General features: G+C 73.4%; 70 protein-coding genes (1 of these 70 running past the window's edge). 32 read left to right on the plus strand and 38 right to left on the minus strand.

Going from position 1 to position 83,873, the window contains the following annotated elements; translation table 11 throughout:
• Positions 1-6, plus strand: the final stretch of a protein-coding gene (locus tag ACIGO8_RS23775) for a MarR family winged helix-turn-helix transcriptional regulator (protein WP_399734049.1). It extends 423 nt beyond the left edge of the window; the window shows 6 of its 429 coding nt (coding positions 424-429); the start codon falls outside the window, past its left edge; it ends in the stop codon at positions 4-6.
• A gap of 56 nt (positions 7-62) precedes the next feature.
• Complete coding sequence (locus ACIGO8_RS23780; protein WP_399734052.1) at positions 63-596, plus strand: GNAT family N-acetyltransferase; 534 nt, start codon at positions 63-65, stop codon at positions 594-596.
• 151 nt (positions 597-747) lie between these two features.
• On the opposite strand, the gene ACIGO8_RS23785 is transcribed toward ACIGO8_RS23780, so the two are convergent.
• Complete coding sequence (locus ACIGO8_RS23785; RefSeq protein ID WP_399734055.1) at positions 748-1,179, minus strand: VOC family protein; 432 nt, start codon at positions 1,177-1,179, stop codon at positions 748-750.
• A 120-nt stretch (positions 1,180-1,299) separates the two neighbouring features.
• On the opposite strand from ACIGO8_RS23785, the gene ACIGO8_RS23790 reads away from it, so the two are divergent.
• Positions 1,300-4,287, plus strand: coding sequence for a bifunctional [glutamine synthetase] adenylyltransferase/[glutamine synthetase]-adenylyl-L-tyrosine phosphorylase (locus ACIGO8_RS23790; RefSeq protein WP_399734058.1), 2,988 nt, complete (start codon positions 1,300-1,302; stop codon positions 4,285-4,287).
• Between the two features lie 618 nt (positions 4,288-4,905).
• On the opposite strand, the gene ACIGO8_RS23795 is transcribed toward ACIGO8_RS23790, so the two are convergent.
• A complete protein-coding gene (locus ACIGO8_RS23795) occupies positions 4,906-5,517 on the minus strand; it encodes a TetR/AcrR family transcriptional regulator (protein WP_399734061.1) in 612 nt (203 codons plus the stop codon).
• A gap of 120 nt (positions 5,518-5,637) precedes the next feature.
• Here ACIGO8_RS23795 and ACIGO8_RS23800 point away from each other — a divergent pair, with 120 nt between their 5' ends.
• Together ACIGO8_RS23800 and ACIGO8_RS23805 are read left to right on the plus strand one after the other, a co-directional pair.
• A complete protein-coding gene (locus ACIGO8_RS23800) occupies positions 5,638-7,242 on the plus strand; it encodes an APC family permease (protein ID WP_399734064.1) in 1,605 nt (534 codons plus the stop codon).
• Positions 7,185-8,759: an amidohydrolase gene (locus tag ACIGO8_RS23805; RefSeq protein ID WP_399734067.1), complete on the plus strand. Its 1,575-nt coding sequence runs from the start codon at positions 7,185-7,187 to the stop codon at positions 8,757-8,759. The genes ACIGO8_RS23800 and ACIGO8_RS23805 overlap by 58 nt, the downstream gene beginning before the upstream one ends.
• On the opposite strand, the gene ACIGO8_RS23810 is transcribed toward ACIGO8_RS23805, so the two are convergent.
• Both ACIGO8_RS23810 and ACIGO8_RS23815 read right to left on the minus strand, forming a co-directional pair.
• On the minus strand, positions 8,743-9,744 hold the full coding sequence (locus ACIGO8_RS23810; protein ID WP_399734070.1) for a phosphatase PAP2 family protein: 1,002 nt from the start codon (positions 9,742-9,744) through the stop codon (positions 8,743-8,745). The two genes, ACIGO8_RS23805 and ACIGO8_RS23810, sit on opposite strands and share 17 nt — an antisense overlap.
• Before the next feature lie 193 nt (positions 9,745-9,937).
• Positions 9,938-10,960, minus strand: coding sequence for a LacI family DNA-binding transcriptional regulator (locus tag ACIGO8_RS23815; RefSeq protein ID WP_399734073.1), 1,023 nt, complete (start codon positions 10,958-10,960; stop codon positions 9,938-9,940).
• A gap of 306 nt (positions 10,961-11,266) precedes the next feature.
• On the opposite strand from ACIGO8_RS23815, the gene ACIGO8_RS23820 reads away from it, so the two are divergent.
• From ACIGO8_RS23820 to pulA, 7 genes are all read left to right on the plus strand, one after another.
• Positions 11,267-12,547 (plus strand): extracellular solute-binding protein, encoded by a 1,281-nt coding sequence (locus tag ACIGO8_RS23820; protein ID WP_399734076.1) that lies wholly within the window; start codon positions 11,267-11,269, stop codon positions 12,545-12,547.
• 19 nt (positions 12,548-12,566) lie between these two features.
• Positions 12,567-13,580 (plus strand): carbohydrate ABC transporter permease, encoded by a 1,014-nt coding sequence (locus ACIGO8_RS23825; protein WP_399734079.1) that lies wholly within the window; start codon positions 12,567-12,569, stop codon positions 13,578-13,580.
• A complete protein-coding gene (locus tag ACIGO8_RS23830) occupies positions 13,577-14,461 on the plus strand; it encodes a sugar ABC transporter permease (protein WP_399734082.1) in 885 nt (294 codons plus the stop codon). Before ACIGO8_RS23825 ends, ACIGO8_RS23830 begins: the two co-directional genes overlap by 4 nt.
• Positions 14,462-14,504: 43 nt before the next feature.
• Complete coding sequence (locus ACIGO8_RS23835) at positions 14,505-16,175, plus strand: glycoside hydrolase family 13 protein (RefSeq protein WP_399734084.1); 1,671 nt, start codon at positions 14,505-14,507, stop codon at positions 16,173-16,175.
• Positions 16,163-17,230, plus strand: coding sequence for a LacI family DNA-binding transcriptional regulator (locus ACIGO8_RS23840; protein ID WP_399734087.1), 1,068 nt, complete (start codon positions 16,163-16,165; stop codon positions 17,228-17,230). Before ACIGO8_RS23835 ends, ACIGO8_RS23840 begins: the two co-directional genes overlap by 13 nt.
• 159 nt (positions 17,231-17,389) lie before the next feature.
• Positions 17,390-19,090 carry a carbohydrate-binding module family 20 domain-containing protein gene (locus ACIGO8_RS23845; protein WP_399734090.1) on the plus strand — a complete coding sequence of 567 codons (1,701 nt, stop codon included), beginning with the start codon at positions 17,390-17,392 and terminating at the stop codon, positions 19,088-19,090.
• Positions 19,091-19,157: 67 nt separating this feature from the next.
• Positions 19,158-24,449 carry a pullulanase-type alpha-1,6-glucosidase gene (gene pulA, locus ACIGO8_RS23850; RefSeq protein WP_399734092.1) on the plus strand — a complete coding sequence of 1,764 codons (5,292 nt, stop codon included), beginning with the start codon at positions 19,158-19,160 and terminating at the stop codon, positions 24,447-24,449.
• A 70-nt stretch (positions 24,450-24,519) separates the two neighbouring features.
• Here pulA and ACIGO8_RS23855 read toward each other — a convergent pair whose 3' ends face one another.
• Complete coding sequence (locus ACIGO8_RS23855; RefSeq protein WP_399734095.1) at positions 24,520-25,086, minus strand: GNAT family N-acetyltransferase; 567 nt, start codon at positions 25,084-25,086, stop codon at positions 24,520-24,522.
• 53 nt (positions 25,087-25,139) lie between these two features.
• Between ACIGO8_RS23855 and ACIGO8_RS23860 the strand changes: the two genes are divergently transcribed.
• Positions 25,140-25,475, plus strand: a complete 336-nt coding sequence (locus ACIGO8_RS23860) for a 5-carboxymethyl-2-hydroxymuconate Delta-isomerase (protein WP_399734097.1) — start codon at positions 25,140-25,142, stop codon at positions 25,473-25,475.
• Here the strand turns inward: ACIGO8_RS23860 and ACIGO8_RS23865 are convergent.
• On the minus strand, positions 25,457-26,245 hold the full coding sequence (locus ACIGO8_RS23865) for a TetR/AcrR family transcriptional regulator (protein ID WP_399734100.1): 789 nt from the start codon (positions 26,243-26,245) through the stop codon (positions 25,457-25,459). The genes ACIGO8_RS23860 and ACIGO8_RS23865 overlap by 19 nt on opposite strands.
• Positions 26,246-26,283: 38 nt before the next feature.
• Here ACIGO8_RS23865 and ACIGO8_RS23870 point away from each other — a divergent pair, with 38 nt between their 5' ends.
• Positions 26,284-26,598, plus strand: a complete 315-nt coding sequence (locus ACIGO8_RS23870; RefSeq protein WP_399734103.1) for a hypothetical protein — start codon at positions 26,284-26,286, stop codon at positions 26,596-26,598.
• Between the two features lie 51 nt (positions 26,599-26,649).
• On the opposite strand, the gene ACIGO8_RS23875 is transcribed toward ACIGO8_RS23870, so the two are convergent.
• The 4 genes from ACIGO8_RS23875 to ACIGO8_RS23890 form a co-directional block, all read right to left on the minus strand.
• Positions 26,650-27,699: a PDR/VanB family oxidoreductase gene (locus ACIGO8_RS23875; RefSeq protein ID WP_399734105.1), complete on the minus strand. Its 1,050-nt coding sequence runs from the start codon at positions 27,697-27,699 to the stop codon at positions 26,650-26,652.
• Positions 27,699-28,586, minus strand: coding sequence for a metal-dependent hydrolase (locus tag ACIGO8_RS23880; protein ID WP_399734108.1), 888 nt, complete (start codon positions 28,584-28,586; stop codon positions 27,699-27,701). The genes ACIGO8_RS23875 and ACIGO8_RS23880 overlap by 1 nt, the downstream gene beginning before the upstream one ends.
• An 81-nt stretch (positions 28,587-28,667) precedes the next feature.
• Positions 28,668-30,617: a hypothetical protein gene (locus ACIGO8_RS23885; protein WP_399734111.1), complete on the minus strand. Its 1,950-nt coding sequence runs from the start codon at positions 30,615-30,617 to the stop codon at positions 28,668-28,670.
• A gap of 101 nt (positions 30,618-30,718) precedes the next feature.
• Entirely contained in the window at positions 30,719-31,519 is an 801-nt protein-coding gene (locus ACIGO8_RS23890) for a tyrosine-protein phosphatase (protein ID WP_399734113.1), read from the minus strand.
• Positions 31,520-31,629: 110 nt separating this feature from the next.
• Here ACIGO8_RS23890 and ACIGO8_RS23895 point away from each other — a divergent pair, with 110 nt between their 5' ends.
• The gene (locus tag ACIGO8_RS23895) at positions 31,630-32,490 is read left to right on the plus strand and encodes a hypothetical protein (RefSeq protein ID WP_399734116.1); all 861 of its coding nucleotides are present in this window, start codon (positions 31,630-31,632) and stop codon (positions 32,488-32,490) included.
• Between the two features lie 103 nt (positions 32,491-32,593).
• The gene (locus ACIGO8_RS23900; RefSeq protein WP_399734119.1) at positions 32,594-34,048 is read left to right on the plus strand and encodes a PepSY-associated TM helix domain-containing protein; all 1,455 of its coding nucleotides are present in this window, start codon (positions 32,594-32,596) and stop codon (positions 34,046-34,048) included.
• 4 nt (positions 34,049-34,052) lie between these two features.
• On the opposite strand, the gene ACIGO8_RS23905 is transcribed toward ACIGO8_RS23900, so the two are convergent.
• From ACIGO8_RS23905 to ACIGO8_RS23920, 4 genes are all read right to left on the minus strand, one after another.
• The gene (locus ACIGO8_RS23905; protein ID WP_399734121.1) at positions 34,053-34,580 is read right to left on the minus strand and encodes a winged helix-turn-helix domain-containing protein; all 528 of its coding nucleotides are present in this window, start codon (positions 34,578-34,580) and stop codon (positions 34,053-34,055) included.
• 364 nt (positions 34,581-34,944) lie between these two features.
• Positions 34,945-35,976, minus strand: coding sequence for a glutamine synthetase (gene glnII, locus ACIGO8_RS23910; RefSeq protein WP_399734124.1), 1,032 nt, complete (start codon positions 35,974-35,976; stop codon positions 34,945-34,947).
• A gap of 271 nt (positions 35,977-36,247) precedes the next feature.
• Positions 36,248-37,387: an ARPP-2 domain-containing protein gene (locus tag ACIGO8_RS23915; protein WP_399734127.1), complete on the minus strand. Its 1,140-nt coding sequence runs from the start codon at positions 37,385-37,387 to the stop codon at positions 36,248-36,250.
• Positions 37,384-38,841, minus strand: coding sequence for a hypothetical protein (locus tag ACIGO8_RS23920; protein WP_399734130.1), 1,458 nt, complete (start codon positions 38,839-38,841; stop codon positions 37,384-37,386). Before ACIGO8_RS23920 ends, ACIGO8_RS23915 begins: the two co-directional genes overlap by 4 nt.
• A gap of 385 nt (positions 38,842-39,226) precedes the next feature.
• Here ACIGO8_RS23920 and ACIGO8_RS23925 point away from each other — a divergent pair, with 385 nt between their 5' ends.
• Complete coding sequence (locus tag ACIGO8_RS23925; RefSeq protein ID WP_399734133.1) at positions 39,227-40,147, plus strand: Gfo/Idh/MocA family protein; 921 nt, start codon at positions 39,227-39,229, stop codon at positions 40,145-40,147.
• 89 nt (positions 40,148-40,236) lie between these two features.
• Positions 40,237-41,094, plus strand: coding sequence for an alpha/beta fold hydrolase (locus ACIGO8_RS23930; protein WP_399734136.1), 858 nt, complete (start codon positions 40,237-40,239; stop codon positions 41,092-41,094).
• A 34-nt stretch (positions 41,095-41,128) separates the two neighbouring features.
• Here the strand turns inward: ACIGO8_RS23930 and ACIGO8_RS23935 are convergent, their stop codons facing one another.
• Positions 41,129-41,488, minus strand: a complete 360-nt coding sequence (locus tag ACIGO8_RS23935) for an arsenate reductase family protein (protein WP_399734138.1) — start codon at positions 41,486-41,488, stop codon at positions 41,129-41,131.
• Between the two features lie 184 nt (positions 41,489-41,672).
• On the opposite strand from ACIGO8_RS23935, the gene ACIGO8_RS23940 reads away from it, so the two are divergent.
• Positions 41,673-41,948: a hypothetical protein gene (locus tag ACIGO8_RS23940; RefSeq protein WP_399734141.1), complete on the plus strand. Its 276-nt coding sequence runs from the start codon at positions 41,673-41,675 to the stop codon at positions 41,946-41,948.
• A 144-nt stretch (positions 41,949-42,092) separates the two neighbouring features.
• Here ACIGO8_RS23940 and ACIGO8_RS23945 read toward each other — a convergent pair whose 3' ends face one another.
• From ACIGO8_RS23945 to glnA, 3 genes are all read right to left on the minus strand, one after another.
• Positions 42,093-43,307, minus strand: coding sequence for a cytochrome P450 (locus ACIGO8_RS23945; RefSeq protein WP_399734143.1), 1,215 nt, complete (start codon positions 43,305-43,307; stop codon positions 42,093-42,095).
• Entirely contained in the window at positions 43,304-44,017 is a 714-nt protein-coding gene (locus tag ACIGO8_RS23950; protein ID WP_399734146.1) for a tRNA-dependent cyclodipeptide synthase, read from the minus strand. Before ACIGO8_RS23950 ends, ACIGO8_RS23945 begins: the two co-directional genes overlap by 4 nt.
• Before the next feature lie 241 nt (positions 44,018-44,258).
• Positions 44,259-45,668 carry a type I glutamate--ammonia ligase gene (glnA, locus tag ACIGO8_RS23955; RefSeq protein WP_399734149.1) on the minus strand — a complete coding sequence of 470 codons (1,410 nt, stop codon included), beginning with the start codon at positions 45,666-45,668 and terminating at the stop codon, positions 44,259-44,261.
• Between the two features lie 256 nt (positions 45,669-45,924).
• On the opposite strand from glnA, the gene ACIGO8_RS23960 reads away from it, so the two are divergent.
• A complete protein-coding gene (locus ACIGO8_RS23960) occupies positions 45,925-46,392 on the plus strand; it encodes an RDD family protein (protein ID WP_399734151.1) in 468 nt (155 codons plus the stop codon).
• Between the two features lie 99 nt (positions 46,393-46,491).
• Here ACIGO8_RS23960 and ACIGO8_RS23965 read toward each other — a convergent pair whose 3' ends face one another.
• From ACIGO8_RS23965 to lipB, 4 genes are all read right to left on the minus strand, one after another.
• On the minus strand, positions 46,492-47,205 hold the full coding sequence (locus ACIGO8_RS23965) for a DUF4191 domain-containing protein (RefSeq protein WP_399734153.1): 714 nt from the start codon (positions 47,203-47,205) through the stop codon (positions 46,492-46,494).
• A gap of 10 nt (positions 47,206-47,215) precedes the next feature.
• Complete coding sequence (locus tag ACIGO8_RS23970; protein WP_399734292.1) at positions 47,216-47,425, minus strand: hypothetical protein; 210 nt, start codon at positions 47,423-47,425, stop codon at positions 47,216-47,218.
• A gap of 157 nt (positions 47,426-47,582) precedes the next feature.
• Positions 47,583-48,554: a lipoyl synthase gene (lipA, locus tag ACIGO8_RS23975; RefSeq protein ID WP_399734155.1), complete on the minus strand. Its 972-nt coding sequence runs from the start codon at positions 48,552-48,554 to the stop codon at positions 47,583-47,585.
• 102 nt (positions 48,555-48,656) lie between these two features.
• Positions 48,657-49,505: a lipoyl(octanoyl) transferase LipB gene (gene lipB, locus ACIGO8_RS23980; protein ID WP_399734158.1), complete on the minus strand. Its 849-nt coding sequence runs from the start codon at positions 49,503-49,505 to the stop codon at positions 48,657-48,659.
• A gap of 308 nt (positions 49,506-49,813) precedes the next feature.
• Between lipB and ACIGO8_RS23985 the strand changes: the two genes are divergently transcribed.
• Together ACIGO8_RS23985 and ACIGO8_RS23990 are read left to right on the plus strand one after the other, a co-directional pair.
• On the plus strand, positions 49,814-50,716 hold the full coding sequence (locus ACIGO8_RS23985; RefSeq protein ID WP_399734161.1) for a hypothetical protein: 903 nt from the start codon (positions 49,814-49,816) through the stop codon (positions 50,714-50,716).
• 196 nt (positions 50,717-50,912) lie between these two features.
• Positions 50,913-52,409 carry a regulator gene (locus ACIGO8_RS23990; RefSeq protein WP_399734164.1) on the plus strand — a complete coding sequence of 499 codons (1,497 nt, stop codon included), beginning with the start codon at positions 50,913-50,915 and terminating at the stop codon, positions 52,407-52,409.
• A gap of 55 nt (positions 52,410-52,464) precedes the next feature.
• On the opposite strand, the gene ACIGO8_RS23995 is transcribed toward ACIGO8_RS23990, so the two are convergent.
• Both ACIGO8_RS23995 and ACIGO8_RS24000 read right to left on the minus strand, forming a co-directional pair.
• Complete coding sequence (locus tag ACIGO8_RS23995; protein ID WP_399734167.1) at positions 52,465-53,793, minus strand: protoporphyrinogen/coproporphyrinogen oxidase; 1,329 nt, start codon at positions 53,791-53,793, stop codon at positions 52,465-52,467.
• 164 nt (positions 53,794-53,957) lie between these two features.
• Positions 53,958-54,878: a TIGR01777 family oxidoreductase gene (locus tag ACIGO8_RS24000; protein WP_399734170.1), complete on the minus strand. Its 921-nt coding sequence runs from the start codon at positions 54,876-54,878 to the stop codon at positions 53,958-53,960.
• 48 nt (positions 54,879-54,926) lie between these two features.
• Here ACIGO8_RS24000 and ACIGO8_RS24005 point away from each other — a divergent pair, with 48 nt between their 5' ends.
• On the plus strand, positions 54,927-55,466 hold the full coding sequence (locus tag ACIGO8_RS24005; protein WP_399734172.1) for a GNAT family N-acetyltransferase: 540 nt from the start codon (positions 54,927-54,929) through the stop codon (positions 55,464-55,466).
• Positions 55,467-55,474: 8 nt separating this feature from the next.
• Here ACIGO8_RS24005 and ACIGO8_RS24010 read toward each other — a convergent pair whose 3' ends face one another.
• Complete coding sequence (locus tag ACIGO8_RS24010) at positions 55,475-56,158, minus strand: TetR family transcriptional regulator (RefSeq protein ID WP_399734175.1); 684 nt, start codon at positions 56,156-56,158, stop codon at positions 55,475-55,477.
• Positions 56,159-56,276: 118 nt separating this feature from the next.
• Here ACIGO8_RS24010 and ACIGO8_RS24015 point away from each other — a divergent pair, with 118 nt between their 5' ends.
• Positions 56,277-57,071, plus strand: coding sequence for an SDR family NAD(P)-dependent oxidoreductase (locus ACIGO8_RS24015; RefSeq protein ID WP_399734178.1), 795 nt, complete (start codon positions 56,277-56,279; stop codon positions 57,069-57,071).
• A 120-nt stretch (positions 57,072-57,191) separates the two neighbouring features.
• On the opposite strand, the gene ACIGO8_RS24020 is transcribed toward ACIGO8_RS24015, so the two are convergent.
• Positions 57,192-57,713: a DUF4240 domain-containing protein gene (locus tag ACIGO8_RS24020; protein ID WP_399734294.1), complete on the minus strand. Its 522-nt coding sequence runs from the start codon at positions 57,711-57,713 to the stop codon at positions 57,192-57,194.
• Between the two features lie 99 nt (positions 57,714-57,812).
• Here ACIGO8_RS24020 and ACIGO8_RS24025 point away from each other — a divergent pair, with 99 nt between their 5' ends.
• On the plus strand, positions 57,813-58,742 hold the full coding sequence (locus tag ACIGO8_RS24025; RefSeq protein WP_399734180.1) for an SDR family oxidoreductase: 930 nt from the start codon (positions 57,813-57,815) through the stop codon (positions 58,740-58,742).
• Here ACIGO8_RS24025 and ACIGO8_RS24030 read toward each other — a convergent pair.
• From ACIGO8_RS24030 to ACIGO8_RS24055, 6 genes are all read right to left on the minus strand, one after another.
• Positions 58,733-59,704, minus strand: a complete 972-nt coding sequence (locus tag ACIGO8_RS24030; RefSeq protein WP_399734183.1) for a helix-turn-helix transcriptional regulator — start codon at positions 59,702-59,704, stop codon at positions 58,733-58,735. The genes ACIGO8_RS24025 and ACIGO8_RS24030 overlap by 10 nt on opposite strands.
• 47 nt (positions 59,705-59,751) lie before the next feature.
• Positions 59,752-62,463, minus strand: coding sequence for a pyruvate dehydrogenase (acetyl-transferring), homodimeric type (gene aceE, locus ACIGO8_RS24035; RefSeq protein WP_399734185.1), 2,712 nt, complete (start codon positions 62,461-62,463; stop codon positions 59,752-59,754).
• A 285-nt stretch (positions 62,464-62,748) separates the two neighbouring features.
• The gene (locus tag ACIGO8_RS24040) at positions 62,749-63,372 is read right to left on the minus strand and encodes a GntR family transcriptional regulator (protein ID WP_399734188.1); all 624 of its coding nucleotides are present in this window, start codon (positions 63,370-63,372) and stop codon (positions 62,749-62,751) included.
• A 107-nt stretch (positions 63,373-63,479) separates the two neighbouring features.
• Complete coding sequence (gene sucB, locus ACIGO8_RS24045) at positions 63,480-65,264, minus strand: 2-oxoglutarate dehydrogenase, E2 component, dihydrolipoamide succinyltransferase (RefSeq protein ID WP_399734191.1); 1,785 nt, start codon at positions 65,262-65,264, stop codon at positions 63,480-63,482.
• A gap of 62 nt (positions 65,265-65,326) precedes the next feature.
• The gene (lpdA, locus tag ACIGO8_RS24050) at positions 65,327-66,715 is read right to left on the minus strand and encodes a dihydrolipoyl dehydrogenase (RefSeq protein WP_399734194.1); all 1,389 of its coding nucleotides are present in this window, start codon (positions 66,713-66,715) and stop codon (positions 65,327-65,329) included.
• Positions 66,716-67,010: 295 nt separating this feature from the next.
• Positions 67,011-68,519, minus strand: coding sequence for a leucyl aminopeptidase (locus tag ACIGO8_RS24055; protein ID WP_399734197.1), 1,509 nt, complete (start codon positions 68,517-68,519; stop codon positions 67,011-67,013).
• A 304-nt stretch (positions 68,520-68,823) separates the two neighbouring features.
• Between ACIGO8_RS24055 and ACIGO8_RS24060 the strand changes: the two genes are divergently transcribed.
• From ACIGO8_RS24060 to ACIGO8_RS24080, 5 genes are read left to right on the plus strand one after another with little or no spacing between them, the layout of a single operon-like run.
• Entirely contained in the window at positions 68,824-70,953 is a 2,130-nt protein-coding gene (locus ACIGO8_RS24060) for a hypothetical protein (RefSeq protein ID WP_399734200.1), read from the plus strand.
• 38 nt (positions 70,954-70,991) lie between these two features.
• Positions 70,992-72,569, plus strand: coding sequence for a GT4 family glycosyltransferase PelF (gene pelF, locus ACIGO8_RS24065; protein WP_399734202.1), 1,578 nt, complete (start codon positions 70,992-70,994; stop codon positions 72,567-72,569).
• Entirely contained in the window at positions 72,566-74,023 is a 1,458-nt protein-coding gene (locus ACIGO8_RS24070) for a hypothetical protein (RefSeq protein WP_399734205.1), read from the plus strand. The genes pelF and ACIGO8_RS24070 overlap by 4 nt, the downstream gene beginning before the upstream one ends.
• Positions 74,024-74,033: 10 nt before the next feature.
• Positions 74,034-74,651 carry a spherulation-specific family 4 protein gene (locus ACIGO8_RS24075; RefSeq protein ID WP_399734208.1) on the plus strand — a complete coding sequence of 206 codons (618 nt, stop codon included), beginning with the start codon at positions 74,034-74,036 and terminating at the stop codon, positions 74,649-74,651.
• Positions 74,648-75,454: an endo alpha-1,4 polygalactosaminidase gene (locus tag ACIGO8_RS24080; protein ID WP_399734210.1), complete on the plus strand. Its 807-nt coding sequence runs from the start codon at positions 74,648-74,650 to the stop codon at positions 75,452-75,454. The genes ACIGO8_RS24075 and ACIGO8_RS24080 overlap by 4 nt, the downstream gene beginning before the upstream one ends.
• A gap of 61 nt (positions 75,455-75,515) precedes the next feature.
• Here the strand turns inward: ACIGO8_RS24080 and ACIGO8_RS24085 are convergent, their stop codons facing one another.
• Both ACIGO8_RS24085 and cobS read right to left on the minus strand, forming a co-directional pair.
• Entirely contained in the window at positions 75,516-76,730 is a 1,215-nt protein-coding gene (locus ACIGO8_RS24085) for a hypothetical protein (RefSeq protein WP_399734213.1), read from the minus strand.
• A gap of 158 nt (positions 76,731-76,888) precedes the next feature.
• The gene (gene cobS / locus ACIGO8_RS24090; protein WP_399734216.1) at positions 76,889-77,653 is read right to left on the minus strand and encodes an adenosylcobinamide-GDP ribazoletransferase; all 765 of its coding nucleotides are present in this window, start codon (positions 77,651-77,653) and stop codon (positions 76,889-76,891) included.
• Between the two features lie 86 nt (positions 77,654-77,739).
• On the opposite strand from cobS, the gene ACIGO8_RS24095 reads away from it, so the two are divergent.
• On the plus strand, positions 77,740-78,507 hold the full coding sequence (locus tag ACIGO8_RS24095; protein ID WP_399734219.1) for a hypothetical protein: 768 nt from the start codon (positions 77,740-77,742) through the stop codon (positions 78,505-78,507).
• Here ACIGO8_RS24095 and ACIGO8_RS24100 read toward each other — a convergent pair.
• From ACIGO8_RS24100 to ACIGO8_RS24115, 4 genes are all read right to left on the minus strand, one after another.
• Positions 78,447-79,169 carry a hypothetical protein gene (locus tag ACIGO8_RS24100; RefSeq protein WP_399734222.1) on the minus strand — a complete coding sequence of 241 codons (723 nt, stop codon included), beginning with the start codon at positions 79,167-79,169 and terminating at the stop codon, positions 78,447-78,449. The two genes, ACIGO8_RS24095 and ACIGO8_RS24100, sit on opposite strands and share 61 nt — an antisense overlap.
• On the minus strand, positions 79,166-80,926 hold the full coding sequence (locus ACIGO8_RS24105; protein WP_399734224.1) for a phosphatidylglycerol lysyltransferase domain-containing protein: 1,761 nt from the start codon (positions 80,924-80,926) through the stop codon (positions 79,166-79,168). Before ACIGO8_RS24105 ends, ACIGO8_RS24100 begins: the two co-directional genes overlap by 4 nt.
• A 100-nt stretch (positions 80,927-81,026) precedes the next feature.
• Entirely contained in the window at positions 81,027-82,127 is a 1,101-nt protein-coding gene (cobT, locus tag ACIGO8_RS24110) for a nicotinate-nucleotide--dimethylbenzimidazole phosphoribosyltransferase (protein ID WP_399734227.1), read from the minus strand.
• A gap of 68 nt (positions 82,128-82,195) precedes the next feature.
• Positions 82,196-83,404 (minus strand): bifunctional adenosylcobinamide kinase/adenosylcobinamide-phosphate guanylyltransferase, encoded by a 1,209-nt coding sequence (locus tag ACIGO8_RS24115; protein ID WP_399734230.1) that lies wholly within the window; start codon positions 83,402-83,404, stop codon positions 82,196-82,198.
• A 99-nt stretch (positions 83,405-83,503) separates the two neighbouring features.
• On the opposite strand from ACIGO8_RS24115, the gene ACIGO8_RS24120 reads away from it, so the two are divergent.
• The gene (locus ACIGO8_RS24120; protein ID WP_399734233.1) at positions 83,504-83,710 is read left to right on the plus strand and encodes a hypothetical protein; all 207 of its coding nucleotides are present in this window, start codon (positions 83,504-83,506) and stop codon (positions 83,708-83,710) included.
• The last annotated feature ends 163 nt before the right edge of the window (positions 83,711-83,873 follow it).

The following is an 83,873-nucleotide window of genomic DNA, read 5'->3' on the forward strand; positions in this document are numbered from 1 at the left end:
CTCTGACCTCCGGTCGCATATCCCGTTGCGCCGCACCGTTCGGCTGCCGAACACTGTCCGGCGTGAACGACCTGAACGACCTGAACGACGTAAGCGACGTGAGCGACGTGAAGACCATCGAGACGGACCGGCTGCTGCTGCACCCGCTCACCCGCGAGGAAGCCCGGCGGATCGTCGACGCCGAGCCCGCTCCCGGCGACCGGTGGGCCGAGGGGTATCCCGGGCCGGGTGACGCCCGCGGGGCGCAGAACTTCCTGCGCGGCGCGGCCGAGCGCGGCGACCCCGGGGACTTCCGCGCCTACGAGATACGGCTGCGCGACGGCGGCACCGCCGTCGGCGGCATCGGCTTCCACGGCCCGCCGGACGAGCACGGCATCGCGACCGTCGGATACGGCCTGGTGCCGGCCGTACGAGGCCGGGGCTACGCCTCGGAGGCGCTCCGCGGCCTCGTCGACCGGGCCCGCGCGGCCGGCGCCGCCGGAGTGAGAGGCGACGCCGACCTCGACAACACCGCCTCCCACCGGGTCATGGAGGCGGCCGGCCTGCTCTGCGACGGCGAGGACGAGCGGCTCCGCCACTACCGCCTGGTCTTCTAGCGGGCGGGGCCTCCGGGCGGGTGGGACCGGTCGTGTCGATCGCAGGGCTCTCGGCGGGTGCCCCGGCCGGCAGCTGACCGCTCGTCAGACCGCGTACCGCCCAGAGCGCTTGGGAATCACGCCCCGGGCGCGCCGCGCGTCCGCCCGGACGTCACCTCTCCGTCAGCTCCGACGGCGCCTCCTGCACCACCCACCCGTTGCCGTCCGGGTCGGTGAAGGCCATGAAGGAGTTCCAGACGCCGCCCTTGCCGTCCTCCCAGCCCGTCGCGCCCACGTGGCGGACGGGAGAGACGTCCACGCCCCGGGAGACCAACTGCTCGCGGGCCGCCTCGATGTCCGTGACGCACAGCTGGAGACCGTGCAGCGCGCCGGGCGCCGTGGTGGAGGCGCCCGGGAACGGCGGCATGCCCTTCAGCAGCGCGATCGAGCAGCGCGAGCCCGGCGGAGTGATCTGCACGATGCGGACGCCGGGCGCCACCTCCTGGTCCAGGTCGACCTTGAAGCCGCACTTGTCCGCGTAGAACTCCTTGGCCCGGTCCAGATCGGTGACGGGCACGGGCACCACTTCCAGCGTCCAGTTCATGCCGCCGATTGTGCCGCCGCGCCCCGCCGCGCGCTTCCCGGGAAGACCCGGGCCGTTGCGCCGGATAGGCTCGACCGGGGACCTGACGGAGCAGGACGTGACCGGTGGAGGAGCGGCTACATGACGGTGCCGGGGCGCAGGAGCAGCACGTTCACCCGGCTGCTGCGACACGGGTTCACCGACCCCTCGGCCGCCGAGCGGCTGCTCGACGTGCCCGAGCTCGCCGCGCTGCGCGACGACTCCGTCCTCCTGGACGCCCTCGGCGCCACCGCCGACCCCGATCTCGCGCTGCGCGGACTGGTCCGTCTCGTCGAGGCGCAGTCGGAGACCGAGCGGCCCGCCCTGACCACCACCCTGCTGTCGGCCAAGCCCTTCCGGGACCGGCTGCTCGGCGTGCTCGGCGCCTCCGAGGCGCTCGCCGACCACCTCGCCCGCCATCCGCACGACTGGCAGGCCCTCGTCACGTACGAGGCGGCCGACCTGCACCCGGGCGTCGCCGAGTTCGAACGCGGCCTCGCCGAGGCCGCCGACCCGGTGGCGCTGCGGGTCGCCTACCGCCGCTGCCTGCTCGCCATCGCGGCCCGCGACGTGTGCGGCACCATCGACGTCGCCCAGACCGCCGCCGAGCTCGCCGACCTCGCCACCGCCACCCTGCGCGCGGCGCTCGCCCTCGCCCGTACGGCGGCGCCCGACGACGCGGCCCAGTGCCGGCTCGCCGTGATCGCCATGGGCAAGTGCGGCGGCCACGAGCTCAACTACGTCTCCGACGTGGACGTGATCTTCGTCGGCGAGGCGGCCGACGGCGCCGACGAGGCCAAGGCCCTGCAGGCCGCGACCCGGCTCGCCTCGCACCTCATGCGGATCTGCTCCGAGACGACCGTCGAGGGCAGCATCTGGCCCGTCGACGCCAACCTCCGCCCCGAGGGACGCAACGGCCCGCTCGTCCGCACGCTCTCCTCCCACCTCGCCTACTACCAGCGCTGGGCCAAGACCTGGGAGTTCCAGGCCCTGTTGAAGGCCCGCGCGGTGGCCGGCGACCAGGAGCTCGGCGCCGCCTACATCGACGCCGTGTCCCCGCTCGTCTGGCAGGCGGCCGAACGCGAGAACTTCGTGCCCGACGTGCAGAAGATGCGCCGCCGGGTCGTCGACAACATCCCCGCCGGCCAGATCGACCGCGAACTGAAGCTCGGCCCCGGCGGCCTCAGGGACGTCGAATTCGCCGTCCAGCTGCTGCAGTTGGTGCACGGCCGCAGCGACCCGACGCTGCACAGCGGCACCACCCTCGACGCGCTCGCCGCGCTCGCCGCCGGCGGCTACGTCGGCCGCGCCGACGCCGCCCAGCTCGACGACGCCTACCGCTTCCTGCGCGCCATGGAGCACCGCATCCAGCTCTACCGGCTGCGCCGCACCCACCTCGTGCCGGAGGGCGAGGCCGACCTGCGCCGCCTCGGCCGCTCGCTCGGCCTGCGCACCGACCCGGTCGACGCACTCGGCCGCGAGTGGAAGCGGCACGCCGCCGTGGTGCGCCGGCTGCACGAGAAGCTGTTCTACCGGCCGCTCCTCGACGCCGTCGCCCAGCTCGCGCCCGGCGAGATCCGGCTCAGTCCCAAGGCCGCCGGGCAGCGGCTCGAAGCGCTCGGTTACGCCGATCCCGCCGCCGCGCTGCGCCACCTGGAGGCGCTGTCCTCCGGCGTCACCCGCAAGGCCGCGATCCAGCGGACGCTGCTGCCCGTGCTGCTCGGCTGGTTCGCCGACTCGGCCGACCCGGACGCCGGCCTGCTCGGCTTCCGCAAGGTGTCCGACGCGCTCGGCAAGACGCCCTGGTACCTGCGGCTGCTGCGCGACGAGGGCGCCGCCGCCGAGAACCTCGCCCGCGTCCTGTCCGCCGGCCGGCTCGCGCCCGACCTGCTGCTGCGCGCGCCCGAGGCGGTCGCCATCCTCGGCGACCCGGAAGGCCTGAAGTCCCGCGGCCGCGACCACCTGGAACAGGAGGTGCTCGCCGCGGTCGGGCGCGCCGACGGGCCCGAGCAGGCGGTGGCGGCGGCCCGCGGAGTACGGCGCCGCGAGCTGTTCCGTACCGCGGCGGCCGACCTCATCGGCTCGTACGGCACCGAGGACAGTCCCCGCGAATCCGACCCCGGCGCGCTCGTCGACCGGGTCGGGCGGGCCGTCACCGACATCAACGCGGCGACGATCGCGGGCGCGCTGCGGGCGGCCGTGCGCGCCGAGTGGGGCGAGGAGCTGCCGACCCGGTTCGCCGTCATCGGCATGGGCCGCTTCGGCGGGCACGAACTCGGTTACGGCTCCGACGCGGACGTCCTGTTCGTGCACGAGCCGCGCGAGGGCGTCGACGAGCAGGAGGCGGCGCGGGCCGCCGGCCAGGTCGTCACCGAGATGCGACGGCTCCTCCAACTGCCCACCTCAGACCCGCCGTTGCTCATCGACGCCGACCTGCGCCCGGAGGGCAAGAGCGGCCCGCTGGTGCGCACCCTGAAGTCGTACGAGGCCTACTACCGCCGCTGGTCGCTGGTCTGGGAGAGCCAGGCCCTGCTGCGGGCCGACATGATGGCCGGCGACAAGGACCTGGGCGAGCGTTTCCTCGCACTGATCGACCCGCTGCGCTATCCGGCGGAGGGCCTCGGCGAGGACTCGGTGCGCGAGATCCGCCGGCTCAAGGCCCGGATGGAGACCGAGCGCCTGCCGCGCGGCGCCGACCCGACGCTGCACGCCAAGCTGGGCCGGGGCGGGCTGAGCGACGTCGAGTGGACGGTGCAGCTGCTCCAGATGCGGCACGGCTGGGCGGAGCCGGGCCTGCGCACCACGCGTACGCGCGAGGCGCTGGCGGCGGCGCACGCGGCGGGCCTCATCGGCACGGACGACGCCCAGACGCTGGACGAGGCGTGGGTTCTCGCCACCCGCGTCCGCAACGCGGTGATGCTGGTGCGCGGCCGCTCCGGCGACACGTTTCCCTCGGAGCCGCGCGAGCTGGCGGCGGTGGGTCGCTACCTGGGCTACGGGCCGGGGCGGGTCGGCGAGATGGTCGACGACTACCGCCGCGTGACCCGCCGCGCCCGCGCGGTCGTCGAATCCCACTTCTACGCCACCTAGCCCCCGCCCCGGGCCTCGCGCGGCCCGCGCCCGCTGACGCGGCGCCTCGTCGCCCCCGCCTCGTGCGGGTGGCGCCCGCTTGCGCGGCGCCCCTCGCCACCTCCGCCCGGGCTCGCGCCCGCTTGCGCGGCGCGCCGTGTCACCTCCCGTGTGGGCATTCGTCCCGCTGGGGCGGGACGGGTGGGCACACGGGACGGCGCCCTTGCGGGCGCCTTCCGCACCTGCGCCTGGACCCGCACCCCAAGGGCGCCGCAGTCGTGGTGCGGGTCAGGGCCCGGGGAGCCTAGGCCCGGCAAGGGGCGCCGTCCGTTGTGCCCACCCGTTCCGCCCCAGCGGAACGAATGCCCACAACGAGGTGGCGACGGGCACCAGCCCGCGGGTGGGTGGGCACCGCCCCGGCGGAACGAAGGGCCACAACGCGGTGGCGGCGAGGGGCACCGCCCCCGCGGGGCGAAGGGTCGCGGCGGCCCGCGACGGGCGCCGCGGCGGCGGGAGGAAGGGGCGTACTCAGGGCGGGCTAGGTGTCGTCGGTTGGCCGGGAGGGGCGGGTGAGGTCGCCGGCCGGCAGCGTCGCCTTCGCCACGCCCCGCGCCCGCCCCGAGGGCGACGGCGGCGGGCTCAGGCGGACGCGTCGAGCAGGCGCCGCACATGGTCGAGATAGCCCGCAAGCGCCAGTTCGAACGCCGCGTCCGAGCGGCCGCCGGCCACCGCCGCCAGCGCGTCGGCGAGGCGCGGCGTGGCCGTCTCGTCGGCGAGTTCCCACATCATCTCCGGCGCGGCCATGTCGAGCGCCGAGCCGAGGACCAGGTTCTCCATGCCGATGATCACCGGCATGACGTCCGCGAGCGCGAACCCCGCGTCGAGGAGCCGGACGACGGCCTTCTCGTACTGGAGGAGGACCTTCGGCGCGCGGACCGGTGACGTGGTCAGGAGCGGGATCGCGCGGGCGTGGGCGGCGAAGGCGGCGCGGTAGGAGCGCGCCCACGCGCCCATCGCGGCGTCCCACGGTTCGAGGTCGAAGGCGCTGTCGTCGATCGCGTCGCAGACCCGCTCCCGCAGCAGCTCCACGATCCCGTCCCGGCCGTCCACATGGTGGTACACCGACGCCGTCTGCGCCCCGAGCCGCCGCGCGATCTGCGGGACGCTGAAGTCGCCCTGCTCGTCGACGAGTTGGAGCGCCGTGGTGGTGATGCGCTCCCGGTCGAGGAGGGGCGTGCGCGGCCGGCCCATGAAGGTTCTCTCCCAGGTCAGGTCTTCCCGAATCGTCGGGGCCGAGGCTACATTGCGCCAACCGAAAGGCTTTAGGTTTACGTCCCCGCCCCCGGATGTCCTGCCAAGAAGGGCCCCCGTATGTCCTCCAGCGCCTCCGACACCACCTCCGACAGCACCTCCGACGAGCCACCCGGTCTGCGCACCGGCACCCTCGGCACCGCCGACATCTCCTTCTTCGTCGTCTCCGCCGCCGCACCGCTCACCGTCATGGCCGGCGTCGCCCCCATCGCCCTCGTCCTCGGCGGCATCGGCGCACCCGCCGGCTATCTCCTGGCCGGCATCACGCTCGCCGTCTTCGCCGTCGGCTTCACCACCATGAGCCGCCACGTCCGCAGCGGCGGCGCCTTCTACGCGTACATCACCCGCGGTCTCGGCAAGCCCGTCGGCATCGCCGCCGCCCTGGTCGCGATGGTCGGCTACAACGGCATGGAGATCGGCGTCTACGGCCTGCTCGGCACCGCCACCGCCGACACCGCCCACGCCCTGTGGGGCGTCGACCTGCCCTGGCTGCCCATCGCCCTCGCCGGACTGCTGCTCATCTGGTACGGCGGCTTCCGCTCCATCGACTTCGGCGCCAAACTCCTCGGCGTCCTCCTCGTCGCCGAGACCGGCATCCTCGTGCTCCTCGCCGCCGGCGTCCTGCTCAAGGGCGGCGCCCACGGCCTGTCCCTGGCCTCCTTCGCGCCCGGCAACGTCCTCGTGCCCGGCACCGCCGCCGTCCTCGCCTTCGCGTTCTCCGCCTTCACCGGCTTCGAGTCCACCGTGATCTACCGCCGCGAGGCCCGCGACCCGGCCCGCACCATCCCACGCGCCACCTACATCGCGGTCGGCTTCCTCGGCCTCTTCTACGCCTTCGTCGTCTGGACCGTCATCCAGGCCTTCGGCGACGACAAGGTCGTCGAGGCCGCCGCGGGCGACACCGGCGGACTCTTCTTCACCGCCATCACCACCTACGTGGGCGGCTGGGCCGCCGACCTGATGCACGTGTTCATCGTGACCAGCATCATCGCCTCGCTGCTGGCCTTCCACAACGCGATCAACCGCTACGGCCTGGCCCTCGCCGAGGAGGGCGTCCTGCCCGCCGCGCTCGGCCGGATCCACCACCGCCACCGCTCCCCGTACGTGGCCGGTGTCGCCCAGACCGTGCTCGGCGCCGTCATCGTCCTCGGCTTCGCGGCCGCCGGCGCCGACCCGTACACCCAGCTGCTGCTGTGGGTGAACACGCCCGGCATGCTCGGACTCATGGCGCTGATGCTGCTCGCCGCGCTCGCCGTCGTCCGCTACTTCCGGCGCGTCCCGCACCGGGAAGGCGCCCTGCGCACCCTCGTCGCGCCCGCACTCGCGGCGGTCCTGCTCACCGTCGCCCTCTGGCTCGTCGCCTCCAAGGTCGACCTCTTCACCGGTGCCTCCCGCACCGTCAACGCGGTCCTCGTCGCCGTCGTCCCCGCCGTCTTCGTCCTCGGCCTGCTGCTGGCGCTCCGCCTGCGCCGCACCCGCCCCGAGGTCTACGCCCACTTCGCCGCCGAGCCCGCCCAGCCCGCAGACCTCACCCAGGCCGCCGACCCCGTCCGGCCCGCAACCTCCGCCCAGCCCGCCGCGACCTCCACCGAAGGAGCCGATCCCGCGTGTCCGCCGCACCCGACCTCGTCCTCGTCGACGCCCGCGTCCGCACCCCGGACCTGACCGCCCACACCGCCGTCGCCGTCCGGGACGGACGGATCACCGCCCTCGGCGACGACACCGACGCCCGCGCCTGGCGCGGCCCCGGCACCGAGGTCGTCGACCTCGGCGGCGCCACCCTCACGCCCGGCCTCACCGACGCCCACAGCCATCCGGTCTGGGGCCTGGAGATGTCCGCCGGCACCGACCTGTCCGCCGTCACCGACCTCGACGGACTGCGGGCCGCGCTGCGCGACGCCGTACGCCAGGACGGCTGGGTGCTCGGTCACGCCCTGGACCACAACGTCTTCGCCGGCCGGAGCGTCCACCACGAACTGATCGAGGACGCCCTCGGCGGCGCACCCGCCTTCCTCCGGCTGTACGACGGCCACTCCGCGCTCGCCAGCGCCGCCGCCCTCAAGGCCGCCGGCATCGACGGGCCGCGCGCCTTCGCCCAGCGCTCCGAGATCGTCTGCGACGCCGACGGCCGCCCCACCGGGCACCTCAACGAGCACGCCGCCATGGACCTCATGACGTCCGTGCTGCCCGCCCGGCCCTACGCCGAGCGCCGCGACCGGCTCGTCGAGCTGCTCTCCGCCATGGCCGCCACCGGACTGACCGGCGCCCATGTCATGGACCTCGGCGGCCACGACGTACCGGGCCTGCTCACCGCGATCGAGGCCGACGGCGACCTTCCGCTACGGCTCCGCCTCGCGCCCTGGTGCATGCCCGGGGCCGGCCCCGAGGAGCTCGACGAGCTGGTCCGGCTCCAGGAGCGCGGCGGGCGGCTGTGGCGGGTCGGCGGCGTCAAGTTCTTCATGGACGGCACGGTCGAGGGCGGCACCGCCTGGCTGGAGCACGCCGACTGCCACGGCCAGGGCACCGACGCCTTCTGGCCCGACCCGGCCGCGTACTCCGCCGCCGTGCGCCGGCTGCACCACGCGGGCGTCGGCACCGCCACCCACGCCATCGGCGACGCGGCCGTCCGCCACGTCCTGGACACCGTCGCGGCCCTGGCCGGCGCGCCGGGCCCCCGGCACCGGATCGAGCACATCGAGACCGTGCCCGACGACCAGCTCGGCCGCTTCGCCGCGCTGGACGTCGCCGCCTCCATGCAGCCGCCGCACACCGCGTACACCCGCGCCGACCGCACCGACGAGTGGTCCCGGCGGCTCGGCGACGAGCGGGCCGCGCGGGCCTGGCGCTGCCGGGACCTGAGGGACGCGGGCGCCACCCTCGCGCTCGGCTCGGACTGGCCCATCGCCCATTACGACGCCCGCCAGGTCCTCGCCACCGCCCAGGTGCCGCGCGGCGCGGCCTCGGTCCGGCCGGGTCTCACGGGTCTGATGGCCCTGGAGGGCATGACCACGCACGCCGCGCTCGCGGCGGGCGAGGAGCGCATCGCGGGCCGGATCGCGCCGGGCTACCGGGCGGACCTCACCGCCTTCGCCGTCGACCCGGCCGAGGCCGGCGCCGACGAGACCGCGACGGCCCCGGTCCGTCTGACCGTGAGCGGCGGCCGGATCACCTTCCGGAGCTGACCCGCTCCTGGTCGTGCGTGCCGGCGCCATTGGTCTTCCCCGCCCCGTCGGTGCTTCCGGCGCCCGCCCGGTCGTGCCGGCCGGCGGCCCGGGAGCCCTCGGCGTCGGCTGCCTCGGCCGGGGCCGGGGCGTCATCCTTCGCGTCCACGCCCCGGGGCGTGGACGCCGCCGGCTCCACCAGGCGGGGCAGCTTGTGCGGGCGCGAGCCGTACCAGACGTACGAGACGGCGAAGCCGAAGCCCAGGCAGAGCACGCCGCCGACCGCGTCCATCCAGAAGTGGTTGGCGGTGGCGACGATGACGACCAGGGTCGCCATCGGATAGAGCAGGCCCAGGATCCGGGCCCAGGGCGCCTTCGCGAGCAGGAAGATCGTCAGTCCGCACCACAGCGACCAGCCGATGTGCATCGACGGCATCGCCGCGTACTGGTTGGACATGTGCTTGAGGTTGCCCGAGGCCATCGAGCCCCAGGTGTGGTGCACGAGCACGGTGTCGACGAAGTTCTGGCCGTTCATGAGCCGCGGCGGCGCCAGCGGGTAGAGGTAGTAGCCGACGAGCGCGACACCGGTGGTGGCGAACAGGACCGTGCGGAACGCGGCGTAACGGCCCGGCTGCCATCGGTACAGCCACACCAGCACACCGATCGTCACGACGAAGTGCAGGGTGGCGTAGTAGTAGTTCATCGACACGATCAGCCATGTCACCGAGTTCACGGCGTGGTTGACGGTGTGCTCGAAGGCGAGGCCGAGGGTGTGCTCCACCTGCCAGATCCAGTCGGCGTTCTCGAGGGCCTGGGCCTTCTGCTCCGGCACCGCGTTGCGGATGAGCGAGTACGTCCAGTAGCTGACCGCGATGAGCAGGATCTCGAACCAGATGCGCGGGCGCCGGGGCGCCCGGGCGCGCAGGCGCGGGAATCTTCCGCCGGCCACGGTGGGTGACGACGGGGTCGTCCGGTTTTCCAAACTCTTCACGGTCGTTTCACCCATAGGAGGAGAGTCTGCCAGATCCCTTTCCTCCGACCGATCATCCCTCGGTCGGGTCCGGGCCGCACCCTCTCCGTCTCAGGGACGACGCGGCGTCTCAGGGTCGAGGCCGGGTTTTCAGGTACGGGACGGGGCCGGGTTTCAGGGACGGGGCGGCGCCCCGCGGCGGGGCGGCGTCTTGGGTACGGGCCGGGTTTCAGGGGCGCGGCGGGGCCGAGGCCGTGGAACCGCGGACGACCAGCTCGGGCATGAAGACGAACTCGCTGTGCGGGGCCGGCGTGCCGCCGACCTCCTCCAGGAGCGCCCGGACCGCGGCCTGGCCCATGGCCTGCACGGGCTGCCGGATGGTGGTCAGCGGCGGGTCGGTGAAGGCTATGAGCGCCGAGTCGTCGAAACCGACCACCGACACGTCCTTCGGCACCTGCAGGCCCTGCTGCCGGGCCGCCCGGATCGCGCCCAGCGCCATCATGTCGCTCGCGCACACGATCGCCGTGCAGCCCTTGGCGATGAGCGCGGCGGCCGCGGCCTGGCCGCCCTCCAGCGTGTAGAGCGAGTGCTGGATCAGCTCCTCGGCCTCCTCCGGGGAGAGCCCGAGCCGCTCCTGCATGCCCTTGCGGAAACCCTCGATCTTGCGCAGCACCGGCACGAACCGCTTGGGGCCGACGGCGAGCCCGATCCGGGTGTGGCCGAGGGCCGCCAGGTGCGTCACCGCCAGGACCATCGCGGCCCGGTCGTCGGGAGAGACGAAGGGCGCCTGGACGTGCGGCGAGAAGCCGTTGATGAGGACGTACGGGACGCCCTTGCCGCGCAGCTGGTCGTAGCGGGTGGTGTCGGCCGTGGTGTCGGCGTGCAGCCCGGAGACGAAGATGATGCCGGAGACGCCGCGCTCGACGAGCATGTCGGTGAGCTCGTCCTCGGTGGAGCCGCCCGGCGTCTGGGTGGCGAGCACCGGCGTGTATCCCTGCCGGGTCAGGGCCTGCCCGATGACCTGCGCGAGCGCGGGGAAGATCGGGTTGTCCAGTTCGGGGGTTATGAGCCCGACGAGGCCCGCGCTGCGCCGGCGCAGCCGGACCGGGCGCTCGTAGCCGAGCACGTCGAGTGCGGCGAGCACGGATTCACGGGTGGCCGCGGCCACACCGGGCTTGCCGTTGAGCACGCGGCTGACTGTGGCTTCACTGACCCCCGCCTGGGCTGCGATGTCGGCGAGCCGCGCGGTCATGGCAGTGGACTGTACCGGTCGGGCGGCGTATTGCCCACCACGTGCGCTTTCCGGACCGCATCGGCCGACTTGCGCAAGTTCTTGCAAGACATGACACCAGCCTGGAGCTGTCAAGCGGCTCGTCGGCAACCTTAGGGACACATGGATGTAACGATCCCCGGGTCTTGCAGAAATTTCCCGCAAGGTCTTTCGGCTCGTTTTCATCCCTGTTACGTTCCTGCCAGCCCGGCGCGCCGCGAGGGAGCGGTCGCATGAGGAAGTTGTTCGAGACCCTCGTCCGATCCGGGACCATCGATAGGAGTTCACATGCGGCGTGGCATAGCGGCCACCGCGCTGGTCGCCGCCCTGGGCGTGACCCTGGCGGCGTGCGGAGGCGACAACGGCGGTTCCACCGGTGGCGGCGCGAAGAGCTCGGGCGAGCTCTCGGGCACCGTGACCTGGTGGGACACGTCCACGGTCGGCTCCGAGGACAAGGTCTTCAAGAAGATCGCCGAGGACTTCACCAAGCAGCACCCCAAGGTCACGGTCAAGTACGTCAACGTGCCCTTCGGTGAGGCCCAGAACAAGTTCAAGAACGCCGCGCAGTCCGGTTCCGGCGCACCCGACGTCATCCGCTCCGAGGTCGCCTGGACCCCGGACTTCGCGAACCTCGGCTACCTGGCCCCGCTGGACGGCACCACCGCCCTGAAGGACCAGGACGACTTCCTGAAGCAGGCCGCCGCGTCGACCAAGTACAACGGCAAGACCTACGCCGTGCCGCAGGTCATCGACTCCATGGGCATCTTCTACAACAAGAAGATCTTCAAGGACGCCGGCGTCGAGGTCCCCAAGACCGTCGACGAGCTCAAGTCCGTCTCCGCCAAGATCAAGCAGAAGACCGGCAAGACCGGCCTCTACCTGCGCGGCGACGACGCCTACTGGTTCCTCTCCTTCCTCTACGGCGAGGGCGGCGACCTGGTCAACGCCGACACCAAGACCGTCACGGTCGACAACGCCGCCGGCGTCAAGGCCTTCAAGACCGTCAAGGACCTGGTGGACTCCAAGGCCGCGATCACGGACGCGACCAACGGCTGGGACAACATGCAGGCCGCCTTCAAGGACGGCAAGGTCGCCATGATGATCAACGGCCCGTGGGCCGTCGCCGACACCTACACCGGCAAGGAGTTCGCCGACAAGGCCAACCTGGGCATCGCCCCGGTCCCGGCCGGCTCGGCCGGCCAGGGCGCCCCGCAGGGCGGTCACAACCTCGCCGTCTACGCGGGCTCCAAGAACCTGGACGCCTCCTACGCCTTCGTCGAGTACATGAGCTCCGCCGAGGTCCAGGCCAAGGTCGCCAAGGAGCTCAGCCTGCTCCCGACCCGTACCTCCGCGTACGGCAAGACCGACGTCGCCATGAACCCGATGATCACCTTCTTCAAGCCGGTCGTCGACAAGGCCGTCGAGCGCCCCTGGATCCCGGAGACCGGCAGCCTCTTCGCGCCGCTGGTCACCGAGTACACCAAGGTCCTCACCAACCAGACCAGCCCCGAGCAGGGAGCGAAGACGGCGGGCGACTCCTACCGCAAGCTCCTGAAGGACTGGAAGTAAAAGGAAGGCTGGCCGACTGATGGCTGTGGACACCACCGGCCGGTCGGTGGCGAAGGCCGCGGGCGACGACGTCGCCCGCGGCCGGAGCCGCGGCTCCGGCAAGCGGCAGGGAGCGGTGAAGCGGTCCCTCTCGACCCACTGGTACGCCTGGGCGATGGTCGCCCCGGTGGTGCTCGTGATCGGCGTGATCATCGGATATCCGCTGGTCCGCGGCATCTGGCTGTCGCTCACCGACGCCGACGAACGCAACGTCGAACGCTCCATCGGCGTCAACCACATCCCGGCGACGTACGAGTTCACGGGCCTGGACAACTACGCCGACGCGCTCACCGGTGGCCAGTTCCTCGGCACGCTGGGCTGGACGCTGGTGTGGACGGTGTCCTGCGTCTCGGTGACCTTCGCCCTCGGCCTCGGTCTCGCCAACATGCTCAACCGCCGGATCGCCGGCCGCTCCGTCTACCGGATGCTGCTGATCCTGCCCTGGGCCGTACCCGGCTTCGTCTCCGTCTTCGCCTGGCGCTTCCTCTACGACGAGCGCCGAGGCATCCTCAACCAGCTGCTGGCGGGCGGCGGCATCGACGCCGTGCCGTGGCTCAACGACCCGACCTGGGCGAAGTTCTCGGTCATCGCCGTCAACGTCTGGCTCGGCGTCCCGTTCATGATGGTCGCCCTGCTCGGCGGGCTGCAGTCCATCCCCGGCGAGCTGTACGAGGCCGCCGAGATGGACGGCGCCGGCGCCCTGCAGCGCTTCCGGCACATCACCCTGCCCGGGCTGCGGTCCGTCAGCACCACGGTGATCCTGCTGAGCACCATCTGGACCTTCAACATGTTCCCGGTGATCTTCCTGCTCACCCGCGGCGGACCCGGCGAGGCCACCCAGATCCTGGTGACCCAGGCGTACAAGTTCTCCTTCGAGATCAGCCCCCGCGACTACGCGCAGTCCTCCACCTGGGGCGTGCTGATCCTGATCCTCCTGATGGTCTTCGCCGCGGTCTACCGGCGCGTCCTCCGCAAGCAGGGAGAAGTCTGGTGACCACCGCCACCGCCCCCGCCCGGGCCTCCGTCAAGGCCCCCGTCAACGCTCCCCGCCGCGGCCGCCGCTCGCCGCTCGCGTCCCTCGCGCTGCACGCCACCCTGGTCGTCGCCGCCGTCATCGCGGTCTTCCCGGTGCTGTGGGTGCTGCTGACCTCGCTCAAGCCGGCGAAGTTCGCGACCACCACGGACTTCGTCAAGGAGCCGACGCTCGAGAACTACACGAACCTGCTGAACGACACCCCGTTCCTCACCTGGTTCGGCAACTCGCTGCTCGTCGCCGCCCTCACCACCGTGCTCGGCGTCTTCGTCTCCTCCACCACCGGCTACGCCGTCAGCCGCTTCCGCTTCCCCGGCAAGCGCGGGCTGATGTGGACGCTGCTCATCACCCAGATGTTCCCGGTCGCCGTCCTCATCGTGCCGATCTACAACATCATGGCGTCGATGGGCCTGCTCAACAGCCCGGCCGGCCTCGTCATCACCTATCTGACGATCGCCGTCCCGTTCTGCGCCTGGATGATGAAGGGCTTCTTCGACACCATCCCGCGCGAGATCGACGAGTCGGGCCAGGTCGACGGCCTCACCCCGTTCGGCACCTTCTGGCGGCTGATCCTGCCGCTCGCCAAGCCGGGCATCGCCGTGACCGCCTTCTACTCCTTCATCACCGCCTGGAGCGAGGTGGCGTACGCCTCCGCCTTCATGGTCGGCGACGAGAACATGACGCTCGCCGGCGGACTGCAGAAGTTCGTCAACCAGTACGGCGCCCAGTGGGGCCCGATGACCGCGGCCTCCGTGCTCATCGCCGTCCCGGCCGCCCTGGTGTTCCTCCTCGCCCAGCGCCACCTGGTGACCGGCATGTCCGCCGGTGCCGTCAAGGGCTGAGCCCGTACCCGTGTCCGCACGCTCCTTACGAAGCAAGGAAGACATGACCCAGCACCTCGCCGCCCCCGCCGACGCCGCACCCGCCACCGGCACGCAGTCGGGCTGGTGGAGAGACGCGGTGATCTACCAGGTCTATCCGCGCAGCTTCGCCGACGGCAACGGCGACGGCATGGGCGACCTCCAGGGCATCCGCAGCCGGCTGCCGTATCTGAAGGAGCTCGGCGTCGACGCCGTGTGGCTCTCTCCCTTCTACGCCTCGCCGCAGGCCGACGCCGGCTACGACGTCGCCGACTACCGGGCCATCGACCCCATGTTCGGCACCCTCCACGACGCCGACGCCGTCATCCGCGACGCCCACGAACTGGGCCTGCGGATCATCGTCGACCTCGTCCCCAACCACTCCTCCGACCAGCACGAGTGGTTCCAGCGCGCCCTGCGCGAGGGCCCCGGCTCGCCGCTGCGCGAGCGCTACCACTTCCGCCCCGGCAAGGGCGCGGCCGGCGAACTCCCGCCCAACGACTGGGAGTCCATCTTCGGCGGCCCCGCCTGGACCCGTACCGAGAACCCGGACGGCACGCCCGGCGAGTGGTACCTGCACCTCTTCGCGCCCGAGCAGCCCGACTTCAACTGGGACCACCCGGCCGTCCGCGACGAGTTCCGCTCGATCCTGCGCTTCTGGCTCGACATGGGCGTCGACGGCTTCCGCGTCGACGTCGCCCACGGCCTCGTCAAGGCCGCCGGCCTGCCCGACATCGGCGCCCACGACCAGCTGAAGCTGCTCGGCAACGACGTCATGCCGTTCTTCGACCAGGACGGCGTCCACGACATCTACCGCTCCTGGCGGCGGATCCTCGCCGAGTACGACGGCGAGCGCGTCCTCGTCGCCGAGGCCTGGACCCCGACCGTCGAGCGCACCGCGCTCTACGTGCGCCCCGACGAGATGCACCAGGCCTTCAACTTCCAGTACCTGGGCACCCACTGGGACGCGGCGGAGCTGCGCCGGGTCATCGACGCCTCGCTCGCCGCGATGCGCCCGGTCGGCGCGCCCACCACCTGGGTGCTGTCCAACCACGACGTCACCCGGCACGCCACCCGGTTCGCCAACCCCGCCGGCCTCGGCACCCAGCTGCGCACGGCCGGCGACCGCGCGCTCGGCCTGCGCCGGGCCCGCGCCGCGACCCTGCTGATGCTGGCGCTGCCCGGCTCCGCCTACGTCTACCAGGGCGAGGAGCTCGGCCTGCCCGACGTCACCGACCTGCCCGACGAGGTCCGCCAGGACCCGTCCTTCTGGCGGGCCTCCGGCCAGGACGGCTTCCGCGACGGCTGCCGGGTGCCGATCCCGTGGACCACCGAGGGCGGCTCGTACGGCTTCGGCGACGGCGGCTCCTGGCTGCCGCAGCCGGCCGGCTGGGGCGCGCTCAGCGTCGCGGCGCAGACCGGTGACCCCACCTCCACCCTGGAGCTGTACCGCAGCGCGCTCGCCGTGCGCCGCGCGCAGCCCGGGCTCGGCGCGGGCGAGGCGATCGAGTGGCTGGACGCGCCCGACGGCGTCCTGGCCTTCCGGCGCGACGGCTTCGTCTGCACCGCCAACACCACCGGCCGGGCCATCTCCGTCCCGCTGCCCGGCCGGTTCCTCCTCTCCAACGAGCCCGTCTCCCATGGTGAGGGCGTGGCGGAGCTGCCCGCCGACACCACCGTCTGGTGGGCGGTGTGACGATCCCCCTGCCGCGGGGCGCCGGTGCCGGTGCCCCGCGGCTCGCGGACATCGCGGCCCAGTCCGGGGTGAGCGAGGCCACCGTCAGCCGGGTCCTCAACGGCAAGGCGGGCGTGGCCGGCGCGACCCGGCACAAGGTCCTCGCCGCGCTCGACGTGCTGGGCTACGAACGTCCCGTACGGCTCAGGAGGCGTAGCGCCGGCCTGGTCGGCCTGGTGGTGCCCGAGCTGACCAATCCCATCTTCCCGGCCTTCGCCCAGGTCATCGAGCAGGTCCTGGCCGGGCACGGCTACACGCCGGTGCTGTGCACCCAGATGCCCGGCGGCGCGACCGAGGACGAGCTGGTCGAGCAGCTGGTGGAGCGCGGCGTGTCCGGCATCGTCTTCCTCTCCGGGCTGCACGCGGACGCCACCGCCGACCCGGCCCGCTACGGCGGGCTGGCCGCGCGCGGCGTGCCGTTCGTCCTCATCAACGGCTTCAACGAGCACATCGACGCCAACTTCGTCTCGCCCGACGACCGGGCGGCGGCCCGGATGGCCGTACGGCACCTGGTGGACCTCGGCCACGAGCGGATCGGGCTCGCCATCGGGCCGACCCGTTACGTTCCCTCGCGCCGCAAGGCGGAGGGCTTCGCCGCCGAACTGCGCGCCCGGCTCGGCATCGAGCGGGAGGAGGCCGAACGGTTCGTGCGGCCCACCCTGTTCGGCGTGGAGGGCGGCCACGCCGCCGCCGACCTGCTGCTCGCCGAGGGCTGCACGGGCATCGTGTGCGGCTCCGACCTGATGGCCCTCGGCGTCGTCCGGGCGGCCCGTGCCCGCGGCCTCGACGTGCCCCGTGACGTGTCCGTGGTCGGCTTCGACGACTCCCCGCTGATCGCCTTCACCGACCCGCCGCTGACCACCGTGCGCCAGCCGGTGCAGGCCATGGCGACGGCGGCGGTCGGCGCGCTCCTGGAGGAGATCGAGGGAAACCCGGTCCAGCGCACGGAGTTCGTGTTCCAGCCGGAGCTGGTCGTGCGCGGCTCCACGGCGCAGCCGCCGCAACTCCTTGCGTAATCCCTTTCCTTGACCTGTGCGAAGGGTTGACCGCACGCCTGTACGCCCCTACGGTCGCGGCTGAAAACAGTTGCTGTCTTTTTCGGCAACTTCTTGCGAACAGGCTCTCCCGAGCCGAGAGAGCCGCTCTTGCGACAGGGACGTCGTACAGGAGGAAGCATGGCAAGAAAGACCGTGGCCGCTGCACTCGCCCTGGTGGCGGGAGCCGCTGTGGCCGTCACGGGATCCCCCACCGCGCAGGCCTCGGCCCCCGGCGAGAAGGACGTCACCGCGGTGATGTTCGAGTGGAACTTCGCCTCGGTGGCCAAGGCCTGCACCGACCAGCTGGGCCCCGCCGGTTACGGTTACGTCCAGGTCTCACCGCCCCAGGAGCGCATCCAGGGATCCCCGTGGTGGACCGCCTACCAGCCCGTCAGCTACAAGATCGCCGGCCCGCTCGGCGACCGCGCCGCCTTCAAGAGCATGATCGACACCTGCCACGCGGCAGGAGTGAAGGTCGTCGCGGACTCGGTCGTCAACCACATGGCCGGCCCCGCGGACCCGAACGCCACCTACACCGGCACCGGCGGGTCCACGTACAGCAAGTACAACTACCCGGGCGTCTACTCCGGCGCCGACATGGACGACTGCCGCGCCACCATTTCCAACTACCAGGACAAGGCGAACGTCCAGAACTGCGAGCTGGTGCAGCTCGCCGACCTGGACACCGGCGAGGAGTACGTCCGCGGCCGGATAGCCGCCTACCTCAACGACCTGCTGTCGCTCGGCGTCGACGGCTTCCGGATCGACGCCGCCAAGCACATGCCGGCCGCCGACCTCGCCACCATCAAGTCCCGGCTGACGAATCCTTCCGTCTACTGGAAGCAGGAGGCCATCCACGGCGCCGGCGAGGCCGTCTCACCGAGCGAGTACCTCGGCAACGGCGACGTCCAGGAGTTCCGCTACGCCCGCGACCTCAAGCGCGTCCTGCAGAACGAGAAGCTCGCCTACCTCAAGAACTTCGGCGAGGCCTGGGGCTACATGCCGAGCGGGCAGTCCGCCGTCTTCGTCGACAACCACGACACCGAGCGCGGCGGCGACACCCTCAACTACAAGGTGGGTGCTCCGTACACCCTGGCCTCCGTCTTCATGCTCGCCTGGCCCTACGGCTCCCCGGACGTCCACTCCGGCTACGAGTGGACCGACAAGGACGCCGGCGCCCCGAACGGCCACCAGGTCACCGCCTGCTACCGCGACGGCTGGAAGTGCCAGCACGCCTGGCGCGAGATCTCCTCCATGGTGGCCTTCCGCAACACCGCCCGCGGCCAGGCCGTCACCGACTGGTGGGACAACGGCAACAACGCGATCGCGTTCGGCCGCGGCTCCAAGGCCTACGTGGCGATCAACCACGAGACCTCCGCCCTGACCCGCACCTTCCAGACCTCGCTGCCCGCCGGCACCTACTGCGACGTGCAGAGCAACACCCCGGTCACGGTCGACGCCGCCGGCCGGTTCACCGCCACGCTCGGCGCCGACACCGCCCTCGCCCTGCACGCGGGCGCCAGGAACTGCGGCACCCAGCCGGTCACCGCCGGCGCCACCTTCAGCGTCAACGCCACCACGACGCCCGGCCAGAACATCTACGTGACGGGCAACCGCCCCGAGCTCGGCAACTGGTCCCCGGCCGCCGCGCCGAAGCTCGACCCGGCGACGTACCCGGTCTGGAAGCTCGCCGTGACGCTGCCCGCCGGCACGGCCTTCGAGTACAAGTACGTCCGCAAGGACGCGGCCGGCAACGTCACCTGGGAGTCCGGCGCCAACCGCACCGCGACTGTCCCCGCCTCCGGCCAGATCACCCTGAACGACACCTTCCGCACCTGACGATCCTCACCGCCAAGGGCCGCCCCGCCGGGGCGGCCCTCTCTTCCCGTACCTCTGGGAGCACCCCGTGACACGCAAGAGAACGGCGGCCGCGCTCGCCGCCGCCCTGTGCGCCGCCCTCGTGCCCGCCCTCCCCGCGACCGCCGCCCCGCGGCCGCCCGCGCCGCCCTCCGACCGGGCGCTGGCCGCGACACCCGCCCGCCACGACCTGACCCGCGAGCAGTTCTACTTCGTGCTGCCCGACCGCTTCGCCAACGGCGACACCGGAAACGACCGCGGCGGCCTCACCGGCTCCCGCTCCGAGACCGGCTTCGACCCCACCGACAAGGGCTTCTACCAGGGCGGCGACCTCAAGGGCCTCACCGAACGGCTCGACTACGTCAAGGGCCTCGGCACCACCGCCATCTGGATGGCCCCGATCTTCAAGAACCGGCCCGTGCAGGGCACCGGCAAGGACGCCAGCGCCGGCTACCACGGCTACTGGATCACCGACTTCACCCAGGTCGACCCGCACTTCGGCACCAACGAGGACCTGCGGCGGCTGATCGACGCCGCCCACGCCAAGGGCATGAAGGTCTTCTTCGACGTCATCACCAACCACACCGCCGACACCGTCGACTACGCCGAGAAGACCTACGGCTACCGGCCCAAGGGCGCCTACCCGTACCTCGACGCCACCGGCCGGCCCTTCGACGACCGCGCCGCCGTGCCCGAGGTGAACGCCGGCTCCTTCCCGTACACACCGGTCGAGAAGACCGGCACCAAGGTCCCGGCCTGGCTCAACGACCCCACGATGTACCACAACCGGGGCGACTCCACCTGGGTCGGCGAGTCCGCCGAGTACGGCGACTTCGTCGGCCTCGACGACCTGTGGACCGAGCGCCCCGAGGTCGTCGAGGGCATGAAGAAGATCTACGAGAAGTGGGTCCACGACTTCAAGATCGACGGTTTCCGCATCGACACCGTCAAGCACGTGAACATGGACTTCTGGACCCAGTGGGCCACCGCCCTCGACGCCTACGCCAGGAAGCAGGGCCGGAAGGACTTCTTCATGTTCGGCGAGGTCTACTCCGCCGACACCTCCGTCACCGCGCCCTACGTCACCCGCGGCCGGCTCGACGCCACCCTCGACTTCCCCTTCCAGGACGCCGCCCGCGCCTACGCCTCCCAGGGCGCCGGCGCCGACAAGCTCGCCAAGGTCTTCGCCGACGACTACAAGTACGCTGCCGCCCACGCCAACGCCTACGAGCAGGTCACCTTCCTCGGCAACCACGACATGGGCCGCATCGGGACCTTCCTCAAGCAGGACCACCCGGACGCCGGCGACCCCGAACTCCTCCAGCGCGCCCGGCTCGCCAACGAGCTGATGTTCCTCACCCGCGGCAACCCGGTGGTCTACTACGGCGACGAGCAGGGCTTCACCGGCGCCGGCGGCGACAAGGACGCCCGCCAGACCCTCTTCGCCTCCAAGGCCGCCGACTACCTCGACGACGACCAGCTCGGCACCGACCGCACCCACGCCTCCGACGCCTACGACACCGGCCACCCGCTCTACCGGGCGATCGCCCGGCTGTCGAAGCTCACCCGCGAACACCCGGCCCTGCGCGACGGCGTCCAGCGGGAACGCTACGCCCAGGGCTCCGTCTACGCCTTCTCCCGTACGGACCCGGAGGCGGACACCGAGTACCTCGTCGCCACCAACAGCGCCACCACCGCGCGGACCGTGACCGTGCCCGTCGACTCGACGGCCTTCCACGTCCTCTACGGAGGGCAGGGCGCCGTCACCGCCCGGGACGGGGCCGTCACCGTCACCGTCCCGGCCCTGTCCTCGCTGGTCCTGAAGGCCGACACGGCCCTTCCCGCCCCGGCCACCGCGCCCGGCATCACCCTGAAGGCGCCGGCCGCCGGCGCCACCGGCACCGTCGAGATCAGCGCCGACGTCAGCGGCGACGGCCGGGGCCGGGTCGTCTTCGCCGCCCAGACCGGCGACGGCCCCTGGCAGACCCTCGGCACCGCCGACCACGCCCCGTACAAGATCACCCAGCAGGTGACCGCACCCGCCGGCACCGCCCTGCGCTACAAGGCCGTCGTCGTCGACGCCGCCGGACGCACCGCGAGCGCCCTCGCCGCCGGCACCGCCGGCCAGGCCCCCGCGCCCGAGAAGCCCGTCGCCGTCGAACGCACCCACGCCGTCGTGCACTACCGGCGCCCCGACGGGAACTACGACGGCTGGACACTGAAGGCCGCCGGCCAGGAGGCACCCTTCACCGGCCGCGACGCCCACGGCGCCTTCGCCTGGGTGCGCGTCCCCGAAGGCGCCTCGACCCTCCCGTACACCGTCGAGAAGGACGGCGCCGCCGACGGCCCGCAGCGCAGCATCGCCCTCGCCCGCACCGGCGAGGTCTGGATCACGCAGGGCGCCGAAGGCCAGTCCGACACCGACCCGGCCCCGGCCCCGCAGGACAGGACCAAGGCCGTCCTGCACTACCAGCGCGCCGACGGGAACTACGACGGCTGGGGCCTGCACCTGTGGACCGGCGCCGCCCGGCCCACCGACTGGTCCACGCCGCTGATGCCGGCCCGCTTCGACGCCTACGGCGCCGTCTACGAGGTGCCGCTCACCGAGGGCGCGACCTCCCTGTCGTACATCGTCCACAAGGGCGACCAGAAGGACCTGCCCACCGACCAGTCCCTCGACCTCGGCACCTACGGCCACGAGGTGTGGCTGCTCGGCGGACAGCAGCAGTACCTGCTCCCGCAGACCGGCGGCACGCCCGGCCTCGACCTCACCAAGGCCGAGGCCCAGTGGATCGACCGGAACACCGTCGTCTGGAAGGTGAAGGCCACCGGCTCCACCAGCCAGCAGCTGGTCTACGCCGAGAACGGCGGCATCACCGTCACCGACGGAGCCCTCAGCGACGAGGGCCGCTGGCTGCGGCTCGCTCCCACCGCCCTGACCGACGCCCAGAAGCGGAAGTTCCCGCACCTGAAGGACTACCCGGCCTTCACCGTCGACCCGCGCGACGCCGGCCGCGTCCGCGCCTCGCTGCGCGGCCAGCTGATCGCCACCCAGCGCGCCGCCAACGGCGCCCTGCTCGCCGCCACCGGCGTCCAGACCGCCGGCGTCCTCGACGACCTGTACGCCCGGCAGGCCACCGGCGCCGCCCTCGGCCCCGTCTTCCGCGCCGGCCGACCCACCCTGTCCGTGTGGGCGCCGACCGCCCAGTCCGTCGCCCTCGAACTCGACGGCAAGGCCGTGCCCATGCGGCGCGACGAGGCCAGCGGCGTCTGGTCCGTCACCGGACCGAGGACCTGGACCGGCAAGCCGTACCGGTACGTCGTGAAGGTCTGGGCACCCGGCGTCCAGAAGGTCGTCGAGAACCGGGTCACCGACCCGTACTCCACCGCCCTCACCACCGACTCCGCCCGCAGCCTCGTCGTCGACCTCGCCGACCCGCGCCTCGCACCGGCCGGCTGGAAGACCCTGAGGAAGCCCGCCGCCGTGCCGCTGCGCGACGCCCAGATCCAGGAACTGCACATCCGGGACTTCTCCGTCGCGGACACCACCGCGCCGGCCGGCCACCGGGGCACCTACCTCGCCTTCACCGACACCGGCAGCGCGGGCTCACGCCACCTGCGCGCACTCGCCGCCGCCGGCACCTCCTACGTCCACCTCCTGCCCGCCTTCGACATCGGCACCATCCCCGAGAAGAAGTCCGAGCAGACCGCACCCGCCTGCGACCTCAAGGTCTACGCACCCGACTCCGAGGAGCAGCAGGCCTGCGTCACCGCCGCCGCGGCCAAGGACGCCTACAACTGGGGCTACGACCCGCTGCACTACACCGTCCCGGAAGGCTCCTACGCCACCGACCCCGAAGGCACCCGCCGCACGGTCGAGTTCCGGCGGATGGTCCAGGCCCTCAACGGCGACGGACTGCGCACCGTCATGGACGTCGTCTACAACCACACCGTCGCCGCCGGACAGTCCGACAAGTCCGTCCTCGACCGGATCGTGCCCGGCTACTACCAGCGCCTCCAGGCCGACGGCAGCGTCGCCACCTCCACCTGCTGCGCCAACACCGCGCCCGAGAACGCCATGATGGGCAAGCTCGTCGTCGACTCGGTCGTCACCTGGGCCAAGCAGTACAAGGTCGACGGCTTCCGCTTCGACCTCATGGGCCACCACCCCAAGGAGAACATCCTCGCCGTCCGCACGGCGCTCGACGCCCTGACCGTCGAGAAGGACGGCGTCGACGGCAAGGCGATCGTCCTCTACGGCGAGGGCTGGAACTTCGGCGAGATCGCCGACGACGCCCGCTTCGTCCAGGCCACCCAGAAGAACATGGCCGGCACCGGCATCGCCACCTTCTCCGACCGGGCCCGCGACGCCGTCCGCGGCGGCGGCCCCTTCGACGAGGACCCCGGGATCCAGGGCTTCGCCTCCGGCCTGTTCACCGACCCCAACACCTCGGCCGCCAACGGCACCCCGGAGCAGCAGAAGGCACGGCTCCTGCACTACCAGGACCTGATCAAGGTCGGCCTCACCGGCAACCTCGCCTCGTACACCTTCACCGACACCTCCGGGCGCACGGTCAAGGGCTCCGAGGTCGACTACAACGGCGCCCCGGCCGGCTACGCCGCCGCTCCCGGCGACGCCCTCGCCTACGCCGACGCCCACGACAACGAGGCCCTGTACGACGCCCTCGCCTTCAAGCTCCCGGCCGGCACCCCGGCCGCCGACCGGGCCCGCATGCAGGTCCTCGCCATGGCCACGGCCACCCTCTCGCAGGGCCCGGCGCTGTCCCAGGCCGGCAGCGACCTGCTCCGCTCGAAGTCCCTCGACCGCAACTCGTACGACAGCGGCGACTGGTTCAACGCGATCCACTGGGACTGCCGCGACGGCAACGGCTTCGGCCGCGGACTGCCGCCGGCCGCCGACAACAAGGCCAAGTGGGCGTACGGCAAGCCGCTCCTGACCGGCGCCGGCCTGACGCCGGGCTGCGCCGAGATCGACGGCGCCTCCGCCGCCTACCGGGACCTGCTGAGGATCCGCGGCACCGAGCCGGCCTTCTCGCTCGACACGGCCGCCCGCGTCCAGGACGCCCTGTCCTTCCCGCTGTCCGGCCGCGACGAGACGCCCGGCGTGATCACCATGCGCCTCGGCGACCTGGTCGTCGTCTTCAACGCGAGCCCGCAGGCCCAGCGGCAGACGGTGGGCGCCCTGGCCGGCCAGGCCTACCGCCTCCACCCGGCCCAGGCGTCCGGCTCCGACCCGGTGGTGCGGACCGCCGCCTACGAGCCCGGCTCCGGCACCTTCACGGTCCCGGCCCGCACGGTGGCCGTCTTCACGGCCCGCTGACGCTCCCGCCGGACGCAAGGCCGTGCCCCGCAGTCGCCGGGGCACGGCCTTCGCGCGTGCCCGGGCCGACTCAGCCGACCGGCTGCTCCGTCACCGGGTGCTCTGCCACCGGGTGCGTCACCGGCTGCTCCGTCAGCGGCTTCTCCATCAGCGCGACCGCGTACCGGCGGCCGTCCGCCGCCGCCTTCTCCAGGCGTCCGACGACCGCGTACCCGGCGCCCTCGTAGTACGTCCGCAGCCGCGGGTCCGCGGCCTCGCAGTCCAGCCGGGCCAGGCCCCGGCCGGCGGCGGCCGTGCGCCGTTCCGCGTGGTCGAGCAGCAGCCGCCCGGTCCCGGCGGGCGCCGCCTCCCGGTCGGTCATCAGCCGGTGCACATAGCCCGCCACCGGCAGCTGCGGGCCCCACACGTCCTCGTCCCGCCACCACAGCTCGTACGCGCCGACCGGCCGCCCGCCGAGCAGCGCGAGCCACACCTCGCCCTCGGCGATCCGCCGGCGGAAGTGCTCGGGCCCGCGGGCGCCCGGCTTCCACTGCTCGATCCCGTGGTCGGTCATCCAGCGGGCCACGTCGTCGTGCAGCCGCACCAGAACGTCGAGGTCCCCGTCGTCCGCCTGCCGGAAGGTCACTTGTGCCGTCATGACGATCACCGTAAAGGTGTGGGCTGACATCCGTACCAGCAGGAGCGACTCCCATGCCCCACATCACCGTCGACTACTCGGCCCCGCTCGACCGCCGCGGCTTCGCGCTCGCGCTGCACCCGATCGTCGTGGAGACGGTCGACGCGCGCCTGGAGGCCTGTGTGACCAGCTTCCGCGAGGTCGAGGAGACCGTGGTGGGCGACGGCGCGGGCGAGGCCGGGCTCGTCCACGTCGACATCGCGCTGCTCGCCGGCCGTACGCCGGAGGCCAAGGCGCGGCTGTCGGCCGCGGTCCTGGAGCTGCTGCCCGGTTACGTGAAGGACGCGTCCGGCGTCACGCTGTCCGCCGAGGTCCGTGACCTCGACGCGTCCTACGCCAAGCGGCGCTGAACCGGCAGCTGGTCAGGCAGCTGATCGGGCTCCGGTGCCGGCGCCTGGCCGGGTGCCTGGTCCGGCGCCTGGCCCGGCAGCCGGGGCACGAGCGCCGCGAGCCGGGCCACCAGGTCGCCGAACGGCCCGTCGGCCGGCTCGTCGGCGACGATCCGCAGCAGAATCTCCGCCATCCCGGCGTCGTACGCGGCGCTCACCGCCGCCAGCGCCGCGAAGTCGTGCACGAGCTGGAGCTCCAGCTCCGCGCGCGGCACCCGGCGCCCGTCCAGCCACAGCAGCGCCGTCGACTCGGCCAGCGACACCCAGGAACGGACGACCAGTTCGAGCCGGGCGGAGGGCTCGTCGACGTCCAGATGGGCCAGGATCTGCTCGTACGCGGCCTGCCGCACCTCGTCGATCATCGCGTTGGTCGTCGACGAGCCGACCGCCGGGCCGCCGCGCATCAGCGCCGCGAAGCCGGGCCCGTGCCCGTCCACGAAGTCGAAGAACCGGCCCATCACGCGCAGCAGCCGCGCCCCGAGCGGGCCCTCCGGCGGTTCGAGGAAACGGGCGGCCAGCTCGTCGGCGGCGCGCCGCAGCGCGGCCTCGTAGAGGGACTGCTTGCCGGGGAAGTAGTGGTAGACCAGCGGGCGCGAGATGCCCGCGGCCGCGGCGATCTCGTCGATGGAGACGTCGTCGGGGGAGCGGTGGCTGAACAGCTCAAGGGCCACCCCGATCAGTTGCTGTTTACGCTCCTCGACGCCCATCCTTCGGCGTACCCCGGTCGTCATGCGAACAGCCTAACGGGAGTCCGTTACGCTCCCGGCACATGAGTGCTTCTGAGCAGGACACCCCGGACACCACGGCGGACCCGTCGGACGAGCCCGCCGGTCTCACGCCCAGGCAGGCCCGGCTCGCGCGGGTGGTCGCCGGATCGGTCCTGCTCGTCGTGACGGCCGCCGTCCTGGTGACGCGGCTGGCGAGCCACACGTCAGTCCTCGTCGTCGGCGTGTACGGACTGGCCATGATCCTCTGCGGCGTGGTGATCGAACTCTCCCGCAACGGCCGGACCCGGCTCGCCACCTGGCTCCTGGTGGGCGGGCTGCTCACCGCGTTCGCCCTGGACTGGCTGGTCCTTCCCTGATCCCTTCCGGGCCCCTTTCCAGGGGCCCGTCCCCGGTCCCTCGCCGGCGGCTCACAGGTCGAGGACGAGCCGCTCGCCGGCGCACCGCGAGACGCAGATCAGCATGGAGTCCGCGCGCTCGGCGTCCGTGAGCAGCTCGTCGCGGTGGTCGATCTCGCCCGCCACGACCCGCTGTTGGCACGTTCCGCAGAAGCCCTGCTGACAGGAGTAGAGCAGCCCCGGGACCGCCTCGCGGACCGCCGACAGCACCGTCTGGTCGGCGGCCACCGTCAACGTCCGCCCGGAGCGGCGCAGTTCGACCTCGAAGGGCCTGCCGCCCTCGGTGGGTCCGGCGGTGAAGCGCTCCAGGTGCGCGAGCCGTCCGTCGGGCAGGGCGGCGCCGACCGCGGCCATCAGGCCCTCCGGCCCGCAGCAGTAGACGGCCGTCTCGGCCGGGAGTTCGCCGAGGAAGCCGAGGTCGGGCCGCCCGTCCCGGTCCTCGGGCACGAGGGTGGTGCGGCCCCGGCCGAGCCGCTCGGCCTCCTCGGCGTACGGCATGGAGGCGAGGTCGCGCCCGCAGTACAGCAGCCGCCACTCGGCTCCGGCCGCCTCGGCGGCGCGCACCATCGGGAGGACGGGCGTGATGCCGATGCCGCCGGCGACGAAGACGTAGGAGGGCGCGTGTGCGAGCGGGAAGCGGTTGCGCGGCCCGCGGATCTCGATCTCCGTACCCACGTGGAGCTGCTCGTGGACCTCGCGCGAGCCGCCGCGGCCGTCCTCGACGAGGCGTACGGCCACGGTGTACGCGCCGGTGTCGGCCGGGTCGCCGCAGAGCGAGTACTGGCGCACGGTGCCGGAGGGCAGCACGAGGTCGAGGTGCGCGCCCGGCTGCCAGGCGGGCAGTTGCTCGCCCTCCAGGCGCAGCTGGACCACGCCGTCGGCGGGTTCGGTGCGGGCGGCGACGAGGACGCGGCGGGTGACGGTGGCGAGCCGGCCGCGGCCGGAGATCGGCTCGTCCAGGGCGGGCATCGGCCACAGCGGCGAGGCGTCGACGCGGCGCCGCAACGCCCGCTTGGCGAGGAGCGCGGCTCCCGCGACGAGAACGACGGTGCGCACACGCATCAGACACGGCCTCCGTTGGCGCCGGGAGAGCCGGCGAGATAGGCCGCGGCCTGGGCGGTGGAGCCCTCCTGGGTGGGGTGGTAACTCCGGCTGAGATAGCGGGGGATGGAGCGCAGCATGTCGGGTGTCGACGGCAGCACGCCTTCGCGGCCCTTGCGGACGAACTGGCCGACGGACGGTTTGGCGTCGAGGATCGTCGGGTCGTTCGCCATGAAGAAGCGGACACCGCGCTGCCAGAGGAACACGAGCGCGGAGAAGGCGAGCGCCCAGGTGCGGGCGCGTCGCCGGTAGCCGCCGTCGAGGTGCAGGAACAGCTCGAAGGCGACCGAGCGGTGCTCGACCTCCTCGGCGCCGTGCCAGCGCAGCAGGTCGAGCATGACCGGGTCGGCGCCGACGCGGTCGAGCTCCTCGGCGTTGAGCACCCAGTTGCCGAGGAAGGCGGTGTAGTGCTCGATGGCGGCGATCAGCGCGACCCGCTCCATCAGCCACCAGCGCCGCGGCCGGCCGGGCGGCAGGGTCCGGTCACCGAGCAGCTTCTCGAAGAACCAGTCGACCTGGGCGGTGTACGGCGTGGGGTCGAGGCCCAGCTTCTTGAGGTGCGGCAGCACGTCGTCGTGGGCCTGCGAGTGCACCGCCTCCTGGCCGATGAAGCCGATGACGTCCTCGCGCAGCCGGTCGTCCGTGATGTACGGCAGGGCCTGCTTGTAGACGTGCACGAACCAGCGTTCGCCGGCCGGGAGCAGCAGGTGCAGCACGTTGATGGTGTGCGTGGTGAACGGATCTCCTGGCACCCAGTGAAGCGGCGTCTTCTCCCAGTCGAAGGAGACCTTGCGAGCCTTGAGCTCGATGTGCTCCGCCGCCACCGGTGCGGGCTGCGTATTAGACATGGCGTCAATGTACTGACCGGTACGCGCTCCGGCCAGAGCCCTGCACGCGCTTTTTCGGGCGCGGGGACCCGGCCGGCCAAGTCAGCGCAGCGCGGTGAGGCGGGTGCCGTCCGCGAGCGTGCCCGTCAGCTCCGCCCGGTTCCCCGGCGCCGCCCGCACCGCCAGCACATGCCCTTCGCTCCGCGCTCGCACTCCGCCCGACAGCACCAGCGACGCGAAGTCCGGCGAGCCCGCCGCCACCACGTACCACTGGCCGGCCCTCGACTGCCACACCACGCCCGCCAGCACCCGCGCCTCCCGCGCGCCGCACGCCAGGGAGCCCTCGGAGCGGGCGGCGAGCGCCGGTGTGCCGGCGGGAGCGCCCGGGGCGTGGAAGAGGGCGAGGCTGCGGCTACCGGTGCCGCGCCAGGTCTCCGCCCGTACGCACGACCACTCGGCCCGCCCGCCGCCTTCCGGCAGCTGCTGCGCCGCGTACGCCCACGCGTTGACGGCCCGCACCCCGCGCGAGGCGAGCTCCGGCAGCCGGCACGCGGTCCGCGCCCACTCCGCCCGCCCCGCCGCGCCCGGAGCGTCGGCCACGTCCACGGGCCGCGCCGGCGCGCCCGCCGTCAGCCGGGCCGGAGCCAGTTCGCCCAGGTCGGCCAGCAGCCGCACGCCCGACCCGTCGCGCACCTGCAACGCGCTCCAGCTCGTGCACGTCCCGGCCCGCGCGGTCATCGGGCTCGGCATCGGCTCCGTCACGCCGTACGCGTCCCGCGCCAGCACCCGCGCCGCCTCGCCCGGCGCCAGCAGGTCCCGCACCGCCGCCTCCCGCACCCACGGCGCCGTCACGTACCGCACGTTGCCCGCCGCCCGCGACACCACGAGCGCCGCGGAGCCGACCGCGTCCGCCCCGTCCGTACGGGCGAAGTCGAGCGCCGCGCCGCTCGTGTCGTCCACCGGCTCGGCGTAGCGCACCACCCGCAGCCCGTCGTGGAACAGCACCACGCGCGCCGCGTCCACCCGGCCCGCGAACAGCAGCTGCGGCGAACCCATCGGCGGTCCCGGCGGCGTCCCGGGCGTCGCCGACGCCCGCACGCTCGGCCCGGGCCGCGCCCACACGGCCAGCGCCCGCCGCAGCAGCGCGCTGTCGCCGGTGAGTTCGCCGCGGGCCGGCCACACCGTGAAGTCCGTACGGGACGACACCCGCCAGTCCGTCGGCCCGACCCGCTTCAGGCCGGCCGGGTCGAGTGCCGCCTCCGCCGCCGGGTTACGGGCGTACGACGGGGCCGCAGCACCGTTTCTGCCCCAGCCGTCGCCCGGCAGCCCCAGCAGCGCCCCGCACACCACGGCCGCCGCGGCCGCCGCGAGCACCGCCTTGCCGTGCTGGCGCCGCCGCATCAGGTCGGTCGGCCGGGCCTGGAGCGAGCACGGGTCGAACTCCGGGGACTCCAGGAGCACGTACTGCGCCTCGACCCCGTCCGCCTCCGCGAGCGCCGCCTCCGGGTCCTCGACGCCGGCCGCCGCCAGCACCCGCAGCACCTCCGGGTCGCCCTGCCGTTCCAGGCCGCGCAGCACGTACGCCGCCCGGGCCGGTCCGGACAGCGCGGACAGCCGCTGGTCCAGGGCGAGTTCGTCGGCGCCGCCCGCGCGCGGGAACAGTCGCAGTCCCCACACCTGCGGCAGCAGCGGCGGGAACTGCGCCCGCCGCGGCAGCGCGCGGCGCCGCAGCGGCAGTCCGGCGGTCAGCGCCTGCCGCAGCACCTCGCCCCGCACGTACGCGTAGCCCGGGTCGACCGCGTCCTCCGCCCGCCGGCTCCTCGGCACCGTCGTCCCCGAGATGCGCCGGCGCGGCAGCGAGCGCTGCACCAGCGCGTGCGCGGTGAGCACCCGGCGGTTACGGCCGAGGGACGGCGGCAGGACGAGATAGGCGATCCGGACGAGCCGCGGATAGTGCTCGACGAGCGCGGCCTCGGCCTGCTCGACGTCGACGGGGCCGGGGGAGGGCTCGGGCGAGGGCTCGGCGGAGGAGGCGAGTTCCTGGGTGCTCACGTTCAGCAGAACGAGCGAATGATGGGATGGTCACCCCGGGCGGCCGGGCGGTGCGGGGCCGCGGCGGTCGCGGGCGGCTGCCGCGGGGCCGGCCGGCCGGCTCAGGCGGCGTACACCGTCAGGCGCTCGCGGATCAGGTCCGTCACCTCGTCCGGGACGCCGAGGCCCTCCCGTACGTACTTCTCCATCGACCCGTGCCGCACCGCCACCTCGTCCAGCGCCGCCTCCAGATACTCCGGCACCACCCCGATCAGCGCCAGCGCCAGGTCCGGGTCGCCGCCCTGCGCCGTGAAGCCCTCGATGAGCGGCGCGAACGCCTCCCGTACGCCCGGATTGACCGACAGGTACTCCGCCGTCACCGTCTCCTCGTCCGCGCCGAGCAGCGCGAGCACGATCGTCGCCGCCCAGCCGGTGCGGTCCTTGCCGGCCGTGCAGTGGAAGAGCAGCGGGCCGGAGGACGGGTCGGCCAGCTCGGTGAGGAAGGCCCGGTAGGAGGCGCGGGCCGAGTCGCTGGTCACGAAGGCCCGGTAGGTCCGGGTGAAGGCCGCCTGCGCCCGGCCTCCGCCCAGGTGCTCCTCGGCCAGCGCCGGGTCGGAGAGCAGCGTCTTCAGGCGCGCGGCGGGCGGCAGGCCGCTGGTCGCCAGATAGTCGGCGAGCACGTCCGCGACGATCACCCGGCCGCCCGGCGGCACGCGGTCGGGGCGCTCCGCCCGCTCGGCGGCGGTACGGAAGTCGACGACCGTACGGATGCCGAGCGCGGTCACCACGGACTCGGCCGGGTCGAGCCGGTCGAGCTGACCGGAGCGGAAGACCAGGCCCTCCCGCACGCTGCGGCCCTCGCCGAGCGGGAGCGTGCCCAGGTCACGGAGGTTGGCGACGGTCGTGGCGGGGATGGCGGGCATGCGTCGACTCCTCCGGAAACGGTACGAACCGTACTTCCTGTGCACCGTAACCGATGGTCGCGGGAGGCGGTCGCTCGTGCGCGGTGGGGGGATGACAGCATGTCCTCACCATGACCATGACGCACGCCCGCTCGCCGCTGCGCGCCCTGCGGGCCGCACTCTTCGCGGCGGTGTGCGTCACCCTGGCGGCGGTGGGCCACTCGTCCATGTCCGCCCACCGGATCCCCTTCGCCGCTCTGGCCGCCGCCTTCGCCGTGACGGCCGTCCTCGCCTGGTCGGCGGCGGGCCGGCGGCGTGGCCCGGTGGCCGTCGCCACCGGTCTGACGGCGGTGCAGGGAGTCCTGCACCTGCTGTTCGGGCTGACGGAGAAGGGCACGGGGGCGGCGGGTGCGCCCGGCAGGGCGTGGATGCCGGGTACGAACACCCTGAGCGGCCTGCCCGGCACGCATTCCATGGACGGCATGCCGGGCATGAGCGGCGTGAACGGCATGAGCGGCGTGAACGGCGCGCCGGAGGTGACGGGCGCGGTCGCCGAGGCCGCCTCCGGGCTGCCGTCCGCCGTGCTCGCCGACCCGTTCCTGACCCACGCGGCTCACGCGGCCCACGCGGCGCACGCCGGGCACATGGCCCACGCCGGCCACATGACGCACACCATGGGCGGCGGCTCCGGATCCGGGATGCTCGCCGCCCACCTGCTCGCCGCCCTCGCCTGCGGCCTCTGGCTCGCCCGGGGCGAGGCCGCGCTGTTCGCGCTCGCCCGGACCGTCGGCGCCCGCGCCGCGGCCCCGCTGCGCCTGCTGCTCGCCGCCGCCCGGGTCCTCGTACCCGCCCGGCCGCCCCGCCGCGCCGTACGCCCGCGCCCGCACACCCGCCGCCTGCACGGCGTCGTCCTCGCGCACACCGTCTCCCGGCGCGGCCCGCCCCGCCCGCCCGCATCCCGTGCCACGGCCCTCGGAGTCCCGTTCGTCTGACCTGGGGGCCGCTTCCCCCTGCCGGCCGTCGGCCGCCGTCGCGCATCGAGCGCGACCACCGACCACCGACCGCCGGCGGACGACACCGACCTCAAGGACCGTCATGACCATCGACGACCTCGCGCGCCCGGAAACGGCGCCGGTCTCCTCCGACGAGCGGCAGCGACCGCGCGGCTGGGCCGCCCTGCGCCCGCTCGTCCTGCGCCTCCACTTCTACGCAGGCGTCCTCGTCGCCCCGTTCCTCCTCGTGGCCGCCGTCAGCGGACTGCTCTACGCGCTCTCCTTCCCGGCCGAGAAGGTGGTGTACGCGCACGAGCTCGAAGTCCCGGTACCGGAGCACGCCACGACCCTGCCGCTCGCCCGCCAGGTCGAGGCCGCCCGCGCCGCCAACGGCGACGGCACCGTCACCGCCGTCTGGCCCGGCGCCGAACCCGGCGCCACCACCCGCGTCCTCATGGCCGACCCGGACGCGCCCGAGGGCACCTCGCTCGCCGTCTTCGTCGACCCGTACACCGGCGACGTCCGCGGACAGCTGCCCAGCTACGGCAGCTCCGGCGCGCTTCCGCTGCGCACCTGGCTGTCCACCTTCCACGTCGACCTGCACCTCGGCGAACTCGGCCGCAACTACAGCGAACTGGCCGCCAGCTGGCTGTGGGTGGTCGCGCTCGGCGGCCTGCTGCTCTGGGTCGGCCGGCGCCGGACGAACCGCCGCGCCCTGTTCCTGCCCGAGCGCGGCCCGAAGTCGCGCCGACGCACCCTCTCCTGGCACGGCACGGTCGGCCTGTGGGCCGTGGCCGGGCTCGTCGCCCTGTCCGCCACCGGTCTGACCTGGTCGCGTTACGCGGGCGAGAACATAGGCACCGTCCAGGACCGGCTCGGCGGCGCGACGCCGACGCTCTCGGCCGCCGTCACCGGCGGTGCGGGCGGCGCGGGCGGCGCGGGCGGCGCGGGCACGGGCGGTGAGCACGCGGGCCACGGCGCCGGCCACCACCCGGCACCGCCGGCCGCGAACGGCGCGGACATCGGCATCGACAAGGCGGTCGAGGCGGCCCGCGCGGCGGGCATCGACAGCCCGTCGATCTCCGTCGTCCTGCCCGCCGAGGGCTCGGGCTACGTGGTGAAGGAGACCGACAAGCAGTTCCCGGTCCAGCTGGACTCCGTCGCCCTGAACCCGGCCGACGGCGCCGTCCTCGACGAACTCCGCTTCGCCGACTACCCGCTGCTCGCCCAGCTGACCCGGATCGGCATCGACGCCCACATGGGCGTGTTCCTGGGCCTGTTCAACCAGCTGGCGCTCGCCGCGCTCGCTCTGGCCCTGATCCTGCTGATCGTCTGGGGCTACCGCATGTGGTGGCTGCGCCGCCCGGGCCGCCCGGTCGCGCGCGGCACCTGGCGCCGGATCCCGCCGGCGCAGCTCCTGCCGCTGCTCGCCGTGACGGTGCTGGTGGGCTGGTTCGTGCCGCTGCTCGGCCTCAGCCTCGCGGCGTTCCTGGCCGTCGACCTCGTCCTCGCGTTCGTCGCGCGGACGAGGTCGAGGACGAGGCGAACGGCCGCCTGACGGCTCAGGGGGCGTACTTGTAGCCGACCCGCCGCACGGTCTGGATCGTGCGGCGGTGCTCGGCGCCCAGCTTGCGGCGCAGCCGCGCCACGTGCACGTCCACGGTCCGGCCGTCGCCCACGTGCCCGTACCCCCACACCGTGGTGACCAGCTGGTCACGGGTGTGGACCCGGTGCGGGTGGGCGACGAGGTGGGCGAGCAGTTCGAACTCGAGATACGTCAGATCGAGCGCCCGCCCGTCGACGTGGGCGATCCGCTGCACGCTGTCGATCGCCACCGGGCCCTGCTCGACGACCGTCGGGGCGGCCGGCGGCTGCTGGTCGGCGGGCAGCAGCACGAGGTACCCGACCATCGGCGGACGCCCGGGCAGCGTCGGCAGCGCGTGCTGCGGGGCGGGCAGGAGCGTGGCACCGGGCGGCAGGAAGTCGGCGACCCGGCCGAGCCCGGCGACCTCGTCGGGATCGACGGCGCGCAGCCGGGGACGCAGGGCGGTGAGGGTGGCGGTGTGGGCGGCAGCCTGGGTGTGGGCCATGAAAGCTCAGCTCTTTCGCGCGAGTTACGGACGGACAGGGCGTCGTACGTCATGCGCGGCGGCCGAAGGCCGGACGACCGGAATCCGCCGGTCGCGGGCTTTAGAGGGCCGACGCGTTCCTCACGCGCCGACAGCACCGGTCGAAGTCGTGGTGCTGGCGGGAAGGCCAGAACGGCTCGAGGTCGGTGCGACCCTTCGCGGTGTCGTTCTGGATGCTGGCCATATCCCTATTAAACCAGGAGGGAAACCTCGTGGGCAGTCCCCGGTGCGCCAAAACCCGTGTCGTCCTTCCCACATGCCGGAAGGGGCGCCCACCGTACGAACGGTGGGCGCCCCTTCCGGAAGAGCGTGGGAAGCGCGCGGATCAGACCTGGCCGGCCTTCTCCAGGGCCTCGCAGCAGGTGTCCACCAGCAGGCGGGTCACCGTGTACGGGTCCACGTTCGCGTTCGGGCGGCGGTCCTCGATGTAGCCCTTCCGGTCCTGCTCGACCTGCCACGGGATGCGGACCGAGGCGCCGCGGTCGGAGACGCCGTAGGAGTACTGGTCCCACGGGGCGGTCTCGTGCAGGCCGGTCAGGCGGTCGTCGATGCCCGCGCCGTAGTTCTTGACGTGGTCGAGCGGCTTCGAGCCCTCGCCCAGCGCCTCACAGGCGGTGATGATCGCGTCGTAGCCCTCGCGCATCGCCTTGGTGGAGAAGTTGGTGTGCGCGCCCGCGCCGTTCCAGTCGCCCTTCACCGGCTTCGGGTCGAGCGTCGCGGAGACGTTGAAGTCCTCGGCCGTGCGGTAGAGCAGCCAGCGGGCCACCCACAGCTGGTCGGCGACCTCCAGCGGCGCCAGCGGGCCGACCTGGAACTCCCACTGGCCGGGCATGACCTCGGCGTTGATGCCGGAGATGCCGAGGCCCGCCTGGAGGCAGTTCTCCAGGTGCGCCTCGACGACGTCACGGCCGAAGATCTCGTCCGCGCCGACGCCGCAGTAGTAGCCGCCCTGCGGGGCCGGGAAGCCGCCGACCGGGAAGCCGAGCGGGCGCTCGCCGTCGAAGAAGGTGTACTCCTGCTCGATGCCGAAGATCGGCTCCTGCGCGGCGTACTTCGCGTACACCTCGGCCAGCGCGGCACGCGTGTTGGACTCGTGCGGCGTCATGTCCGTGTTGAGGACCTCGCACAGCACCAGGACGTCGTTGCCGCCGCGGATCGGGTCCGGGCAGGAGAAGACCGGCTTGAGGACGCGGTCCGAGGCGTGGCCCTTGGCCTGGTTGGTGCTGGAACCGTCGAAGCCCCAGATCGGCAGGTCCTCCAGGGCAAGGCCCTCGCCGGCGATGATCTTCGTCTTGGAGCGAAGCTTCGCGGTCGGCTCGGTGCCGTCGATCCAGATGTACTCAGCCTTGAAGGTCACGGGGCCTCATCCTTTGGGTGCTGCGGGTCCTCGGCGGCGGCTCGCGACGGTGCGAGGGCTGCGTGGCGGTGTCTGCGTCTGTGCGCAGCTTCGCAACACGGGATTTCCCGTCGGTTGCCCGATTGTGAACCCCGTGTTACTCGGCCTTCCCGCCGGTCACCCGCCCGCCGTGCGCCCTGTGGCGTGCGTCACGCGCCTCGCGCCGCGTCCCGGGTGCCCCGTCCCGCGCGTCAGCTTTCCTGGTCCCGCGCGCGGTGCCCGGTCCCGTGCGTCAGGTCTCCTCGCCCCGCGCGCGCCGCGCGACGACGTGCGCGTTCAGCAGCGAGCCGAGCCCCGCCCGCCCGATCCGCGCCACCAGTTCCGCGTACGAGGTGCCGAGCGCCTCGGCCGTACGGCCCAGGTGCCAGTCGGCGTCCGCGAGCCGGCGCAGCAGATGGCCCCGGCGGATCTGGCTCTCCGAGAGCCGGAACGTCTTCAGATACGCCGTCCGTCCCTTGCGGTCGCTGATCAGTTCGCCGATGTGCTGCTCCTGCCCGGAGCGCAGGAACGGCGGCAGGAAGCGGTAGAGCCGGAAGCCGCCCATGTCGTGGACGCGCTCGAAGGCGTACGGCGTCTCCAGCAGGTCCCGCGCCATCAGCCCGTCGTGCGCCCGCGCCCACGCCCGCTCCTGGGCCGACGCGGCCCGGCGCAGATCGGCGAGCGAACGGACGGCGCCGCTCTCCACGGCGGCCGTGAAATCGGCGACCGGCGCACCGTAGTGCGCGTACTGGTGGACCAGCTCCCCGAACAGGTCCTCCACCAGGGTGGCGTGCAGCAGCAGGTAGTCGTCGGGATGCGGGACGGCGAAGGCCGCGGCGAGCGCGTCCGCCACGTAGAGCAGCACTCCGCACTGCCCCGGGTGGATCTCGAACACCCGCAGCGCCTCCGCGAGCCCCGGTATCTCCCACCCGGCGTACGCCGCCTCCGCGCGCGGCGACAGGCCCCGGCGGACGGCCGCCCGTGACCACTCGTCCCAGACGACGGACGGCCCGCCGAAGTGCAGCGCCAGATAGCCCTCCAGGGCGAGGTGCAGCGGCAGGAAGCGCAGCCGCGGCTCGCCCTGGCGGCGCCGGGCCAGTCGCCGCACCGGCACCGTGGCCGGCCGGCCGGTCCCGAGCCGGGTCCCGTAGGAGGCGGCCTCCGCGCCCGTCCGCGACCAGTCGGCGACGAAGCCGTGCGGGACGTACGAGGTGTACGTGATGCCGCCGGCGAGCGCGACCGAGTCCGGGAAACAGCCGTGGCCCCGCTCGTAGACCTCCCGGTGCAGCCGCAGTCCGGCGACCGGCTCGTCCCGCACCAGCGGCACGAGCCGCACGCCGCCCCACACCTGCGCGGGCCGCACGGCGAGCCCCGTCAGATCGATCCGCGTCATGTCCCCGCCTCCTCGCCCGACGCGCTCAGGAACAGCTCCACCCGCCGGTCCAGATAAGCCCGCAGCGCGGCCAGGCCCTCCCGGCCCTCCGCGAACCGGGCGATCTCCACCAGAGCGGGCAGATCCTCCGCGTCCCGGATCCCGGCCGTCGGCACCCCGGGCGCCAGCCGGCGCACGTCGAAGACGTCCGCGTCGTATACGGGGTTCACGTGCACGACACCGGTCCGGCGCTCCGGATCCAGCCGCGTCCGCCACACCCGCAGCACCTCACCGGCCAGCCCGGGCGGCGCGTTGTCCCAGCCGTCCGACACGATCAGCAGCCGCTCGGGCGTGTGCTCCAGGGCGTCGAGGATCCGCGCGCCGAGCGGAGTGGCGCCGAAGGGCCGGACGAGCAGCGGGTCGCGGGCGCCGGAGGTCCAGTGCGCCGTGTACGCGCCGGGCGCGGCCAGCGCCTCCAGGAGGAAGTGGCAGCCGAGCGCGACGGCCAGCGGACGGCGCCGCTTCACCGCCGAACCCGACGACGACCAGCTGTCGTCCAGCACCGCCGCCACCCGGCCCCAGCTCCCGGCGTGCGGCCCGGCCACCCGCCGCGCGGCCGCGCGCAGCGCCCCGGTCAGCTCGGCACGCCGCTCCCTTCTCTCCCCGAAGGGGAGAGACAGCACGTACAGCGCGAGCCGGGTCAGCGGCATCCCGGAAAGCCCGGCCCCGCCAGGCCGGGCCCGCAGCCGCTCCAGGCGCGTCATCCGCGGCGCGATGCGCCGCAGGAACTCCTCGCGGTCCACTCCGTGCCGCGCGGCGAAGCCCTCGGCGACGGTGAACGGCAGCTCGTACAGCGCCGAGCCCTCGCCGTGCTCGTAGTGCGCCTTCCGGTACGCCTCGAGGGTGGGGTGCGCGTAGCGGGTGCGCCGCCCGGGCGCGAAGAGGAAGTCACCGGTCTCGGCCGCGGTCTCGGCCGTGGCCTCGGCTCCGGTCGCGGCTCCGGTCCCGGGGCCGCCGGGCAGCGGCAGATGGGTGTGGCGGAGGGCGGCCTTCAGACCGGGCCGGTACTTCACGGCGTCGTGGGCGAGATCGGGCCGGGCCGCGAGCCAGTCGCGCATCAGGGCCCGGGTGCGCCGGTTGTTGACTCCGGCGGCGCGCAGCCGGCGGAACAGCCGGTAGACGCGCTGCGGCGGCAGCTTCGCGAGCCGCGCGGCGATCAGCCGTCCCTCGCCCGGCCCGGCCTCGTGCGGGGTGCGCAGCAACTGCTCGGCGATCAGGGCGGCGTTGTGGTCGTTGATGTCGAGCGCGAGCGCGGCGGCGTAGAGCGGTCGGTAGTTGACGCGTACGTACTCGTGCACGAAGGCGAGGGACAGCCGCTGTTCCTCGGCGGAGGTACGGAACTCGCGCTGTCCGGTGGCCGTGACCGCGGCGTTGACGAAGAGCAGGACGTCCTCGGCGGCGACGAGATCGGACATCCTTCGCTCCTTCCCCACGGATGCCGGCCGGGGAATGGGGGCGCGAACAGCGAATACGTTGCTTCAGAGGCAGGTCCCGGAAGTCGCGCCGGAGTCCCGCGGCCGGCGGGGGAACGCTAACACCGGGGGAGGGGCGGCGGTCCACCGGGTTTTCCAGCGGCGAGCGGCGAGCGGCGAGCGGCGAGCGGCGAGCGGCGAGGGGGCGGCCGGGTGGCCGGGCGGCCGGGGGCCGTGAGCGGGGGCGCCGGACGGCCGGTGCCGTGTCGAGGTGGGGGCGGTCAGGCGGGTGCGGGGCGCGCCCCGGGCGTGCGCTCGGGGGCGGGCCAGGGGCGGGTCGGGGGGATCCCGGATTCGTCCGGTGGCCCGGCCCGGCAGACTGGAGGGCATGACGAAGCTCCCCGGCGCGAAGACCCGTATCGCTCTCCTCGGCACCGGCCCCTGGGCCGAGCGCACCCACGCGCCCGCGCTCGCGGCGCATCCGGGCGTGGAGTTCTGCGGGGTGTGGGGCAGACGCCCCGAGGCGGCGGCCGAGCTGGCCGAGGCCTTCGGCACGACCGCCTTCGACGACGTCGAGGACGTCTTCGAGGCGAGCGACGCCGTCGCCTTCGCCCTGCCTCCGGACGTCCAGGCCCCGCTCGCCGTCCGCGCCGCCGCCATGGGCTGCCATCTGCTTCTGGACAAGCCGGTGGCCACGACGGTCGAGGCGGCCCAGGAGGTGGCCGGCGCGGCCGAGCTGGCCGAGGTCTCCTCCGTCGTCTTCTGCACGCTCCGCTTCGCCGAGCCCACGGCCCGGTGGATCGACGAACAGGCGGCGGCCGGCGGCTGGTTCCTCGGCGAGGCCCACTGGCTGGGCTCCCTCTTCGCTCCCGGCTCGTCCAGTGCCTACGCGGCCTCGCCCTGGCGCCGCGAGAAGGGCGGCCTGTGGGACGTCGGCCCGCACGTCCTGTCCGTCCTCCTGCCGGTCCTCGGCGACGTCACCTCGGTCACCTGCGCCGCCGGCGCTGCGGACACCCGGCATCTGGTGCTGCGTCACACCTCGGGCGCGAGCAGCACGGCGACCCTCACCCTCAGCGCCCCGCCCGGGGCGTCGGAGGCCGCGCTCTCGCTGTACGGCGAGCACGGGCGGGTGACGATGCCCGGCTGGGAGGGCGCCCTGGACGCCTTCGGCGGTGCCGTGGACGCGCTCCTGGAGTCCATACGCACCGGCACGCCGCATCCGTGCGACGCCCGCTTCGGGGCGCGGCTCACCGAGATCCTCGCCCAGGCCGAGTCCGCCGCGCACGCGGCGGCGGAGACGCCCGCCTGACCACCCGCCGCCCGAAGCCCGAAGTGGCGGCGGTAGGTTGGCCGTTGAGTCCCGGCCCCGGCCGGGGGCAGAAGGCGGAGGGGGCGCGCATGACGCGGGAATCGTTCGACCTGGCCTACGACGCCGTGCTCGCGAAGTGGCCCCGGGCCACCTCCACCGCGCTGGTGCCCACGCCGTTCGGGGCGACCCATGTCATCAGCCACGGCCCGACCGACGCCCCGCCCGTCCTGCTGCTGCCGGGCGGCGGCGCCACCGCCACCAGCTGGTACGGCACGGCCGCCGCGCTCGGCGCCACCCACCGCGTCCACGCCGTGGACCTGGTCGGCGAGCCGGGCCGCAGCGTTCCGGAGCCGGGGCGCCCGATCCGTACCGCCGGTGACCTGGCCGGCTGGCTCGACGCGCTCCTCGACGGCCTCGGCGCCCCGGCCGGCGCCGGTCCGGTGGGCCTCGCCGGGCATTCGTACGGCGCCTGGATCGCCCTGCGGTACGCGCTGGCCGCGCCCGACCGGGTCGGCCGGCTGGCCCTCCTGGACCCGACGAACTGCTTCACCGGCTTCGCACCACGCTTCCTCCTGCGCGCCCTGCCGGTGCTGCTGCGCCCGACGCCGGCCCGGGCCACCGCGCTCCTCGACTGGGAGACGGGCGGTGACGGCGCCGTCGATCCCGACTGGCGGCGCCTGTACGCCCTCGGTGCCGGGCTGCGCACCGTCCGTCCCGTGAGCGGGCGCCCGCCCACGGCCGAGCGGCTCGCCGCCCTGAAGCCGCCGACGCTCGTGCTGATCGCCGGTCGCGCCCGCGTGCACGACCCGGCCGCGGTGGAGCGCCGGGCCCGGGCCGCCGCTGCCGGCACGCGGACGGCGGTGGTGCCCACGGCGACCCACTTCACGCTCCCGATGGCCGGCCCGGCGGACGTCCAGGCCCGCGTCGCCCGCCACTTCGCCGGCTGAAGCCCGGCCAATGGGCCGGCCCGGCGGGCGGGCCTCAGCGGGACAGCGCGTCCCGCACGGCCTCCTCGGTCCGCGCGACGACGGCCGTGCCGTCCTGCGCGGTGATGATGGGCCGCTGGATCAGCTTCGGATGCGCGGCCAGCGCCTCCACCCACCGGTCCCGGCTGCCCTCGTCGCGCGGCCAGTCCTTGAGCCCGAGCTCCTTCGCGGCCGCCTCCTGCGTCCGCGTGATGTCCCACGGCTCCAGTCCCAGCCGCTCGAGCACGGCCCGGATCTCGTCGGCCGAGGGCACGTCCTCCAGATAGCGGCGCACGGTGTAGTCGGCACCCTCCGCGTCGAGCAGGGTGAGGGCGCTGCGGCACTTGGAACAGGCGGGGTTGATCCAGATCTCCATGCCTCCAACGTACCGTCGCGCCCACCGCCGAGGACACCTCCCGCCACCCCGCCGGACGGACCGTCGAGCACCTCGCCAAAGCCGGTCTGGCCAGGGACGATTGTCAGTGGTCGGCACTAAAATCGAGGGTGAAGGCGAGGGCCCCGGGGAGGGCCCCCGCCCACCGTTCGCCAGGAGGTCGCCCATGGCTGTCGCCATGATCCGGACACCGTCCCTCGAACCCTGGAAGCCGCTCCAGAGGAAGCCGCTCCCCGCGGGCCGCCCCCGCGAGTGGTACGTCACCCACAACCGCCGGCTGAAGGCCATGCGCCTCGCGATCGCCCTGCTCGACGCGGGCGTCTACCTGCCCTCCCGGGCGACGAACGCGACGATACGCAGCACCGCCGCCCAGCTCGGCATCCACCCGCCCTCCGACACCACCTGCCACATGGTCCGCGCCCTGATCCGCTACGGCCGCTGACCCGGACGGGGGGGGGGGGGCCCGGGGGGGGGGGGGGCCCCCCCCCCCCCCCCGCCCCCCCCGCCCGCCCCCCCCCCCCCCCCCCCCCCCCGGGGGGGGGCGCGGGGGGGGGGGGCCCCCCCCCGCCCCTCCACGCCGTCGGCGCTACCAGGCGACGGGCAGCCGCTCCGGCAGCCGCTTCATGAAGTTGGTGCGCCACACCAGCTGTTCGACCGGCACCGCGAGCCGCAGCTCCGGCAGCCGGTCGAGCACCGTCTCCAGCGCGATCTCGGCATGCCGCTTGCCGAGCGCGGTCGCCGGGCAGAAGTGCCGGCCACCGCCGAAGGACAGGTGCTCGGCGGCGTTCTCCCGGTCCGGCCGGAAGGCATGCGGCTCCGGGAAGTGCTCCGGATCATGGTTGGCCGCCTCCACGAGCACGAGCACCAGCTCGCCCGCCCGCACCAGCGTGTCACCCAGCCGCACGTCCTCCAGGGCGAGCCGCGGCAGCCCGTCGCCGATCGACAGATTGACCCGCAGCAGCTCGTCCATCGCGCCCTCGACCCGGCCGCCCCCACCGGCCAGCGCCTCCCGCACGTCCCCCCGGGTCAGCACCGACACCAGGGCCATCGTCAGGAAGCCGGCCGTGGAGATCACCCCGGCGCCGAACAGCGTCACGCCCACCGTCGCCAGCATCTCGTCGGTCAGATGCGCGTACTCGGGATCGTCCCGCAGCGCCGCGAGCTCCGCCATCAGCCCGCCCGTCGCCGGATCGTCGAGCCGCGCGACCATGTAGGCGATGTCCCGGTCCCAGTGGAGCCGCGCCGCCTCGATCTCGCGCGGCGCGTTCATGAAGGCCACGTCCAGACTGCGCAGCAGCCGCGGCCCGTCCTCCTCCGGGATCCCGAGGATCCGGCAGTGCAGGCCCGCCGAGTACGGGTCGGTGAACGCGCTCCGCAGCTCGGCGGGCGCGCCGTCGGCGACCATCGCGTCCACCAGCGCCCCGGCCCGGGCCCGCAGCCACTCCTCCAGGCCGGGCGCCTTCGGGTTGATGGCCTTCATCACGGCCTTGCGCAGGCCCGCGCCGGTGATGTTGCCCATGTTGTTCACCACGTGCGGAGGAATCGTCAGCGCGTACTGCCGCGGAGCTCCCGGCGCGGAGGTGTCCTTCAGGCTGAACCGCGGGTCCTCCAGGACCTGCCGGCACAGCCCGTACGAGGAGACCAGCCAGGCCTCGGCGCCGGCGATCGTCCGCACCCGGCGCACCGGCTCGGCGCGCAGCGCCGCGACCTCGGCGGGCAGCCGGGTCCCGTCCCAGTCGAACGGAAACGCGGGAAGACCGGTCGTCGCGGTGGTCGAGGTGGCGGTGGTCGTCGCGGTCATCGCGCTTCTCCTTCGGTGGGCGTGAGGATGCCGTGGCCCTGGTTGCGCGAGGCCCGCAGCCCGGACCCCCGGGCGTACAGCAGATCGGCCAACGGCAGTGCCTGGTGGTAGCAGTTGAGCGAGGAGGGCACGCCGAGGATCGCGGGCGTGTCCAGGAACAGCGGCACCTCGGCGCAGATGTACGCCCGGCACACCTCCCGCTGCCGCTCGTTCACCTCCTGTCCCGGCGTCAGCTTCCCGGCCAGGAAGATCCCGGTCAGCGCGTCACAGGTCGCCCGCACCACCGGATCGCCGGCCACCGCGGCCACGACCTCCCGGTGCAGCGCGTCGTACGCCGCCACGCCCCGGAACTCGGACATGCCCCGGCCCCGCAGCCGCGTCCCGGCCGGATCGGCCTCGGCCACGGCCGCCCCGACCTTGGCGCGCACGCCGCGCAGGTTCTTCACGGCCTTCCGCCGCGCCTCGTCGACCCCGTATCCCAGCGCCTCGTACATGTCGGCGACATGCAGATCGGTGTAGACGAGATCGACCTGTTCGAAATGATCCAAGCCCCACCGCGCGAGATCGCGCAGTCGCTGGGCGGTGAAGTAACTGTTCCCCGGGGAGACGCCGATGACCACGTGCGCGCCCTCGTCGGCGATGACGCGGCAGTGGTCGGTGTACGGCTGGAGTCGGAGCGTCTCTGCAGGGGCGTAGGCCGCCTGAGTCACGTTCGGCAATCCTTCATCGCGCCACTAGTCCCAGCGGAGCCCAGTGCTCCGGGTGTGGCGGTCGCGACGACGACACGCTATCGATCAGTCGCGGAGAGTGAAGCCTCTACTCGAGGGTAGGGTCGAAAATTTGTCACCTGTTCGCATTCCTGTTGCACAGGAAGCGGCGAGGGCCGCCACCCGGGAGTCTTCCCGGCGTGACGGCCCTCGCTCGGCGGTCCGAATCTCGGCAGCCCGCGGCTTAGAGGTCGAAGTAGAGCTCGAACTCGTGCGGGTGCGGACGGAGCTGGATCGGGGCGATCTCGTGGGTCCGCTTGTAGTCGATCCAGGTCTCGATCAGGTCGGCGGTGAAGACGCCACCGGCCTGCAGGTACTCGTTGTCCTCCTCGAGGGCCTTGAGAACGGCCTCGAGGTTGGTCGGGACCTGGGCGACGCCCGCGTGCTCCTCGGGAGCGAGCTCGTAGAGGTCCTTGTCGATCGGCTCGGCCGGCTCGATCTTGTTCTTGATGCCGTCGAGGCCCGCGAGCAGCAGCGCCGAGAAGGCGAGGTACGGGTTCGAGGACGGGTCCGGGGCGCGGAACTCGACGCGCTTGGCCTTCGGGTTCGAGCCCGTGATCGGGATGCGCATCGCGGCGGAGCGGTTGCGCTGCGAGTAGACCAGGTTGACCGGGGCCTCGAAGCCGGGCACCAGGCGGTGGTAGGAGTTCACCGTCGGGTTGGTGAAGGCCAGCAGCGACGGGGCGTGCTTGAGGATGCCGCCGATGTAGTAGCGGGCGGTGTCGGAGAGACCGGCGTAGCCCTGCTCGTCGTAGAAGAGCGGCTCGCCGCCCTGCCACAGCGACTGGTGGACGTGCATGCCCGAGCCGTTGTCGCCGAAGATCGGCTTCGGCATGAAGGTCGCGGTCTTGCCGTTGCGCCAGGCGACGTTCTTCACGATGTACTTGAAGAGCATCAGGTCGTCGGCCGCGGCGAGCAGCGTGTTGAACTTGTAGTTGATCTCGGCCTGGCCGGCGGTGCCGACCTCGTGGTGCTGGCGCTCGACCTGGAGGCCGACGTTCTCCAGCTCCAGGGAGATCTCCGCGCGCAGGTCGGCGAAGTGGTCGACCGGCGGGGCCGGGAAGTAGCCGCCCTTGTAGCGGACCTTGTAGCCCCGGTTGTCCTCCTCCTTGCCGGTGTTCCAGGCGCCGGCCTCGGAGTCGATGTGGTAGAAGCCCTGGTTCGCCGAGGTCTCGAAGCGGACCGAGTCGAACACGTAGAACTCGGCCTCGGGACCGAAGAACGCGGTGTCGGCGATGCCGGTGGAGGCGAGGTACGCCTCCGCCTTCTTCGCGATGTTGCGCGGGTCACGGCTGTACTGCTCGCCCGTGATCGGGTCGTGGATGAAGAAGTTGATGTTCAGCGTCTTGTCACGGCGGAACGGGTCCAGACGGGCCGTCGACAGGTCGGCGCGCAGGGCCATGTCCGACTCGTGGATCGCCTGGAAGCCGCGGATCGACGAACCGTCGAAGGCGAGCTCCTCGGACGGGTCGAAGGCCGTCGCCGGGATCGTGAAGTGCTGCATCACGCCCGGAAGGTCGCAGAACCGGACGTCGACCATCTTGACGTCGTTGTCCTGAATGAACTTCTTGGCCTCGTCGGCGTTCTGGAACATCCAACTCCTCCTACTCCCGGCCCGGGGAGGGGCGGGGTTGCAGCTCGTTCGTGCGGCCAGTGCGGTGGCACCACGCTGGACCCGACCATAGGTAGACCGGATTTCTCAAGCATGACCCATTTGTTTCGTCGAAGTTAACCGCCCCGGGTGCCCCGCCCGCCGCGCCGCCGGTGCCGGATCCGGGCCGGCGTCCGGGGCCGGCCCGGGCGCCGACCCGGGCCGAAGTGATCAAAAACGGGCGCAGTACCGTGGTCGGGTGGACAACAGGCAAGCACTCGGATCATGGCTCTCCGGCCCCCGCGCCGCGGCCGAAGAAGCAGGCGTGGACTTCGGTTACCGGGGGCAGCAGCTCGGTCTGCCCGAGGAGGGCCCCGGCTCCATCGCCCGCCCCGGCCGCCGCCTCGGCGCCCTCGTCGTCGACTGGGCCCTCTGCGCGCTGATCGCATACGGTCTCATCACCCACCGCTACGACCAGGCCAACGCGAACTGGACCGTGCTGCTCCTCTTCGTGCTGAGCGTCCTCACCGTCGGCAGCATCGGCTTCACGCCCGGCAAGCGGCTCTTCGGTCTGCGGGTGGTCTCCGTGCGCGGCGGCCGGCTCGGCATCCTCCGCGTCGTCCTGCGCAGCCTGCTGGTCTGCCTCGCCATCCCGGCCCTGATCTGGGACCGCGACGGCCGCGGCCTGCACGACCGCTTCTCCGGCGCCGTCCAGGTCCGCGTCTGACACCGCGCGGCGAGCGCACCGCACACACGAGAAGGGCGCCCCGGACCTCGTCGGTCCGGGGCGCCCTTCCTCGTACGCGTCACGAAGACGTCGCGTACGTCAGCGCATCTTTCCGCCGCGTGGCATGCGCATGCCCTTAGGCATGGGGCCCTTCGGCAGCGGCATGTTGCTCATCAGGTCGCCCATCGCGCGCAGCCGGTCGTTGGCGGCCGTCACCTGCGGGCCGGACAGCAGCCGGGGCAGCTTCAGCATCGTGGTGCGGACCTTCTTCAGCGGCACCTGGCCCTGGTCCTCGTCGTTGCCGACGATGATGTCCGTGACCGGCACGTCCACCACGATCCGGGCCATCTTCTTCTTCTCGGCCGCGACCAGCGACTTCACCCGGTTCGGGTTGCCCTCGGCGACCAGCACGATGCCCTGGCGGCCGACCGCCCGGTGCACGACGTCCTGGCTGCGGTTCATCGCGACCGCCGGGGTCACGGTCCAGCCGCGCCCGATGTTCTGCAGCACCGCCGCGGCGGCGCCCGGCTGGCCCTCCATCTGACCGAAGGCCGCCTTCTCGGCGCGCCGGCCGAAGACGATCGCCATCGCGAGGAACGCGAGGACGAAACCGAGGATGCCCAGATAGACCGGGTGACCGATCAGGAAGCCGATCGCGAGGAGGACACCGAGTACGACGATGCCCACGCCCGCGACGACGAGACCGACCTTCGGGTCGGCCTTCCGGGTCATCTTGTACGTGAGGGCGATCTGCTTCAGTCGCCCGGGGTTCGCGGCCGCGTCAGTGCCGCCCGTGTTTGCCTTCCTCGCCATGTCCTGAAGTCTACGTGGCCCGCGAAGCGTGGCCCGCCACCGCCTCCATCACGTGCTGGGCCTCCACCCGGTCCTTGGCGCGGCGCCGGTCCTCGAGGACGGAGGTCCAGGCGTTGCGCCGGGCGGTGCGGTGCCCGCGGGCGAGGAGCAGGGTCTCGACGGCCCGCAGGGCGCCGGTGACGGTCGGGAACGCGGTGGCTCGGATGTGCGCGGCCTGCATGAGCGAGGGCCTCCGTGAACGCTCGATGGCGGTGAGTGAGTAGACCTTCACAGATCGGTGTTACCAGGGCGTGACCCGTCGGTCAAACACTGATGAAACGTCGATGCGGCCGTCCGTACGACAGACGGACGACCGCATCGGCACACTGCCGCCGAGGTCAGACGGCCTGGGCCGCGTCCACGGCCCCGGCGCCCCGTCGCTCGATCGCCTGCTGGTAGAGGCGTCCGGCCCGGTACGACGAACGGACCAGCGGGCCCGACATCACACCGGAGAAGCCGATCTCGTCGGCCTCCTCCTTCAGCTCCACGAACTCCTGCGGCTTCACCCAGCGCTCCACGGGGTGGTGCCGCACGGACGGGCGCAGGTACTGGGTGATGGTGATCAGCTCGCAGCCCGCGTCGTGCAGGTGCTGCAGGGCCTCGCTGATCTCCTCGCGGGTCTCGCCCATGCCGAGGATCAGGTTGGACTTCGTGACCAGACCGTAGTCCCGGGCCTTGGTGATGACCTCGAGCGAGCGCTCGTAGCGGAAGCCGGGACGGATCCGCTTGAAGATCCGCGGCACGGTCTCGACGTTGTGCGCGAAGACCTCGGGACGGGAGGCGAAGACCTCGTCCAGAAGCTCCGGCACGGCGTTGAAGTCGGGGGCGAGCAGCTCGACTTTGGTGCGGCCGTCGGCGCGGTCGGCGGTCTGCTGGTGGATCTGGCGCACGGTCTCCGCGTACAGCCAGGCGCCGCCGTCCTCCAGGTCGTCGCGCGCGACGCCGGTGATGGTGGCGTAGTTCAGGTCCATGGTGACGACGGACTCGCCGACGCGGCGCGGCTCGTCGCGGTCGAGGGCCTGCGGCTTGCCGGTGTCGATCTGGCAGAAGTCGCAGCGGCGGGTGCACTGGTCGCCGCCGATGAGGAAGGTCGCCTCGCGGTCCTCCCAGCACTCGAAGATGTTGGGACAGCCCGCCTCCTGGCAGACCGTGTGCAGCCCCTCGCTCTTCACGAGGCCCTGCATCTTCGTGTACTCGGGCCCCATCTTCGCCCGGGTCTTGATCCACTCGGGCTTGCGCTCGATGGGGGTCTGGCTGTTCCGGACCTCCAGGCGCAGCATCTTGCGTCCGTCGGGTGCGACTGCGGACACATCGGCTCCTGTAGCTTCGATTCTTCGGCGTACACCAGGGTACGCCCGTTGCTTCCCATGCCTTTACGGTCTGGCCAACCTCTGGCCAGAGCCCGGCATTCCTCAGGCGGTCGCCTTCTCCACAGCCCGCTCGGTTCCGCGCTCGGTGTCGCGGTGGCCGGTCTCGCGCTCGATCTCCCGCGGCTTCAGCTCCGCGTTCTCCAGCACGTCCTTGAGGTGCTTCTCGACGACCGGGAGCACCTCCTCGATCGTGACGTCCCGGCCGAGCTCGTTGGCCAGGGAGGCCACGCCGGCGTCCCGGATGCCGCACGGGATGATCTTGTCGAACCAGGTGTTGTCCGGGTTCACGTTGAACGAGAAGCCGTGCATCGTCACGCCCTTGGCGACGCGGATGCCGATCGCAGCGAGCTTGCGGTCCTCGCGGCGCTGGCCGGCGTTGGACGGGGCGTACTCCGGGCCGTTGAGCCGCGGGTCGAACTCGTCGTCGGTCAGCCGCGGGTCGAAGTCCAGCGAGAGACCGCCGAAGGCCGGCCGCTGCTCGACCGGGTCGCCCAGCACCCATACGCCGCTGCGGCCCTCGATCCGGGTGGTCTCCAGACCGAACTCGGCGGCGGTACGGATCAGCGCCTCCTCCAGGCGGCGGACGTGGGCGACCACGTCGACCGGCCGGGGCAGCTTCATGATCGGGTAGCCCACCAGCTGGCCGGGGCCGTGCCAGGTGATCTTGCCGCCGCGGTCCACGTCCACCACCGGCGTACCGTCCAGGGGCCGCTCGCTGTCCTCGGTGCGCCGGCCCGCGGTGTAGACCGGCGGGTGCTCGAGGAGCAGACAGGTGTCACCGATCTCGTCGGCGAACCGGGCGGCGTGCACCTCGCGCTGCTTGTCCCAGGCCACCTGGTAGTCGACGGCGTCCGCGCCGAAGCCCAGACGGACGAATCGCAGCTCACTCACGGCCATGCCTCCTCCTGGGTGCCGGAAGCCGGGTTCCGGGGATCGTCCCGGGGCGGGAGCCGGCTCGGCACCATGCGTCAATCGCGCCCATGCCACTGTACGGCGGTCGGCCGTACGGCCCTCCGGCAGGTGTACGAGGCTTCGCGCGGCCCGTGACGCACGGTGGCGACGGCCGGCCGATCCGGTACGGAACGTGACGGCGTGTCCCGGGCGAGAGAATCGGTTCTCCGCGCCGCGCCCTCCCTACCGTCCCCTCTTGTCGTCCCCGGACGCCGTCGTCCCCCGATGCACAGAGAGGCCATGAGGCCATGCGCGAGCCCTCCGTTCCCCGTGCCCGCAGATGGGTCACCTTCCTCGCCGCGGCCGCGCTGACCGCCGCCGCGAGCGCCGCGGCGTCCGCCGCTCCCGCCTCCGGCGTTCCCGGCGCACCCGAGCCCGCCGACAACGGCCGGCCGGCGGCGGTCGCGCTGAAGCCCGTCGTCGCCGTGAGCGGGTGGCGCAGTACGGGACCGAGCGGTGAGGTGTCGGCCCGGGCCCAGTGCCCCGCCGGCTACCACGCGACGGGCGGAGGCGCCGAGACCGACGGCGTCGGTCCGCACCTCAGCACCTCGATCGGCGTGCCGCTCGGCGACAACCCCGACGGCTGGTCCGTCACCGCCCGCAACTACAGCACCGACGGCGGCATGTCGCTGCGCGCCTACGTGATCTGCGACCAGGCCGCTCACGAGGTACGGCAGATCACCACCTTCGACGTGCCGTTCGGGCAGACGGGCGAGGCGACGGCGACCTGCCCGCCGGGCACCACGGCGAGCGGCGGCGGCTACATGGCGATCGGCATCGGCCCCGGCGACCAGTCGGTCTTCCTCGTGCACGACTCGGCCACCGGCAACGGCCGGGACTGGCGGGCCGAGGGAACCAACTTCGCCCTGGACCCGGGCTTCATCACCGCCCAGGTCATCTGCTCCACCCAGCCGCACGTCGTGCGCCTCGGCGACACCGTCCACCCGCCGCACCCCACCACCGGCAGGTCGAGCGCGGGCTGCCGGTCGGCCCTGAACGAGCTGCCCACCGGCGGCGGACAGATCGTCGGCACCCGGGTCTACATCCAGGACTCCTTTCCCACGCCCTGGGGCTGGGACGTCACCGCCCTCAACACCAGCGGCGAGACCCAGCCCGTCACCGCCCAGGTGATCTGCCGGCCGCTCGGCTGACCGTCCGCCCCGGCCACCGCCTCCCGTCGACGCCTCGGGTAAAGCGCTCCCTCGACTCCTCACACGATCGGATGAATGTGGAGCGAAGGCGGTGGTCAGAGCGGTTCCTACCGCTAAATTCACGCCGTTCCATGAGGGCCATGAGGGTCCACACGGGCTGCCACCCGGGCCCGGAAGGCAGGAGACCGCACAGCTGATGACGGAACGACCCCCGCAGCGCATCCCGAACCGCCAGCTCGCCGCGCTCATCGCCGAAGCGGGTTTCTCCAACGCGGGTCTCGCCAGACGGGTCGACCAGCTCGGCCTGGAGCACGGACTCGACCTGCGCTACGACAAGACCTCGGTGACCCGCTGGCTGCGCGGACAGCAGCCGCGCGGCACCACTCCCGCCCTCATCGCCGAGGTCTTCACCCGTCGTCTCGGCCGCCGGCTCTCCGCGCAGGACCTCGGCCTCGACGCCTGCGCGCCGGTCTACGCGGGCCTGGAGTTCGCCGCGACGCCCGAGGAGGCCGTCGACATCGTCAGCGGGCTGTGGCGCAAGGACTCCGGCAGCCACGCCGAACTGCGGAAGATCGCCTTCACCCCGGCCGGGCTCGTCGTGCCCAGCCGGGACTGGCTGATCGGCCGGGCCGACGAACGGGTGGCGCGCGGCGAGCCCGCCGGACCCGCGGTGCCGGGCGCCGGCCCGCGGCTGCCCGGCGGCGTCCCGCGCGATCCGCGCGATCCGCGCGTCCCGGCCCAGGGCCGCTTCTCCGTCCCGCGCCAGCGGGGCACCGACCGGGGCCCGGGGCAGCGGGTCTCCAGCGGGGACATCGCCGCCCTGCGCTCCGTCGGCGAACTCTTCCGCACCCTCGACCACGCCTACGGCGGCGGCCACGCCCGCCAGGCCCTCGTCCGCTACCTGGAGCACGAGGCCGAGCCGATGCTCCGCGGCGCCTACGGCGAGAACACCGGGCGCCGGCTCTTCTCCGCGGTCGCCGACCTGACCCGGCTGGCCGGCTGGACCTCGTACGACATCGCCGCGCACGGCCTCGCCCAGCGCTACTTCGTCCAGGCGCTGCGGCTCTCGCAGGCCGCCGGGGACCGCGCCTACGGCTCGTACGTCCTGGTCACCATGAGCCACCAGGCCGTCTACCTCGGCCACGGCCGCGAGGCCGTCCAGCTCGCCCGCGTCGCCCAGCAGGGCGTGGGCTCCGCCGCCCCGCCCGTCGTGCAGGCGCTGCTGCACGCGGTCGAGGCCCGCGGTCACGCCGTGCTCGGCGAGTCCCGCGCCTGCGGTGCCTCGCTCGCCCGCGCCGAACGGGCCCTGGAGGCCGCCCGGCCCGGCGACGAGGTGCCGTACTGGGCCACGTCCTTCGACGAGGCCCAGCTCGCCGACGAGTTCGGGCACTGCCACCGCGACCTCCAGCAGTACCGGGCCGCCGCCCAGCACGCCGAACGCTCGCTCCAGCTCCGCGCTCCCGGCTTCGCCCGCAGCCGCCTCTTCTGCCGGGTCGTGCTCGCCTCCGCCCGCCTGGCCCTCGGTGAACTCGACCAGGCCTGCGCGCTCGGCGCCGAGGCCGCCCAGCAGGCCTCCGAGATGCGCTCGGCGCGCGCCGTGGAGTACGTCCGCGACTTCGAACGGCGCCTCGAGCCCTACCGCGACGCGCCCGCCGCCCGCACCTACCGCGACCGCGTCGCCGCCCTCGGGTAGGGGCTGACCTGCCCTGCCCTGCCCCGGCCCGTCCGGGCCGGGGCGGTTCCTCGCCTCACGCCGCCCGTTCCGCTCCCGGCTCCGCGCTCGCGGTGCGCACGCCCAGGTCGGACAGCAGGGCCGTGGCCGCGCGGTGGGCGGAGGCGAGGGCGCCGACGGGCGTGCCGGTGGCGCGGTGGTCGCCGCAGACGTAGAGACCGGACAGGACCCGGACCGGGCGCTCCGGGTCGAAGGGCGGCCGCATCGCCGGGAAGGCGCGCGGCGTGTGGTGCAGCGCGAGCAGCTCCCACTCGTCCGTGGACACGCCGTACAGCGTCGCCAGGTGCTTGCGCGCCCGGCGTTCGGTGTCGTCGGGCGGGGTGCCGAGGATCATCGAGGTGATCAGGGTGCGGCCCGCCGGGGCCCGGGTCGGGTCCATGGCGCTCGTGACCGCCGTCCACGCCACCGGACCGCCCGGGTCGGACTCCACGAGCAGCACCGGGTCGGCGGCCGGCGCCGCCGGCGCCGTGTGGTGCAGCACCGTCGCCGCCCGGTACTCCGGCAGGCGCAGGCCCGGCAGCAGCTCCGCCGCCGTCCGACCGCCCGTCGCCACCACCACCGAGCGGCAGCTGAAGACCCCGTGCTCCGCGGTCGTCACCCGCGAGATCGACGCCTCGGTGACCTCGACGCCGGTACGCACCGTGCCCGGCGGCAGCGCCGCCGCCAGCCGCTCCGCGACCGTGCCCGAACCGCCCAGCGGCATCCCGAGCCGGCCCCGCGAGAAGGACCGCAGCGCCAGGTCCGCGCGCCGGCTGGAGGTCGTCAGGTCCGGGTCGCCGAGCAGCGCGGCGAGCAGCGGACGCAGCACGCCCTGGACGGTGCGGCCCGGCAGCCGGGCCGTCAGCGCCTCACGGGCGGTCCGCTCGGTGCGCGTGAGCAGCCGGGCGGTCGGCGTCGTCGCGAGGCGCACCAGCGAGGCGCCCAGCCGCGCCTGGTCGAGCGGGACGGCCGGACCGCGCGGGCCGCCGGCGAGCGCCCGCGCCATGCCCCGCGTCCCCGCCGGCGTCCATGCTCCCCCTGCGCCCCCCGTGCCCCGTGCACCCCGTGCGCCCCGCGCGCTCCACGGCGCGTGCGCGGCTCCCCACCGCCCGTACCGCCCGTCGCTGTGCACGAGCACGCCCGGCGCGAACGGCCGCACCGGCACGCCCGCGACCTCCGGCGTGGTGAACAGCGGCCCGAGCAGGTCGAGCCGGAAGCCGTCGACGGTCTCGGTCGCCATCCGGCCGCCGACGTGCGGCGCTGCCTCCAGGACCACGACCGAGAGCCCCGCCCCGGTCAGCTGATGAGCCGTCGCGAGACCCGCGATCCCGGCCCCTACGACGACGACGTCCGCGTTGTTGAGCACGTGCCCCTCCCCAGGTCGGCCCGGCTTGTGGGAGGCCTATGCCCCCAACACGCCCCCGGAATGCCCGGGTTCGCAAGAGACTAGGCAGCGCTGCCGCGCCGGGAGGCCGCGCGCGACGGGAGTGCGCGCAGCACGGGGGAGCACGGGGCGGAGCCGACGGGCCGTCAGCGGGCCGCGGCGCGCACCGAGTCGTCGATCGTCGGGAAGGCGAAGTCGAACCCGGTCTCCAACAGGCGTCCCGGCAGCACCCGCTGGCTGCCGAGCACGTCCTGCGCGAACTCGCCGAGCGCGACCCGCAGCGCGGGCGCCGGCACGTGCAGGAACGCCGGGCGGCGCAGCACCCGGCCCATCGCCGCCGTCACCTCGCGGTTGGTGACGGGCTCGGGCGCGGTCAGGTTCACGGGCCCGGCGAGGGCCGGGGTGTCGACCAGGTGCCGGAGCGCGGCGACCTCGTCGTGCAGCGAGATGAAGCTCCAGTACTGGCGGCCGTCGCCCATCCGCCCGCCGAGCCCGGCCCGGAAGAGCGGGAACAGCCGGCCCCAGGCGCCGCCCTCGCGGGCCACCACGAGGCCGGTACGGGCGTACGCCACGCGGATGCCGGCCGCCTCGGCGGGCGCCGCCGCGGACTCCCACTCCACGCACACCGACGGCAGGAAGCCCTCGCCCGCGGGCGCGCTCTCGTCGACGGCGCGGGTGCCGGTGTCGCCGTAGTAGCCGAGGGCCGTGCCGCAGACGAGGACCTCGGGCGGGTCGGCGAGGGAGGCCAGGGCCTGCGCGACCGCCCGCGTGCCGAGCACCCGGCTGTCGCGGATCTCCCGCTTGTACGCCTCGCTCCAGCGCCGCTCGCCGACGCCCGCGCCCGCCAGGTGCACGACCGCGTCGACTCCGACGAGCCCGGCGGCGTCCACGTACTCCCGGGCCGGGTCCCACTCCACCTCGTCAGCCTTCGCCGCGGGCCGCCGGACCAGCCGGAGCACCTGGTGCCCGTCGGCGCGCAGGGAGCGCACGAGGGCCGATCCGATGAGACCGGACGCACCGGTGACGGCCACCCGCTTGCGGGACGCGTGCCGCGAGGTCTGCTGCATGCGCCCATCCTGCCTCCTTCCGGCCCCGGCCGTGGCACAGTGACCCGCATGACCGTGCCGCAGACACCGAAAGACCCGGAGTCGGCCGGGGGCGCGGGTCGGGGCGCTCCGCGGATTCGGGAGGCCGTTGCCGGCGACGAGGGCGGCCTCGCCGAGCTGGACCGGAGCACGTGGTCGACGCTGCACGCCGTGCAGCCGGAGCCCGGGCCCGGGCAGCCGTTCTTCGACGAGCGGCACCTGCCCGAGCACTACCTGGTCGCGGAGGACGAGGACGTCGGCGTCGTCGCGTACCTCCGTCTCGTCCCGCCCACGCCGCTGGCCTGCCACGCGCACGTGCGCCAGATCCAGGGCCTCGCCGTCGCCGCCTCCGCGCGCGGCCGCGGGGTGGCCCGGGCGCTGCTGCGGGCCGCGGCGGACCGGGCCCGGGAGCAGGGCGCCACCCGCCTCACCCTGCGCGTCCTCGGCCACAACGCGCCGGCCCGCGCGCTCTACGCCGCCGAGGGCTTCGCGGTCGAGGGCGTCCTGCCCGGAGAGTTCCTGCTGGACGGGGTGTACGTGGACGACGTCCTCATGGGGCGGTCACTGTGACGGGGAGGTCACCGGCCGCCGGCTGACGCGGCCGGCGGGATCCTTACGCCGCCGGTCAGCTCGCGCAGGCAGCGCAGCGCCAGCTCGGCGGGCGCGCCCTCGCCCCGTACCGGCGCGTCCGTCACGGCCCAGGTCTCCAGGGCGATGCGGATCGCGGCCGTCGCCGCCGCGGCGAGCAGCCGCAGTTCCAGCGCTCCGGCGTCCGCCGGCGCGTCCGGCGCGGCGAGGGCCGCGAGGACCTCGCGCAGCTGCTCCTCGGACTCGTGGTTGACGCGGTACCAGACGGCCCTGAGCGCCGGGTCGTCCTGCGCGGCCCGCAGCAGCCCGCGGGTCCAGCGCAGGCCCTCCGCCGCCTCCTCGCCCTCCGCCGCCAGCGAGCCGGCGATCGACCGTTCCAGGGCGGCCGACAGGTCCGTGCCGGGCTCGGTGGCGGCCAGCTCGGCCCGCCAGCGGTCGGCGCCGCCCGCGAGGAGCGGGGCGACGGCGTCCTGCTTGGAGCGGAAGTAGCGGTAGAAGGTGCGCAGGGCGACGCCGGCCCGCTGGGCGATGTCCTCGGCGGTGGTGTCGTCCGGGCCGCGCTCGGTGAACAGTTCGGCGGCCGCGCGCGCGATGTCGAGCTGCGTGGCGGCCTTGCGGCGCTCGGTCAGCGTCAGCGGCCGGGGCGGTCGGGGCGGTCGGGGCTTCGTGCTCACGCACCCAGCCTACGCTCGTGCCTGCCAGGCGTGCATTTCATGCAGCTATGGCAAAACGTGCCACTTGGGCGTACGGTGGCAGCAGTCCAGAAAAGCTCGACACCGAGAGGTTGCCGCCATGAACCAGCTGACCCGCTACGAAGGACGCCGCGCACTCGTCACCGGCGGCGGCTCCGGCATCGGCCAGGCCACCGTGCTGCGCCTGCTGGCCGAGGGCGGCACCGTCGTCGCCGCCGACATCAGCGAGGCCGGCCTCAAGGACACCGTCGCCAAGGCCGGCGACACCGGCGGCCGGCTGAGCACCCTCGTCGTGGACATCGCCGACGAGACCTCCGTACGCGAGGGCGTCGCCGCCGCCGTCTCCGCACTCGGCGGCCTGGACGTGCTGGTCAACGCGGCCGGCATCCTGCGCTCCTCGCACACCCACGAGACCAGCCTCGACGCCTTCGAGCAGGTCGTCCGGATCAACCTCACCGGCACCTTCCTCGTGATCCGCGAGGCCATACCGGCGCTCCTGGAGGGCAACGGCTCCGCCGTCGTCAACTTCTCCTCCACCTCGGCGATGTTCGCCCACCCCTACATGGCGGCCTACGCGGCCAGCAAGGGCGGCATCCAGTCCATGACCCACGCGCTCGCCGCCGAGTACGCCAAGCAGGGCATCCGCTTCACCGCCGTCCAGCCCGGCTCCATCTCCTCCGGCATGACCGACGGCTCCGGCGCCAGCGGGCAGTCGGCCGGCCCCGGCCTGCCGGAGGACACCGACTGGTCGCTCTTCGCCAAGCTCGCGCCCGCCCTCGGCCAGGGCTTCGCCGGCCCCGAGACCGTCGCCGGTGTCGTCGCCATGCTCGCCTCCGAGGACGGCAGGTTCATCACCGGCACCGAGGTCCGCATCGACGGCGGCACCCACTTCTGACCCGGGCCGCCCCGTTGCCCGCCGCCCCGCAGGCCGCCGCGCCGCCCAACCGCAGGACGGATCCCGGGCGTACGACCCGTGCCCGGGGCGCACGACTCCCGGTTCGGCCCCTCCGTACCCCTACCCGGGGCCGAACCGGGCCCACAGCCGCGGGAAGCGGGCCGCGAGCACGCCGTCGTCCTCCAGGTCGAAGGGCGTGCCCGCCGGCTCCGCGCCCGGCGGCGGAATGCCCAGGTCCGGCGTCTCCGCGCCGGTCAGGTTCTCGTACGCCTCGTCCGCCGCGAAGCCCAGCTCCTCGCCGTCCCCGTCGATCTCCTCGTCGAAGTCGACGAGCAGCTCCGCCAGCGCGTCCGGATCGTGCACCGCGCCCTCGAAGACCTCCCGGCCCTGCCCGATCAGCCAGCACCGGAACCAGTCGAAGGCCTCGTCGCCCGCCCCGCCGAGCAGCACCGCCGCCGCGCCCCACACGTCCCAGGTGTAGGAGCGGTTGTAGCGGGCCTCGAAATGGCGGGCGAAGTCGACGACGGAGTCCGGATCGAGCTGCGTCAGTCGCTCGACGAGCAGGTCGGCATGCTCCTCCGGGTCGCCCTCGGCGCGCTCCCGGGCGGAGTCGATGATCTCCCAGAACTCCGTCTCGTCCATCACGGGACAAGCATCGTGGGTCACGCCGGGCGACGCACCCGGAAACGGCTGAAATCAATCCGGACAGAAGATGTCGCCTTTCCCTGCCAGGGTGAGGCCATGACCACCTCCACCACGCCCCTCGCCGGGCGCATCGCCCTCGTCGCCGGCGCCACCCGAGGCGCCGGCCGCGCCATCGCCGTCCAGCTCGGCGCCGCCGGAGCCACCGTCTACGTCACCGGCCGCACCACCCGTGAGCGGCTCAGCGAGGTCGGCCGGGCCACCGAGACCATCGAGGAGACCGCCGAGCTCGTGACGGCGGCCGGCGGCGAGGGCGTCGCCGTTCCCACCGACCACCTGGAGGCCGACCAGGTCCGCGCCCTGATCGCCCGGGTGGACCGCGAGCGGGGCCGGCTCGACGTCCTGGTCAACGACGTGTGGGGCGGCGAGCACCTGGTCGGCCCGTCCTTCGGCAGGAAGACCTGGGACATCGACCTCGCCGACGGCCTGAGGATGCTCGAACTCGGCGTGAAGACGCACCTCGTCACCTCCCACGCCGCCCTGCCGCTGCTCACCCGCCACCGCGGCGGCCTCGTCGTCGAGGTCACCGACGGCACCACCGCGTACAACGGCACCCGCTTCCGCGAGAACCTCTTCTACGACCTCGCCAAGAACGCCCCGATCCGGATGGCCTTCGGCCTCGCGAAGGAACTCGCCGACTCCGGCGGCACGGCCGTGTCCCTCAGCCCCGGCTGGCTCCGCTCCGAGCAGATGCTCGCCGCCTTCGGCGTCACCGAGGACACCTGGCGCGACGCGACCAAGGAGGTCCCCGACTTCGCCGTCTCCGAGTCCCCGGTCTACGTCGGCCGCGCCGTCGCCGCGCTCGCCGCCGACCCGGACCGGGCGCGCTGGACCGGCCGGTCGCTCGACAGCGGAGGGCTCGCCCGGGAGTACGGCTTCACCGACGCCGACGGGTCACGGCCCGACGCGTGGGGATTCCTGCTGGCCAAGGAGACCGACCCGGACACCCGCGCCGAGGACTACCGGTAGATCCCGGCCATCGCCCGGACGGCCTGCGCGAACCGCTCGCGCAGGCCGTCCGGAGCGACCACCTCCGCCTCCGGGCCCAGCGCGAACAGCTGCCCGAAGGCGACCTCCTCGTTCTCCACCGGCAGCGTCACCCGCAGCCGGCCCTCCTCCGTGACCCCCGCCGCCAGCGCCTCGAGCGCCGCCGCCCGGTCCGTCACCTGCGGCAGCCGCCGCGCTCCGGCCTCCGTGAGCCGCAGCACCACCTCCGCGCGCAGCAGCGAGCGCGCGAACTCGGCCGACCGCTCCGCCCAGAACGCGCCCAGGTCGAAGTCCGGGTCCCGCTCGAAACACTCCTCGGCCACCACCGTCACCTCGGTGAACCGGTCCACCCGGTACGTACGGTACGAGGCGGCGCCGCCGGCCGGACGCGCGCACACGTACCAGACGCCGGCCTTCAGGACGAGCCCGTACGGCTCGAGCTCCCGCGCCACCTCGCCGTCGCCGCGCCGGTACCGGGCCCGCACCGGCCGGTCGTCCCAGACCGCCTCCGCGAGCGGCGCGAGGAGCGCGGGGGTCTGCGGCTCCTGGTACCAGCCGGGCGCGTCCAGATGGAAGCGCCGGCCCACCGCCTCCGGAGCGTCCCGCAGCGACGGCAGCAGCGCCGCCGACACCTTCAGGCGCGCCGCCGAGGCGGCGTCCTCCAGTCCCAGGTCGCGCAGCGCGCCCGGCAGTCCGGACAGGAACAGCGCCTCCGCCTCGCCGCGCGCGAGGCCGGTCAGCCGGGTCCGGTACCCGCCCACCAGCCGGTAGCCACCGGCCCGGCCGCGGTCCGCGTAGACCGGCACACCGGCCTCGGAGAGGGCGAGCGCGTCCCGGGTGACGGTGCGCTCCGACACCTCCAGCTCGGCGGCGAGCTCGGCGGCGGTCATCGACGGCCGGGACTGGAGCAGGAGGACCAACTTGATGAGGCGGGCGGCACGCATGAACCCATCATCATGCGTGCCGCCCGCCTCACGGAACGGCGGAGCCCTTACAGGCCGTAGCGCTCGCGCGCCTCCTTCACGGCCGTCGCCTGGACCTCGCCGCGGCGGGCGAGCTGGGCGAGCGACGCCACGACGATCGACTGGGCGTCGACGCCGAAGTGGCGGCGGGCGGCCTCACGGGTGTCCGACAGACCGAAGCCGTCGGCGCCCAGCGAGGAGTAGTCCTGCTCGACCCACTGCGCGATCTGGTCCGGGACCTGGCGCATGTAGTCCGAGACGGCCAGGACCGGGGAGTCCACGCCCTCCAGGACCTGGCGGACGTACGGCACGCGCTCCTCGCCGCGCAGCAGGGCCGCGTCGGCCTCCAGCGCGTCGCGGCGCAGCTCGGTCCAGGACGTCGCGGACCACACGTCGGCGGCCACGCCCCACTCGGCGGCGAGCAGCTTCTGCGCCTCCAGGGCCCAGTGGATGGCCGTGCCGGAGGCGAGCAGCTGGATGCGCGCGGCGTTCGCGGGCAGCTCCAGGCCGGCCGACTCGGCCGTGTTGAAGCGGTAGAGGCCCTTGACGATGCCCTCGTCGACGCCGTCGTGGCCCGGCTTGGCCGGCTGCGGCATCGGCTCGTTGTAGACGGTGAGGTAGTAGAAGACGTTCTGGTCCTCGCCCTCGGCCGCCTCGCCGTACATGCGGCGCAGGCCCTCCTTGACGATGGCCGCGACCTCGTACGCGAACGCCGGGTCGTAGGTCAGCGCCGCCGGGTTGGTCGCCGCGATCATCGGCGAGTGGCCGTCGGCGTGCTGCAGGCCCTCACCGGTCAGGGTGGTGCGGCCGGCCGTCGCGCCGACGAGGAAGCCGCGGCCGAGCTGGTCGCCGAGCTGCCACATCTGGTCGGCGGTCCGCTGCCAGCCGAACATCGAGTAGAAGATGTAGAACGGGATCATCGCCTCGCCGTGCGTCGAGTAGGCGGTCGACGCGGCGATGAAGTCGGCCATGGAGCCGGCCTCGGTGATGCCCTCGTTCAGGATCTGGCCGTTGACGGCCTCCTTGTAGTACATCAGCTGGTCGCGGTCGACCGGCTCGTACGTCTGGCCCTTCGGCGAGTAGATGCCGAGCGACGGGAACAGCGACTCCATGCCGAAGGTGCGGGCCTCGTCGGGGACGATCGGGACCCAGCGCTTGCCGGTCTCCTTGTCCCGTACGAGGTCCTTGACCAGGCGGACGAAGGCCATCGTGGTGGCGACGGACTGCGCGCCGGAGCCCTTGTCGAAGGCGGTGAAGGTCTTGTCGGCCGGGGCCGGCAGCGGCGCCAGCGGGTGCACGCGGCGGGCCGGGGCGGGGCCGCCGAGGGCCGCGCGGCGCTCCTGGAGGTAGCGGACCTCGGCGGAGTCGGCGCCCGGGTGGCCGTAAGGCACCACGCCGTCGACGAACTGCGCGTCCGAGATCGGGAGCTCGAGGAGGTCCCGCATGTTCTTGAACTCGTCGGTGGTCAGCTTCTTCATCTGGTGGTTCGCGTTCTTCGACGCGAAGCCCTCACCCAGCGTGAAGCCCTTCACGGTCTGCGCGAGGATCACCGTCGGCGCGCCCTTGAACTCCAGGGCGGCCTTGTACGCGGCGTACACCTTGCGCGGCTCGTGACCACCGCGGGAGAGGTGGAAGCACTCGAGGATCTTGTCGTCGCTCAACAGCTTCGCCATCTCGACGAGCGCCGGCTCCTTGCCGAAGAAGTCCTCGCGGATGTAGGCGGCGTCGCGGGTCTGGTACGTCTGGACCTGCGCGTCCGGCACCTCGCGCAGGCGGCGGACCAGGGCGCCGGTGGTGTCGAGCGCGAACAGCTCGTCCCAGGCGTTGCCCCACAGCGTCTTGACGACGTTCCAGCCGGCGCCGCGGAACTGGGCCTCCAGCTCCTGCACGATCTTGAAGTTGGCGCGGACCGGGCCGTCGAGGCGCTGCAGGTTGCAGTTGATGACGAAGGTCAGGTTGTCCAGACCCTCGCGGGCGGCGAGCGCGAGGGCCGCCGTCGACTCGGGCTCGTCCATCTCGCCGTCGCCGAGGAACGCCCACACGTGCGAGGCGGAGACGTCCTTGATGCCGCGGTTGGTCAGGTAGCGGTTGAAGCGCGCCTGGTAGATCGCGGAGAGCGGGCCGAGGCCCATGGAGACGGTGGGGAACTCCCACAGCCAGGGCAGCCGGCGCGGGTGCGGGTAGGAGGGCAGGCCGTTGCCGCCGGACTCCTGCCGGAAGTGGTCGAGGTGCGACTCGTTCAGGCGGCCGTCGAGGAAGGCGCGGGCGTAGATGCCGGGGGAGGCGTGGCCCTGGATGTAGAGCTGGTCGCCGGAGCCGGCGGCGTCCCCGGACTCCTTGCCCTTGAAGAAGTGGTTGAAGCCGGTCTCGTAGAGCCAGGCGGCGGAGGCGAAGGTGGCGATGTGGCCGCCGACGCCGTGCTTGGAGCCGCGGGTGACCATGGCGGCCGCGTTCCAGCGGTTCCACGCGGTGATCCTGCGCTCCAGCTCCTCGTCGCCGTCGATGACGGGCTCGGCGGAGGTGGGGATGGTGTTGAGGTAGTCCGTCTCCAGGAGCTTGGGCAGGGCCAGGCCCGCGCCTTCGGCGTGCTGGAGGGTGCGGCGCATCAGGTAGGCGGCCCGGTGCGGGCCGGCGGCCTTGGTGACGGCGTCGAGGGAGGCCGCCCACTCGGCGGTCTCCTCGGTGTCACGGTCCGGGAGCTGGTCGAGCTCGCTCGGAATCTTGCCTACGGGATCGGTCATGATCGCCGCCTTCCGGACAGGTGGGGGTGGAGATAAAGGGGCCTTGTCTGGCAGGACAGGGCGAAGGGCCGGGGTGCGGCCCGCCGAAGACTGTAAGCCGCCGATCGATGATCGATCAAAGCTTCGGCGGGAAAAAGATGCCCGGAGCAGCAAAGTCGGCACAGGGTGCCGCGGAAATGGGCACCCGGTGCCTTGTTTTCCCAGGTCGCGGCTAGTCTGAGGCGCCCCTCGCACAAACGAGCGGGCCCGCCGCAGCGGACCCGCTCAGGACTGTACGTGGCCGGATCACGCCCTCGGCGCGCACCCCAGCACATGCGCCTTCACCAGCGCCCCGATGTTCGGATCCGCCCGGCGGAACGCCTCCACCAGCTCCTGGTGCTCCTCCGCGTACGACTTCTGCACGGTGCCCAGCCAGCGGATCGACAGCGCCGTGAACACCTCGATGCCCAGGCCCTCCCAGGTGTGCAGCAGCACGCCGTTGCCCGCCGCCTTCACCAGCTCCCGGTGGAAGGCCACCGTGTGCCGCACCTGCGCCGTGCCGTCCGAGGCCGCGTCGGCCTCGTACAGGGCCGCCACGTGCGGCTCCAGGGCCGAGCAGTCCGCCGCCAGCCGGCCCGCCGCCAGCTCCGCCGCGATCTGCTCCAGACCGGCCCGTACGGGATAGCTCTCCTCCAGGTCCGCCGCCGTCAGATTGCGCACCCGGACGCCCTTGTTGGGCGCCGACTCGATCAGCCGCAGCGACTCCAGCTCGCGCAGCGCCTCCCGGACCGGGGTCTGCGAGACCTCCAGCTCCGTCGCGATCCGCCGTTCCACGATGCGCTCGCCCGGCTTCCAGCGACCGCTGACGATGCCCTCCACGATGTGCTCGCGGATCTGCTCGCGCAGCGAATGGACGACGGGCATGGTCATGAAGGCCGCTCCTTCGGGAGTCACTAGACACTTAGACAATACGGCGGCGCCCCCGCCCGGAAACACATCCGGGCGGGGGCGCCGCAGGTGAGGCTCGTTACGTTGCCTTACAGGCCGAGGTCGACCTCGAACTCGCCGGCCTCCAGGATCGCCTTGACGGCCGTCAGGTAGCGGGCGGCGTCGGCGCCGTCCACCAGACGGTGGTCGTAGGACAGCGTCAGGTAGGTCATGTCGCGGACGCCGATGACGGTGCCCTCGGCGGTCTCGATGACGGCCGGACGCTTGACCGTGGCACCGATGCCCAGGATGGCGACCTGGTTCGGCGGCACGATGATCGTGTCGAACAGCGCACCGCGCGAACCGGTGTTGCTGATGGTGAAGGTCGCACCGGACAGCTCGTCCGGCGTGATCTTGCTGGCGCGGACCTTGCCGGCCAGCTCGGCCGTGGCCTTGGAGATGCCGGCGATGTTCAGGTCGCCCGCACCCTTGATGACCGGCGTCATCAGACCCTTCTCGGAGTCCACGGCGATGCCGATGTTCTCCGAGTCGAAGTACGTGATGGTGCCCTCGTCCTCGTTGATCCGGGCGTTGATGACCGGGTGGGCCTTCAGCGCCTGGGCCGCCGCCTTCACGAAGAACGGCATCGGGGACAGCTTGACGCCCTCACGGGCCGCGAACGCGTCCTTGGCGCGGGCGCGCAGCTTCATCAGCTTGGTGATGTCGACCTCGACGACCGAGGACAGCTGGGCCTGGCCGTGCAGCGCCTTCATCATGTTGTCGCCGATGACCTTGCGCATGCGGGTCATCTTGACGGTCTGACCGCGCAGCGGGGACACCTCGAGGGCCGGGGCCTTCGGCGCGGCGGCGGCCGGAGCGGCCGCGGCGGCCGGGACCGGGGCGGCCTTCTTCGCCTCGGCGGCGGCGAGGACGTCCTGCTTGCGGATGCGGCCGCCGACGCCCGTGCCCTTGACCGACGCCAGGTCGACACCGTTCTCGGTGGCGAGCTTGCGGACGAGCGGGGTCACGTAGGCGCCGTCCTCCGCCGGCTGTGCGGCGGCGGGGGCCGGGGCGGCCGCGGCCGGAGCCGGGGTCACCGGAGCGGGAGCGGCCACCGGGGCGGCCGGCGCGGGCGCCGGAGCGGCCGGAGCCGCCGGGGCGGGAGCCGGAGCCGGGGCGGGGGCCGGGGCCGGGGCCGGAGCGGCGGCGGGGGCCGGAGCGGCCGGGGCCGGGGCGGCGGCCGGAGCGGCACCCGCGGCACCGATGACGGCCAGCTTGGCGCCGACCTCGGCGGTCTCGTCCTCGCCGACGACGATCTCGAGCAGCACACCGGAGGCCGGGGCCGGGATCTCGGTGTCGACCTTGTCCGTGGAGACCTCGAGCAGCGGCTCGTCGGCCTCGACGGTCTCGCCGACCGACTTCAGCCAGCGGGTCACGGTGCCCTCGGTGACGGACTCGCCGAGCGCCGGCAGGACGACGTCGGTGCCCTCGGCGGAACCGCCGCCGGCGGCCGCCTCGGCCGTCGGGGCCGGAGCCGGCTCCTGGGCCTCGGTGGAGGGGGTGGCCTGCGGGGCCGGGGCCGGGGCGGCGGGCGCCTCGGCGGCGGGGGCCGGAGCGGCCTCGGCGGCCGGGGCCGGAGCGGCGGCCGGGGCGCCGGTGCCGTCGTCGATGACGGCGAGCTCGGCGCCGACCTCGACCGTCTCGTCCTCGGCGACCTTGATGGAGGCCAGGATGCCCGAGGCGGGAGCGGGGATCTCGGTGTCGACCTTGTCGGTCGAGACCTCGAGCAGCGGCTCGTCGGCCTCGACACGCTCGCCCTCGGCCTTGAGCCAGCGGGTGACGGTGCCCTCGGTGACGCTCTCGCCGAGCGCCGGCAGGGTTACGGAAACCGACATGGTTTCAGTTGCTCCTAACAGATTGCGGAAAGTGGTCGTCGCGCCCGTGGATGACGTGAGCGTCAGTCGTGGGAGTGCAGAGGCTTGCCGGCCAGGGCCAGGTGGGCCTCGCCGAGCGCCTCGTTCTGCGTCGGGTGGGCGTGGATGAGCTGCGCGACCTCGGCCGGCAGCGCCTCCCAGTTGTAGATCAGCTGCGCCTCGCCGACCTGCTCGCCCATGCGGTCACCGACCATGTGGACGCCGACCACGGCACCGTCCTTGACCTGGACGAGCTTGATCTCGCCCGAGGTCTTGAGGATCTTGCTCTTGCCGTTGCCCGCGAGGTTGTACTTCAGGGCGACGACCTTGTCCGCGCCGTAGATCTCCTTGGCCTTGGCCTCGGTGATGCCGACCGAGGCGACCTCCGGGTGGCAGTACGTCACCCGCGGCACACCGTCGTAGTCGACCGGGACCGGCTTCAGACCGGCCAGCCGCTCCGCCACCAGGATGCCCTCGGCGAAGCCGACGTGCGCGAGCTGGAGGGTCGGGACCAGGTCACCGACCGCGGAGATCGTCGGCACGTTCGTCCGCATGTACTCGTCGACCAGGACGTAGCCGCGGTCCATCGCGACGCCCTGCTCCTCGTAACCGAGACCGGCCGACACCGGGCCGCGGCCGATGGCGACGAGCAGCACCTCGGCCTCGAAGGTCTTGCCGTCGGCGAGGGTGACCTTGACGCCGTTCTCGGTGTACTCGGCCGACTGGAAGAAGGTGCCCAGGTTGAACTTGATGCCACGCTTGCGGAAGGCACGCTCCAGCAGCTTGGAGCTGTTCTCGTCCTCGACCGGCACGAGGTGCTTCAGGCCCTCGATGACGGTGACGTCGGTGCCGAAGGACTTCCACGCCGAGGCGAACTCGACGCCGATGACGCCGCCGCCGAGGATGATCGCGGACTCCGGGACCCGGTCCAGCGTCAGGGCGTGGTCCGAGGAGATGATCCGGTTGCCGTCGATCTCCAGGCCGGGCAGGGACTTCGGCACGGAACCGGTGGCGAGGAGGACGTGACGGCCCTCGACGCGGCGGCCGTCCACGTCGACGGAGGTCGGGGAGGACAGGTGGCCGGTGCCCTCGATGTACGTCACCTTGCGGGAGGCGACGAGACCCTGCAGACCCTTGTAGAGGCCCGAGATCACGTCGTCCTTGTACTTGTGCACGGCCTTGATGTCGATGCCCTCGAAGGAGGCCTTGACACCGAACTGCTCCGCCTCGCGCGCCTGGTCGGCGACCTCGCCGGCGTGGAGCAGGGCCTTCGTCGGGATGCAGCCGTTGTGCAGGCAGGTGCCGCCGAGCTTGTTCTTCTCGATCAGTGCGACGTCCAGGCCCAGCTGCGCTCCGCGCAGCGCCGCGGCGTAACCGCCGCTACCGCCGCCGAGGATCACTAGGTCGAAAACGGTGCTGGCGTCGTTCGCCACGTCACGTCCTCCATGCATGTGCGCTCGTCGCCCGTCTTCGGTGACGGGGCGGCGGCTGGTTCCGGCCGCATTTTCTTCGGCCCTGTGGTGGGGGCCCTGTCCTGCCGAGAACCCATCTTCGCACTTGTTGCCGGGCGGCGGGACGCGGGGCCGCGGTCTGAGACGGCCGATCGTCCGTACGGCCGGGTAACGCAGGCGTGCGAACCTACGGATTTCGTCGCAGGCGAACGGCCCCCGGGTCCAGGACCTGGGGGCCGTCCGCCCGCGAGCGGGCCGAGCCTCACGAAGGGAGGGCTCAGATCTCGCCGTCGGCCGTCAGCTCGGCCAGGCGCACCAGGGTCCGCACCGAGGAGCCGGTGCCGCCCTTGGGGGTGTAGCCGTACGGGGCGCCCTCGTGGAAGGCCGGGCCCGCGATGTCCAGGTGGGCCCAGGTGATGCCCTCGCCCACGAACTCCTGCAGGAACAGGCCGGCCACCAGGCCGCCGCCCATCCGCTCGCCCATGTTCGCGATGTCGGCGGTCGGGGAGTCCATGCCCTTGCGCAGGTCCGCCGGCAGCGGCATCGGCCAGGACTGCTCGCCGACCTCCTCGGCGATCTCGTGGATCGCGGTGCGGTAGTCGTCGTCGTTGGCCATGATGCCGAAGGTGCGGTTGCCGAGCGCCAGGACCATGGCACCGGTCAGGGTGGCCACGTCGACGATCGCGTCCGGGTTCTCCTCCGACGCCTTGGTGAGCGCGTCCGCGAGGACGAGCCGGCCCTCGGCGTCGGTGTTGAGGACCTCGACGGTCTTGCCGCTGTACATGCGCAGCACGTCGCCGGGGCGGGTGGCGGAGCCGGACGGCATGTTCTCGGCGAGCGCCAGCCAGCCGGTGACGTTGACGGCGAGGCCCAGGCGGGCGGCGGCCACGACGGTGGAGAACACGGCGGCCGCGCCGCTCATGTCGCACTTCATCGTCTCGTTGTGGCCGGCCGGCTTCAGGGAGATGCCGCCCGAGTCGTAGGTGATGCCCTTGCCGACCAGGGCGAGGGTCTTCTCCGCCTTCGGGTGGGTGTAGGCGATGCGGACCAGGCGCGGCGGGTTCACGGAACCGTTGCCGACGCCCAGGATGCCGCCGTAGCCGCCCTTGGCGAGCGCCTTCTCGTCGAGCACCTGGACCTTGAGGCCGTGCTCCTTGCCGGCGGCCTGGGCGGCGGCGGCGAACGCGGCCGGCGTCAGGTCGTTCGGCGGCTGGTTGATCAGGTCGCGGGCGCGGTTGATCTCCTCGGCGACGGCGATCGCGCGCTCCGCGGCGGCCTTGTGGGCCTTGTCGCGGGGCTTGGCGCCGAGCAGGGCGACCTCGGCCAGCGGCTTCTTCCCGCCCTGGCCGTTCTCCTGGTACGCGGTGTAGGCGTACGCGCCGAGCAGCGCGCCCTCGGCGACGGCGCCGGCGTCCTCGGGAGAGGCGATCGGCAGCGCGAAGGCGGCCTTCTTCGAGCCGGTCAGCGCGCGGGCGGCGGTGCCGGCGGCGCGGCGCAGCGCCTCGGTGCCGAACGCCTCGCCGTCCTCGGGGGCGGAGCCCAGGCCGACGGCCAGGACGACGGGAGCCTTGAGGCCGGCGGGGGAGGGCAGCTTGGTCGCCTCACCCTCGGCGCCGGAGGCGCCCAGCGTCTCCAGGACGGTGGCGAGCCGTCCGTCGAAGGCCTGGTCGACGGCTTCGGCACCCGGGGCGACGACGAGCGCCTTGCCGGACTTCGCGACGCCGACCACGACGACGTCGGCGCGCAGCGTCGCCGCGCCGGCGGTGCTGAGAGTGAGAGCAGTCACGGTGGTGAAATCTCGCTTCCATTGAGAGCTGTGGCGGTCGAGGGATGGGCCGACCGTGCCCGCCGCATCGTATTTCGGCCCGATGAGCGCCGGTAATGAGCCTACGCTCGCTCACCGCTATCGCTCACGGCGGCGTTGATTCACTCGTCCGTGGTGTCTCCTTCGGGTTTACGTCCCGGGCCGGGCGGCTCCGATTCACACTCGCCTCAATCGCGCGAGGACGGCCCGCCGTCCCTCGCCCCAGCTGCGACATCTCCACAGGTCCCGCCCGCCCGGCGGACCTGCCGAGGGGGGACACCCACCGATGGAATCCGGCCACCTCCGCACGCCCGGAACCACCCCGGCCGGCGCCGGCGCCCGCCCCGCGCGCGGCCACCACGCCGCCATGCGCGCGCCCCGGCTCGCCGCGCTCGCCGCCGCCGGGCTGCTCGCCACCGTCGTGCCGTCCGCGCAAGCGGGCGCCGCCGACCCGGCGCCACGGGTCGACCTGACCGTGCTCGTCGTCGACGACGGCGGCAGCGCGGTCGAGGCGATCACCGCCGAGCTGAAGGGCTCGGGCGTCCCGTACCGCACGCTCGACCTGAACGACGCGGGCCGCCCCGTCCTCACCGCCGCCTTCCTCAGCGACACGGCCGGCGGCCGGCCCCGCGCGAAGTACCAGGGCGTCGTGCTGCCGCACGAGGCCGTCTTCGGCCCGGACTCCGCCGAGCAGGCCGCCCTCGTCGCGTACGAGACGCGCTTCGGCATCCCGCAGGTCGACGCCTCCACCTGGGCCCACCCGGGCGTCGGCCTCGACTACACCTCCGACGGCGGCTGGTCGGGCGTCCTCGACGGCGCCCGCGCCTCCGTCACGCCCGCCGGGCAGGCCGGGCCCTTCCGCGACCTGCGCGGGCCGCTGACCTTCGAGGACAACGACCCGGACGTCTCCGAGAGCTACGGCTACGCGGGCCGGCCCCGGGCCGGCTACACCAGCTACCTCGACCTGCCCGCCGCCGACGGCGGCCGGATCAGCCTGATCGGCGAGTACGCCCACGACGGCCGGCGCGAACTCGTCGTCACCTTCGCCTACAACCCGTACCAGCGGCAGTTCCGCGCGCTCGCCCGCGGCATCGTCGAATGGCTCACCCAGGGCGTCCACCTCGGCCAGAGCCGCAACTACCTCTCCGTCCACGTCGACGACGTGTTCGCGCCCGACGCCCGCTGGGACACGGCGCGCAACTGCACGCCCGGCGACCTCGACTGCGCCGGCCCGGACGGCGACGCGACGGCCACGCCGCCCATCCGGATGACCGCCGCCGACGCCGCGTACGCCGCCGCCTGGCAGAAGTCCTCCGGCCTCCTCCTCGACCTGGTCTACAACGGCGGCCAGGGCGAGCAGTGGAAGACCGAACACGGCGGCACCGACCCGCTCGCCGCCCGGCTGATCGCCGACCGCGCCCAGTACCGGTGGATCAACCACACCTACACCCATCCCTTCCTCGGATGCGTCCAGGACACCGCGACCGTCCCCTGGAGCTGCGCCAAGGACGCCACCGGCGCGACGAGGTGGACCAGCCGCGCCGAGATCTCCGCCCAGATCCGCGACAACGTGGAGTGGGCCGCCGCCAAGGGCATCGCGGTCGACCGCGGCGAACTCGTCACCGGAGAGCACTCCGGCCTCAAGACCTTGCCCCAGCAGCCCGTCGACAACCCCAACCTGGCCGCCGCCCTCGCCGACAACGGCGTGAAATGGACCGCCAGCGACAACTCCCGGGAACCCGGCCAGCGTTCCGTCGGCACCGGCTACGATCCCGCGCGGACCGTGCCCCGCCACCCGATGAACGTGTACTACAACGTGGGCACCGCCGCCGAGATGACCGACGAGTACAACTGGATCTACACCTCCCGCGCCGACGGCGGCAGCGGCATCTGCGAGAACGACCCGGCCTCCACCTGCCTGCCCGCCCCGCTCGACACCGCCACCGGCTGGGCCGGCCACATCGTGCCCCGCGAGGCCCGCACCGCCCTGGCCCACGTGCTCGCCAACGACCCGCGCCCGCACTACGTCCACCAGTCCAACCTCGCCGAGGAACGCCTGCTCTATCCCGTCCTCGACGCCGTCCTCGCCGACTACCGCGCCCTCTACGCCGCCAACACCCCGCTGGTCAACCCGCGCCAGAAGGACGTCGGCACCGAGCTCGCCCGCCGCACCGCCTGGGAGCAGGCGCTCGCCGCCGGCCAGGTGACCGCCTACCGCGTCGGCTCCACCGTCACCGTCAAGGCACCCGCCGGCGTCAGCGTCCCGCTCACCGCCCCCGAGGGCACCCGCAAACAACTCCTCCTCGGCAGCGCGGCCTTCGGCACGCCGTACGCGGGCACCCGGTCCGCCTGGACCGCGCCCGAAGCGCTGCAGAGCGGCATCACGCTCACGCTGCCGACCGCTCCCACCACCTGACCCGCCGTCCGTTCCACGCGCTCCGGGGGGAACCGCACATGCCGAGCAGTGGCCGTCACGTCACCATGCTCACCGAAGGCACCTACCCGCACGTCCACGGCGGCGTCAGCACCTGGTGCGACCAGCTGATCCGCGGTATGCCCGAGGTCGACTTCCAGGTCCTCGCGCTCACCGGCAGCGGCCGCGAACCCGTCACCTGGGAACTGCCGCCGAACCTCACCGCCCACACCTCCTTCCCGCTCTGGGGCCCGGCCCCGGAGCGGGCCAGGGCGGCCCCGCGCGGCCGCGACGGCCGCCGCTTCCTCGACACCTGGGAACGTTTCCTGCTCGCGATCCTCGACCCCGCCGCGGGCTGCGACTTCGGCGAAGGCCTCCTCGCCCTCGCCGCGCTCGCCCGCGCCGGCCGGCTCACCGCCGCCCTGCGGACCGAGCGGGTGCTGCGCTCCCTCATGTGGATCTGGACCATGCCGCACCTGCCGACGGCCGCGGCCCGGCCCACCGTCCACGACGCCCTCACCGCCACCGACCTGCTCGAACACGCCCTGCGCCCGCTCGCCGCCCGGATACCCGACGGCCGCGTCGCGCACGCCGTCTCCAGCGGACTCGCCACGCTGCCGGCGCTCGCCGCCCAGCACTTCGAAGGGATGCCCTTCCTGCTCACCGAACACGGCATCTACCTGCGCGAGCGCTACCTCGGCTACCGCACCGAGCCCCAGCGCTTCCCCGTCAAGGCGCTCCTGCTCGCCTTCTACCGGGAGCTCAACTCCCTCGGCTACCGCAAGGCCGACCTCATCACGCCCTGCAACCACTACAACCGGCGCTGGGAGGAGCGCGGCGGCGCACCCGCCGAGCGCATCCGCACCGTCTACAACGGCGTCGACCCGGCCGCCTTCCCGTGGGCCGGACCCGAGCCGGAGACGCCCACCCTCAGCTGGGTCGGCCGCGTGGACCCGATCAAGGACCTGGAGACCCTCGTCCGCGCGTACGCCATCTGCCGCGCCGAACTCCCCGAACTGCGGCTGCGGTTGTTCGGCCCGGTCCCGGCCGGCAACGAGGACTACCGGACCCGGCTGGAGAAGCTCGCCGCCGAACTGGGCGTCGCCGACGGCGTCACCTTCGAGGGCCGCACCTCCGACGTCGCCGGGGCCTACGCCGCCGGCAACGTCGTGATGCTCTCCTCCATCAGCGAGGGCTTCCCCTTCTCCCTCATCGAGGCCATGTCCTGCGGCCGGGCCACCGTCTCCACCGACGTCGGCGGCGTCCGCGAGGCCGTCGGCGACACCGGCCTCGTCGTCCCGCCCCGCGAACCGGCCGTCATGGCCGCCGCCGTCACCGCACTCCTGCGCGACGACACCCGCCGCGCCGACCTCGCCCGCCGCGCCCGCGAGCGGGTCGTCGACCGCTTCACCCTCCACCGCTCGGTCGACGGCTTCCGCCGCATCTATCTGGAACTCGCCGGCCGCCACTGCCCGCCGGCCCCCGACGCCGCCGACTGGACGGCCCGCGTCACCGATCCCTGGCGCACCGATCCCTGGCGCACCGATCCCTGGCGCACGGACGCCTGGCGCACCGATCCCGGGGATGCCGCACTCGTCGGCGGAGGCGCCCCGTCATGAGCGCCTCCCTCTGGCTGAAACCGCCCACCACCCGCACCGACTCCCTCCCGCCGATTCCCCGCCAACGGGTCACCACGGCCCTTCCCGCCGACCCGGTCGACGACCTCGCCGGCCGGCTCGGCCCGCTCGTCGCCGTCGCCGTGCATCCCGACGAGATAGCGGCGATCCTCGAGTCGGACGGGATGACCGACGACCACATCCGGCTCACCTACGGCCGGGCCGACTCCTTCGCGCTCGCCGAGGACCTGTACGCCCGCACCGAGCGCCGGCATCCCGCGCCCGAGGCGCCGGCCGCGGAGCCCTGGCACAGCGGACTCGCCGGATGCCTGCTGCGCGGTCTCGTCTTCGCGCTGCCCGGGCTCGCGTACGTGCTCGGCGCGCCGCTGCTCGCCGCCGGCGCCGGACGCCACGGGCTGCCGCCCGGGAGCGTGCCGCTGCTCGCCGGGGCCGTCACCGGCTGGGTGTGGAACCAGGTCCTCGCCCACCGCGCGTACACCTGGCTCGGCCTCGGCGACCGCCGCGCCGCCGCCCGGGCCCTGCTCGCCGGCGCCCCGACGGGCGCCCTCGCCGGGGCCACCGTCGCGTTCGCCGCCGCCCGGCCGGAAGAAGCGCCCGCCGCCCTGTTCGGCGCCGGGCAGGCCCTCTACCTGGGCGCGGCCACCGTCCTGCTCGTCCTCGGCCGCGAACGCGCCCTGCTCGCCGCGCTGCTGCCGCTCGCCGGCGCCGTCCCCGCCTTCCGCCACGACCTGCCCGAGCCGCTCCGGAGCGCGCTGCTCCTGCTCGCGCTCACCGCCACCGGCGCCTGCGCCGCGCTCGCGCTGCGGCCCGGCCTCGGCGGCCTCGGCGGACCTGGCGGACCTGGCGGTCGCGGCGCACCCGGAAGCCCGCGTCGCCTCGGGTGGCGTCGGCGCCGCGGCGGACCGCCGTTCACGGCCTCGCTGCCGTACGGCCTGTTCGGCCTCGGCAGCGGCCTGCTCGTGCTGCGCGCCGGCCCCGACGCCGTCATCGCGCTGACCCTCTCCATGGGCCCCGCCGAATGGCTGCTCCACCGCTTCCGCGCCGCGGGACTGACCCGGCTGCGACTGCTCACCACGGCCTACGAGTTCCGGCGCGCCGTCACCGGCGCCCTCGCCCGCTGCCTCGGCGGCTACCTCGCCGCGCTGCTCGCGCTCACCGTCACGGCGGCGCTGCTGTGGCCCGGCGCCGCCGCCCTCACCGTCCCGCGGACCGGCACGCTGCTCCTCGTCGGTGCCGTGCTGTGGCTGGGGCTGCTGCTCCAGGCGTACGGCGCGGTGGCGGGCGCGGCCGTCGGCTGCCTGCTCGCCGCCCTCGCCCAGGCCCTCGCCGAGGCGTTCGCGCCCGCGGCGGCGCCGCTCGCGGCGGGCGCCGCGGCGGCCGTGCTCGCGGTGCTGACCCGTGTTCTGCTGGTACGACCGACCGCCCACCGCTTCTAGAGGCCGGACTGTGAACTCCTCCCTCCTGGTGCCGTTCTACGAGCATCCCGCCGACCGCCCCGAGGACTGGGCCGCCGTCGTCGCCGCGGCCCCCGCCCTCTACGGCGTCGTCCTCAACCCGGCGAGCGGCGCGGGCCCGGCGCCCGACCCGGCGTTCGCCGAGGTCGCCGCCCGGCTGCGGGCCGCGGGCGTGCGGGTCCTCGGCTACGCGGACACCGACTACGGCCGCCGTCCGCACGTCGAGGTCGTCGGCGATCTCGTACGCCACCGCGACTGGTACGCGGCCGACGGCGCGTTCCTCGACCAGGTGCCCACCGACCCGGCCGCGCTGCCGCACTATCGCCGGCTGACCGTCTCCGCGCGGGCCGCCGGGGCGCGGACCCTGGTCTTCAACCACGGCGCCCACCCGGCGCCCGGCTACGAGGCCCTCGCCGACCTCCTCGTCACCTTCGAGGGACCCTGGGACTCCTACCGCGGCCTCGACCTCCCGGTCGCCGACCACTACTGCCACCTGGTCTACGCGGCCCCGGCCGGCGTCCGCCCGGCGACGCCGGTCCACTGCGCGGTCCCGGGCACCGGCGCGCATCCGTGGGGCACGCTGCCGCACACCCTGGAGCCGTCCCGGTGAGACGACTCCTTCCCTTCACCGCCGTCCTCCTGCTGCTGCTCGCGGCCTGCACGACGACGGCGCCGCCGCCCGGCGACCGGGCTCCCGTGGACCGGGCTCCCGTGGACCGCTGGCGGCCGAAGCCCGGCGTGGCCTGGCAGTGGCAGCTCAGCGGCCGCCTCGACCCGACCGTGGACGTGCCCGTCTACGACATCGACGGCTTCGACCACCCGGCCGCCACCGTCGCCGACCTGCACCGTCGCGGCCGCAAGGTGATCTGCTACCTGTCCACCGGCGCCTGGGAGGAATTCCGCCCGGACGCCCGGAAGTTCCCGGCGGCCCTCCTCGGCAAGGGCAACGGCTGGCCCGGCGAACGCTGGCTCGACATCCGCCGCACCGACCTCCTCGCCCCGCTGATGGCCGCCCGCCTCGACATGTGCCGCGCCAAGGGCTTCGACGCCGTCGAGCCCGACAACATGGACGGCTACGCGAACGAGACGGGCTTCCCGCTCACCGCCGCCGACCAGCTCCGCTACAACCGCCTGGTCGCCCGCCTCGCCCACGAGCGCGGCCTGTCGGTGGGCCTGAAGAACGACCTGGACCAGATTCCCGAGCTGCTCCCGGACTTCGACTTCGCGGTCGACGAGCAGTGCGCGCAGTACGAGGAGTGCGAGCGGCTGACGCCGTTCGTGCGGGCGGGCAAGGCGGTCTTCCACGTCGAGTACGCGCCGGCGACGGACGCCTTCTGCCCCGAGGCACGTCGCCTCGGCCTCAGCTCCATGCTGAAGAAGGAGGACCTGGGCGCGTGGCGGAAGCCCTGCTAGGCACGCCGGCTGCCGCTGCCGATCCTGCGCCTGGGCCCGTTCCCGTTCGGGCTTCCGCTTCCTAGGCCTGGCCGCGGGCGGTGACGACGTAACAGGTGGCGCGGCCCTTGCGGTCCTGCTGCCAGTCGTACTCCGAGCTCCACATGTACCAGTAGGAGCGCTTCTCGTCCGACTCGGCGGTCCAGGCGCCCGGGACCCGGTCGAAGACACCCCGGCAGCTCTCGGTCGCCTGCGCCTTGGCGGCGGAGCGGCCGGGATAGGCGTGGCCGCCGAAGGTCGTCTGGGCGAAGACCCGGCCGTCGTGGGGCTTGGCGCACGGGATGTCCGCGACGAGTTCGATGTCGCGCTGGCCGGTGCTGAAGTCGACGCAGTGGCCCGGCTTCACCTGGTGGATCAGGCGCACCGTCCCGGCGGCGTCGAGGATCTGGCCGTCGGCGCGCGTGTCGGGCTTCGAGCGGCCGTATCCGCTCAGTTCGAGGTCGACCGTCAGGGAGGTGGCGCCGGCGAAGAAGCCGCCCTTCTTGGCGAGCATGCCGGACAGGTCGGCGCGCACCCGGGTGAAGCGGCCCTGGTCGTCGAGCGAGGCGGTCAGCGGCACCCTCTTGGTCCGCGAGACGCCGGGCGTGTACGACTCGCTGGTGAGCTGTTCGGAGAGCTCGCCGGGAAGCATGTTCCAGACGGGGTCGAGGGGCACGTTCGCCTGGTAGTTGCCGCCCTGGCGGCTCGTGGCCTCGGCGCCGCCGAGCGCCTCCAGGAGGGTGCCGCCGACGGCGGCCTCCGTGCCGCGCAGCTTGTCGAGCGTCCGCCGGCTCGCGTCGTAGTCGCCGCCCGCGTAGCGCAGCCAGTAGTCCGCCGAGCCGGCCCGGTAGGTGATGTGCTGCCCGTCGACCAGGAAGCGCCCGAGGGCGTCGGCGTTGCTCCGGCCCGGAGCCCGGCCGAGGAGCAGGTCCTTGGCGGCGTCGGAGTACTGCTCCGGCACCTTCCAGCGGACGGTCGCGTCGCCGGTGTTCCTCGCGAAGTCGAGGCGTCCCTGGAGTGTCTGGACGGCCTTGCCCTTCCGCGTCGTCAGGGTCAGCGTCTGGGTGAAGCTCGCGCTGCCCGCCTTCTGCGACTGACGCAGGGCCAGGAACATCTGGCGGTCGAGCTTCTGGTCGAAGACCGGGTGCCGGGTGGGCGCGGCCTTCGGCGCGGAATCGTTTCCGCCGCCGGAGCAGGCGGTGAGGAGCAGCGACGCGGCGGCGAGCACCGCGCCGGTACGGGCAAGGCGTCTGATCATGCCCACATGACCCGGCGGCGGACCGGAAGGTTGCCCTCCGAGCTGGTCACGGCTTGGTCACCGCTCCGGCCGACCGCTCGTCGGCCCACCCGCCGGCGCTCGTCGGCCCACCCGCCACGCGCCCGGCAGCCAGCTCGTCAGCCCAGGGGCGGCCCTCGTCAGCCCAGGGTCAGCGCCACCAGCGCCACCGTCGCGGCGGTCTCCTCCACCGCCCCGAACACATCGCCCGTCACCCCGCCGAAGCGCCGCACGCACCGCCGCAGCAGCAGCTCCGCCACGCCGAGCGCGGCGAGCGCGGCCAGCAGGTGGCGCAGGGCGTCGTACGCGGAGAAGAGCGCGCCGGCGGCGGCGGCGAGGACCAGGACCAGGCAGCAGGCCAGGGCGGCGGCGCGGACCGGGACCGTGGCGGCGACGACCGCGCCGAGGCCCTCGGGCCGGGCGGCCGGGACGCCGTGGCGGGAGGCGTGGGTGAGGGCGAGGCGGGCCACCGTCGCGGCGAGCGCCGCGGCGACCGTGCCGTGCGCCCAGCCCTCGCCGTACAGCTCGTACAACGCGGCGACCTGGGCGAACAGGACGAGCACCAGCGCGATCACGCCGAACGGCCCGATGTCGGACCGCTTCATGATGCGCAGCGCGTCCTCGGCCGGCTTCGCGCTGCCGAGGCCGTCGGCGGTGTCCGCGAGGCCGTCGAGGTGGAGGCCGCGGGTCAGCAGGGCCGGGACGGCGACGGTGAGGACGGCGGCGAGCAGCGGGCCCGAGCCGAGCAGCAGGAGCACTCCGCCGACCGCGGCCGCGAACAGGCCGACGACGAGGCCCGCGAGCGGGGCGCAGAGCATCCCGGCGCGGGCGGCGTCGCGGTCCCAGCGGGTGATGCGGGCGGGGAGCACGGTGAGGGTGCCGAAGGCGAAACGCAGGCCGTCCATCCGCGGAAGGGTAGTGCCCCGCCTCGGAGGCTAGATTGGCCATAAGGCCCATAGGGCGCAGAACTGACGAATCGACAGAGGGTGGCATGGGTCACTGGTTCTCGCGCAACATCGTCGAACCCGGGAAGCTCCCGCTGTTCCTCGCCCTCGCGTCGTTCGTGGTGACCTTCCTGGCCACCCGCACCGTCGTCCGGATGATCCGGGCCGGCAAGGGTCCCTTCCGTAACGTCTCCGCCGCCGGCGGTCTGCACATCCACCATGTGGTGCCGGGCGTCGTCCTCACGATCCTCGGCGGCTTCGGGGCGGTCAGCAGCGGCCGGCACGGCGTCGGGGCGGCCGTCTTCGCCGTCGTCTTCGGGGTCGGCGCCGGGCTCGTGCTCGACGAGTTCGCGCTGATCCTCCACCTCGACGACGTCTACTGGTCGGAGGACGGCCGCAAGAGCGTCGAGGTGGTCGTCCTCACCGCCGCCCTCGTCCTGCTCGCGCTGGCCGGCTTCTCGCCGCTGGGCGTCAACGACATGACGACCGAGGAGCGGACGGACCGGGTCGGCTTCATCCTGACCCTCGCCCTGAACTTCCTGCTCGTCCTCGTCACCTTGGTGAAGGGCAAGTTCCGGATGGCCGTCATCGGCACCCTGATCCCGTTCGTCGCGGTCGTCGGCGCCGTCCGCCTGGCCCGCCCCGGCTCCTGGTGGGCCCGGCACCTCTACGCCCGGCGCCACCGGGCCCGCGCCCGGGCCCGTATCCGCACCTACCGGCACGACCAGCGCTGGTCCCGGGTGCGCCGGAAGGCTCAGGACCTGATCGGCGGCTTCCAGGAACGCGTGCCCGGACGCGGCTCCTCCTCGCGCTGAGCCCGGCGGCGGCGCCGCTCGCGGCGCTCCTGCACGCAGAGGATCAGGAGCACGGCGGCGATCGCGGCCAGGTGCTCCTTGCCGGCCAGATTGTTCTTGATCATCACCTCGACGACCATCGCGACGACCACCAGGGCGCCGGTCCAGCGGGCCCGGTAGCGCCAGCACAGGTACACGGCGAGGCCGACCACCGCCGCCGACGGGCCGGTGTCCACGACCTGCGCGTCGGCGGCGGGCAGCCCGAGCGGGTTGTCGGGGCCGAGGGCGATGGCGACCCGGGCGTAGAGCGTGCCGGCGAGCGTCGCCACGTACGCGAGGACCAGCGTCCGCCACCGGCCCAGGCAGATCTCCGCGATCCCGAACACCAGAAGCACCTGCGCGAGCGCGCCCCACACCGGCAGGTCGAGCGCCGGGACGAAGAGGGAGAGCGGTGTACGGAGCAGGGCCAGGCCCAGCGGGTCCACGGCCCGCACCGAGCCGATGTCCTGCACCGGCTGATAGCCCCAGTCCTGGTTCTGCACGATCTGGAACACCGAGGTGAGGCAGACCGCCGCCAGCGTCATCGGGACCGCGCGCCACCGCCGGGTGACGAGCCCCGTGCGCACGGTGCCGTACAGCGGGCCCCACTCGCGGCGCGCGAACCCCTTCAGGGTCCCGCTCAACGCCGGCCCTCCAGATGCTTGCGGTGCAGCCACTTGGGCAGGCCCGGGGCCTCCAGGAAGCCCTCGGCGCGGCCGGCGGCCAGGCCGATGCGCAGCAGGTCGGCGCTCTTCTCGAAGAGCATGAATCGGGGCTCCCAGATCGGTCGGTACTTGGCGTTGGCGCGGTACAGCGACTCGATCTGCCACCAGCGGGAGAAGAAGCTGAGCAGCGAACGCCACATCCGCAGCACGGGTCCCGCCCCGAGCTTCGAGCCGCGTTCGAAGACGGACCGGAACATGGCGAAGTTGAGCGAGACCTGAGTGATCCCGATCTCCTTGGCGCGCTGGAGGAGTTCGATGACCATGAACTCCATCAGGCCGTTCTCGGCCTCCCGGTCCCGGCGCATCAGGTCCAGCGACAGCCCCTTCGGCCCCCACGGCACGAAGGAGAGCAGCGCCCGCAGCTCGCCCTTCTCGTCGGTGCACTCCAGCATCACGCACCTGCCGTCGCGCGGGTCGCCGAGCCGGCCGAGCGCCATCGAGAAGCCGCGCTCGGTGGCCCCGTCACGCCAGTCGTCGGCCTTGCGCAGCAGCTCGTCCATCTCGTCGGCCGGGATCTCCTCGTGGCGCCGGATGCGGACCTCGTAACCGGCCCGCTTGACCCGGTTGAAGGCCTGCCGGACCGTGCGCATGGCCCGCCCGTCCAGGGTGAACTCGTCGGTGTCCACGATCGCCTCGTCGCCCAGCTCCAGGGCGTCGAGCCCGTGCCGGGCGTAGATGGTGCCGGCCTCCTCGCTCGCGCCCATCACCGCCGGGATCCAGCCGTGCTCGCGGGCCTCGGCCAGCCACGGCTCGATCGCGCCGGGCCAGGCCTCCGGGTCGCCGATCGGGTCGCCGGAGGCGAGCGAGACACCGCCGACCACCCGGTAGGCGATGGCCGCCTTCTCGCTCGGCGACCAGATCACGCTCTTCTCGCGGCGCAGCGCGAAGTAGCCGAGCGAGTCCCGCTCGCCCTGCTTGTCGAGCAGTGCCCGCAGCCGGTCCTCGTCCTCCTCGGTGAGCGGGTCGACGGCCCGCCGCGCGCGGAAGGCGGCGAACAGCACGGCGAACAGCAGCAGCGTGGACATCACGTTGATGACGACGTCCACCCAGCCCGGGGTGGCGATCCCGGAGAAGCGCGCGTCGTCCGAGGCGAGCGTGATCAGCCGCATCACGCCGTACCTCCACCGCTCGAGGAAGGTGGAGTGGCCGGTCGCCTGGTTGGTGACCGTGACCAGGGCGGCCGCGAGCAGCGAGGTGACGAGCAGACCGCCGACCGCGACGACGGTCGCCGCCAGCGGGTTGGAGCGGTCACCCTTCGCGTAGAACTCCTTGCGGCCCAGCAGCAGCGCGACGAAGAACGCGGCCGTCAGCGTCAGCGAGACCCAGTTCTGGGCGTGCCGGCGGATCTCCGGGAAGATCATCACCAGCGCGAACAGCAGCAGGAAGAGGCCGCTGAGCACGACGTTCAGGATCCACGCCGCCCGCTTGCGCCGGCGCATGGTGATCGCCAGGAAGAGCGTGAAGACGCCCGACGCGAAGCCCGCCGTGAGCATGTACGGGGTGAAGTAGTCGTCCTCGTTGTGCCGGCGCAGGTCCTGCCCGAACGACACCCACACGGCGCTCAGGAAGTTGATGAACGTGACGACCCGCAGATACCAGACGGCGAACGCGGCACTGCGCCGCGACCGGGCCGAGCCCTGCGGCGCTCCTTCGGTGGACAAACGGACCTCTCCCATGAAAAGCGATCATATGGGGCACCACTCCGCATGACCGGGCGGCGGAAGCGACCGGGCCCGCGTGGCGGGCCGGCCGCGCCCGTCGCCGTGATCCGCCGGCTCAGCCCCGCGCGTCGTCCGCGGCGTCCGTCGCGGCGGCGTCCGGACCGGCCGCCTCCGGCACCGAAGCCGCCTCCGGCAGCTCCGCGGCCAGCGCCGCGGCGGCCCGGACGAGCGGAAGGGCGAGCAGCGCCCCGGTTCCCTCGCCCACAGTGACGCCGTGGTCGAGCAGAGGGTTGAGCGCCATCCGGTCCAGCGCCTTCGCCTGCGCCGGCTCCCCGCTCACCTGACCCGCCAGCCACCAGTCCGGCGCCCGGAACGCCGCCCGCTGCGCCACCAGCGCACAGGCCGCGCCCACCACACCGTCCAGCAGCACCGGCAGCCGCCGCACCGACGCCTGCAGCAGGAACCCGGTCATCGCCGCCAGATCCGCACCGCCGACCGCCCCGAGCAGCTCCAGCTGGTCACCGAGCACCGGCCGGGCCCGGCGCAGCGCGTCCCGGATCGCCGCGCACTTGCGCATCCACGCCAGATCGTCGATCCCGGCCCCGCCGCGCCCCGTCACCACCGAGGCGTCCGTCCCGCACAGCGCCGCGATCAGCGTCGACGCCGGAGTCGTACCGCCCACGCTCAGATCGCCGAGCACCACCAGGTCCGTGCCGGAATCGGCCTCCTCGTCGGCCACCGCGATGCCCAGCTCGAGCGCCGCCCGGGTCTCCTGCGCGCTCAGCGCGTCCTCGACGTCGATCCGGCCCGAGCCGCGCCGCACCCGGCGCCGCGTCACCTCCGCCGGCAGCAGCTCCGGATCGCAGTCCAGACCCGCGTCCACCACCCGCACCGGCACCTGCTGCGCCCGCGCGAGCACCGCCACCGGGCTGGCGCCCTCGAGCACCGCGCGCACCAGCTCGTACGCCGTGCCCGCGGCCCGCCCCGACACGTCCAGCGAGGCCACCCCGTGGTCGCCCGCGAACAGCACCACCTTCGGCTGCTCCACCGGCCGCACCGGCACCGAGCCCTGGGCCGCGGCCAGCCACTCGCCCAGCTCGTCGAGCCGGCCCAGCGCACCGGGCCGGACGTTCAGCCGCTGCCTGCGCTCCTCGGCGTCACGCCGTATCCCGCCGTCGGGGCGCTCGATCAGATCGGAGAAGTCGTCGAGGTTCAAGGTTCGTTCCGCCTAGGACGTCAATTCGGTCGTGGGTCACCCGCGTGGATCCGAGGATCGATCGCACCCTACCCGCGCAGCAGCAGCGCCTGGCCCGCGACCACGAGCAGCACCTGCTCGCACTCGTCCCCGAACCGCGCGTTCAGCCGGCCCAGCTCGTCCCGGAAGCGCCGGCCCGACGCCGTCGCCGGCACCACGCCCGCACCCACCTCGTTCGTCACCGCCACCAGCGTGCGCGGCGTCTCCCGCACCGCCGCCACCAGCTCCGCCACCCGTTCCGCCAGCGCCTCCCGGCCGTTCTTCGCCCACGTCTCGTCGTCCCACGCGCCGACCCGGTCCATCGCGTCCGTCAGCCACAGCGACAGACAGTCGATCAACAGCGCCGGCCCGTCCTCACGCAGCAGCGGTACGAGATCGGTCGTCTCCGCCGTACGCCAGGAACGCGGCCGGCGGTCCCGGTGCAGCGCCACCCGCGCGTCCCACTCCGGGTCGCCCTCGCGCGTGCCGCCCGTCGCCACGTACAGCACCTCGGGGAACGTCTCCAGACGCCGCTCCGCCTCCACCGACTTGCCCGACCTCGCCCCGCCCGTCACCAGCGTGCGGCGCGGCACCTCCGGCACCGCGTGGTACTCGCCCACGTACAGCGTCGTCCCGTCCGGCACCGCCCGCGCCCCGGCCGCCGCGAGCCGCCGGTCCAGCTCGGCGCCCGTCGGCACGTCGTGGTCCACGTGCACCGCCACCACGTCCGTGCCCGGGCCGATCGCACCCGTCGCCCGCAGCCGGGCGAGCCCGTCCGGGCGGCCCGTCACGTCCGCGACCACCATGTCGTACGGGGTGTGCCGGCGGTGCTCGTCCGTCAGCCCGGCCGGCGCGCCGCCCGGCGGCAGATACAGCAGCCGCGCGCCGTCGGCGGACGTCACCTCGTAGCCCGTGCCCGGCGAGTCCATCGACACCGCCCGTACCGTGTGCCCGCTGATCAGCGTCAGCTCCCGCCCGTCCGGCACCCGGCCCGCCGCCGGCAGCCCGGCCGGCACCTCCACCGCCGGCCCGTCGTGCGGATGCGTCAGCAGCACCTGCCGTACGCCCACCAGCGAATGCCCCGACCGGGCGGCCGCCAGCGCGGCGCCCGGCGTCAGATCGAGCAGCAGGGCCCCGTCCACGAGCAGCGACGTCGCCGCCCGCGCCCGCTCCCCACGGGACAACGCGCACACGGCGCAGGGGCAGCCGGGCCGAGGGAGTCCGAGAGGCGCGCCGGTGCCGAGCAGAGTCAGTTCCACCCCTAGATCCTCCCGCGTCACCGCGAGGGGTGCGCGCCCGGCTACGCTGCGGGCAGGAAACCGATCATCCGGTGAGCCCAGAAGCCTCAGGAGGCGGACATGGCATGGACGTGGCGGTTCGAGAAGTCCGACGGCACCGAGGTCACGCCCTCGGTGACGCCCGAGGAGTTCACCACCCAGGGCGACGCCGAGTCCTGGATCGGTGAGCACTGGAAGAGCCTGCTGGACGGCGGCGCGGAGCAGGTGACGCTGTCGGAGGACGGCACGAAGATCTACGGCCCGATGCCCCTCGACGCGGAGGGCTAAACCGCCCGGCCCTCGGGTGCCGCGCCCGCGCCCGGGGGGCCTTGCCCCCTGGGCCTGCGCGCGCTGCCCCCTCGTTGTGGGCATTCGTTCCGCTGGGGCGGAACGGGTGGGCACAACGGACGGCGCCCCTTGCCGGGCCTAGGCTCCCGCGCCTTGACCCGCA

The sequence above is a fragment of the Streptomyces sp. NPDC053493 genome, from assembly GCF_044544825.1.
Taxonomy (GTDB): domain Bacteria; phylum Actinomycetota; class Actinomycetes; order Streptomycetales; family Streptomycetaceae; genus Streptomyces.

Excerpts from the sequence above, each read along its gene's own strand:
- ACIGO8_RS23900 (WP_399734119.1), top strand. The coding sequence starts at position 32,594 with ATGACCATCGACGACCTCGCGCGCCCGGAAACGGCGCCGGTCTCCTCC.
- ACIGO8_RS23880 (WP_399734108.1), bottom strand. The coding sequence starts at position 28,586 with ATGTCTAATACGCAGCCCGCACCGGTGGCGGCGGAGCACATCGAGCTC.
- ACIGO8_RS24040 (WP_399734188.1), bottom strand. The coding sequence starts at position 63,372 with ATGACCATGCCCGTCGTCCATTCGCTGCGCGAGCAGATCCGCGAGCAC.
- ACIGO8_RS23985 (WP_399734161.1), top strand. The coding sequence starts at position 49,814 with ATGCGCGAGCCCTCCGTTCCCCGTGCCCGCAGATGGGTCACCTTCCTC.
- ACIGO8_RS24000 (WP_399734170.1), bottom strand. The coding sequence starts at position 54,878 with ATGCAGCAGACCTCGCGGCACGCGTCCCGCAAGCGGGTGGCCGTCACC.
- ACIGO8_RS24085 (WP_399734213.1), bottom strand. The coding sequence starts at position 76,730 with ATGATCAGACGCCTTGCCCGTACCGGCGCGGTGCTCGCCGCCGCGTCG.
- ACIGO8_RS24005 (WP_399734172.1), top strand. The coding sequence starts at position 54,927 with ATGACCGTGCCGCAGACACCGAAAGACCCGGAGTCGGCCGGGGGCGCG.
- ACIGO8_RS23970 (WP_399734292.1), bottom strand. The coding sequence starts at position 47,425 with ATGCAGGCCGCGCACATCCGAGCCACCGCGTTCCCGACCGTCACCGGC.
- ACIGO8_RS24120 (WP_399734233.1), top strand. The coding sequence starts at position 83,504 with ATGGCATGGACGTGGCGGTTCGAGAAGTCCGACGGCACCGAGGTCACG.
- ACIGO8_RS24030 (WP_399734183.1), bottom strand. The coding sequence starts at position 59,704 with ATGCGTGCCGCCCGCCTCATCAAGTTGGTCCTCCTGCTCCAGTCCCGG.
- ACIGO8_RS24015 (WP_399734178.1), top strand. The coding sequence starts at position 56,277 with ATGAACCAGCTGACCCGCTACGAAGGACGCCGCGCACTCGTCACCGGC.
- ACIGO8_RS23905 (WP_399734121.1), bottom strand. The coding sequence starts at position 34,580 with ATGGCCCACACCCAGGCTGCCGCCCACACCGCCACCCTCACCGCCCTG.
- ACIGO8_RS23895 (WP_399734116.1), top strand. The coding sequence starts at position 31,630 with ATGACCATGACGCACGCCCGCTCGCCGCTGCGCGCCCTGCGGGCCGCA.
- ACIGO8_RS24105 (WP_399734224.1), bottom strand. The coding sequence starts at position 80,926 with ATGGGAGAGGTCCGTTTGTCCACCGAAGGAGCGCCGCAGGGCTCGGCC.
- ACIGO8_RS23890 (WP_399734113.1), bottom strand. The coding sequence starts at position 31,519 with ATGCCCGCCATCCCCGCCACGACCGTCGCCAACCTCCGTGACCTGGGC.
- ACIGO8_RS23845 (WP_399734090.1), top strand. The coding sequence starts at position 17,390 with ATGGCAAGAAAGACCGTGGCCGCTGCACTCGCCCTGGTGGCGGGAGCC.
- ACIGO8_RS23930 (WP_399734136.1), top strand. The coding sequence starts at position 40,237 with ATGACGCGGGAATCGTTCGACCTGGCCTACGACGCCGTGCTCGCGAAG.
- ACIGO8_RS23865 (WP_399734100.1), bottom strand. The coding sequence starts at position 26,245 with ATGACGACCGGGGTACGCCGAAGGATGGGCGTCGAGGAGCGTAAACAG.
- ACIGO8_RS23820 (WP_399734076.1), top strand. The coding sequence starts at position 11,267 with ATGCGGCGTGGCATAGCGGCCACCGCGCTGGTCGCCGCCCTGGGCGTG.
- ACIGO8_RS24020 (WP_399734294.1), bottom strand. The coding sequence starts at position 57,713 with ATGGACGAGACGGAGTTCTGGGAGATCATCGACTCCGCCCGGGAGCGC.
- ACIGO8_RS23835 (WP_399734084.1), top strand. The coding sequence starts at position 14,505 with ATGACCCAGCACCTCGCCGCCCCCGCCGACGCCGCACCCGCCACCGGC.
- ACIGO8_RS23810 (WP_399734070.1), bottom strand. The coding sequence starts at position 9,744 with ATGGGTGAAACGACCGTGAAGAGTTTGGAAAACCGGACGACCCCGTCG.
- ACIGO8_RS24070 (WP_399734205.1), top strand. The coding sequence starts at position 72,566 with ATGAGCGCCTCCCTCTGGCTGAAACCGCCCACCACCCGCACCGACTCC.
- ACIGO8_RS23875 (WP_399734105.1), bottom strand. The coding sequence starts at position 27,699 with ATGCGTGTGCGCACCGTCGTTCTCGTCGCGGGAGCCGCGCTCCTCGCC.
- glnA (WP_399734149.1), bottom strand. The coding sequence starts at position 45,668 with ATGTTCCAGAACGCCGACGAGGCCAAGAAGTTCATTCAGGACAACGAC.
- ACIGO8_RS23815 (WP_399734073.1), bottom strand. The coding sequence starts at position 10,960 with ATGACCGCGCGGCTCGCCGACATCGCAGCCCAGGCGGGGGTCAGTGAA.
- ACIGO8_RS23800 (WP_399734064.1), top strand. The coding sequence starts at position 5,638 with ATGTCCTCCAGCGCCTCCGACACCACCTCCGACAGCACCTCCGACGAG.
- ACIGO8_RS24095 (WP_399734219.1), top strand. The coding sequence starts at position 77,740 with ATGGGTCACTGGTTCTCGCGCAACATCGTCGAACCCGGGAAGCTCCCG.
- ACIGO8_RS24025 (WP_399734180.1), top strand. The coding sequence starts at position 57,813 with ATGACCACCTCCACCACGCCCCTCGCCGGGCGCATCGCCCTCGTCGCC.
- ACIGO8_RS23855 (WP_399734095.1), bottom strand. The coding sequence starts at position 25,086 with ATGACGGCACAAGTGACCTTCCGGCAGGCGGACGACGGGGACCTCGAC.
- ACIGO8_RS23860 (WP_399734097.1), top strand. The coding sequence starts at position 25,140 with ATGCCCCACATCACCGTCGACTACTCGGCCCCGCTCGACCGCCGCGGC.
- ACIGO8_RS24060 (WP_399734200.1), top strand. The coding sequence starts at position 68,824 with ATGGAATCCGGCCACCTCCGCACGCCCGGAACCACCCCGGCCGGCGCC.
- ACIGO8_RS23935 (WP_399734138.1), bottom strand. The coding sequence starts at position 41,488 with ATGGAGATCTGGATCAACCCCGCCTGTTCCAAGTGCCGCAGCGCCCTC.
- ACIGO8_RS23915 (WP_399734127.1), bottom strand. The coding sequence starts at position 37,387 with ATGACGCGGATCGATCTGACGGGGCTCGCCGTGCGGCCCGCGCAGGTG.
- ACIGO8_RS23990 (WP_399734164.1), top strand. The coding sequence starts at position 50,913 with ATGACGGAACGACCCCCGCAGCGCATCCCGAACCGCCAGCTCGCCGCG.
- sucB (WP_399734191.1), bottom strand. The coding sequence starts at position 65,264 with ATGTCGGTTTCCGTAACCCTGCCGGCGCTCGGCGAGAGCGTCACCGAG.
- ACIGO8_RS23795 (WP_399734061.1), bottom strand. The coding sequence starts at position 5,517 with ATGGGCCGGCCGCGCACGCCCCTCCTCGACCGGGAGCGCATCACCACC.
- cobS (WP_399734216.1), bottom strand. The coding sequence starts at position 77,653 with ATGGACGGCCTGCGTTTCGCCTTCGGCACCCTCACCGTGCTCCCCGCC.
- pelF (WP_399734202.1), top strand. The coding sequence starts at position 70,992 with ATGCCGAGCAGTGGCCGTCACGTCACCATGCTCACCGAAGGCACCTAC.
- ACIGO8_RS23785 (WP_399734055.1), bottom strand. The coding sequence starts at position 1,179 with ATGAACTGGACGCTGGAAGTGGTGCCCGTGCCCGTCACCGATCTGGAC.
- ACIGO8_RS23940 (WP_399734141.1), top strand. The coding sequence starts at position 41,673 with ATGGCTGTCGCCATGATCCGGACACCGTCCCTCGAACCCTGGAAGCCG.
- ACIGO8_RS23925 (WP_399734133.1), top strand. The coding sequence starts at position 39,227 with ATGACGAAGCTCCCCGGCGCGAAGACCCGTATCGCTCTCCTCGGCACC.
- aceE (WP_399734185.1), bottom strand. The coding sequence starts at position 62,463 with ATGACCGATCCCGTAGGCAAGATTCCGAGCGAGCTCGACCAGCTCCCG.
- ACIGO8_RS23790 (WP_399734058.1), top strand. The coding sequence starts at position 1,300 with ATGACGGTGCCGGGGCGCAGGAGCAGCACGTTCACCCGGCTGCTGCGA.
- ACIGO8_RS23920 (WP_399734130.1), bottom strand. The coding sequence starts at position 38,841 with ATGTCCGATCTCGTCGCCGCCGAGGACGTCCTGCTCTTCGTCAACGCC.
- ACIGO8_RS23965 (WP_399734153.1), bottom strand. The coding sequence starts at position 47,205 with ATGGCGAGGAAGGCAAACACGGGCGGCACTGACGCGGCCGCGAACCCC.
- ACIGO8_RS23825 (WP_399734079.1), top strand. The coding sequence starts at position 12,567 with ATGGCTGTGGACACCACCGGCCGGTCGGTGGCGAAGGCCGCGGGCGAC.
- ACIGO8_RS23870 (WP_399734103.1), top strand. The coding sequence starts at position 26,284 with ATGAGTGCTTCTGAGCAGGACACCCCGGACACCACGGCGGACCCGTCG.
- ACIGO8_RS23945 (WP_399734143.1), bottom strand. The coding sequence starts at position 43,307 with ATGACCGCGACGACCACCGCCACCTCGACCACCGCGACGACCGGTCTT.